Below are 98,959 nucleotides of genomic sequence, written 5' to 3'. Positions count from 1 at the left end.
AATAACATCAATAATAATATATGTTAATAAAGCTTCTTTAATAGTAGGCAAAGAGATTTTTATCATTTTTTGATAATCTTCATAGTTTAAACTATTACCTATAAAACTATAATAAGATCTCAAAAAAGGAAATAATAAATTCCCGAATATATCAAAAGTAAAAGCATTTAAGTTGAAAAAAGTATATATAAAAAAAGCTACTAGATAAATCCTCAATCTATATTTAAATATAAAGTAAAATATTAATATCTCTATAAGAGTACTAATATAAAAAGAACCATTCAATAATGTTTCATCCAAGGTTGTCATTTTCTCGATATACATCCAAAAATCATTAATAGTTAAATTGTTTTCTTTTAAGTATTTTGTATATTCTTTATTCTCTGTAATTATAGTAGTTACTAGCTTCTTCTCTTTCCATAGGTAATTGTATAAACTTTGTTTGTTAGCTACATTTTCAAATTTTGTATCTTTTAAAGCATTATATATTACTGAATATATATTTGTTTTTTCATCAATTTCTTCATTAAAAAATTTATCAACATTATACTTATTGTCTGTAGCAAAACGAATATAAATACCTGGATCAATTGAATTAATTAGATTATACGATTGAGACCATATTAACAAGAATAAAGGAAACCAAAAGATTAAAATTAAAATAGACAAAAGAAGCTTTTTTATATCCAAAAGATCACTCATTTCGAATGAATTAAATATATTATTCAAAAAAGAATTTGTAATTGAGAAAAAAGAGATTATATCGATTATATCATTTTTTACAAAGGATACTTTATTTAATATTCGTTTATCTCAGTACCCCACCCCGCGCTAAAATAATGTTCTCCAACCTTTGATATTCATCCGACGCTACATCTACCTCACTATTTGCTAACCGTACTTTTTTCAAATTCGGAAGTTCCACTAACAAATGAGGATCAGCAAAAGATGTTTTGCATAAATCTAACACTTCTAAACCAGTTAACGTCGCTAAGAAGTCCCACGACTTGGGTTTGAGCATGGTTACATCTAGATTTTGCAAAGTGCTCATGTCTGTTAAAGGGCTGAGGTCTTTCACTTTGGTGCCCCAGATCCATAACTGTTGCAGTTGTGGGCATTGCGTACGTATATTTGCGATTGAGTGTAGCTTCGATTTTTCTAAATATAATATTTTGAGCGCAGGGCAAAGTGTAATTGGTTCTAGTTGCTCTACCCATGATCCTCGTAACCGTAGTTCTTCTATCGCTGGATGTTGATCTAGAGCGGTTAAGTCGCTTACAGGAGCGAAGTTAATATCCAATACTTTAAGTCGATGAAGCTGTGATACATAAGAAAGATCTGTTAATTTTTTGGGAGCATTGATTTTGATTTCTTCCACATTTGGAAAAATAGCAAAAGAATGAAGGGTATCTATCTCACAGCGATTCCCGTGTAGCGATACCTTTTTCACACCGGTTGCAGGAGGAATAGACGGTAACGTAGCTAGACCATCTACAGTGATGCTGATCTCTTCCAGACAAGCAGGGAGGGAAGCTGAACTATTGTAATTGTGTTTGGATAAGCTAACCGATTGTAGAGAAGTCAGCGCAGATAGCAAATCTTCTGGCAACGCTTGTTGTACATTATATAATCCTAATGATTGCAAGTTGGAGAGCCGGGCAATGACTTCGATATTACGCTTAATTTTGGTTTTGCTGACAAAAGCCAATCGTTCCAGATGACTCGCCTGATCTAAGCCGACCAGATCCGGGATCGTCAATGTACTGTTGGTTGTACCGAATTCGAGACTTTTCAGATGGGGGAATTCTTGTAGAGGTGCAAACGTCGTTATGCCTTTGAGATCTAATAATTTCAGTGTGTCTAATTCATAGACAGAACCTGAATGTTGGAACCATGTATAGTGGCGGTGATTTGCAATATATAGATTAGCTTGTTCTACAATATGATATTTAGATTGCTCGTAATCCATATTAGAACCTCCTTAAACGATGAAATACATACAGTACTTATGGTGAAGCATTCAAAAATTGTCTACAGTTGCCTTCTATTTTAATCAATAATTCAGGTTGAGCCTTTATAATGAGATTTCAGAAGCAACAGAGAGAGAATAAGAACGCTATAGACAGTATAAATGAACCGAAAAATAGTAGATCGATATTGCGGATATCTCTATTTTTCAGTGGGAATGAGACTTGCTTGCGATGGGTGAATACGAATGGAACGGGAACAGTTTACATTCAATTTTTAAAATATCGCTGGCATGTTTAGTGTGCCTACTACTATGTTACCGCAAAGGAGTTTTTCGATGTTAAAAGGTATCCAAAAAACGTTGTATGTGATTCTGATTTTCTTTGTCAGTTTGTTTATCGCATCTTCGTTTTTTATTCGAGCAGAGTACAATTATGTGGTATATGGAGACACACCGATGCTACAGCAACAGCATGTAGGTACATTTATACTGCTTATCATCGCACTACTGGTATTCAGTGTAATGTTATATCGTCTGTGCTTGAAGCTGAATGTATATCGCCCTAAGATTGTGATTCCACTGGTTCTTTTAGGTTCATTAGCTATTCAAGTGGCCATTATTTTTCTATTTCCCCGCTTGCCAACAGATGACTCGCAGACCGTGGTGTCTCTGGCAATGAATATGCTGTATAAAGGCGATTATTCTACATTTGGTACGACAGGGTATCTGCATATGTTTCCTTTTAATTACTCGACCGTGTTGTATATTGAAGCATTATTAGCGATGTTTCCAGATAATTATGTCACGATTAAGTTAGCTAATATTGGTTTTGCTCTTATTACGACCTTGATGATCTATCTAATCTACAAACAGCTGAATCCTAACTCCAAAGACAATGATTACGGTGTACTCGTATTTGCAGCAACGTATATTCCGTCTTTATTTATGAGCAACTTTATCTACAATGATGTGATTGCAACGACATTGCTTACGTCAGCGTTGTATTTTGGAATTCGATTTATGAAAGAAAAGTCGATCAAGTACATTATACTCGCCGCTATTTTAGTGACAATCGGGAACTATTTTAGAAGTATAGGCATTATTTTCTTACTTGCGATTGTGATCTCATTGTTTTTCCATTTCAAGCAATTAGGCTGGAAAAAAGTAGTACTATCTGTATGCTTATTTGCCGTCTTGTTCAATATTCCAAGTTGGACTCAAAATACACTGTTACAGACCACAGACAAAGTGCAGACTTCTACGACCACCAATGCAGCACCGATCTATATGTGGCTGAATATGGGGATTAATCTGAAAACTATTGGATTCTGGGATAACCGTGAAAGTTATAATATTTACCAGCGAGATGCGGATTACAACAAAGCAGTGAGTACTGAACTATTTAAAGAATCGATTGCTCAGAAATTATCGACAGCTAGCTTTGGCGATCTGGTACACATGTATTATAAAAAGATCATCTGGACATGGACAGAAGGTACGTATCAGATCGAAAGATACGGTATTGGCAATGATGGCTCTTCTGGTGGTCAGCGTGCTAGCTTTATTATGGGTGGGTACAGTTATCCGACCTTTGCTACTGATCTATTTGCAGGCAATTCACCTTATCGTAGTGGGATACTCTGGGTCTTATATACGATGAATTTCTTAATGTACGGCTTTATTTTGATTCGTCTGATCGGCAGTCTACGGGCGAAGCGGTTCGATGAAGTGTCGTTGGTACTGGTGATTTTAGGATTTGTTGGGTTTTATATTTTATGGGAGATCAAGTCTAGATATATCTATCCTATCTATCCACTACTCATTATTTTGTCGTATATGGGATTCAAAGATACGTACGAATGGCTGATCCAACAGGACTTTTTACGATTACGATCTTCTGCTAGAAAGGAGTCTTAATATGCGTAAAAAAAGATATCCTGTCTCGCTACTCCTGTTATTACTGTGCGGGCTGATGTTGTTAACGTCGTGTAGTGCAATTACAGCTCAACAGATACCCCTTAACAGTACAAGTACAATGGGTGGTGGGGGCAATCGTAATGCCATGCGCGGAATGATGGATGCTGATCTGATCGGCAAAGTAGTTTCTGTGAAGGGGAGTACAATCACAATTGATGTGATGGAGCAAGCACAGCGCCGTTCCTCGGCGGCGGATAACCATAGTGCAGTGCTTTCTAGTCCATCTCAGACGACTACACCTAACTCTAATCGGACTTCTAATACGCCTACACCGAATACAGATCGCACTTTCCCAACTGGTCGGTCAAATGGTAGTACGTCTACTATGAGTAAGACCGGTGTAGAGAAAACGATAACGATCGGCGAAGAGATAACGATTTCTCAAATCACAGCCATGATGCCACAGACCAACAAGAATAGCACAACAACCACACTTAAAGTATCTGATCTTAAAGCAGGGCAGATTCTGATGATCTGGTACAAAGATAATACCAATACGGTGGAGAAAATCAGTGTGATGGATTCATAATAGATGATTGGTAACAACAGAGGGGAGCCATAAGCTCCTCTTTTTTTGTGTCTAAAATAATAAATACTTTTATTCTAAATCGAATACTATTACTTCACTTTCATAGATGTATCATATCTGTAGAAATGATAAGATAAATGTAAAATACGGGTAGTACATATTGCCAGAAAAGAGGAACCTTGTTGCCTACTATCCTTCACAACATACAGTGGAATGAGCAAGACGATCTTTTACATACGTTATTACATCCTAAATCCGATATAATTCAGCATTCGCTAGATCAAGGATTTGAAGCAGAAGTCATCAAGTTGTCATGTGCTCAAGGTGATTTGGTCTTGAAAATATGGAATCAACAGGCAAAGCCAGATGTAGAAGCACAATATCAGTTATTGCAGTTTCTTTTGGCTAAAGGGATTGCTGTATCTAAGCCGATAGGGTGGGGTATGCTTCATAATCAAGATCAAGTATTACTCACAACGTTTGACGGGACAGCACTTACCAACATGAACAAAAAGAAAATTGTTCAGACTGCTACCTTATTGTCTGCTATTCATCATGTTAAGATCACAGAAAGTGAATATGCTTTACTTCCGAAATACGGTTTTATAGATTACTTTTTTCCTGACGTAGCAATGTACACCGATATTAGCGACATACTGTATCAGGTTATGCCTATGATTACGCTAGAGCAGAATCGTGTGATTCATGGCGATTTTCATCTGGGAAATATTCTGACTACTGAAAACCGTTATACCGTAATCGATTGGACGAATGGACAATTAGGGGATGCGAGATATGATGCGGTCTGGTCGATGACATTGCAGAAAATTTATATTTCAGAGCGATATGCTGAAGTATTCCGTGATGCTTATCTAGCAGAGCACCCGATATCTGAAGAAGAATTACACATATTTGAAGCACTTGCCTGTCTCCGGTGGATATTGCTTGCTCGTCAGGGCGGGATTACGGTACAGCCACAAGCACAGCAGAATATAAAGCAAGTCATAGCTAACAATCCACTTTTGGCAGAAAGGAATTGTGAAGTGTAAAATATTCAGCCACATATGTCGTAATACATAAATATAAGATATTTTGCTTTGAAAAAATTATTTTTTTATTACTTTAGATCGCATTATAGTACTAAGATCTTATGGAGAGCTATTATAAAATGTTAGGGGAATGAAGTATGGCTTATGAATGGGAACGTTGTCCAAGATGCGATTCGGCAAAAGTTACTACAGGATCAGGATGGGGAATTGCTTGCATATTATTTTATTTTGGTGCAATGATTTGTTTTGTGATAGCTTACATAGCAGATAATAATTTAATGGTACAGCCTATAGCTTACACAATAGATAATCAGTTAATGAAACATCCTATTGCACTAGGAATAATTATTTTAATCGGGCTATTAACATTGTTTACATGTATCAAAATAATAAAGAGTGGCATGACTTCTAGGTGTGAAACTTGTAGTTACGCATGGGAACCTACAAAAATAGAAGACTAAAAATCAATTATTTAAAACCCAAACGAAATACACATAATATGATACAGTAGATATCTTCAAAGTATTTATTTTATCCAACACAAAGGGAGTACACATGAACAATTACAAATTAATCATCCAATACGATGGTGGGCGTTATAAAGGGTGGCAACGGCTTGGAGATAGCGACAATACAGTGCAAGGTAAGATTGAAAAAGCCATCTCTGTACTGGTCGATCAACCGATTGAAATTATAGGTTCTAGCCGTACCGATGCTGGGGTACATGCACTACATCAAGTCGCACATTTTAAAATTAAAGAAGATTTGCCAGAGTCCAAAATTTTTAACTTTTTGAATCATTATTTACCAGCAGATATCAGCATTACAGAAGTATCTAAAGTCGACGATCGGTTTCATGCACGTTATCATGCGACCAACAAAACGTATATTTATAAAATATGGAATGAAGCGTATAGCCATCCTTTTATGCGGAAGTACAGTATGCATGTTCCCAAAAAGCTAGATATCGCGAAAATGAAAGAGGCTTGTGCTCATTTTCTGGGAGAACATGATTTTGCAGTCTATTCTAATGCCAAGTCGAAGAAAAAAGATACATTACGTACCATCTACACATTAGATGTCGAGGTAGTGGATGGATTTGTACAATTCCGTGTGTCTGGAAATGGATTTCTTTATAATATGGTACGCAAAATGGTTGGTACATTGATCGAAGTGGGATTAGGGGAGAAGCAAGCAGCAGATATTCCTACGATTTTGCTATCCAAAGAAAAGCTACAAACAGGTGGTATGGCAGATGCAGAAGGTCTTTATTTAGAACAGATTCAATTTAAATCTGAATAAGGATAGCGTTCTACCGAAAGTTCTTTGTTTATCAAAGGATGTAGAAATCAGATCATATAACAATAAGGAAGCAGACTTGAAAAGGTCTGCTTTTTTTTGTAGTTTAATACGTAGTTTGCAGTGATAATAATAGTTGTATTTCTTGAAATATTCCCTTACAATTTGTTGAAGTAATTCTGTAATGCGTTAATGTATGTCACAGCGAACACATTAATAAGCATATTATAATCGTTGTACATAATGGGTTAGATCTTAGAAAATCATGTGTAGTATTGAAAAATGTAAAGATGAACACAGTTGAAAGGGAGCGTTCTTTTTGGAAACCAAGCAATTGACTAGAGGTCTCAAAACACGTCATATTGAATTGATTGCCCTTGGAGGAACCATCGGGGTCGGTCTATTTATGGGATCAGCAAGTACGATTCAATGGGCAGGGCCTTCGGTTTTACTCGCCTATTTGGCAGCAGGTGTGATTATGTTATTTGTGATGCGAATGATGGGCGAAATGTTAATCGTTGAACCGGTAACAGGGTCGTTTGCTACATTTGCTCACAAATATATTAGCCCATTGGCTGGATTTTTAACGGCATGGAGTTACTGGTTTTTATGGGTAACAGTCGGGATGGCTGAAGTTACAGCTATCGGAATCTATGTAGGGTACTGGTTCCCTGAGATTCCGCAGTGGATTCCAGCATTAGCCGGTGTCGGCATTATTGCGGCTGCCAATCTAGCGGCTGTTAAGTTTTATGGAGAATTTGAATTCTGGTTCGCGATGATTAAAGTGGTTGCGATTAGTGCGATGCTTGTGATCGGCACAGGCATGATCTTTTTTGGACTGGGTAATGGCGGTGTACCGATTGGGTTATCTAATCTGTATGTACATGGCGGATTTTTTGCTGGCGGGTTAAAAGGATTCTTATTCGCCTTATGTATTGTAACAGCGGCATATCAGGGAATCGAGATGATCGGGATTACCGCAGGGGAAGCAGAAAATCCTAAAGTAACATTGAAAAAATCAATTAAAAATATTATCTGGCGGATACTGATTTTCTATGTAGGTGCAATCTTCGTTATTGTCACAATCTATCCTTGGAATGAAGTAGGTACAACAGGAAGCCCATTTGTTTTGACATTTGCCAAAGTAGGTATTGTAGCGGCAGCAGGTATTATTAACTTTGTAGTGCTTACCGCAGCGATGTCTGGTTGTAATAGCGGTATCTATAGTGCAGGTCGTATGCTGTATACACTAGCGCAAAATAAACAAGCGCCACCATTTTTTGCTAAAATTTCGAAAAGCGGTGTACCACGTAACAGTATTATGACAACAATCGCTTTACTGTTGGTAGGCGTTCTGTTCAATTACTTATTTCCAGATTCCAAATTATTTTTGTACATTTATAGTGCCAGTATTTTACCCGGCATGGTTCCGTGGTTAGCCATGGCATTCAGCCAGTTCAAGTTCCGCAAAAAATGGAAAAATGATATCCACGAGCATCCATTTAAATCGTTATTTTTCCCAGTCAGTAATTACATCGTGATTATCTTCTTAACATTGGTGCTGATCGGCATGTGGTTTAACCCGGATACGCATAATTCATTAATCGTCGGCATTGTATTTATTGGTATTGTGATCGCTAGTTATTATGTGTTTCGAATTGGGAAGAAATCGGATCAGCGGATAGATTAATCCAATATTACTTTTTATATAATAACGCCTATAAAGATACCATAATGCGAAGCATATTCTTTTTTCTAGCATGTTTAGAAAAAAAGGATATGCTTTTTGTTTGAAGATAAGCTATCACGGTTACATAGAAAAAGAGCTCATTAATTTCCAGAACGACCAATATAAACATCATCTCAGAGGAGGAAATTCAATCATGGCTGACCAATATCAAAAGCAAGATCCAACGACTCAACATCCTAAGGCAAATGAAGACTGGCAACAAAAACAACCAGAACCCGGTTTGCAAAAAGATATGACTCCAATTCCAGATTCTGGAGAAACGAGTTACCGTGGTACAGGTCGCTTAACAGGACGCAAAGCTTTGGTTACAGGAGCAGATAGTGGTATCGGACGCGCAGCAGCAATCGCTTTTGCTCGTGAAGGTGCAGACGTTGTAATTTCTTATCTACCTGAAGAAGAAGCAGATGCTCAAGAAGTCGTGAAATTGATCGAAGAGTCAGGTCAAAAAGCATATGCAATGCCTGGCGATCTTAAAGATGAGCAATACTGTGAACAATTGATCGAAGACACGGTAGCTAAATTAGGCGGAATCGATATTCTAGCTAATGTAGCAGGTAAACAGCAGTTTGTAGAATCGATTGCTGATCTAACCACAGAACAATTTGATGCTACATTCAAAACAAACGTATATTCTCTATTCTGGTTATGCAAAGCAGCGATCAAGCATATGCAACCAGGTAGTTCAATTATTAATACATCATCGATCCAAGCGTACTCTCCTTCACCAGGATTGTTGGATTATGCAACAACTAAAGGTTCAATCAATGTATTCAGTAAAGCACTGGCACAACAAGTTGGTGAAAAAGGTATCCGTGTCAACGTAGTAGCACCAGGTCCAGTATGGACACCGCTACAAGTGGCAGGCGGACAACCAACAGAAGCATTGAAAGAATTCGGTTCTAACACACCACTTGGACGTGCAGGACAGCCTGTAGAAATGGCTCCAGCGTATGTATTCTTAGCTAGCCAAGAATCTAGTTATGTAAGTGGCGAGACGATCAATGCTAACGGTGGTATGGTTAGTCCATAACTCGTTGACTATACTCATAACTAAAACCATATTATAGATACGAAGAGGGGCATACAGCCTCTCTTTTTTTGTTTTGGCATCATAGAATGATATGATAAGAAGTAAAATCCTATATTTTATAGTAGAAAAGAGAATGTCTATGAAAATACAATTCGATGAGCGCACAATTGAATTTAATGTGCAATATAGCAAGCGCACGAAGATAGCGATTCAGCTTGAAACGATTGGGCTTATTACAGTCAAAGCTCCTAATGGAACCCCGGAAGAAGATATTTTGCGGGTGATGGAGCGAAATAAGCAATGGCTGTTGGATAATACAAGTAAGCTAGATCAAGCTAAAGCAAATGCGGTTCCTCAAGCCAAAGAATATGAAGAACAAGGGCAGTTTTTGTATTTAGGGAAAAAGTATTTTTTGCATGAGCTTATTGAAGTTGGCGATGCCAGTGAAGAAGAATTACGCCAGAAGCTGAAAAAGTTTTATTTTACCAGTTGTAAAAAAATTGTTCTCGAACGTATTGAAGGTTACCAAAAGCAACTACGGGTAAAGCCAAAAAGTATCGATATCGAAGAATCGACCACCAAATGGGGAAGTTGTCATTCGAGCAAAAAAATCACGTTTAATTACCGCCTAGCTATGGCTCCGATAGAAGTGATCGATTATGTAATTGTGCACGAACTTTGTCATTTACTTCATATGAACCATGATCGTTCTTTCTGGAGAAAATTAGGTAGCATTATGCCAGATTACAAAGACAAAGAAGAGTATTTAGCAAGACATGGACAGCATATGACACTTTAGTTTGTAAGTTGAAAAGGGCAAAATTAAACAGTACATTTAAATCAAAGGAGCCGGAACATGATATTACATTCAGAACATTTAACGATTAAACCGCTTGTGAAAGAAGATATAGCTTCATTGCTTGCTTTAGAGGTGAACAATAGAGAATTTTTCAAAGCTTTTGCTGGCACACGTAATGAATTCTTCTATACATACGAAGGTCAAGCTGAACGAGTTCACCGCTTTTTAGAGTCAAGTGAACAAGATACAAGCTATTGTTTTCTTATTTTTCTCAAAGACACAGACACTGTGATCGGCGAAGTGATTTTGTCTGAAGTGGTACGAGGTAATCTACAAAGTGGTTGGATCGGGTACTTTCTTGATCAAACGTACAATGGTAAAGGGTATATGAGTGAAGCGGTAAAAGTGATCGTACAACATGCCTTTAGTGAGTTGGGACTACATCGTATCGAAGCAGGTGTAATGCCTCACAATATTGGATCGATCAAAGTATTGTTAAAAGCAGGATTTACTAAAGAAGGCATTGCTCGCAAAAATGTAAAAATTGATGGTGTCTGGCAAGATCATTTGACGCTCGCTATTATTGAAGAAGATTTACAAAAATGACTTTAAAGAAATGCTAGATATTTCACGAAATTACCTTAATATTAATTTCAATTAAAAAACTCTTATGGATAAAATTAGTATATAATAAAAGATATTACTAATATGATATCTGGGAGATGTTGAATTTGGAAAAGCTGATGGAAACTTACATTGGTCAGGTTTCTAATCAATTTCAAGAGTGTGTGTACCAAGTATTGAAACAATTACATCAAGTAGTAGGCGTGGATGTTGATATGTTGAAAGAACACAACTCAGAAGAATTGTTAGCAGATATGTTTCGTAGAGGATATTATATCGAGACAGTTACCGATCATTGGAAAGATGAACATCAGACGGTGTATTACCATTTGAAATGTGAACATGAAATTATATTATCAGGTCGGATCATCTGGAGACTAGAAGGATATTATACGCATTTCTTGGCAGATTTGGGTAAGAAAGTGGATAGTACCTGGAAAAGTATAGATGAGTTAGAACTACAAAGGTTATAAATATAACAAAGGCAAGCTTGCGGATATATTCACCGTAGCTTGCCTTTGTTGTTTTATTATTTTAAGACGTTTTACCAACTACGCTTGATCCACTCTTCGTGATTTTGTAATTAACAACATCACCATTCCAGAAGTAGAATTTGAGTAGAACTTCGCCATCGTTGGTTTCTTTGAAAAAGTCTGGTGTTAATTTGATTACGTTGGCACTATAATCCGGGCTGAAAGCTGTTGCGAATTCTTTATAAGATGTCCAGTTTTGCGGCCCTGCATTTCCACCACTTGTATACGTAGCTTCCATTGTCGCTAACTGATTACCATTGAAAGTCGTAGGGATAGCAAATGAACTGGTTGTGCCTGTTGTAGCACTCACTTTCGGTGTATCATACGAGATCACATTAAAGTTCCAGTTGGCACCTTTGTTAAATTTAGCTGTTAGTGTAGCATTGACTCCTAATTTACCTGAAGCCAGCAACTTAGTCACTAGACTGGATTTGATAACAAGGGTATCTCCACTGATCGTATAATCGGTACCTTTAACCAGTGTAGTACTACCATTAGAAAGGGAACTGAATGTATTACCATTGAGATTCAATTTCACCGTTTTGTCTTGGATTGCTGCTCCTTTTTTGAAGTACAGCAAGTCTGTCTCAGCAGTAGAAGAACGTCCTGTCCAACCTGCTTTCATCACATTGTATAGTTCAGGATCTGACCATTTGTAGGCTGTACGGCTAAAGTGCTGTCCGTTATCCCATAGCATCGTGGTCATGTTTTTTTGACGTACATAGTTAGAAAAGAATTCAAAGAATTTCAGTTTTTCGCCTTGTTCGATAACGCCTGTATTTTTGTCGAAGCCGAGCAATCCGAATTCGCCAATAACGACTGGAATGCCTTTAGCGACAAATGAGTTGTATACACGATCAAAGGTATCTGTGATATCTTTTTGCGTATCTGCTTCAAATTTCGTATAACCAGCAATATTTACACTGAACGGCCAGAAGCCATAATAGTGAACCGTAGCAATAATGTTAGGATCTTTTAATTTAGCAATCGTCTGGGATAGTGCATCCAGATCTGCTTGTGTTGAAGAAGTAGCTAGAGTAGGAAGAACAATTGCACGTGTTGCATTATTTCCACCGGATGCTCTTACGATTTTGTGAAAAGAGGTATTTAGTTCATCTAGCAATTTGTAGGCAGTTGCTGGATCGGTTGTTCCACCTTCTGTAAAACGAGGCTCATTAATACTTTCGAACATCAGCTTGCTAGAAGAAGCTTTGAAGCGATCTGCAATCTGTGTCCATACCGCATTGTAACGGGCAAGTACCGCATCATGATCTCGACCCATATAACTTGTCCATAACCAAGAATCATGATGGATATTGATCATGACATACAGATTCGCATCCAATGCCCAATTGATCACTTCTTGTACACGACTCATATAAGCAGCATCGATTGTATAGTTAGGCGCACTGCCTGTATGTTGATCCCAGGTTACAGGAATACGAATACTTTTATATCCTTGATTCGCAATCTGTTGAATCAATTCTTTGGTGACACGAGGGTTACCCCATGAAGTCTCATCTGCCCCTGTAGCATCCAGTGAATTCCCTAAATTCCAACCCGGTTGCATCGCACTGACATACGATTGAATACTTGTTGTCGCAGCGGCAGATAAAGATTGTTCTTCATCAGAAGCGGCTGAAGCCATTGAAGAAGAAAATAAAGAAAGGATCATAGCCGCAATCACAGTTAAAGAAAGATACGATTTGGATTTACGTTTCATTAATAAAGTCTCCTTTGTGAAAGTTATGGACAATCTGTAAACGTAATGATCTGTACATCTTGAAAACAAATAAACGTTTTCTTTGACAAACAGTCGTTGCAGGAACAGGTTATATAGGTAGAAGAAATGTTGTAAGCGATACCACCTCCCGCTAAATTAGTAATGAAAGCGTTTTCTAAATTGTAATATAGCATTGATTGTAGAAACAAAATACCATAAAAATTGGTAATAAATTCATACAAAAATTAGTGATTTTACCTATTTTAGAGCGAAAAATAAGATGCTACAATAGCAAAACTAACTTGCGAATAATGTAAATATAAGGATAAGGAAAGAAAATATGAAGATATGGAGCAGAACACTATTGACATGTGACACTGTGTCACATTATAATTGTTTATGTAATTTTTTACACTTGAAATAATATGATATGAACCAAAATGCTCAATTTGGAGTGAATCCATGCCTACTCAGACTTTTTTTAATTTGCCAAAGGAAAAACGGAAAGTGTTAATCGATGCAGCGTTCAAAGAATTTTCTAGAGCTTCGCTAGCAGATGCTTCTATTGCGAACATTATCAAAGAAGCTTGTATTCCTAGAGGAAGTTTTTATCAATATTTTGAGGATAAAGCAGATATTTTCTTTTATATTTTGGAAGAGTATAACAAGCACAATCGAGAGAAAGTGTTGTTGCTACTCAAAGAAAATGACGGTGATATTTTTATTGCTTTTAATGAATTTTTCAAAATGATGCTAGAACGATTTCAGCATCATGAATATCGCTATTTTGCTCAAAATATCTTTCTGAATATGAGTTATAAAGTAGAACATCGATTAGCACTGAATGTGAATGAGCCGGCGGCCAAAGAACGTACCAATGAATTTATCCGCTCGATCAATCGAAGTCGTCTCAACGTAGCTGATGAAAAGGAAGTTCTTCATTTGACTAAAATTATTGTAGCGATCACGATTCAGAATTTTATCCGCTTTTTTGCAAAAGAAGTACCGTTGGATGAAATTATTGGCTACTACGAGTTGGAATTAGATTTATTGAAGCGAGGCTTGAGTATCGACAAATAAGGAATAGAGATGGCTTTTCAAATTAGAAATCATCTTATTCCTTGTCTTTGTGTGCTTGGAGAAGAAGGACATAATGACTGTAAAATTGACGTTCATAACAAGTATGTTTAAGAGTGCTTGTTGTAACAATAAAAAAAGTTGAACTACAGGGGTGGAGTAAGTGAGAAGGAAGATTGTATTGTCAATTCTCATCGTGTTACTAGTTATTAGCGGTGGCACGTTAGGTTATTATTACTGGTATCAAGGAACTCATTTCGTCAAAACAGAAGATGCTCGTATTTCAGCAACACAATACAAAGTAATGCCACAGATTACAGCTGAACTCAATCATATTGATGTTGAAGAAGGCGACGTACTGAAACAAAACGAACCGATTGCAGAGCAAGATGTATCTGGTCTAGATTCTAGCATGATTAGCAAATCGGTATTACGTGCTCCTATTGATGGCACAGTGCTCAAAATTTATTCCAAAGAACATGAGATTGGTACACCTAGTTCTCCTGTAGCGATTATGGCAGATATGAATGATCTATATGTATCAAGCAATATTGAAGAAACAGATATTAACCGTATTAAACCAGGTCAAGTGGTTGATGTCTCGTTAGATGCAGATGGAGACTACACGATTCAAGGTAAAATTCGCAAAATTGGTGAAGCGTCTAACTCGGTCTTTGCTAATATTGCGGCAACCAATACAAGTGGTAACTTTAACAAAGTCACACAACGTATTCCTGTAGAGATTGCTCTGAATGTACCGAAAGACATGAAATTGATTCCTGGAACAAATGTGGTTGTGAAAATTCATACATCGTAAGGAGAGGTTTATGTGGCTGACACGGTCGTTGCCGCCGCTCCTCCCGCAGATTCGCCCAGAGAACGCTGGCTTGCTTTTATCGCAATTATATTAGGAGCTTTTGTCGCTATTTTGAATAACAGTCTGATCAATGTAGCGATTCCTCAGTTGACCACAGATTTAGGATCAACAACGTCACGGATTCAATGGGTGATTACCGGCTATACTCTCGCATCAGGAATAATTGTTCCGATCACGGGATTTATGGAGCAGCGCATTGGTTATAAGAAATTTTTGATCGCTGCACTTAGTGTGTTTACATTAGGAACAGCATTTTGTATTTTTGCATGGAGTGATTCGTCGTTAATCGCTGCACGTATTTTGGCAGGATTAGGTGGCGGTGTAATTATGCCGCTAAGTATGACGATCGTATATAAAATTATGCCACGTGAACAGATCGGTATGGCACTTGGGATCTGGGGCGTAGCTGCAATGGCTGCACCTGCTATCGGTCCTACACTGAGTGGATACTTGATTGAATGGTTTAACTGGCGTTTCCTATTTATCGTCTGTATTCCTGTAGCACTATTCGCTATTTTGATGGTAATCGTATTGATTAAAGAACCGCCTAAAGGCGCTAGAGTTAAGTTCGATTTAGCTGGATTTTTACTAGCAGCTACTTGTGCAGGAACATTGCTTTACGCACTATCTAGCGGTTCAAGCGATGGTTGGAGTTCTTTCAAAATTGTAGGATTATTTTTCGTCGCTTTCTGGTCATTGGTCTTTTTGATTTTTGTCGAAAGTGGCAAAGACAATCCGGTTATCGATATTTCTTTATTTAAAAATTATAAATTTACGATTAGTGTGATTACTTCAAGTTTTGTCATGATGGGGCTGTATGGAGGAACATTCTTATCTCCATTATTTTTGCAAAATATTCAGTCCGTCTCGCCTGTGCATACAGGGATTATCTTATTACCGCAAGCGATCGCTATGGCTGTGATGATGCCGATTGCTGGTAAATTATTTGATAAAATTGGGATTGTACCGATTGCATTATTTGGCTTAACACTAACAAGCTTAATGACATATCATCTACACACACTGACTCCGGATACTTCACATCTATGGCTACAAGTGGTATTGATGTTCCGTGGTATGGGAATCGGGATCTGTATGATGCCTTTATCAACAGTAGGGATGAATGCTGTTGCACCGGAAAAAGTAGGTAAAGCATCGACGGCATCTAATCTAGTCCGTACGATAGCAGGTTCGATGGCAATTGCGATTTTGACGTTCTTAATGCAAAGTCGTACTGCTCTACATTCGCAACAAATCTCAGAATCGATCACACTTGATGGTGCACAATCGCTTCAATCGACATTGGGAAGTTCATGGGCGACCATTACCTCAGGGTTGATTACCCTTGATGCCTATTCTAGAGGGATAGCTGATACCTTCTTAGTATCATCGATTCCGCTATTTTGCTCGATTCCATTTATATTCTTATTTATTAGTCGACGTAAAGGTGTCAAAGCGATCAAAGAATAATCGTATCGATAGATGCTTTCAGATCAGAAAGCTTTTCATCCAATATAGATAGAAAGAAAGGGAACACGAATGAAAAGAACAAAATGGGAATTACCATTAGCAGCATTACTGGTTGGAACCGTTGTGTTATCTGGCTGTTCTTCCAATAGTGCAGCGGCAACAACACAAGCGATGAACGTCACCGTCAAAGTCAGTCAGGCACAAAAAGGGTTGATCGGTAAAGGTGAAATTTATACAGGTACCGTGACACCTTCTGAGACCGTTAATATTATTCCGAAAATGGGTGGCAAAGTGGTATCACTACCTGTCGATATCGGAACAGAAGTTAAAAAAGGGCAAGTACTTCTCAAACTCGAAGACAATGATCTTCGCAACAATCTAGCAAAAGCACAAGCAGATGTAGCTGCGGCAGGAGCAGCAGTGAAAACGGCTCAAGATTCTCAACAATCAGGTATGGTCTCTGCCAACTCTGGTGTAGTTAGCTCCAAAAATGGGATCATTTCATCGAAAAGTGCAATCGATCAAGCAACAGGTTCGATCAACCAAGCCAATGGAGCAATCAATCAAGCAACCACAGCGGTAGAGCAAGCCAAAACAGCTGTATCGAGTGCAGCGAACAATATTAAGCAAACGACAGAAACATTATCTGCGGCGCAAAAGACATTAACACGTACCCAATCTTTATTTCAGAATGGATTAGCTACTCAAGCTCAATTGGAACAAGCACAGACTGCTCAAGCAACAGCGCAAACGGCAAATGATAATGCTAAAAATGCACAGGTTAATGCGCAAGAACAATTAAATGCAGCGCAAAAAGCATTAGTTATTGCGAAGAAAAATTTGAGTACGGCTCAAAGTGCGTATCAAAATGCAACCAGCAGTTATGAGAATGCTAACAGTGGTTATAGCAATGCACAGAAACAACTAGAAGTGTCACAAAGCACTTCAGGTATTGAAGCCAGTCAGCAAAAGCAAAAACAAGCTGAATTGAATGTAAATATTGCTCAAGATGCTCTAGATGATGCAGTCGTGACTTCACCGATCAACGGTATTATCGGTACTAAAAATGCAGAAGTGGGCGAAATGGCATCTACATCTTCACCGGCACTTGTTATTGCCAATCTAAGTACAGTGAATACATTGATCTATGTTCCAGCAGATCAAATCAATAACGTTAAAATTGGTGATCCTGTACAAGTACGAGTGACTTCATCCAATATTCTCAAAACAGGTAAAGTGAAAAATATCAGTCCATTGGATGACAGTGGTAAAGGATATCCTGTTAAAGTCGCTGTATCCAATGCAGATAATAAGCTTAAATCTGGTATGTTAGCAGATATTAGCTTTGTCGATGCAAGTGCCAAAGAAGGAATTATTGTTCCTTCCAAAGCGATCCAAACGATTGATGGCAAATCGTATGTCTATGTGGTACAAAAAAATGTAGCCATTCGTAAGCAAGTGACTTTAGGTAAAGCAACAGGGTCACAAGTATTTATCAATAGTGGTCTAAATGATGGAGATACCGTCATCACAAATAATCTTGCTTTATTAGAAGATAAAAACCCGATCACTGTTTCGCAATAATGAGTTTTGAATAAAAAAGGTTAATTCATTAGAGTGATGAAATGAATCATTGCCAGTAGTCTAATAGCGCTTTGAACAGGTATAATTCTGTTTGAAGCGCTATTTCTTTATTATCAGATAATAGATCAGTATAGAATGATATACACTTGAACAGTATAAAGGAGGTACGAACAATGATAGACATTCAAGTATACAATCCCAAGTGGGCAGAACAGTTTGAACAGATTAAACACATTTTAACGAAGCAGTTACAAGAATTAATGCTACATATTGAACATGTCGGTAGTACTTCGATTGTAGAGCAAATAGCCAAGCCTATTTTAGATATCGTCGTCGTAATCCCGAGTAGACAGCAATTGCCAGAGGTTATTACAGCATTGAGTCTATTGGGATATCACTATCGAGGAGATTTAGGGGTAGAAGGCAGAGAAGCTTTTGGACGAATAGATGATTATGTTCCCTGGCAACCCGATCAACAAGTCTGGATGAATCAACATTTATATGTATGTGCTCAAGATAATCTGGAATTACATAGACACCTTACTTTTCGCAATTATCTTCGTCAGCATCTTGATGAAGTTATCGCTTATGGGCAACTGAAGCAACAGATTATTAAGCAAACAGAAGACCGTGAACAATACACAATACTCAAGACTGATTTTGTAGAAGGAATTTTAGCCAAAGCGAATCGATCATCATTTTGAATAGAAGGAGGAGTAGCCAATGTGGAATAGGAAAAAGAAAAACCAACCTCTTCATACACCTCTATCAGAACAGCAATTATGGGAACGCTACTTTTTTGAACGTCATTCATTGGATACATTGTTGAAATGGTCTAAACGATTGAAGTATTTTCGATATTGTCGAGCTTATGGAGGACATGTGGGAGATGGCGATTGTCTTTTGATTGCGATTCGGATTCAGTCAGAAGAAGAATTACATGAAGTGTTTGAACAGTTAGATCTACCGATGATAGGGATATCACCGGATTCATCTAGTTCTACTACAGCAAAGTGGACATATCCACAAATAGAACATCCCAAACATGTAATCATTGCAGGCGTAAAAGCTTTTATTTGGATGTATCCTGATCGTATGAAGCTCAGTATTACGAATCTAGAACACCCTGTAGAAGTAACAGAAACCAGTGTAGTTGCCGCAGAACGATTAGAACCTTATTTAACACCATTGGTACATCTGATGATCGATCCTCCGCAAGATGATCGTTATTGTTTTATAGCAGAAGATTGGCGATAACGAAAGCAAAAAAGAGTATCTACAGCGATCTGCTGAATAGATACTCTTTTGGTATGATTAGATATGGTGGTGATTAAATAGGGTGTTTATACATCAAGCTTCTTCGTATTACGCGATAGAATAAAGCATAAGAATAATACAATCGCTGCCGCCATATAAGGGAAGCCAATATTGATATCAAATAATAATCCAGCGACAATCGGCCCTGCAATATTACCCAGACTGCTATACGCGGAGTTCAGACCAGCGACATAACCTTGCTGATTATGAGCAATTTTGGATAATTGTGTACTGATCGCAGGTCTTAGAATATCGATCGATAAGAATACAATAAAAGTAACGACTAATATCATCCAGTACTGATTGACAAATAACGTTAACAGTACGAATAGTGATGCGAACACAAGACACCATGAAATGACTTTCTTCTCACCAAATGTATTGACGATCCATCCAAACGCACTAACCTGTACAACAGCCCCGGCAATCGAACCGAAGGTAATAATAAAGGCGATATCTTTTGGTGTAAATCCAAACTTATGATCGACAAACAATCCGAATACCGTCTCATAATTGGCTAATCCGAAAGACATAACGAACACAATCACCAGACTAAGGAAATACGATTCACGATAGGAATGAATCAATTGTAAAAACATATTTGGTTGCTTGGTAAGAGAAGCTTCAGCGATTGTTGCTTTGCGCTTCTCTGCTGTTAATGATTCAGGCAATACCAATAAGGTGATTACAGCTGCAATCGCTGCGGCTATACCTGCCGCATAGAACGGCACCCGAATACCAAATTCAGCAATATATCCCCCGATACCCGGACCAATAATAAATCCAGTCGTAATCGCCGCATTAATATAACCCATCCCTTTACCACGTTCTTCATCGGATGTGATATCAGCAGTATACGCCATAACCGCAGGCATAATAAAGGCTGCACCAATACCGCCTAACATCCGAGCAGCGAACAATAATGTAGGATCATTTGCAATCCCGAATAACCATTCCGATACAGCGAAAATAATCATCCCGGATACGATCATTTTTTTACGTCCCCATGTATCAGATAATCGTCCAGCAATTGGGGAACAGATTAATTGACTGAATGAAAAAGCAGCCACCAGTAATCCGACCATACTACCATTAATATGAAGTTCATTCATATATGTAGGCATGATTGGAATCACTAAGCCTACGCCTGTAAAAATAAGAAAAATGTTGATCATCAGAAGCAGTATAGCACCTCTGTTACGAAGTAATAACGACATGAGTAAATCCTCCATCTATTCATTTAATCATTTTATAATACTGAACGTTCGGTCTGTAATATGTTAATAATAGAATAAGTTATGATACTGATCATCATAGATGAAGCTACATCAACATACTCTATTTTGGCTTGTTCTTGATTTACTTGTACATCGCTATGAAGTCATAGGGCTGGCTATACCATATAGCATCACAGTAACAGCTAATTCATATACGTTCAAAGCTTCCTCAATACTCGCTTGACGAGACATCTGACCTAATCCAATAATCAGACTTTCCATAATAATAGCTAACTTAGCGGCATCGTTCGCCTTGAATTCCCCACTATCGATCCCTTGTTGAATTAATTGCTGGTTAAAGCTTAGATGAGAAGCCATCATGGTAGATACACGTTCTTCAACATCATTATCTTTTTCATCGCTATTAAAAAATTCATCTGCTGCTTTGGTAAGTGGATGACTGAGATCATCACGTACCAGATGTTCAGCAAGCCCATATATTTTTTGGACAGTGGTAGGATACAGATGTTCTTTCTCTTGCCATTTTTCTTCCCAATCCCGATTCCACTCATCTAGTAAATAAAGAAACAGACCTTCTTTACTTTTGAAATGGTAATAGATATTCCCTTTACTACTACCTGTAGCAGCTACGATATCTTCAATCGAAGTGGCTTTGAATCCTTTTTGTACAAATAAGGCACGAGCCGCATCTAACATTCTTTTTTTAGTTTGTTCGGTTTGCAATTGCTTTTTATTCACGAGTTTTCACTCCGATTCATTAAGTGTGCTGGATAACATTATATAGAAGAAATAATACTGAACGTTTGTTCAGTATGTTAACAGAGAATTTTGAATTTGGCAAGTGGATCTTATTATATCTATTCCTTATCCATACAATTCCAATATAGGAAAAATCAATTCCCAAAATAAAAAATATGTAGTAATATGAAAGAATATGTCTATATACCTACGTCTAAAGTTATAAGATCAAATAATGCTTACATTTTATTGGGGGAATTCATGTTGGGGAATATGAAAAAGAGAAGTCACCAGTGGATCACATTATTGCTGAGTGTCGCTATTGTTTTGCCTACTTGGGGATTTACAGCAACACCAACTGCTCAAGCAAGTGATATTCAGAATCACTGGGCTAAGGATGTCATGACACAATGGCAAAGTAAAGGGTACATTAGTGGATTTCAAGATGGAAGTTTAAAACCAGATCAAAGTGTAACCAGATCACAGCTAGCGGCTATGATTAACAAAGCATTTGGATTTACTCAAACAAGTTCGATTGCGTACAAAGATGTACAATCTTCAGACTGGTTCTACCATGATGTAGCGATCGCCAAATCACAAGGATATATGGAAGGATACAAAAATAATACTTTCCATCCAGATCAAAAAGTTACACGTCAAGAATTAGCTGTTATTTTGACTTCTTTGAAAAAATTAAAGTCATCTAACTCTGCTGCTCAAATGAAAGATACACTCTATAGTCCTTCATGGAGTAAAGGTTCGATTGGCGCAGTGATCGACAGTGGACTGATGAAAGGTGATGAAAAGGGATTCCGTCCTAAAGATACAACGACTCGTGCAGAAGCTGTTACTGTCTTGGAGCGTTCTTTAGAATCGTCGGATACGAATAACTCATCCAAATCATCTTCTCCAACAACGATATACAATACAGCAGGTGTCTATGGGCCTGCATCCGGTCAACAACAAATAGCAGGTGATATGCAGTTAAATAGTGCTGGCAGTACGCTTCGCAATATGGTGATCGAAGGCGATCTTCTTTTAGGTGCAGGAATCGGCGAAGGGGATGCCATCTTAGATCATGTGACTGTTAAAGGAACAACGACTATTAATGGTGGTGGCATAAATAGTATCCATCTTCAAGATGCTACACTGCAAACAGCTGTTATCAATAAAAAAGATGGTAATGTACGTGTAGTGACTACAGGTGCAACAACTGTACAGCAGATGATTCTTCAATCTGGAGGTCTACTTGAAGAAAAAGGATTAACAACAGGAGCAGGATTTACAAATGTCGTCTTGTCCAATCAGATTCCATCGGGATCAACGGTTTCCTTAAAGGGACGTATAGATAGTATGGACATTTCGTCATCCTCTGTGCTAACTCAATTGCTTACTGGTTCTGTCGATAATCTGGCAGTGGCTTCAGGCACAACAGATAATAAGATTAGCACCACATCTTCATCATCGATCCAATCGTTGACGTTGAATAGTGCGGCTAAAGTCAGTGGTAATGGTACGATTGAAAAAGCATACATTAATGTAACTGGATCAACGATTACACCACGAGTGAATCAGACGACAACCAGTGCAGGGGTAACCGCACTGATTGAAGGCGGTGTCGTTGGTGGCGAGCAAGCGGTGACCAATATTCGCAAAGAAGATAAGAAACATCAAGACTCTTCGACACCTGTCGTTGTACAACAACCTGTGCAAAGTTTGGATGTCAGAAATGGTCAAGCGATCTTACATTTGAACCAACCGACCAATGAATTATTGCTAAGTGATATGGAAGTGACAGCTACATTAAATGGTAAGCCGTATACACTAACGAACATTATTTATGATAGTGTCACAGGTGTAATCCAATTTGATCCGCTTAACTTAAAAGCCAAATATAATAAAATATTAGAGATTACAGTTACACCATCGTCTTCCTCAAGTCGTCTTTTAACGATTAGTAAAGGTGATCTACGTATCAATGGATTTACAGGTTTTATAGGAGAAGAACAGGGTGAATCCGTAGAAGGAATGACGATTCATTTTCGGCGGGGGTTGAATGTAACAGAAGGACCAATCGCAGCGACTGTTACAACCAATGAACATGGAGATTATAATGTTACGCTCCCACCAGGAGTATACACAGGTGAACTGATAAAAGAGGGTTTTATTCCTTCTTATCTAATAGCGACGTCTTTGGCAGAAGAATATAATTATGATCAAAGTGCTATTGTTTCAAGGATGCCAACAGAAGGTAAAATTAGTATTGTATTAACATGGGATGAATTACCTTACGATGAAGATGCTCATTTGTTAGGACCTACACCCGATGGCTATGGATTCCATACTTCTACCGACAATAGACAATACAATTACCAGAATCAGAATTATGTATCTTTAGATACAGATAATATGAGTTCTTACGGACCAGAAGTGATCACTATTAAGAAACGGGTAGATGGCATATACACATTTTATGTACAAAATTATAGTGCGACTGCTAATAATGGAGCAGCATCAACATTGCGAAAATCATCAGCTACTGTAAAAGTATATAATGGAGCATACAGACTTCCAATGAAAACTTATCATATTCCTGTAGGCGATGGAGAAGAACCTTACTGGCATGTATTTGATATGAATGTAGATAATGATCAAGTTAGCTTCTTCGATCAAAATGTATTAGTTAATATACCACCCACCTCTATTTATCATCAATTACCTAATCAGGCAGAGATAGATATGCTTGATTTGGAACGAGAAATGGATTTGATTTCTTCCAATCAAGTCTTGGCTTATGATACACAGATGGATAAAGATATATCATTGCGATCATCAAATTCTTTGAATGATAATATTGCTATGTATATATCTGATATTGAATTGTTACCAACTCAAGTTAATGGACACCCGATAAGCGTTACTGATGATACGTATTTAGTAACTTCTGATTTTGAAGATACAATAATGTTATCTCAATATAATGGAAGTGCTTATACAGCAAATTATAATGTAACATTACATTTAACTCTTAGAGATGCTGATATAGAAACGACTATTGTAGTTCAATTACCTACTATAGATACATGGATCGAGCAAGCCTCGGTAGAAGCTCAATCCAAGATCAATACGGCTACTGCTGGACAAGATATCACTGCATTACAAACAGCTTTAGATGATAAAAATGCATTAACAAGTCATTCGACAACAGACGAAAAAATTGCTGTTTTAGAAAAACTAAATCAGGCTTTGATCTCTTTTTGAAAAGTATATAAATAGGCTGTAAACCAAAAGAACAAGTCTAGGCGTAATGCCTTTGACTTGTTCTTTTTTGGTTAAGGATGATTAAGAGACTGAGCTTTTCAAAAGGTTGTGTCTGTTCAAAGGAACACGGTGATCTTGAGATTCGCTTGTACAAGATGTTGCAGGAGGGCGTAAGGAAGGTGTACGTTCTAACACGATATCAATAAAATGAGATATCTGTTGCAACGATTGAATATGTTCCTGAATAGTATGTTGATGCTGTTGTAGCATATGATAAAGTTCAGGATAATCGGTTAGATCACTATCTAAAGATAACTGGACATACGGTCGCATTTCTTCCAAAGACAAACCTGTTTTTTTCAGACATAAGATTAATTTCATTTTTTCAATATTAGTATGATCGTATACACGGTGACCGTTAGATTTGCGATTCGGTTGTGGAAGTAATTGAATCTTCTCATAATAACGAATCGTATCTTCGGACAGTCCACTTTGATAGGCAGCTTCTTTGATTGAAAATGCTTCGGTTCGATTCATGCTGGATCACTCCTTTAAGATCATATGATTAGTGTACAACTTGGAGTTGACTCCAAGTCAATCTATTTATGTGAAGTTGACTTCGATTCGACTCCAAGTTGTAGAGTGAACTCAACCCTTTGTCATAAAGGGTGAAAATGGTTCATTTTAATAGGAGGAAAACAGATGGATACTAAATCTTTAGCACGGGTTGCTTGTATTACTGGAGCCAATCATGGAATTGGTCTTGCTTTGACTCATCGATTATTAGAGGAACAATGGCAGGTGATTGCGATTATTCGATCTTCCTTTGCTACGGATGATATACAGATTCAACAAGCTATCCAAGATCAGCGCTTACGTATTTATGTGGCTGATGTATCTGATTTTGAACAGTTACGAACAGCACTCACACAGATTCAAGCCCGAGAAATCCATATTGATATATTATATAATAATGCAGGTGGAAGTTATCCTGAATTAAGCTTTTCCCCGCAAGGACGTGAGCTTCACTTTGATACACAGACTGTAGCTCCCTATATTATTTTGAAAGAACTGGAGAAGCTACTTCAGCAGGGAAATCTACGTACGGTGATTAATACATCCAGCGCTGTATTTGCTACACGGTTAACATTTGATCCTGATCAGTTAGAACATCCGACAACATTTAAGCCTCTAATTGGTGCCTATGCAACAGCTAAGTTAGCTTTATCGCTGTGGACTTCTGAACGTGCTTCTGAATTTGAACATCTCAAAGGAATGAAGTTGTTAAGTGTTGATCCGGGTGGCAATAATACGCTACGTTCGGGTAAAAAATCAGGGATTCCGTTTTTTATCCAAATCCTGACGCGATTATTTTTTCCAGCTCCGACGCATGGAGCCTCTTTATTATATGACGCGGCTTTAGGAGAAAATCGTTCGTTATTGGTAGCAGGTGATTATATTGTTAAAGGCAAGACTACTCGGTTAAAGTTTAAACAGAGTGCATCTATAATCAGCGAGCGTGTGCATAGAATCTATGAGCAAGAGTATAAAAGATAAATAATCCCATCCTTTGGATATCCTATTAAAAGTAGTGAGTACTCAACAGAGTTGCTATATGTGCGAAGACATGTTTCTTTTCTAAAGAAAGGATGATCTCATATACGTAATCAACAGCAGATGATGGATTTAATTATGCAATTTGCGGAGCAGGATGAACGGGTGCGGGTAGTGGCGATGAATGGGTCGCGTGTGAATAGCAAAGTACTGGTCGATATTTTTCAAGATTACGATATCGTGTATCTGGTAACCGATGTGCAATCTTTTATAGAAGACTGTGATTGGACAGATTATTTCGGTGAAAAGATTATAATGCAAATGCCAGATGCTATGGGAGATTCGCTTGAAGATAATGATGGACGATTTGCTTATTTGATGTTACTGGCGGATGGGAACCGAATTGATCTCAGATTATTTCCTCTGTCTCTTCAAGCGACTTATATTCATGAAGATAAGCTTATTGACGTACTGCTAGACAAAGATCAGCGTATGCCGGAACTTTTGCCACCGACAGATGAGGATTATCATATTACATCGCCAACCGCACAACAGTATGCTAATTGTTGTAATGAATTTTGGTGGGTATCGACGTATGCCGCTAAAGGGTTATGGAGACAGGAAATGATATACGTATTGGATCATCTCCATCTTTATATTCGTCCCATGGTATTGCAAATGTTAACATGGCAAGTAGGGATCGATACAGCATTCAAAGTGAGCATCGGGAAAAACCATAAGTATCTACAATCTTTTCTTGAACCATCTGTATGGACACAGTTATTAGCGACTTATCCTACTGCGGATGAAGAGAAGATCTGGCAAGCATTAGATGTAATGATGGATTTATTTCGGCAAACGGCTTGTGATGTCGCCAAGCAAATGAACTTTGAATATGATACTGTTCAAGATCAGAAAGTTCGTACGTATATGCATCATATTCGTTATCTAAGTCCTGAAGCTCAAGATTTTGATTTATAAAATAGAAAGAATTATACTCGAATCTTATTATTCTGATGTATAGCAAAAAAGCCTTACTCCTAATAGAAGGAATAAGGCTTTTGGATTATCTAATATTTGTCTTATGAACGTACACCGATATGCAGAGAATCACGTAATTCCAATAACTCCGCATAACTATGAATAATGATATCTGCTTTGCTCAAATCTTGATTGCCTGAACCTGGATTCTGATGACCGATACAGCGCATACCTGCATCTTTCGCTGCTTGGACACCATTGCGAGAATCTTCGATTACTACACAATGTTGCGGATCGACCTGTAATAGCTCTGCCGCATGTAAGAAAATATCGGGTGCAGGCTTACCATGAGCTACTTCTTCACCACTGACCATCACGGTGAAGAAAGGACGTAATCCCGTACGTTCCAAAATCAATTCGATTAAAGAACGTGGAGAAGAGGAAGCGACTGCCAGCTTGATTCCCGAGTTAGACAACCATTGAATCCATTGTTCTACATGATCAAAAGCTTGTAGCTCTTCATGACCTTGCATCACCTTCATTACATTTTCTTTATGAAATGCTAGCACTTCAGCAAGTACATGATTCAGCTGATGCTTATCCAGTACCTGTTGGAACATCGATTCTAGCGTCACCCCTACATACGTATGATGTTCTGTTTCTTCAACCGTAGCCCCTAGATGCTGAAAAGAACTTTTTTCAATTTCAAAATAAATAGGTTCACTGTCGATCAACACACCATCCATATCAAAAATGAACGCTTGAATCGGCGGGTCTTGCCACAATGGGGATGAAGGATGATTAAGATGTTCTGATGCCATATTGAATTGACCTCCATTCTTCAGATCCAATTAAGTAGATTGTAAAACGACTTTAATAGCATTTGAAGATGGTGTCAATGTACCACTGCTGATATTACAACCTAGCGTCTGGAACGCTTCTTCATAATCTTGCAGTGCAAAAGTGTGCGTAATCAGCTTACTTGCTGGAATCAGATTGCGTTCGATCATATAATGAGCAGTCGCAAATGTACCTAAAGAATCGATCGAACCGATAATTTTGAGACTACGGTCAACAACTTCTTTAGGGTTGAAAGAGCTAACTCCATCACGCAGACCTACAAGCATCAGATATCCACCATGTGCTAGATTAGAAAGGACAGTTGTCCCTACAGCTCCTGTTGTATCCACAATCAGATCCACTTGATGATCGGATGGAGAAATATGCGTTAATGCACTTTCAAAAGAGTTATGAGTATCCCAACGTTCCGGCGCTATCGCACCTGCAATATGCAAGCGATCCTGTGAGATATCGACAATACTACCGGACACCCCTTTGGAAGCCAAAGCATAACTGTATAACATCCCGATCGGACCCGCTCCCAAAATAATCGTGCGGAAGTTAGGAAGTAATTGAATCTGATTAATACCTGTCAGCATACAACTTAAAGGTTCAGTTAGCGTAGCTTCTGCATAACTAACATGATCTGCTAATTTGTAAAGGAACCGATCTTCGGTTACATAGTAATCGGTAAATGTACCATCACTACTGACTCCTGTCTCCGTGGTGCTTTTATGTAAACAATGGTTCTGCCTTCCTGTACGACACATATTACACTGACCGCAATAGTAAGTAGGGTCAATCACAACGCGATCCCCAACTTGTAGCGTCGTCACCCGATCACCGACTTGTACGACTTCTCCAGCCGATTCATGTCCCAAAATGATGGACGATTTGGCATGGTATTTGCCACTTACGATACCAAGGTCAGTTCCGCATACGCCTGTTGCATGAATGCGTACCAGCACTTGATTTTCCTGCGTAATTTGTGGTTGTGGTCTTTCTTCCAGAGCAACGTCCCAAGCTGATTTGTAGACAAGTGATAACATAATATTCCTCCTCATATTAAAGCTAAGCGTATTCTTTTAAATTCAGATAACAACGTATATACATAATTTTAACGTAATTAAGTAAAAGCGCTTTAATCCAAAGACGACAAAACGAGGTCAAGACGACGGATAATCTCTACAATCTCTTCATCTGTTACAGTAAGAGAAGGACGAACTTTAACAACATTACCGAATCCATAACGAGAACCACGTAGAATTAATTGTTGATCAGCAAAAGCAAAATTGATAATCGCATTCATTTTGTTGGTATCTGGAGCATTATATTCATCTACGATTTCTAGACCCCACATTAGACCTACGCCACGAGCTTCACCAATACAGTTATATTTCTCTTCCAAATTTAAAAGCAAATCGCCCAGTAATTTTCCTTTGCGTTGTACATCTTCCATGAATCCAGGTTCAGACACAACTTCCAATGTTGATTTAGCTGCTGTAACAGAGATCAGATTACTACCTGAAGTAAAGGAATGCTCATGTTTTTCAAGGACATTTAGACGAGACTGCATCAAGACCGCAGCAACAGGGACACCGATACCACCAAGTCCTTTAGCCAGCGTAATGATATCAGGTTTAATATCGAATAATGTACTTGCAAACATATAACCAGTACGACCAATACCTGTCTGTACTTCATCTGCGATCAAGATGATATTTTGCTCATCGCACAACTGACGAATACCTTTGAAATACTCAGGTGGAGGCATAATATTACCACCGTTACCTAGAATCGGTTCGATAATCATACAAGCTGTAGAACCAGAACCGCCATACTCAATCTGATCGGCTAGCGCTTCTACACATTTCATTCCACAATTGGACGGCTTGGCATCGAACGGGCAACGATAGCAATAAGGTGCAGGGACATGCAGAGAATTGGGAACAGAGGAATTCGGAAATCCTTTACGACGGAAAGCATTACCCGAAATACCTGTGGCAAATTGTGTCTGTCCATGATGAGAGTAGAAAAGGCTGACAATATCGGTATCACCAGTATATTTTTGAGCAATTTTAGTTGCGCATTCGTTTGCAGTGGAACCCGTGATGTCACGCATCCAGCCTGTATCAATCCCATTTGGTGCATATTCTAACAAATGAGATAACACTTCATCGACATAAGGTTCTGTAAACGTAGACGACATATGTGTCAGATTGCCAACTTGCTCTTGCACTTTTTGCACTACATACGGGTGATTGTATCCAAGAGAAAGATTAAATGTACCGGATACACCATCTATATATTCTGTACCTGTATCGTCAATTAATTTAATACCTCTACCATAACGAAACCGATTCTCAGTTAAAGTTTGCATGATTTGCCTCCTGATTTTAAGTTCAAATAGACTTGATCTGCTAAAATGCTCTGTCATTGATACCACTCAACTACAATCGTTTCTTGGATCGCTGTTCCTCACCTCCCTTACAGAGTATGGATCTAGGATTGCACTCTTGATGTTAATTTGGCTTGTGAAGTACTCCATTGAGAAGTAAAAGCAATACTAATTAACAGCACCAATGAGAATCCAGCAAATACCCATAACGTAGGTCCGACAGACCAATTCGCCATACTCCAACCGATCACATACTGCAAGACCGATCCACCGATTCCACCAGCAGCAATCAGAATACTGGTTGTACGTTCGGTCATTCCTGGAATAAGAGAATTAGCGAATACTAAAGCGATAGAGAATAGTCCTGACATAAATAAGCCGATAGCAAAAATCAAAATATACATCGCTACAGGATGAGAAACCAAAGCAAGTCCAATAATCATCAGCATCATGCCAAGCGAACTACCAATCAAGAAAGGAACATAACGAATCGATTCTGCTATACGACCGACAAATAACCGACCAATCGTCATGGCTGCCCAGAAAAAAGTGACACTGAGCGAAGCAGCTGAATCACTAATCGAAATACTTTCGATCAGAATAGAAGGTAGAAAATTCATCACTCCTAATTCAAGACCCATGTATACAAAAAAGAATAAGATGAAAATACTGAGAAATTGTAATTGTTTACCGCTATATTTTCGTTTCACGACAGCTCCGGTATGATCGGCATCATGTTCTTGAATACGCCGAAGTTGCGCAGAACTATCTGCTGGCATGGTGATCCAGAATAACAGTAAGAGAAGAGTAGCTAATGCAACAGTGTAGAAAGACAACTGCCATACATTTAAGAAAATATACAGACTTGCTAAAGCAGGAATTAATAATGAACCTACTCCAAAATAAACATCTAGCTTGGTCATCGCGACTGCTTTTTGCGCTTCAGCGAATTCGATCGTAAAGGCTCCAATCGAAGATTCGATAATACCTGAACCAAAGCCTACAAAAATCGTCATCGTGACCATCCAACCCCATACTGGCAAAGTACCCATCATTGCATAAGCAATCGTAATTGCCCCTAATGCAATCAGTAACATATGTTTGCGTCCGACCCATGCAGATAAAGAAGGAGAAACAACTACCCCCACAAGAAAGCCCATGAATTGTAAAAATAACAATGTGCCTCCATCGCTGTAATCTTTACCGTAGTGAGGCAAAATAACGGGCAGCAGAGCGCCTAACAAAACACTGGTAATTCCGATTAGAAAGTAAAAGCCACAACTTAATCCAAAAATCCTTTTCAACATCATCACCCTTCCATAAATAATCAAATACACTTGAAATTTCCATCTATGATCAACATAATGAATGAAGGCAGATCTTGTACAGAAACTGCCATCTATGTATTCATCGAATAAGGAGTGATAGGGAATGAGTCAACTATTAGAAAACTTTCAAGGTAAGGCTATGGATGAACGACTGCAATGGCACTGTCCACCTGAGGAATGGGAAGTCTCTTCAGAGAAACAAGTCCTTACTTTCAAACCATTAGCGAAAACTGATTTCTGGCAAAAAACACATTATGGATTTCGAGTAGACAACGGACATTTTCTATTTGCCGAGATGACAGGTGACATGATTATGACAACGAAAGTGCGTACATATCCAGTTCACCAATATGATCAAGCTGGATTGATGATTCGTTTTTCAGAACATTGCTGGCTTAAGACTTCTGTAGAATTTGAAACAGATGGTCATGCCAAGTTAGGTGCCGTTGTTACCAACAATGGATATTCAGATTGGTCTACCCAAAACTTTGTTGCAGGCGAGACCGAACTTTTATTTCGTATTCGCCGTGAAGCGGGTGATTACACAATTGAATATGCCGAACAAGAACAAGATGATGCTTCAGAACTGAAATGGAATCAAATACGGATCGCTCATTTGTTTGATGATCAAAATGATCAAACGCCTTTTCAATGTGGTGTATATGCATGTAGCCCACAAGGAGATGGCTGTCATGTGGAGTTCGAATATTTGCATATTGAACCGCTTCAAAAAGAGAACAAATAGCAGAAAAAATGACTGAGATAAAAATGTAAAAATTATGTATTTAATTACAATAAATAACTATAGAGTCTCAAATTTGAATAGTCAAGTCAATAATATGTAAAGTTCTTCATTTCAAATTAAATAAGGAAAGCGAAGAATGACATAGCATTTTAAAGAATAAAATGAGTAAAATTAAAATCATTTTTATTCTATTTTGTAAATGCTACTTTAGAAACAGAAGGTAGATTCAAAATTGAAATTACGTAAAAAATGGAATAACAAAACAAAAAAGACCTGATTTTATGAGGTCTTTTTGTTTGTTCTATCCTTTTTATGGCTCTTTATAACTTTAGCTGGACGATTTATCCCTGCAAAAGAACTATATTTATTTTTGAAGATGTAAGGATTAGTTAGCTCTAAAGTTAATTTGTCATGATCAATATGCACAAAGACTTATAATAAAATGAATAAAGAAACAGGAATATGTTATTGAGCTTCCTAATACTTGTATAAGTAGTATAGAAGTAATGGGCAGATCGTATAATGAATTCTATATTTCCCGGGTAATGGTACACAAAATAGCTTCGTGTGTAAGAAGCAATCGACTAAAGATTATTTAGAGAATCAGCAGAAAATGCGGTTCTTTGAATAATCTTTTTTTGTTATGTATATATGTGAATATGTAAAAGTTTGGTTTTTAGACATATTGTATGGATATCCTGTGAAAAGAGCTAGCTTGGTTTACAAGCACCTATGTAACGTAATACAATAGAGTATATAGGCAGGTACTAATTTTTCGAAAATGTTCAAAAAGCCCTATGTGATAACTTAATCTTTCTCGGGGGTTCCATGAGTGACTACTGTGGAATCATTGTGAAGTAGGTTACGAATCGATCCCAAGAGAGGAAGCACCCAAATATGTCCACTGCGCGTGTGACGAAAGATCAAGACAATTGGCGTAAAAGTTTAGCTCCCTATGAGAAATCAAACACGAAATACAGTGTATGGCAACTGATTAATACACTTGTTCCATTTTTCGGTCTATGGTATCTTGCATACCTTAGTTTATCAGTATCCTACTGGTTGACTATCCCTATTATGGTACTTGCTGGCGGATTCTTAGTTCGCACCTTTATTATTTTTCATGATTGCTGTCATCGTTCCTTTTTCAAAAACCGTAAAGCAAATACTATTGTAGGTAACATTACAGGTATTATGACTTTATGTTCTTATGATCAATGGCGTTATAGCCACTCTATGCATCACGCAACTAATGGTAATTTAGATAAACGCGGAACAGGCGATATCTGGACATTAACTGTGAACGAATATTTAGCATTATCTCCATTACGTCGTTGGGTGTACCGTATGTATCGTAATCCGATGATTATGTTTACGATCGGTCCTATTTATACATTTTTATTGATCTACCGTTTTAACCGTAAAGGTGCTCCGAAAAAAGAGCGTATGAATACGTATATGGTTAACGTAGCGCTTGTTGTAATTATCGGTTTGCTGTGCTGGGGAATCGGTTGGCAAGCATTTCTAATGATTCAAGGTCCAATCTTCTTTATGTCTGGCGTAGGCGGTATCTGGTTGTTCTATGTACAGCATCAGTTTGAAGAAAGTTACTTTGAAGAAGAAGAAAACTGGAATTATGTTAAAGCGGCTATGCATGGTAGCTCTTTCTACAAACTTCCTAGAGTATTGCACTGGATTACTGGTAACATCGGTTTCCACCATATTCATCATTTAAGCTCACGTGTACCCAATTACTTCTTGGAGTCCGCGCATAATACAAGTCCTGTATTGCAAGATGTACAGACAATTACATTATTGACTAGCTTGCAGTCGTTACGTTTCCGTATTTGGAATGAAGATACGAAGAAATTTATCGGCTTCAAAGATATTGATACTTCACTTAAAGTGAAGAACAAAAAACAACATCAAAAAGCAGGTTAACGATCGGATAGATGTATCACCAGGTTTATTAGAGAGGTGGTCTATTCTTCCGAATATATGACAACAAAAAACCTTGAGATCTTGATTGCTGATGACAATGATATTAACCGGTATGTGTTAATGGAAATGTTGAGGAAATTAGGGCATAAAGTCAAAGGTGCAAGGCATGGTAAAGAAGCTGTACAACTGGCTGCGCAACATTCATACGATATGATATTTATGGATTTGCGTATGCCAGAATTGGGTGGGATTGAAGCTGTTCAACAGATTCGATCTGCCATTTCAGAAAATGAGAAACAGCCTTATATTATTGCTTGTTCTACTGATCTTCTGAATGTAGATTTACTTTCAGAATCTAAAATGAACGCCTATATCAGTAAACCTTTACGCAAACGAGTGATTGAAGAAGCACTCAGCGATTGGGAAGATTTACGATAAACGATAATATGTCAAAAAAGAACTGCTCCGCAAAGGGCAGTTCTTTTTTTGTGTTTTTTGACGGGAGATACAGACCCGCTACCCGATAGAAGTATGAGCTGGGGATAGCTTGAGGTTGAGTACTCGCATCTGTTCCATATGCAAAATAGTATAGGCGATATCTTCTTCCATTGCGGCAATCGCTTTAATCTTTTCAGGCAATGTACTAAAGATATGTTCTTTGTTAGATTTGGGTTCATATAATTTGAGATACATCATACGGACAATCGACCAACTTTTGATAGATTGTTCAAAAGCGGCTCGTATACGTTGTATATTTACATTTTCAGTATCCGCATAATGTTCTAACCATCTCAAAAACTGCATACGGGCTTGAATAATATACAATAATTCAAGATGTAACTTATTAGCAGCACCCAGATCGAATTGGTTCATTTCTGTCACCGCTAACTGATAACATTCTTCGAATCGATCAGCAAATGTACGCATCGAATCAAAAATAGAATAGCTTTGAGGTTGGAGCCCAAGATTGGTTTTGGCAATATTCAGTAATAATGAATCTATATCCATCTCTTCAGTATGAGCAGTACGAGTAGTAGGCGAGAATGTCATCACTTCATTAAGAAAGCCCTGACTAAAATCAGCTACACTTTGCTTATAATTATGAGTCATATAGGAGACATCTGTGCAAGAGAATACATCCGTCTGTGCATCATAATCAACAATAATAAAAAAGTGTGTGTTATGCAGAGTATGATAATTATCAGGAAACCATGGGCAAGAGAATGCATCACATTTAACCAATACAGGTCGACCTGCTTCAAGTTCTTGATGAATTTTGCGGAGCGCATCCGGTAAAGCGATATTACGATGAAGCATAGAATCTACATTGGCATATTTTAAAATCTCTTCATACGTATAGGTTTCTTGACCTAGCGAATGATAAGGAAGATCATGTTGATCGAATCGTGAAAACGTCCATGACTGCTGAAAAGCGTGTAAGTAATCGTTACCAAAATAAGAGATAGCGGTTGCAATATTCCCATTGAAACAAGACCAGTCGAATCCAGATAAAGGTTTCAAATCAAGCAAATTGGAAAAGGAAGACATATATAATTTCGCTCCTTATCTTCATATGTGTATAGTAAGAACATCTTATGTATGTTGTTATCATACTACTGCCAGATATAAGAAACAAATTAAGTGATAAGAATTGACATTCAAAATCAGTATATGGTATATAAAAGGTAGCGATTAGCACTCGTATTGTCAGAGTGCTAAAAAAAGCAGAATCGAAGGGAGACTTACTTTTCATGACTACCAAGCAATTTAAAGCGGAATCCAAACGATTATTAGAAATGATGATTAACTCTATCTATACGCAAAAGGAGATCTTTTTGCGCGAATTAATCTCTAATGCAAGCGATGCGATTGATAAAATTTACTATAAAGCATTAACCGATGATTCTTTGACATTCCACAAAGAAGATTATTATATCAAAGTATCTGCGGATAAAGCGTCTAGAACGTTAACAATTGCTGATACAGGGATTGGTATGACCGAAGAAGACCTTGAGAACAATCTAGGAATTATCGCCAAAAGTGGATCGCTTGCTTTCAAAAAGGAAAATGAAGCAAAAGACGGTCACAATATTATTGGTCAATTCGGTGTAGGCTTCTATGCGGCGTTTATGGTGGCAGATGAAGTAACTGTAACGAGTAAAGCGTTAGGTAGTGATCAAGCGTTCCTGTGGCATTCTGAAGGAACAGAAGGCTATTCAATCACACCAACAGAGAAAGACACTGTAGGAACCGTGATTACGCTCAAAATCAAAGAAAATACAGAAGATGATCAATACGATGAATATTTGGAAGAATATCGTCTAAAAGCGATCATTAAGAAATATTCTGACTTTATCCGCTACCCGATCAAAATGGATATCAGCGGCAGTCGTCCTGTAGAAACAGAAAGCACGGACGAAAATGCTGAACCAGAATATGTAGAATACACAGAAGAACAGACTGTGAACAGTATGATTCCGATCTGGCGCAAAAACAAAAGCGAGCTAACCGACGCAGATTACGAGAACTTTTATAATGAAAAACGTTATGGTTTTGACAAACCACTGAAGCATGTTCATATCAGCGCAGATGGAGCTGTTGTCTATAACGCGATTCTATTTATTCCAGAAAATACACCGTTTGATTATTACACCAAAGAGTATGAAAAAGGCTTAGAACTATACTCTAATGGCGTATTGATTATGGATAAATGTAGCGATCTATTGCCTGATTACTTTAGTTTTGTGAAAGGGATGGTCGATTCGGAAGACTTGTCTCTTAACATTTCACGTGAAATGCTACAACATGATCGTCAATTGAAATTAATCGCTAAAAATATCAAAAACAAAATCAAAGGTCAATTGCAATCGATGCTCAAAGAAGAGCGTGAGAACTATGAGAAGTTCTACCAATCGTTCGGCAGACAATTGAAATTCGGCGTCTATAACGAATATGGTATGCACAAAGAAGACTTGCAAGACATTCTTTTGTTCGCGTCTTCCCATGAGAAGAAATTAGTAACACTGGACGAGTATGTATCCAGAATGCCAGAAGATCAGAAGTTCATCTACTATGCAGCAGGTGAATCGATCGAACGTATTGAGAAATTACCGCAAACTGAAATGGTATCTGATAAAGGGTATGAAATTCTATACTTTACAGATGATATTGATGAATTTGCTATTAAAATGATCAACACATACAAAGATAAAGCATTCAAATCTGTATCTAGTGGCGATCTTGGAATCGAACCGGATGAGAAAGATCAAACTACAGAAGCAGAAGAAAACGAAAATAAAGATCTATTCGAAGCGATGAAAGCGACTTTGGCAGGTAAAGTATCCAATGTCAAAGCATCCAAACGTCTAAGATCGCACCCTGTCTGCTTATCTACAGAAGGCGAACTATCGATTGAAATGGAAAAAATTCTTCAAGCGATGCCAGATGGTGGCGGAGTGAAAGCTGATAAAGTATTGGAAATCAACGTAAACCATGATGTATTCCAATCGCTGAAAAATGCGCTTGAAAACGATAAAGACAAGTTGAACCTGTATACGAACTTACTATACAATCAAGCATTGTTGATCGAAGGTCTACCGGTACAAGATCCAGTAGAATTCACCAACGATATTTGTAAAGTGATGGTTTAAATTCAATAGTTAATCTATAAAAAATAAAAGCACAAAAAAACTCCTTATGATTAAGGAGTTTTTTTGTGTTTTTATTCGTCAATAAACGACAAAATAATATTTTTTACAACAAATGGTGGATTTGCTATACATATTTAAATTAGTACTACCGACATATAAATATAGTTAAATTTGAAGCTAATGTATTGCTAAAGTCTTAATTGATCAAAATTTAAGCTGCTAAGTCATTAGTTTGAATAACGATATACTTCAAAATTCTAATTAGATAAACATCATAGATAGAGGTTGGTGATATGAAGTAATACACAATCAGGCATTACTAATAAAAACTAAAAAACTTTCAGAGGGGTTTATTGAATATGAAGAATCTAAGTGTTCGTACCAAAATTGTAATTTTAATTATTATTAATCTACTATTATTGCTTGCTTTAGGCTTTAACGGTACGACTTCAACAAAACAAATGTCTAACATTGCAACAGATATGTACGAGAAAAATATGAAACCTGTGATGGCTATGGATCAGATTATTATTAATTATAGTAACAATGCCAAACGCCTATTAATACTTACGCGTACAACAGATATGACGGAAAGAGAAACATTGATAAAAGAAGTGGCTACAACAGCTTCGGATACAGGTAAACAATACGAATTGCTTAAACAAACGACTCTTAGTCCTGAAAATCAGCAAAATTTAGCTAATCTTACAGAAACAAATATAGCATTTTCAGACGCTCGGCAGAATATTTTAGATGCGGTAGGTGCAGGCGATCTTACGACTGCTCAGTCAAATTACACTGATTTAGAAAATACACGTATTACTTTGAATAAATATTTAGATACTTTGCGTACCAGTATGGTAAATGAAGCCAATCAAAGTAAAGTTACGGCTGATAATACGTATAGTCGGTCTACTATAGTTATGGTTACTTTTATTATTATTGGATTGCTCGTGTCTTTGTTAGTCGGCTTATGGATTGCATTACTTATTTCACGTCCATTACGTAAAGTTCAACAATTGATGAATCAAGCGGCTCAAGGGGATCTTACAACAGCAGCAGATTACCAGGCAAAAGATGAAATTGGTCAGGTTGCTACCGCTTTTAATACGCTTATAGCAAGTATGCGTAAAATTATTAAAAGTGTAGATGAAAGTGCAATGACGCTGTCTGCATCTTCGGAAGAGTTAACCGCTAGTGCAGAGCAAACAGCACAGGCTTCTTCTCATATTGCTACGTCTTCTGGCGAATTAGCAACTGGCTTTACCTCCCAGACCCAAACAGTTATTCAAGTGACAGATTCGGTAAATGGAATGGCACGTCAGATGGATCAAATCTCTCATACGAGCCAACAAGTGGGCGAAATGACCGAAAACATGCAACAAACTGCTGAAAAAGGAATTGATGAAGTACGAGATATTACAAATCGTATTGAACAATTATCAAGCGATATTCATTCTACATTAAATGTGCTTACGAATCTAAATGCGAAATCAGAGCAGATTGGATTTGCTTCTTCCGCTATTCAGCAGATTGCTCAACAAACCAATCTATTAGCACTTAACGCTTCTATTGAAGCCGCGCGTGCAGGTGATGCTGGACGAGGATTTGCCGTAGTTGCTGATGAAATCCGTAAACTGGCTGAAAGTTCAGCGAGCTCTTCCACTACAATTACTAGCTTGATCAAAGATGTACAACAAGAAAGTCAAAGTGCTGTCGATAAAGCAAAAGGTTCTGTACACAGTGTTCAAGCTAGTATTGATGGAGGACAACGGGTCACAGTTGCATTTGAAGCGATTCAGCAATCTATTAATACAACTGTCCAACAAACCAATTCAACAAATACATTAATCAATAATGCCACTCAAGAAACTCAAAAAGTTGCCGAAGCGATGGAACATTTAAGTGCACTATCACAGCAAGGTTCTGCGGGTATTGATGAAATGAATGCGGCTAGTGAAGAACAGTTATCTACAATGGAAGATGTAGCTTCATCTGCTCGTCATCTATCACAGTTAGCAGAAGAATTACAACAATTGATCGCTTTCTGCAAAGTATAATTTTCGACTAGATCAGGTATACTATCTTTATATCGCACAACGATAATTAGCAAATATAACAACCAATAGAGCCACGACCTTCTCACATTGTTTCGAGAAAAGGTTGTGGCTTTATGTTAAGATCATGAAGAAGTGGAAGCAACTAGAATATAATAAAGCTATATTTCAGATGGAGGGGATTACGATGCAATTAAAAGAAGTATTTACCCGTATCGAAAAGAAAGCAGAACTACATTCATACATAGAGCAGATTCCAGCCAAATATAAAAAGATCCAAAAAGCGTATCTGGCGGCATTGGTGAAATTAAGTTATCTCTTATATATCACTCAAAGCGATCAGAAGCCACAGATCAAAGAGTTACTGGATGAACTGTCCCAGATTCCGTTTGCAGAAAATTATGATTATTGGACATGGGTAGAGCATGCTTTGATTTTGCAAGCACGAATCGCTCGTGAAGAAGGACAGTCAGATGTCTACGGTCAAGCTATCAAACGGATAGACGATGCACTCCAGACAGGCGAAGAAGATGTAGTGAAAGTGAAGCACAATGTACAAGACCGATTTGTAAAAGGTGAGACATTAACCACCCAAACGATAGATGCAGCGATCGGGCAGAAGAAACCCTCTATGGAATGTGAACAGCGTATTTTGTATATCCTGAAGCTTTTCAAAATTAAAGAATTAGGTGCTCAACTTCCTTATACAGATGAGAAAATAGATGCAGAGAGTCAACAGTATATAGAGCGAGTTAACGAAATTATCAAGCAAATCGGTATTCAAAAGGTGGAACCTTTCAAATGAAAAAAGGGAGAAAAATCAATTATCAGTAATAAATGTATTTAAAAATCGAATATATTTGTAAATAATGAATTGAGGAATAAATATGATGAAATGGTTTAAGTGGTTGTGGGGAGCAGTAGCACTATTTCATGTAGCATCTGTTGTATTTATGTTTATTCAAGTGAGTCATTATTTTGCACACGGATTTCCTTTGACGGGTATTTTATTAGCATTGATAATCGCAAGTCCTGGGATACTTTTACTCGGAACGACAGTAGGTGGATTGTTTTTGAAAAAAGAAGGAGCCAAAGGAACATTAGGTTATGTCATAGCTAGTCTAGTGATGGTGGCTATGTTGTTTTTATCCAAAGCCTATTTCGCTACGTTTAGTTAAAATGATAGTATAAAAAAACCTTCTCACTCTGCACATGCAAAGAAGAAGGATTTTTTCTATTTATATTCTTAATTTGTCTAAAATCTATCTACATCGAAGCATACTTCACAATCATCGCTTCTCGTGTCTGTTCATCATAAGCAATCCATAATTCATCGCCTACTTCTACACCATACACAGGTTCAATCGATTGTTCTAACACATACTCTGAACCACCACGTTGTGCCGTGATGCGTGCGATTGGGCGCTCTCCTGTAGTTCCATTAAAGGTTACAGCGATGACTTGAGCACTTCCTTGCTTGCCTTGCATCAAGCGTAGATCACGCTGAAATTCATTTTGCTTTACAGTCACTGGAAGTTGATTACCGACAGACAGAGCTAACTGTGCAGGCACATATTGACTGCTGACCTTCTGAATACGTTGGTTGTCTTGAGTCACTAATACTTCCAACAGCATCAATTGCCGTTGTTGAATATGAACGGGAAAAGACTGAATACCAATAATTTCACCTTGTAATGTAAGCTCGTCTGTTTTGTTCAAATCAGTCAGTACACCATAGCTGAGTAGACGAGTCATACCTCCAATTTGGATCAGATTTGCTTGGTCGCCTAGACGATAGTGGAATCCATTTGGTTGTACTACCGGAACAGAATAAGTCTGACCATCCAATTCAAAATGTAGCAATAATGCTTGACCTCGATTGACTGGATCATAAGTATCAATTTTTTGAAGTACAGCGTTATAAAGGATTTGAGATGGTGGTTGTGCAGGAATATCTTCGGTTGTTAGAAAAATAGCTGTCTGTTTACGACGATCGTAGCTGATCATCGCGGAATCGCCAATCGATGGCATCTGTAGGTAAGGAACTACTTTTTTGATATCTAATTTACGTAATACACCTTCATCTTCGAATTGAACAGTAAATCGAACTTGCGGTTGATCGTTGATATAGGTTCCTGTTTCCGTACGAGCAATAATCGTTGCTTGCGTTACGATTCCTGTCTGAAGTTGCTTGGCTTTGCGTCTACGTAATACGAAATGGATAATGAGCGGAATGATTAATAAAATCAAAGGAATAAGCAACCATATCAATAGATTAAATATAATCGGACCACCTTCCAAAAGATATGCTAGAAACCCATGCCACGACTTTTGCTTAGCAGGATCATTTCCTTGCCATTGCTCTACTTCAGCTGTTGTCATCTGTGTAACGGTATTACTTTGTGGATCGAACCAACCTGCCGAAGCATCGGTATCTGAATAATAAAGTGGTGTGGTCGTATTTTCTTTATAGAAGGTGAAATTGACATTGGTTAATTGATCATAGGTTTTGTTAGTGAGAAGTGGAGCGATATCTGTAAATTGTTTTGTTTTTTCATTATAAATATAACCTATTAATTTGCCGTCCGCTTCATTTTTGTTTGTTGAACCTGTTATAAGCACTTCCTGATCATTCAGCAAAACGATCTGAGCTTGATAGACAGGTTGAGGCGTAGGCAGTAATGCGCCTATTTGATCTGTTGCTTGATTGTAAAAACGAACTTGTTTTGGATCATCGCTTTCTACTTGTAATAAACGTGTTGGATTCGCTTGGAAATGTTGCACAAACTGTTGTTGAGCTTGTTTTTCGGCTTCAAAGCTCGTTTGATCAGCTTTAGCAAGATAGATAGCAGGGCGATACTGATCATCCAAAATACCACTGATATAAGCAGAAGTGCCATCTTTAAGCGTAGCTACCAGCATCGGAATGGCGACATCACTTTCAAAGCTATTAGAACTAGCATCTATAGAAGTAGGTCTAGCAGGCAACAAAGAAGGATCGCTCAAATCGACGGAATGTAGTTGTCCATTTTGTATTTCGGACATGGAAGCTGTTTGATTTTTATTCGTCCAATCATCATTGATCACGATCAGTCGGTTACGCCATGTATATGTACTGTTTTTCAAATAATCGTTCACTTTCAATGAATTACGATTCAGTTGTTTACTATTTCCATCGGCATCAATCAAATGAACAGACAGAACATCATTACTGTCTTTTGTTGCAACAACCAATTGCTTATTCTGATAAGCGACAGCAGTATCTTTGAATATATTGGAAACGAACGGGATTTCTTTCTCCAATTGATGATTGCTTACATTATAGATCATCCCTCGTAGCCCTTTTTCACCATCCGCAATACTTACTATTTTTCGACCTTGATCCAAATAAAAGATATCATGTACAGCAGACGGATTGTTTTTCAATTCTTCGATTCCGCCGGCATAATCATTCCATGCAATCATACTGATCACAATGATGGGAATTAAATAAATAAATAATCCTACTTTGCGCATGCCTATATATCTCCTATTCCATAACCTTTAATATTCGCCTCAACATATCAATATTAAATTTAACATAAGTGATGTTTGTTTTTCCAGTTGGTGGTGATATAGGGCAGGGTTTGATACAATAGAACAAAGAAGCATAGGGATGTCTGTACGTACAGGCAGATTTATGTATTACATCTAACGGAGTGATATTTTGGCTAACGCAAAAAGCAAAGGTGGAACAGGTCGCGGAACGGGCAAAAAAGGTTGGAATCGCTGGCAAGCTAGCGCTAAAAAAACCAAAAGTGCACCTAAACCTTATGCAACAAGAGCAGACAAAGATAAAAAAGGCAATTCCAAGTCTACACCGACCACTAAAAGTACAGATTAACTGTTATTTTCAGCGAAATGTCTTTCAATCGAGATAGAAGCTGAATTATAATAAAGAGTAACGGGATTTGAAAATAGAAGGGGATTGAATGTTTTGACAGAAGAATCACATTTCGAAAGTACGTCATTTGAATTACCAGAAAATTATGAAGAATTAAAAAAAGCGGCTCACCGCAAATCCGATTGGCAGGAGCGTCTAAACGCTGTCAATGAATTAGGACAATACAACCACCAGCCGATTATTGATCTGCTTACGCATATGATGAACAATGATCCAGTATATGCTGTGCAAGATGCAGCGTATAAGCAATTGCGAGGTCTAGGACAAGATGTACAACAACCATCTAAAGCGAAGCCTGAATTGTTCAAAGGATTAACTAAAACATTGATTCGTATCAAAAAAAGCTTGCCTAAAGATCATAGCTTTGAAGATTTCAAAGTGAAATTGCAAAAAATGCGTGCTGATATCTACAACACGTATGAAGGCGAAAAAGGCGAAGAGTTCGACAACTGGTTAAAAGCAAAATGGGAATCTTACGATACCAAGTAAGATGATCTGTTTAGTACCAACATCTACTCCCTAATCCAACTATCAGGAGGAATTACCCTATGGCTATCGAAATGAGTATCCAGAACACACCTAACCCGAACGCGGTCAAAATCAATGCCAATCAACATATCTTTGAAGGTCCAGCTAGCACTTCGCTTAAAGCAGGTGACAGCACAGATCATCCACTAGCAAGCGCATTGATCAGTATCGACGGTGTTGATAATATTTTTGGGATGCGTGATTTTGTAACGATAAGTAAATTACCTGATGCGAGCTGGGATGATATTATTCCACAAGTTGAAGCTGCTTTTGAGAATGCTGAGTAATTGTAGCACAATCATTAGACTTTCATTCGTACGCTAAAAGAAGAGCAGATTGCTCTTCTTTTTTTATATCATTATGAGTGCATCTATATCAAATAAAGGAACAAAAGTGAATATTAATCGCATTCCTGCTACAATATGCACAGGTTTATATTTTGTGAAATCGAACCACTATACGATCTGCGAAGGAGTATCACACTATGGGTATTTTTGATAAATTTCGTAAAAATAAAGAAGAAACAACATCATCTTCAGAATATAATAATATCGTTCCAATGCCGACCGCATTGCCAGATCAAGCGGATTCGTGGCAGACACCGATGTTGCTTGGATTTGCCTTACTCAGCAGTGAGACTTGTGATTGGGAATCCTTTATAAGTTATTTACATAAAGATGCAGAAATCGTGATTGAAAATCAGCCGAATGAAGAAAATATCGTTTTTGAAGTGGAAGGGATGCAAGTGGTGGTTGCTCATATGCCAGCACCGATTCCTAACCGTGAAGTAGAAGAATGCTGTCAGTATAATCTGCTATGGCCAGAAGCAGAGCAAGTGGTAGCGACTCATCGTTCTCATGTGATCGTAAGTGTATCCGGTGCACCGAATCCGATTGCAGGGCATTTACTCTTTACACAAATCGTAAGCAGTCTGATGCAGATGAAAGATGCTCTAGCGTTCTATATGCAACCGATGGTCGTGTCTGCGGAGAGCTATGTCGAAAGTGCTCAAATGTTGAAAGACGAAGAATTACCTGTACAATTATGGGTCTTTATCGGATTATATCAAGATGAGCAAGGTCGCTCTGCATATACAAGAGGTCTGCAAAATTTCGGAAAATACGAAATCGAAATCATTCATTCCGAGCATCCACTAAGTGATGTCTTTGAATTTACGATGATGATTGTCGATTACATTATTAGTTACGATGTGACTTTAGAGCATGGGGAAACGATTGGCTTCTCAGAAGAACAACGTCTGTCGTTAACGTTATCGCAGGGCGTAGCTGTTGAGAATGAGAGCATTAAGATTGGTTATTAAGTTGTAAGTATCTGTTTGATAGAAGTAGTGTGTGAATCCTATATAATTTTTACCTGAGAACGGCTATCTTACAAGGTAGCCGTTTTTGTGCTTGATTTGGATATGTATACGCTCATCATAGTTGTCTTAATTATAGAGTGTATTAATATCCGAGAGAACATTATAATATCCGTGATAAATTACGATAAGCACGCGGAGGAATGCCTTCGCTTTTACGAAAAATACGGCTGAAATAATGAATATCGTGATAACCGACTTGTCGTCCTATTTCTTCGATAGACCCGTTGGTTTCTCGCAATAATCGCCTTGCTTCACGATGACGTAACATCTGTACATACTCTCCAGGAGGCATACCTGCCATTTTTTTGAATACTTTGATCATATGATCCTCATTCATATTAAGTTCATGGGCAAGTCTAGCATTACTCCAATGATCCGCAGGATAAAGTTCAATCTGATTCATGATATCTAAGATTCGATCTCCTTGTACAGGTGGTTTCATATGATTATACGATTTCTGAGATCGAAGAAGTAGACCGAGAATATGTAGTAATAAGGCTTTGCAGACCAGTAGATAACCCGGTGGACGCATCGTAAATTCTTGAACCAGTTGTTCGATCAATTGCACACATGAAGGAGAAGGCAGATATAAACGCTGACTGGAAAGAGGCTCGAATCCTTCAGCTATCGCTTCAGTCGCAAATTTGGTATCGATAATCTTCTGTTCGTTCACGATTAAATCTTCATCTCGTATAATCTGAAGCTCATGAAAAAAGTCAAAATGAATACCAATAAAATGGGCATTCGGCGTAGACCTGACTTCGTTACGATGAGCAACACCTGCTGGAATCAATAACAAATGCCCTGCCGGAATCACAATACTATCATCTTCAAAATGAGTAACTGCTTCCCCTTTACGTACATATAACAGTTCAAAATCATAAATGATGCGCTGATCTAATATTCCTGTAGGTAACTTCTGATGCTGAGCATAATGAATATTCGGTGACCATTGTTCTATTGGAGAAAGGCACTGTTTACGATAAAACATCGGATGCGAAAAACCGGAATTGTCCACAAAAATCTCTCCTTCTTCTAAATCTATTTGCTCTTATTGTTGATAGAATAACGTTAATTACTTGATATATCAATAAATCTATAGCCTTTCTACTTCGTAATTAACAACTATATATCGGAGGCGGTATTGTGAAAAAAGGAATCAATATCTGGTCGTTCTCGGATCAATTAAGTATTGCAGAATGCGCACACATCGCAAAAGATGCAGGCTTTGCAGGGATCGAATTATCACTTAATTCTGAAGGAGAATTAGGGCTAGATGTTACCGATTCACAATTGTCAGCGATTCGTGAAACAGTGACAAGTGAAGGCTTAGAAATTAGTGGATTAGCGACAGGGCTATATTGGGAATATGCGATGACTAGCGATGACCCAGCGACTCGGCAGCAAGCTATCGATATTTGTCGTAAGCAATTGGAAGTAGCCGCTGCACTAGAAGTAGATACGATTCTAGTGATTCCGGGAGGTGTGGGAGTAGACTTTATCCCTGATTATGCTGTTGTTGCTTATAATATCGCCTACGAGCGAGCACTTGAAGCAATCAGTACATTGTCCAAAGAAGCGCAAGATATCGGTGTACAGATCGGTATTGAAAATGTATGGAATAAGTTTTTGCTTTCACCGCTTGAAATGAAAACATTTCTAGATGAGATTCATTCTGATTATGTTGGCTCTTATTTCGATGTCGGCAATGTAGTCTATTCAGGTTATCCTGAACACTGGATAGCGATTCTAGGGCAATATATCAAAAAGGTACATTTCAAAGACTATCGACGTGAAGTAGGTGGACTTGCAGGGTTTGTTGATTTGTTAGCCGGTGATGTTAATTATCCTGCTGTTGTTGCCGCTCTGCGTAAAATAGGCTATACCAACTACGTGACTGCTGAAATGATCCCTGCCTACAAATACCATTCGAATCAAATCATTTACAATACGTCTTATTCAATGGATGCAATTTTAGCATAAAGGAGGAATCAATTATGGTGAAAGTAGGATTGGTTGGTTTTGGAATGATGGGACATATGCATTTTGAAAATTATGTTCGGCTCGCAGCAGAAGGTGTAGATGTACAGCTTGTAGCCATTTGCGATATACGTATTGAAGAATTAAAGTATGAGAACGTGACAGGTAATATAGCAACAGATACAGATCACGCAGAAATGGATCTATCGGCTTACCATTTATATGATGATCTGGAGAAAATGCTGGCTGATGAGTCATTGGATGTGATTGATCTGACTTTACCAACAGACCTGCATGCTCCGATTGCTTGCGATCTTCTTGCCCGTGGATACCATGTATTCTGTGAAAAGCCGATGGCGATTCATACGTCTGCTGGTCAACAAATGGTAGATGCGGCTCATGCTCATCAGAAGCAGTTGATGATCGGGCAATGTCTGCGCTTCTGGCCTGCTTATGAATATTTACAAAAAGTGGTGACCGAGCAATCGTTGGGGCAAGTGATCAGTGCTACATTTTTCCGTGGCGGAGCAACACCTAAAGGATGGTTTGTCGAGAAAGAGCGTAGTGGTGGAGCGATGCTAGATATGCATATTCATGATGTCGATATGATTCAGTGGGTTTTTGGCTTGCCTGAGCATGTCTCTTCAATAGCACGAAATGTTGTTCCGGGTAGTGGGTATGATGTGGTATCGACCAATTATATCTATGCAGATGGCAAAGTGGTTAACGCTCAAGTCGATTGGACACTACAAGGGGATTATGGATTTGAGATGAGCTATCGGGTCAATTTTGAACAAGGTAATCTTGTCTTTATCAACGATATGGTGCAAGTCAATCCGAATAATAGTACAGGTTATACTGCTGAATTATCATCAGATCGAGGATATTATCGTCAACTTCGTTATTTTATAGAATGTCTCATAGAGGGGCAACCGATGTCACAAGCAACACCTGAAAGTACACTTCGTTCATTACAATTGGTTGAGGCAGAGATGTTGTCAGCAGATCGTGCAGGAGACAAAGTGAGTGTGACTCAGATTCTAGCCTAATTCTAGATTATTTTCATATTCAAAATTATAGAATCATTAAAACTATATTCAGATAGCGTTTGAGATAGCGCTATATAGAATATAGTTTTTTGTTTGGACTGTAAAAGGATATACCAAATTTTGAATATCATTAATTGAATTATAAGGTATAATCATAAAGCGAAAATGAATATAAAGGGGTCGCTTATGAATACAGAACAATCACAACCATTTGTGCTCCGCCAAAGTTTATTATGGATTATGGCGATTGCGTCAGGGTTAGCAGTGGCTAACTTATACTATAATCAGCCACTGCTTGCAGATATGGCGACTTCATTCGGTATTAGTCGGGATCGAGCAGGATATATCTCTACGTTTACACAGATTGGATATGCGTTAGGGATGTTGCTATTTGTACCTTTAGGTGATATTCGAGAGCGACGTAAGCTTATTTCAACCTTGTTGATTTTGGTTACGATCTCGCTGTTAGCGGCGGCAGTTTCTACTCATATTGTGTGGATGTATATTGCTAGCTTTGCGATAGGGCTGACTACTGTTGTTCCGCAGATTTTAGTTCCTTTCTCAGCTCAACTGGCTACACCGGAACAGCGGGGTAAAGTAATCGGAACCGTGATGAGTGGATTATTATTCGGCATCTTGCTAGCTCGAACAATCTCAGGATTAATCGGTGGCACATGGGGATGGCGCTGGATGTATGGTATAGCAGCAATCTTAATGTTCATCCTGTTTCTCGTTTTACGACGCAAATTACCTCATGTAGAGCCATTGATGAAATCGACATATCGCGAACTGGTCGTATCCATGGGTGGATTGATTCGCCAGTATGCTGTGCTACGTGAAGGTGCACTGATTGGTGCGCTGAATTTTGCTTCATTTAGTGTATTCTGGACATCGCTTAGCTTTTACCTTGAAGGAGAGCCTTATCATTATAGTAGTCAGATTGCAGGCTTATTCGGACTGGTGGGCGTGGTCGGTGCATTAGGTGCTCCTGTAGTGGGACGTATCGCAGATCGTATACAACCCAAATGGATTATAGGGTGTATGATAACGATCACGCTGATTTCCTTTGCCTTTTTCGGCTGGTGGGGTGGTAGCTTAATCGGTCTTATGATCGGAATCGTCCTACTGGATCTAGGCGTGCAAGGAGCACAAGTTTCTAACCAAGCCCGGATCTATGCTTTAAATGATAGTGCACGTAGCCGTCTGAATACGGTGTTGATGGTGAGTACATTTCTCGGTGGAGCAATCGGCTCGTCCGTAAGTAGTTATATGTGGAAAATCGGCGGTTGGAGTGCTGTGAGTCTATCCGGCGGAGTCTTTATGCTGTTGTCACTGCTCATCTGGAGTATTGCGAGATGGAGAAAACAATAAGGGTATCTAACAAAGAAGCAGATCATTCCGAATAGGGACGATGCTGCTTCTTTATTTTTATAGATACATCATTATTTATGTACGATCTTCAGTCAGATACGTTTTGACCGATGGATGCTTATAATGAGCAAATTGATCCAGTATGCCTTCAGGAGTGGTATCGACGATTACCATTTCTCGATACTTTTGTTGCATAAATCGTTGATTCGCCATCTGATCGAAAAGGGCAACTAATGGATCATAATAATGCTCTATATTCATCAGTCCACAAGGTTTCTCATGCAATCCTAATTGCGCCCATGTAAAAATCTCGAAGTATTCTTCCATCGTACCAGGACCACCGGGTAACACGATAAATCCATCCGACATTTCTGCCATTTTGGCTTTGCGTTCATGCATAGAATCGACAACGATCAATTCAGTCAGATGTTTATGGGCGATTTCACGAGTCTGGAGAAAATGAGGTAATATTCCGATCACGTTACCTCCTTTTTCTAAAACAGCATCAGCTACTGCACCCATCAATCCTACACTAGCCCCACCATAGATCAGTGTAATGCCACGATTAGCTAGCTCATGTCCTAAAGCGATAGCATGTTCTCGATAAGCGGATAATGCTCCATCATTTGATCCGCAAAATATAGCTATACTTTTCACTGTAACATCTCCTTTTATTTGATCTGAAAATAAGTACGGGTATCAATATAACATATAACAACGTGAGAATGAATGGATGTATTATAATCATTTAAATAAAAAAGCTTTCTCCTAAACATAAGGAAAAAGCTTTTTGAATAATAGATATTAAGCTTATTTGAACTCGATAGATTCATGCATAGTATTCCATGCGGCTTGACCTACAATACCTAATCGCCAGATCGAGATGCCTTTGAGATCATAACGTTTGGCTAGACCGATTTTGGAATTGACCGAATCAGCATTTTCGCTACCTAAAGAAATACCTAGAATCAGCTTATTTTTATTGATCTGTTTTAATGCTAATGTGATGGCTTCATCGACTTTGACAAGGGGTTCAGGGCTTTTTTCATTATCATAAGCATATGCCATAATAATAATATCATCTGCTAACGTACCTAAAGTGCGATAATCATATCCTTGATAAGAGCTGTTAAGTGGGTGAAGCACAACGGTTAATTTAAGATTTTTTTGATGAGCTTGAGTAGCTATGTTTTTGATAAATGCATTATAGTCTTTCTGCGCTTGAAGCTTATCTCCGGTTAATCCTAAGCCTTCGAAATCGAGTACAATTCCTTTAAATCCTTTTTGCGTAGCGGTATCGACAATACCTTTGATCGTTTGTTGCTGTAGTGTAAGATCTTCCAGATTCTTGGTCAATTCGCCATGTCCGTCAACAGCATAGACCATCAGATAAGGTGAAGTGCCTTGTGTTGCGGTATTCTGAATAATCGACTCTGGTGTATCAGCACCTGCGGATTGAGGCCAGCGATATTCTTTGCCTGTATCAGCAATCGTGAATTTCCCATTCAGATCAATACGACTCCAACCAAATGCCATCGTATCAAAATCAGGAATCATCGCACGCTCATCATATGAAGATAATGCGTAGAATCCCATCGTATACAGATCTTCTTGAGGAGACGTAATCGAGACAGTCTTCGTAGCTTGGTTCCATTGCACACCTGCTCCGAATTGCTGACTGAAGAAGCTGAGTGGAATCATTGTATTGTTACTAATCGTCTGTGGTGCTAACGCTAAAGAAACAGTTTTGCCATCGACTGTAGCTTGTGTACTGCCCATCGTTAAAACGACTTTTTTAGTAGTAGTAGCTTCTTTTTTGGTAGCTGTAATCGTTTTGGAAGCTTGATTCCAATGTACGTTAATCCCTAGCGCTTCTGATATCGCACGGAATGGAACCATCGTTGTCCCTTTAATAGCGACAGGCTGAACAGGAAAAGGCAAAGCATACCCATCCAACATAATGCTCACCCCACCACTTGTAGCAGCTTGAGCTACCGAAGAGGTAAACGGCAATACAGGCATAACAAGACTACCCATCAACAAAGTATGACACAACCCCAATTTAACTATCCTATTCAACTTCATTCCTCCTCAGCGTTTGGCCCTATAAACGCGACCGAATAAAATGAAAAAATGATTTTTGCAAAGCAAAATATCTTACCTCAGCGTTTGGCCCTATAAACGCGACCGAATCAAATAAAAGAATGATTTTTGCCAAGCAAAACACCATAATCTTAATCATTTTACCAAATAAAGTAATTCCGTACTATATCGTTTGAGCATCATTTCTATAGGGTTTGGACTTGATCCTATTTTTATACTATAATTTCTAACATCTGTATAAATAATGAATTATGCCACAACGCTAAGACCTATTAAGCTAAAAGTAGAAGTATAGGGAGGCACCTTATGATTGCGATCGATTTGAGTGGTAAAACAGCATTAGTCACAGGAGCAACAGGTCAGTTAGGTCGTGTTATGGCACGTACATTGGCTCAAAGTGGTGCTAATCTGATTCTTCATTATTTTCGTAATCAAGAACAAGCTTCGTTGTTACAACAAGAATTGCAGCAGCTAGGACGTTCTGTTTTTATTGTCCAAGCAGATATAGGGAACATGGATGATGTAGTTCAAATGAAGCATACATTATCGACAAATTTCGTTATGCCTGATATTGTTGTAGGTAATGCTGTTTCGCAGTATGAATGGACATCTATTTTAGAACAAAATATGCAGGATTATATAGATCAATTCCAGACAACGGTGTTACAAGCCGTCCATCTAGCTAAAGTATTCGTTCCTCATATGATAGAGCAACGATACGGTAGAATGATCGGGATTAATACGGAATGTGCGATGCAAAATGGACCGACGCAATCAGCATATGTAGCTGGAAAACGTGGTATGGACGGGATTTATCGCATTCTTGCCAAAGAAATAGGCGAGCATCAGATTACAGTCAATCAAGTCGCTCCTGGTTGGACATTAAGCGAGCGTGATCTTGGCATAGACCCTTCTGAAAGGCAAGATAGTGCGTACATTCGTCAGGTACCTTTGCAACGCAGAGGAACCGATCAAGAGATCGCCAATGTTGTAGTTTTTCTTGCTTCTGATCTAGCCAGTTATATTACAGGTGCTTATATTCCTGTCACTGGCGGTAATGTAATGCCTACAATTTAAACTATTCTTTATAAGACCATAGACAGTGATGAGCAAAAGTTGTGGATCATACTATTCATATTATGCGTACAAAAGAACTAATTATTCTAATAAATATATTTTTGATAGAGAAGTTGGTTATAATTGTAAAATAAGTTGTTTGTAAATAAAGGTAGTACCTATATTTATTAATGAAACTGAATAGATATAGGATCAGGTAGGAGCGTGTCTAGTGAATGATCAGCAACTGGTTAGTTTAGCAACTAGCTATACGACCAAGTTATTAAGAAGCCGCTTCGGAAAAGGTCCAGAATCTATATCAGTCTATGTAACAGGCAAATGCGTTATTTTTCATCTCAACAATTTTATTAGCCCTGTCGAAAAATTTTTGTTAAATCAAGAAGAAGAACAAGCTTTCCGTTACACTCGTGAATTGATCATGAAATCAATGTTGCCTGAATTAAAGAATTTTTTGAATGAGGATTTAAATCTAACGGTAGATGAGTTATATTATGATTGGGGTATTCATAACGCTTCGGGAATTATTGTTGGCTTGGATACGGCTCATTTTGAAGAACCTATAGATTATAATGGCAAACAAGAAGCACATGATCAGATACTTGATGTCACTTCCATCGTTCAAAAAAGAAGCTCTTATATTGATTCATGGTGGGTCAACTCCAAAATTTTAGTTATCTTTCGAAAGGGTATAACCATACTTCTAGAGAAAGAACTGTTTAAATTGGGATATGAACAGCAATTGAGAGTCGCTAAACGAAAGTTAGAAAAAGGATTGCTTAAAAAAAATACGAACTTAGGTCAATTGTTTGACAAAAAATTGGCGGATATTTATATTGATTGGGATTTTGATCTAGATCATAGTACGTTTGTGTATACGTTTAAATAATATAACGATAAAGAATATATGATCGGTAATGATTCAGACATGATTATGCGCTGAAATTAGGCCGAAGAACAGGTGAAACTACCTTTTCTTCGGTCTATTTTTATTTAAAGGAGGCATATCGATGAATATGAACCAAGTACAAAATGAGGTTCTTTATATTGAGGATGATGAAATTAATCTAGCCTTGATGCGTCATATCTTTTTGAAAAAGTTACCTTCGCTCAAATTAATTGAAGCCACGACGGCTAGACAAGGTATCGAGATTGCTAAAGAGCGTAAATTATCGTTAATTTTATTAGATATAGGATTACCCGATCAAGATAGATTTACAGCTTTGAAAGAAATTAAGTCATGGATGGTTCAAGAACCTACTCCGATCTGGGCAGTTAGCGCAAGTGTTTTTGAATCGGATATCAAAAATGGGCTGAATGCAGGATTTGAAAAGTATATTACGAAGCCATATGATGTACAAAAAATAGTGAAATTAATTAAAAATACGGTAACGGTTGGAACTATAAATACGAATTAGTAAACTAAGAATGATGTTTGCCAAGCCAAATCTTTTACTTTAAACAGATGTACAAGTATCTGTATAGCCGTTGTACAGATACTAAATGATGTAACATACCCAAATCTAGGAATGGAACTGGGATATTATATTGGGAGTGTAATCATTGAATCGGAAAAAATTAATTAATCAAACCACAAGTTATACTACAAAATTATTAAGAAATCGTTTCGGTAAGGGGCCTGAAGCGGTATCTGTGTATTTATGTGAACAATGTATCATTTTACATCTCAAAAACTTTTTAAGTCCAGTTGAAAAGTTTTTGCTAAGTCAGGAAGAAGAACAAGCTTTTCGTTATACGCGTGAATTGATTATGAAATCGATGTTGCCTGAACTTAGAAATTTTATGACCGAAGAGTTAGAATTAAAAGTCGTTGATCTGTACTATGACTGGGGGATATATAACGCTTCGGGAGTGATTGTAGGATTGCTGGATTATGATTTCAATGCTACTCAAGAAGACTATGAAGGTAAAGAAGAATTACATCGTGAGATTATAAGAGCCACGACTGAATTGCAAAAACCTCCGACATGGATGGACTCCTGGTGGATCAACTCCAAAACATTGTTTATTCTTCGTAAAGGAACCACTATTCTTTTGGAAAAAGAACTGATTGGTCTGGGTTATGAAAATATGTTACGGATGACTAAAGGGAAAATCGAGAAAATGTTATTAGAGCAGGAAATTCAGATCGAACCTATTTTCAACAAAAAAATAGCTGATCTTTATGTGGATTGGAGTTTTGAGAACGATCATAGTATGATTATGTATACGTTTGAAGAATAACGAAATGGGCTAGTGGTTAACATCGTAAAATGCTATAATACTTTAGCAAGGGAATCTTAATTCCTTTTTGAATATCATTATATTGAATATGCACATTTGAGTTTATTGTATTGTGATCTTTACACTCCATGTGAATGATAGAGCAAAATGGAGTATATTCGTATGGAGGCAAAGGTATGCAATACAATGAATTGGTAAGCCAAGCAACCAGTTTTGTTAGTAAAATGCTAAGAAAACGCTTTGGTAAAGGACCAGAATCAGTACATATTGTTCTGTCCGATCGCTGCATTTTGATTCATTTACGGAACTTTTTGAGTCCGGTAGAGGAATTTTTATTGAGCCAAGAGGAAGAACAAGCTTTTCGTTATACACGAGAACTGATTATGAAATCTATGTTACCTGAGCTTAAAGTGTTTTTAAATGACCATTTAGATCTGAAAGTGACAGATATGTATTATGATTGGGGTTTGCACAATTCTTCCGGCGTGATCGCTGGCTTGTTCGGTTCTAGCTGGATGGAGACAGAAGATTATCAAGGGAAAAATGAAATCCATGATCAAGTGATGAAAGTAACTGCTGAAGTTCAGAAAACACCTGCTTTTATCGACTCCTGGTGGGTTCATCCTAGATTGTTAATTATCTTTCGAAAGGGTATAACCATATTACTTGAAAAAGAATTAATTGATCTCGGTTATGAAAATATATTGAAGTCAACCAAACGTAAACTAGAAAAGCGGTTGTTAGAACAACACGTCGATCTGGAATGTATTTTACAAAAGAAATTAGTCGACCTGTATGCGGATTGGAACTTTGAACGTGATCAGAGTATGGTTGTATATGTTTTTGAAGAATAAAGAATACTGAACGATATAAATATACGGTAATGATACAGACATTATATATGCGCTGGAATTAAGCCGAAAAAGAGGTGAAACAACCTCTTTTTCGGCTTTTTCTTTTTTAGAAAGGAAGGATTACATGCAACCTACCAAAATCCAGATTCTATATATTGAAGATGATGGAGTTAATATGTTACTGATGCGTCATTTGATTAAAAAGAAATTGCCATCTGTTGAGTTGTTAGAAGCATCTACGATTCAAGAAGGTATTGGATTGGCGATACAAACACAACCTTTTTTAATATTATCTGATATTCATTTTCTAGGCATGAACGGATATGAAGGTCTGACTCAATTGAAAGCAGATTCTCGAACATCGACGATACCCGTATGGGCGATCAGTGCTTTTGTACTGGAAGAAGATATTCGCAAAGGGAAAGCTGCTGGATTTGAACAATATATTACCAAGCCGATTCATATCGGACGATTCGCCAAATTATTAGAAGCCTATATTGAGCAAAAAACTTCTTAACATAGACAGCTACAATCGTTCTTCTTGTGATACAATACATAAGTCTGTTTGAAGATTATTGTAACAGGAAGGACATCCACATCTATGAAACAAACCCCGTTTATTGCTGTAGAAGGCGCTATTGGTGCTGGTAAAACAACACTTGCAACGATGTTAGCTCAGGAAATGAATATCTCGATTATCAAAGAAATTGTAGAAGAAAACCCTTTTCTCGGTAAGTTTTATGAGAATATCGACGAATGGAGCTTTCAGCTAGAGATGTTTTTTCTCTGTAATCGTTATAAGCAATTGGAAGATACCGGACTACAATATATAGCCAATCATAAGCCTGTTATTTCCGATTATCATATCTATAAGAATTTGATTTTTTCAGAACGTACACTGAAAGGTGTCCAACGGGATAAATACCGTCAAATCTACCATTTGTTAACCGATGATCTACCTAAGCCTGATATTATTTTGTATATCCGTGCTGATCTAGAAACGTTATTATATCGCATCAAAAAGCGGGAACGTACTTTTGAACAATCGATGGATACAGCGTATTTGGAACAATTGATTCTTGATTATGAAGAAGCGATGGCTTCGATTGCGATTAATGAACCATCGACTCAGATCATTACGATTGATGGTAATTTGATTGATTTTGTGGAAAATAAGGAGCATTTCGCACAGATTGCTTCTGATCTAAAGGAGCTTATACATGAACGAATACAACATACCTGATAATGCACTTATTACTGTCGCTGGTACTGTAGGTGTAGGTAAATCAACATTAACATCTGTGTTAGCAGAACGCTTGAATTTCAAAACATCTTTAGAAAAAGTGGATCACAATCCATATTTGGAAAAGTTTTATCATGATTTCGAACGGTGGAGCTTTCATCTTCAGATCTACTTTTTAGCAGAGCGATTTAAAGAGCAGAAAGCTATTTTTGAAGCAGGTGGCGGTTATGTTCAAGATCGTTCGATCTATGAAGATACCGGTATTTTTGCCAAAATGCATGCCGATAAAGGAACCATGTCTGTTACGGATTATGAGACGTACACAAGCTTATTCGAAGCGATGGTCATGACGCCTTATTTCCCGCATCCAGATGTATTGGTCTACTTGGAAGGCAGTCTGCCATCGATCTTGAGCCGAATTGAGCTACGTGGTCGCCAGATGGAGATTGAGACAGAGCGTTCCTACTGGGAGCAGATGCATGGGCGGTATTCGACGTGGATTAACGAATTTACAGGATGTCCGGTGTTACGTCTGAATATTGATCAATACGATGTTCATGATCCAGCTTCGGTTGATTTTATTTTGCATGAAGTAGGTAAAGCAATTCAGTTGTCTCGTAGTAAGAATTTGAGTCAAGTGGAACAAGCGTAGTAGACATAGAGGTAACTCACCTAGCAAAGACGAAAGACTCTCATAACGAGAGTCTTTTTTTGATGCCAAATATGCGATTTGAACCCATATAGTATTAATTCTGCTGTCTGGTAGATGCAATACTTGATAACGATGTAAGGGCTGGTGTTAAGAAAGTCTCAGATTCTTTGCCTTCTGGAGACTGTACACGGAAAATATAAGCATCTTTGCTCTGTTCATCTTCCCAGACAATATAATCATACAATCCTTTTTCATCAGAAACTTGTAAAAGTAAACTTGCCTTTACCATTGGCCCTTCAGCTAACTGGTCGCCTTTATATTCTTTTGCTTCGCCATACGTTGCCAATTCTTTTATACCTTTCGTGCGCAACTCGTCTAGGTTGAAATCAGAAGATAATTTTTCAATGTCGGCATAGTATTTAGGATTATTCGTTAATTGAAGACGATGGGTTGTAGTATCTAATGTGTATCCATCAAACACATATAATGAATAATCATTGCTCTTTTTAAGCGTAGCTGTCCGTTTATCGCCCATTCCCATATCGAAAGACTTCGTAGATTCACGTTGTTCGATTGAAGCTGTTGCTTCGTCTTTTGAAGATTCTGTGCTGTCTGCTACCGTATCTTTATCCACCTGTTGATTCTCTGTAGTCGTAGATACCACTGGCTTGGCTTGCGAGTCTGTAGCTGGAACCGTGGTTTGCTTTTGACAGGCTGTCATAGTGAGGGTAAGCAATAATACAGAAGCTATGGTTAAACTTTGATTTTTTACATTCATGATGACTACCTCCTCTGATCTAGATATATTTGTCAGGTAAAGCAGGATCATTACGACTAAATAATATCTTAAGTACTGGCGGTGCAATCAAAGTTGTCAGAATAATGATAATAATCATCGTTGTGAAAAATTCAGGCAGAAGCAAGCCTGAGCTAAGACCAGTAGAGGCAATAATCAAAGCCACTTCTCCACGCGATACCATTCCAGCACCTATAGCAAAAGAAGACCGTTTATCAAACCCTGTTAAACCTGCTCCAATCGCTCCACCAAAAAGCTTGGTTACTACAGCTACAATAGTCAGAATAATAAGCAATCCAATCTGCTGACTAACTCCTTCAAAAGAAACATTAAGACCAATACTTACAAAAAATACAGGAACAAATATAGAATAGGCGATCGGCTCGATTTTTATTTCAACCTGATGTCTAAAAGGAGTCTGCGAAATAGCCATTCCTGCGGCAAATGCACCAATAATACCTGCAATCCCCATTGTTTCTCCAAAGTAAGCAAAAGCAAAGCAAAAGACTAGAGCTACAGTTAATACAGGTTCCATTACACGGAACTTAGACATCCATAATAGCACTTTTGGAATGACTAACCAGCCTACGATAAAGATGACAGCAAAGAAAATTATCTTTTTGATTAAAATGAACTGAATAGAAACATCTCCACCAGCACCACCCGAGAAAAAGCTAGTCAATATGGCTAGTAAAATAACAACCAATACATCGTCTACAACTGCTGCTCCTAAAATAGTTGTAGCTTCTTTTGAATCTAGTTTATTCATTTCTTTGAGTACTTGCACTGTAATACTAACGGATGTAGCACTTAATAGAACCCCCAAGAACAGAGAGTGGGCTACAGAAAATCCGAACCATTCGCCTACACCAAATCCACCCATCAGAGGAAGAATAATTCCGCTTACAGCAACAGCTAATGCCGATTTCCAATTCTTTTTTAATTGTTCTAAATCTGTTTCTAACCCAGCCATAAACATTAATAACAGAACACCAATTTCAGCAAAATACTCTATAAATGAACCTTGATGTATCCATCCTAATACAGCAGGACCCAGCACAATCCCTATTAATAATTCGCCTAACACAGAAGGCTGTCCTAAACGAACGGACACATGCCCAGCTATCTTAGTCCCTAATAAAATAAGCACAAGATACAATATAAATTCCATATCAAACTCCTATTTGTAGATTTGTCTGATTCGAATCGACACATGAATAGTAACATATAGTAAGTTGATTGAAAACAACGATTTTAAGGTGCTTAAATCGTTTTTTAAACACTACAAAACACTATTTACATCATCGTATGAGTAAAAAAATAATATTAGTTTTGTGGATGCTTTGGAGGTCTTAAAATTGATGAGGTGATAGAGTAAAATAGTGGATAATCATTTCTTATTATTTTGAAAATAGACAATAATATACTTCTTTGTCCATACTTTTGCAAAAATAGCAATCTTACATATTAAAAATTTTACATGTAAAATATAGGATATAGCTTATTTTTAACTATTCTTTTAGATGCAGTTGAAAATGCTGTTCAATCATCGAGTTGTTTTATTACACAGAAGGAGCTGCATTATGTCGAACACTATAGAAAATGTAATTATTATCGGAGCAGGAATCGGAGGATTGTCTGCTGCAATCTCTCTACGCAAAATTGGACTACATGTAACTCTATGTGAAGGTAGTGCTCATGATGCACCTGCGGGTACAGGCATTACACAACCTCAGAATACGTTTAAAGTGTTAAAAGATTTGGGTGTCTACGAAGAGTGTCTGGAGCATGGAGTACAACTGGATAGTATGCAGATCCTGAACAAAGAAGGACGGATACTGTTAGAAGTGAACCAGAAGTTCCTTAATGAAGATTTACCGGGGCGTAATTCAATCTGGCGCTCCAGTCTAAATGATATTTTGCTCACCAAAGCTTTATCACTGGGTGTGACGATGCAGTGGAATAAAAAGCTGAAAACATATGAAGAAGACGAACAGGGTATAACGGTTTATTTTGAAGATGATACGATCTTAAAAGCCGATCTACTGGTAGGCTTTGATGGTATTCATTCCCGGGTACGTAATATTATGCTTCAGCGTGAAGTTCAATCGTCTTATCTAGGTATGGGTTCATGGCGTGTACCGATTGAGTTTCCTGCGGGTACATTAACTACCACAAGTTATATGTTACTTAATGAAGACAATAAAGTAGGTATATTCCCACTGACTGCTACCGATGGATATATGTTTATTCTGAAGCCTGTTCAAGAAGATTATCGTGATCCCAAAGAACAGCGTTATGATACTGTTCGCAATATGTTAGAACCGTTTCAATGGAAAAAAGATTTCCTGAACAACTGTTTCCAACCGGATAGCCCTATCTTATTTAATATGATTCGTCAGGTTGTGCTAAAAGAAAAATGGTATAGCCAACGTGTTGTGATCGGCGGAGATGCGGCTCATGCCAGTGCTCCCAATCTGGCGCAAGGTGCAGCGATGGCTATCGAAGATGCGATTGTGTTAGCTGAGGAAATAGATCAACATCACTCGTTATCTGAAGCGTTATCGGCTTATTATGACCGAAGATATCCAAGAGCACGAGAAGTGCAACGGTTGTCTGAAGAGTTGCTGATTAATGAAATGTCTGGTAAATCGTCGCAACAAGAGATTATTCAGCAGTGTGATGCTTTACTAGAAAGAGCCTATTAAGTACAGATATTATGCTATTTAAATAACCATGATCTATAAAGCACCTATAAGGTGCTTTTTTTCTTTGTCTTTATTTCGGTTAGATAGATGTATACAAAATTAGGAAGGTTTGACGATTCATCAGGCATTTTATCGTTTCTGGAAGAGTCTATATTTGAAATTGAAAAAGGATGTATAAAGTTAAGAGCGTTATTGGTCGAAGAAGTAGATAAGAGCATATCTCTAATGAACGGATGCTACATCTATGATGACAGCTAGAGAAAAAGGAGCCTACCGATGAAAAAGTATCGCAAATATGAAGAGGGCTTTACCTTGATCGAAGTGATGGCGTCAATCGTTATTCTGGCGATTGTTTCATTAGTATTGATGTCTTACTTTAGCGATTCTTTATCTTATGCCAAAACGAATGCGAATAAAACAGTAATGGTGAATCTGGCGCGTAACGCATTAGTTTATACCGAAAAGCAAGATTTTGATACATGGAAAACGTATTTTCAATCCAATTCTACTGTCGATAGCCGAAAGTGTGAGTCGATCAGTAATTGCAGTCTATACGCTACGCTGGTGGAACAACCTCAAGTGTTAGCTGCGGTACTGAATCCGATTGTTAATGGAGTGCAATATCGAGTCGCTATTCAGTATCAGAAGAACTTACTTCCAACAGCGACTTCTAGCAGTACAACAGGTACAGCCAAAGCCCAAGAATCAACATATCTGCTTCCTATCCAGATCAGTGTACATGGACCTGAGGAAAAAGCAGGTCAGGTCGGAACGATTGTGGAGGGATATATCACAGATGAGAAAATTCGTTAATCGATTACGTCGTCAGGACGGATTTACATTAGTCGAAATGATTCCTACACTGCTGTTGGTAGCTATGGTCATGACGATGGTCTATGGAGTGGCTCATTTTGGAATGCGTAGTTACAACCAGATCAAAGTTGAAAATTCTTTGCGTGATGAAGGCGATATTTTGATGTCTTCGATTATTACAGAGCTATACACTTTTTCACCAGACCGAGTTCGTCAGTTAACTGTAAATGGCAAAAATATAGGCATCCGTCTGGAACGTGATCCTGCTATAACGAGTGGAACAGGTACGATAGAAGCTTTGAATATTTATATGCAAGCAGGGTCACTCTATATCGGTGATTTGCAGAGTATTAGTAGCTCTTCTACAGTAACATCAATTGTACTTCCCAAAGATCAGGTTAGAGCGGTGCAGTCTCAGTTAGGAGATAGTTCGTTTATCCAGATTCAGTCCGATGGTCGAACAGTCTATAATAGCGGCATTATTCAGATCAAATTAGCTTTGGCTCAGACAGTACAAGGTCAGAGTAAAAGTCTAGTGCTTGAAAGTAATTTTGGATTTTGATAATCCATACTCATGGGATAAGGCTAGAGGTTGAAAAAGGAGGTTATCCATGTCTGTATTTCGAAAGTGGACGCACAAGATTCGGCTTTGGCTAGGTCATACCTATACTAACGGTAGATCTGTTCCATATAAGCAAGAACAAGGATCGGCATTGGTAATGGTGATGTTTGTCGTTCTGATCTTGACTGTATTGGGTCTGGCAGTATTAAGTGCAACCGTAGGTGGAGCCAAGCGCACCGAAACACGGGAAAATGATGTACAAAGTCTACATCTAGCGCAGAAGTCATTGGATGAAACGGTAGCTTATATTACGGCTCAATTGGATCAGAAGCAAAATATTGATCCGATTAGTCTAAATACAGATATTCTGAGTATTACGCAACAGATTCAGAATCAGATCAATGCAGGTGTGAAGACGAGTACTGATCTGCAAGTCTCAGGAGCAGGGCAATCACAGTCTAAGCTGATGTCTATTGTTTATAAAGGACCAGAGAAAGGCGCAACTGCCCAGTTAACCCGGTATGCACTTACTTTAACGGCGCAAGCCAATGTAAATGGTGTAGTTCGCACACTGGTACAAGAAGTAAATATTGATACGTTTCCCGAATTTCTAAGTTATGCACTGGGTTCAGAACATAATCTGATTCTAAATGGAGCACCCAATATTATAGGGAATATCTACGCAGGTGATGGTCTGATGACCAGTCATACGGCTCGCTATACGTACAAAGCAGCCAGTCATACCAAAGCAACTCAATACCCACATCTTAATGGAGATGCTTATGTACAATCGTTAGAAGCGATTCAAGAGGAGAAAGTCAGTAACCAGTATACGCCGATTAATATGGACCCTACACTGGCTAATGATAGTCTAGGACGAGTGTTAGGCATTTCATTAGAACAAGTTAATATCAAAAACAAAAAGAAATTCGTACAGGTCAATCTGGATCAGACCTTTATCGACAAAATTGCTGAAGCGGTCTCGGTCAATCGAAATGATATCCAGACGATGTACATCAATACAGGACAGAACCCAGCTCAACTGATGACCGATGTTGCTAAACGGTATGGCATCAAGCAATTAACATTACCCACCAAGCCAGCTACTCCCGTTCGTCCTGCAATAGGCGCTCCATCTACCGAGTGGGATCAATACAATGCCGCGGTTGCCGCTATGCAGTCGTATGAAGAACAGATGGCTAAACTTAAAGTCACACTTGCTACTCTAGACCAATCTGTTTTATTTAACGGTGATCTTGAACTGGATGGCGTTACTTTTAATCAATTGAATTATGCACAAAAAGCAGGAAAATGGTTTTTGCTCAATGGGAATTTGACGATTGATAATTACCAGAAAAATTCGATTCAGATTCGTGCCAATATGCTTACCGCAGGTAATGTGAATATTCAGGGAGAAGCTGATTTGGACGCAACTATTTATGTCATGAAGAAACCAAGCAATCCAGCCGATTATACAACTGTTCTTCAAGACGCTACAATCAAAGGGTTAAATGGCAAAGAGGTTGTCTTAATGTCCAAAGGTGGTATTTTACTCAATCGTATCGAAGCATTCAGTAGTACACCGACAACGATTAAAGGATTCTTTTACACCGAAGCTGCGGCAGATTTGTATGGGGTCGGATCGGTATTCTGGTTGGATGGAGGCTTTTTTGCTAAAGGCGATCTGACTGTTAATGCAGTGGTCGGGGATGCTGTCGGAGGCGCAAGCGATATCGAAGTCAATCCTTCTTCCAATGTAGGAAGTCGCTTCCGGGTAACCTATAATGAAGGAGTATATGCAGATCAACAGGCAGGCCTACCACGGATTCAACAAGTCAATGTACGTGTAGGTAAGTTAGAACTTAAATAAGAAATAGAGTGGCTGTATAGCGAATCTCAAGCGTACAGTTGCACAATAAAAAGGCACTTATGATCTTTATTCAGATCGTAAGTGCCTTTTTGGTATTGTTTATTGTTATTGAATGATCAACTGTGGAAATGAATTAATAGCGATCACCGTTTGTATTTTTGGCGAGTACTTTAATCGTAACTGTTGCCCGAATCGAATTTTGATCGGTGTAGATCACAGTGGCTTCAGCCGTTCCTTTCCGTATTCCTTTCACAATACCATCTTTGGTTAACGAGATATTGCCTGTGTTGGTCGTGCTCCATTGAAGCGCATTTTGTAGAGCAGCGGTTAAGTCGACATTCGCAGGAGTGAAGAACAATACCGAGTTCAGATTCATCGAATCGCCTTCCCAAATCTGGATCTCACTTGGTAATCGTAACCCAGTGAGTACAGGTACAACCTGCACATCCAATTGAGCTTGCTTACCGCCTCCGCTAACGACTACGGTCACTGTTCCTTTTTGGATACCGGTGACGACTGCTGTATTGCCTGTGCCTATAATCGTAGCATAACTACTTTGAGCAGGATCAGCGAAAGACCATTTGAAATCAGGTATATCCGCATCTGCTGGTGTTAAGATCGCTTGTAATTTAATGCTTTCGCTAATATTGACTTTGTTGGCTCCGATAATCGATAGTCCTTGCACAGGTTGAACCACCTGTACTTGTTTTTTTACTTCAATCCCACCTGCATTTACGACTACAGTGACTATTCCTTTTTGCTTTCCTGTAATTGTAGCGGTATCTCCTGTACCGGAAGTGATTCCAGCTATTGTAGAGCTGGTTGGACTTTCAAATGACCAGCTATACTTCGGTACATCTGCATTCGCAGGAGAAATGATCGCTTGCAGATTAATCGTTGAACCTACAGCGACTATATCTGGACCTTGAATAGTAATCTTCTCTACTGGTCTAGTGATCACAATTGGATGTTCGTCTGTATAGGTACGACTTGGCGCCCCATTGGTCGTCACTGTAGCTACCAGTGTTACTGTTCCTGAATCATAGCCACGAACAACGACTTTCCATGGATCGAGAGTGGTTGGAGTCAGTGTCGCTTTGTCTTTGTCTGCTGGATTTTTAAATGTCCATGTGACCGTTGCTTTAGGGTTAGCGGGTACTAGAATCGCTTGTAATGTAGTACTGTCGCCTACTTTAAGTTGATCTGCTCCCACAATAGATACCCCTGGATTCGTCACCACAACGGTGGCTGTTGTAGAAATATTGCTACCATCTGTTGATGTAATCGTAATACGAGCTGTACCCGGTGCAACAGCAGTGATTGTTCCATTTTCACCTGTAGGTGTTACGGTTAGAACAGCCGGATTGTCTGATTTCCATTGCAGTACTTTGTTATTCGCATCTGCTGGTAAAACAATCGGAATTAATGTTTTCTGATCGCCCACCCATAAGGTATCGTTAGGCAATTGCAGACTGGTAATTCGCACTACAGATGAGAAGATAATATCTGGGAATACAATATTGACCCGTTCGGTAGGTACAGGCGTAGCAACTTGAATATCGCCTTCAAATGGATAAAGTGAAGCGCTATGTCCTGTCCCTGTTAATGATCCTCCGATCAATGTTCCTCGAATATCTCCGCCAAAGGTAACCGCTGCTCGTGGAGCAAGTACTGTGCCCGGAATATTGATACTGCCTAGATTAAGCGCAGTGGCTCCGCTAAAGTTGAACAATACTTTCTTAGGATCAACACCACTACTTACGGTTAATCCACCGCTCATATTTACAACTGTTCCATCAATATTAACCAGTACCGTTGAGCCTGCGGGTACATTGATATTAAATGAATTGGTTTTGCTGACGTCTGCACCTGACACATTAAATACATTAGTGGTAGGGTCTGTACCTGTTAATGTGATCGTACCCGACGTTTCCACTTTGGTTGTTCCTGTAGCAGGAACCGTTGCTAATCGGTCTGTCTTTTTGAGTAACTGTGCACCTGCGGCATCGAAGTCGATCGGAGTGCCTTTTACCGTTTTGATATAGAAAGGACTAAATGCAATTCCTCCATAAACAGCATTCCCGTAATTTACCGTCCCACCTGCAAGACTCAAATTCAGATTTTTACCTGCTACCAATACGCCTGTTCCTGTTGCGGCAGAAGTAAGCTTGGTTCCGATATTGAATCCACCGGCTAGCGTCACTGTTCCAGCTCCTGCAACACGACCTTCTGTTGAAAATCCAGAAGCATTCATATTGATATCGCCTAGCATAAAGATATTGTAATCTCCCGGTGTGCCAAGATCGCTTATAGTTTCAAAAGCATTATGAATATCTGCATAATCTAGCTTGGCATTAACCAGATTATACGTACCCTTACTGACGGGCGTTACGGCTACCGAGAAGGTAAGTGCATTTGGATTATCCGGTGTATACGATTGAACATTATTTTTGGTCGTTAGAGTGTACGGAATATCAGTTAACGTCTTTTTCAATGTATAGCCTGTAACTAATGTACCTTCTTTGGTCATGCCTTCAGGTAAATTACCAACAATTTCTAAGTTGGGTGGCAACTTCTCGGTATATTGAATATTAGAAATAAGAAGCTTATTAAACCCTTGTTCTTGTGAATTGACGGTCTGAATAGCAATCGGTTGCGGAGTCACTGAATACAACATTGTAAGTGGTGCATTACGCTGAATTTCTCCATTTTGTACACCGGATACAATTTTACGATCGGTTAACAAATTGGCACGCGTTTGTTGAATGTTTAATGTTGTGATCTGCTTAGATACAGCCCCTTGTTTATCACGGACTGTAATTTCAATTTGAAGAGTACCGCCTTGTGGTAAAGGATTGGTAAATGTTTCGGTTACATTTTGACCGGATAAGACTGTTTTTTCTGAAATTTCAAGGTCAGGCAGATACACGCCGTTTGATTTGAATTTGACGCTAGTATATACGTTACGATCTTTAAGATCCAAGTCATTCGGCATATAGCTTAGAACAAGGTCTTTCAGATAAGAAGGCTTAGTGCTCTGATCGGTTGGGGCATTGATTGTGATATACGGAGCATGATTCGATCCGATAAATGCTCGATACAACGTATTTACAAATAATTTCTGCTCCCATTGAGGGAATTTATTATTGGTATGACCTGTACCTGAATACGTTACATTTCCTTTGGAATACGTATAGTAATGATTCCAGCTATCAGCGGCATCACGACTACTACCAATAATGTTGTACCAGGAGACGACATCGGGATCTTCCAAATTCAGCGTATAGTACTGGTCATGCGTAAGATTGATTTGACCTACATAACCGCCTGTATTTGTAGGCGCTTGACTGAGATCAAATGGATATTGTGTTAATAAGCCATCATTGACTACAGCTGTACTTGAAGAAGCAGAGACTGCATTCAGACCAATATTCGTTTTGGGTGCAATCTGACCCGAAGTCGGCTGGAAGTAGCTTAGCCATCGGCTAGAGTTAGTATTACTTTTGTCATAAATCGTATCATGGGTAAACATAACCCCTTGACCGGACGCAATAAATTTCTGAACCGCTGTCGCAGAAGCATCGGTTAACGGAGCGAACTGATTGTATTCATCCCGAAAACCAAACACAAGCATATCGTACGTTCCATTTAACGTGCCATAGACAGCAGGCGTATTAAATTCACTGAACGATTTGACAGTAATATTCAAATTATAATTATCACTATTGAGATAACTTTGTGTCATATTAGCAGTGTTTAACAGACTGCTAGCATTTCCATCAGAAGGTAATACTTGAAGGACACGCACGACGGTTTTTTCATCTTGATATCGAATAATCCCTGTGGTGTAGTTTTTGAGCTGTCCGCTACTTTGACGATCTACAATTTCTAATTTCCAATACAGTAGACCTGAATATGCTTTGGGAAGCTTATATTGTAACGTTCCATTGGATTGAGTGAGCGAAGTCGTCGCTACCAGTTGATCTCTATCCATCGTAATCACTTTATCGATTCCCAGATACAGATTCGCTTCTACCCCTCCACTACTAAAATCTGTAATACGATCTACATTAAAAGCAAAATTGATCGTATCCCCTTGTTTGTAAGCATTGGTCTTGTTCACAGAATAATCAATAGGTGCTGAAGTCACTGTAAACTGAGGACGCTGCATCAGTAAGGCACTAATCGTAGAACTTGAATTTTTCATTTGTGTTACGAGTGCAGTTAATCCACTATCATCGACAAAAAATACATTATTCACTTTGGATGCGGTCTGATTGTATTTAGCAAATGTATCATACAAAATACGCTGATCTGCCTGAGCTTTGGACGTATTAGCCGTCTGACTCAGAATCGAATTGTGCAAAATAACCGGTAATCCTTTATTGATATAACTATTCACAATATCATCCGCTTTGAGATGTGTAATATCGTTCATGACGGGAGTGGTATTGTGATTATTTCCTTGAACGCCTGTAGTGCTATACGTTCCTTTGCCAATGTAGATGGCATCATATTTGCCGTCTAATTCTTCACGTTGGGCTACAAATTCTTTCATTCGAATCGAACGTACAGTGAAATTAGACACATTTGCAAGCTGGCTTTTTAGTGACGACGTTCCATCATCACTAATTTCTAAAATACGTACTGGATATGCGGAAGCAGCACCCACCATCATATGGGTAATCGGTATGATTATTAGGCATAAAAGTACGATAACAAGAGGGATCCAGCGCTTTCTGATATTCATGTATCAGTTCTCCTTAATATTTCTAGTTCGTTATATAACAAATATTGTAAAGCTATCCGATAAAAATGGAGTAGATGATATATATATCGGTTGCAAAGGGTATTTCAAAAAGTCATTTCACTCAATTTATTAGTTGTCATTCTATCTATTGAATAAGTAAGCATATATGGATCCATAAGTACGTCATCATAATGGCTATGGAGTTGAAATGAATGAAAATGTTGAAAAAGAAATTAGGCGATCTTCTATTTGAAAGTGGTCTAATTTCGCAAGAACAATTGCAACAAGCTTTGACCGAACAAAATAAATCCAAACGCAAGCTTGGTGATGTATTAATAGCTCAAGGATTCATCACGGAGCAGCAGTTGATTGAAGTGTTAGAACTTCAATTAGGTATTCCTCATGTGAGTCTTTTTAAATATCAGATTGATCCAGCGATTACGCAGATCATTCCTGAAAGTATGGCGAAGCGATATCAAGTACTTCCTTTTATGAAAGATGGCAGTAAATTAACGGTAGCGATGGTTGATCCACTGGATTACTTTGCGATCGAAGATTTGCGGATGACCACTGGCTTCCGTATTGAGCCAGCGATCTCTAGTCGGGATGAATTACAGCGCGCGATTGCTCATTACTATGGACTGCGCGATTCGATGAGTCTAATGATGGGCGAATTGCCTACGCAAGATGAGATCGAAGAAACCGAGATTACCGATGAAGCTTCACCTATTGTTCGACTGGTCAATCAGATGATACAGCAAGCGGTTCATTTGAAAGCTTCTGATATTCATGTCGATCCCGGTGAAAATGATGTGGTGATTCGTTATCGTATTGACGGTGTGCTACGGACAGAGCGTCATATACCCAAGCAAATGCAAGGATTTATCACGGCTCGTCTTAAAATTATGGCGAAATTAAATATTGCTGAACGTCGTTTACCACAAGATGGACGAATAAAGCTACAGTTTGATCTCAAAATGGTCGATATTAGGGTATCTTCATTACCAACCATGCATGGCGAGAAAATCGTGCTTCGACTTTTGGATTTAAGTACAGGAGTGAAGCCGGTAGAACAACTTGGATTTGATCGTAAAAATGCAGTCTGGTTTCGTGAAATGATTGAACAGCCTTACGGCATTTTGTTAATCACAGGCCCTACAGGTAGCGGTAAAACAACAACATTATATTCAGCACTTAATCTATTGAATACCGAAAGTTCCAATGTGATTACGATTGAAGATCCGGTGGAATATCAATTAGAAGGTGTCAATCAAGTTCAGGTGAATCCTTCGATAGGGTTAACATTTGCTGCCGGATTGCGTTCGATTTTGAGACAAGATCCTAATATCGTGATGGTCGGTGAAATACGTGATGATGAGACCGCAGAAATTGCTGTCCGTGCTTCATTAACAGGTCATCTCGTTTTATCGACGATTCATACCAACGATGCGGTCAGTACTGTTATGCGTTTGCGAGATATGGGCATCGAGCCTTACCTGATTGCTTCTTCATTGATCGGGATTGTCGCTCAGCGCTTAGTGCGTCGCATTTGCTCGGATTGTAAAGAATCTTATACACCGACTGACCAAGAGCAGATTGTACTTCAGACTCATGGCTTAGATGTACAAGTACTCCATCGGGGGAAAGGTTGCGGTAACTGTAATAAAACCGGTTATCGTGGACGTGTAGCGATTCAGGAAGTGCTTAAGATCGATCAAAATTTACGCCGAATTATTACCGAAGGTGCAGCGATCGAAGCGATTAGAGAAGCTGCCCAAGCGCAGGATATGGTCACACTGATGGTAGATGGATTGCATAAAGTCACAGAAGGTGTAACCACTATTCAAGAAGTGATGCGTGAAACCGTTGCTTATTAATAACAGCTATCTACCACTCTAGGAATGATGAACATGATCTGAATGTTAAAGGGGGAAAGACAGGAATGGCTCATATCGGTCTGGGTATCAAGGAATTACTTGGTAACATGCGAGATGCAGAAGCTTCTGATTTGCATGTATCGACCGGATCAGCACCTATTATGCGGATTCACGGGATGCTCCATACAGGTAAAGGGGAACTTCTTACAGCTAGTGATACAGAAGAAATGGCGCAAATGCTATTAAGGGAAGATCAATGGGCTACTTTTCAGCAAGCAGGCGAATTGGATTTTGCGTATATGCTTGAAAATGGATCGCGTTATCGGATCAATGTTTTTCGCCAAAAAGGTCATATCAGTATCGCAGCAAGATCGATTTCTGATCGTATTCCTACATTAGAGTCTTTGGGATTACCGCCGATGCTCAAAGGATTAACTGAAAAGCCTCAAGGGTTGGTGCTTGTCACAGGACCTACAGGTAGCGGTAAATCTTCTACACTGGCGGCAATGATTGGATATATCAATACCCATCAACGCAAGCATATTGTGACGTTAGAAGATCCAATTGAATATATACATGAACATGGATATTCATTGGTGAATCAAAGGGAAGTTGGACATGATACAGCAAGCTTTGCCAATGGAATTCGGGCAGCATTACGGCAAGACCCTGATGTATTACTGGTAGGGGAAATGCGAGATTTGGATACGATCTCTGCCGCTGTAACCGCAGCGGAAACAGGACACCTCGTATTCGCAACCTTGCATACCAGTGATGCACCACAGACAGTAGATCGGATTATTGATGTGTTTCCTGCTCATCAACAAGGACAGATACGCATCCAATTAGCTTCGGTACTCACAGCCATCATTTCACAGCGGTTATTACCATTAGCTGATGGGCAAGGTCGAGTATGTGCGACTGAGATTCTGATGCAGACGCCAGCGATCGCCAATCTGATTCGTACTGAAAAAACACATCAAATCAAAAGTCTGATGCAGACGGGACGAATGTTAGGCATGCATACACTGGATATGAATATCCGAGATATGTTGCAACGTGGACAGATTTTGCCAGCGGTAGGGAAGCCATATCTTGCTGAGGTGAATGCTTAATGGCTCAATTTGAATATCAGGTACGAACCAATAGTGGCAAACAGCTCAAAGGTACGTTAAATGCAACGGACAAAACAGCCGCTATGGAAGAATTGCGTAAGCGTGGATTAACTGTATTTTCATTGAATGAACGACGGATGACCCTTTTTTCCAAAGAAATCTATATTGGTAGTCCGGTCAAAACGATTCATTTCATTATTTTCTGTAGGCAGTTCTCGACGTTGATTCGTGCAGGAGTTACGATTCTGGATGCCACTCGAATCCTTGCCGACCAGACTGAAAGTAAAGTATTACGCAAAACGTTACAAGATGTATATTCCAGTCTGATGCGCGGAATTGCTTTGTCACAATCGATGCAAGAACATCGGAAAGTCTTTCCACCGCTATTTATCAGCATGTTACGAGCGGGTGAAGAATCGGGTGATCTGGAAGGGACGTTAGATCGTCTCGCTGTTTATTTTGAAAAACGTCATGGTACACGCGAAAAAATCAAATCAGCATTGACGTATCCTGTCACTGTGGGTCTTCTAGCAGTAGCAGTAACCGTATATCTACTGGCAGCCATTATTCCGCAATTTGTAAATATGTTTGCTTCGATGAATGCAAAGTTACCTGCAATTACAGTGATTGTATTGTCACTCAGTAATAGTTTACAAAAGCAGTGGTATATCTGGGTATTGGTACTTCTGCTTCTTATCATTTCCTATATTATTCTTCAACGTTCGGAGCGGGGAGCCTATTGGATTGATTATGCCAAGCTCAAAGTCCCTATTTTCGGAAAGTTAAATCAAAAAGGCTCTATTGCTCAATTTGCTCGTACGTTTTCCTCATTATATGCGAGTTCAGTACCTATTCTACAAGCGCTCACTATTGTAGAAGAAGTAGCTGGCAATAAAGTGATCGAAGGGTATTTGCGTCAGGCAGGAGAGTCATTGCGTAAAGGAAATCCATTATCAGAACCACTTAAAAAAGCATGGGTATTCCCACCGATGGTGACTCAAATGATTGCTATTGGTGAAGAAACAGGTGCACTGGATCAGATGCTGAGTAAAGTAGCTGATTTCTACGAGATGGATGTAGACAATACAGTGGATCGACTCAAATCATTGCTTGAACCGTTATTGATTACTTTTTTATCTGCTATTGTCGGGATTATTGTGGCAGCTATTATGCTACCGATGTTCAGTCTGTATAACAATCTGTAAGTATTCACATCAAGAACAACACTACATTTAATTAACTGGAGGAATTCAAAATGATGAGCAAAGTGATGAAACGTATGGGTAAAGAGGAAAAAGGGTTTACATTGATTGAGTTGCTAGCTGTTATCGTTATTATGGCTATCATCGCTGTTATCGCTATTCCAATGATCGGTAATGTTATTAATAAATCCAAAGCAAATGGTGATTTAGCTACAGCTTCGCAAGTATACAATTCAGCTCGTCTGTATGTAATTGGTGAGAAAAATGGCGATTTCACTACTGTTGCAAACAGAACAGTAACATTGGCTAACATGACAAGTACTGGATATTTGAATGCTGATACTAGCTTACCAAGTTCGAAACAAACATTAACAGCTGCAACTGTAGTATTTACAGAAAAAGGTGAGCTGGTGAGTGTTACTCTTGCACCTGTAGGTCAGGGATCAACAAATGGAGCATACACAGCGGCTCAAGTTCTGAGTGCAACTCCCGCAACTCCGGCAGCTAACTAAACAACAATAGCTAAAAGCTAATCATTCAATCATAAACGAATCAAAAACCTACAAAAGATCGGAACCATGTTTCCGGTCTTTTTGAAATCATGAATAAGAAAGTAGATTACATCACAATGGATATGATGTTATGGATAAATATCTATATTGTTGTACTGGGTATGGTATTGGGTTCCTTTTTCCATGTGGTTGCATGGCGTGTACCTGAAGGGCAGTCGATTGTTCACCCTCCGTCCAGTTGCTCACATTGTCAGCACCGTTTATCTGCGCTAGATATGATTCCTGTGCTTAGTTATATCGGTACAAAAGGGCGGTGTCGGCATTGTAACACACGAATATCGATTCAATATCCAATCGGAGAAGCGATCACAGGTCTACTATTTCTATGGGTATTTCTTCATTTTGGATGGACTGGCGATACACTAATCGGTTGGTTATTGGTGAGCTTGTCAGTGATTATTACTTTATCGGATCTACAAGTGATGAAAATTCCGAATAAAGTGTTACTCTTTTTTGCTCCTATTTTTCTAATCATGGTCGTATGGTTACCTGGCACGATTAGTATCGTTTCACATCTGAGTGGAGCGATTGCAGGTGGAGGTATTTTGTTGCTGATTGCCTTTATCAGTCGTGGTGGGATGGGCATGGGCGATGTAAAGCTTTTTGCTTTGTACGGATGGGTCATCGGATTTTCAAATATTCTGCTTGCTCTTTTTATAGCGTGTTTACTTGGAACACTAGTAGGAATGGGATTAAGACTACTCGGTAAAGTGCAAAAGCAACAACCGATTCCATTTGGTCCTTTTTTAGCAGCAGGCACTTTAATTGCTTTTATGTATGGAGCACAGATAATAGACGCATATCTTTCGCTTATTGGTTAGGAGGAGGTTAGCCCCTATGTTTCAACGAAATTTACCTCACATCGGCTTATCGCTGGAACAGACAGAGATTCGCTATGTTTCTTTAAAAAAGAAAAAGCAGTGGGAACTGGAAAGTAAAAAGTTTTTACCGATTCCTTCAGGCGTTATTGTTGAGAATCAAATCGTAGATACCGAAAAGATGAATCAGCTACTACGCAAATGGGTGACAGAGGAAGGGTTAAAAGGGCAATCGGTCACACTATCGATTCCACCTTCTCGTATTCTCGTTCGCGCGATGAGTATTCCAAGTACCAATGCCAAGCAAGTCAGTCAATTGGTGGAATTGGAAGTAGAGACAGGGCTACACTTACCTTTTGAAAATCCTGTATACGATTATATTGTAACGTCTATTGATGAAGAACATACACACTTGCTTGTATTTGCTGCACCTAGTCAGTTGATTAAAGATTATATCAGTCTGTTGGGAGAAGCAGGTATCAAAGTCGTTGCTGTAGAGCTATCTGCAACCGCACTAGCAAGAACAGTGATTACTGAACATGGACGATCATTTGCTAATACGATGCTAATTCATTTAACCGATCATTTATTAGATATCTATATGTTCCGTAGTGGACAGCCTGTCTTTATGCGCAGTATAGAATCGACTAGAGGACTCGACGAGAGTTCAGTGCTCGATGATCTGAATACTTCATTAACTCGTCAGCAGGTTGAAGATATTATTCCTGAAATCTCACGGATGTTGAACTTTTATCAATATAGCTTACATGATGGTTCGATTAAGATCGAAGAGATTTTTGTAACAGGATTGCCTGAAGAACGAGAATTGTTAGCTCATGAATTAAGTCAATCTCTACCTGATATCCAAGTCGAAGCTGTCGAACTTGAAACGACTCAACATGCTTTTCAAGCCGATCCTGATTTGAATAGTTATCGTGTCGCTGTCGGTGCGGCTCTTCGCCGGGAAGATGCACGACCGATTAATCTGTTACCACAAGAAAAGCGAGAAAAAAATCAATTTTCTTATTTGACTGTAGGCTTAAGTGCCCTATGGGTACTTGCTATGTGTGGAGCTATTTTCTATATGATCAGTGAGCGTGGAACAGTGACAGAACAAGAGCGTGCGATACAGCAATGGAGCGACCGGAATACATTAGCACAGCTAGAATTGTCCAAATGGAATGGTAGTGGTCCTTCAGCAACGGCTAACCAGACTGTGATTGATGCGGTGATGAATTATCGGTTAGACGTGGTAAGTATACTCGATTCACTGACTCAAAAATTACCGAAAAGCGGAATGATTCGAGATATCTCCTACAATCGGAGTTCGAATCTATTATTGACGACAAGTATGCGTAATTTTAGTGATGCGGCTAATTATCTGGTGCAGTTAAGAAGTATGCCTTTTGTCGAATCAGCTACTGTCAACAAAGCGACTCGGGATAGCTCGGTGGATTCAGCCGTAAAATCGACCAAAGGACAGCCTTCCTTATATCTAGTGATCTACACGATTGATCTTCAAGCACAAAGTGTAACAGGTGATACGTATGCAACGTCTTCTGTCGTTACACCAGCAGAGGGAGGGGGGATACCAAATGGAACAGCTCAATAAATATCGTAATGTGATCTTGCTAGGTATTATTTTATTATTTGTGATTTTATTGGCTTTTTACATGTGGGTACTTCACCCCTTATCTCAAAAATCTCAACAATATGATAATCAATTAACCCAAATGCAACAGGAGTATAATCTGATTCAGACGAAAATTGCTCAGTTGAAAAGCGGTCAGCCGACCGATGCACAGCAAGCGATCCAAGAGGCTATCCCTTCAGCAGTAGCAAGTGAAAAGTTGTTATTGCAGCTGCAACAAGTCAGTCAGAACAGTTATGCTCGTATCACGGATGTCGAATTCGTTAATATTGATAGCAATACTAGCGGTGAGATTGCAGCTGAAAATCTAGGCGTAAATGTAGGACAGATTCGGATGAATGCTGAATTGGAAGGTGGATATACGGAAATTCGGGAATGGATGAATCAATTACAAAAGCTTCCTCGATTGATGACCGTCGATTCTTTTAGTTTCCAACAACCCTATACACCCGGCAAATCAGGTGCAATTTTGACAGCGAATGTTTCATTTACTGCGTATTATACATCGCCTTAAATGTTGTATAAGAAATATCTTCTTTCGCTATTTTTAAGACTCTAAGTGTATGACATGCTTAGAGTTTTTTTGTATATATCTTTCTATTAAACTGTATATCATGTTAGTTCGGAATTTGTATTTTTTAATTTATTTACCTAAAATAGGTTGTATCTTTAAAGGGAGGAGAACAAAATCATTTGAATAGGAATAGATCGGCTATAAAGATAGTAAAGTGGTTTTTTGCTACGGTTATGATTATTAGCTCTATTACCGTTTTCGTAGTCCCGGGAAAACCATTTTTATTAGGATTGGTCTTACTGTTTCTATCACTATATATGTTTTCTCTGTATATTGACTTACGTATAAATCCAAGTCTCAAACTATCCTATTCTTCTAGGAGTAGTCTTATTATTGTAGGAATTATCAATTTCGTTATAGGTTTAATCATTCTATTTACTCATTAGACTCTAAACGTAGTATCTAATTTAATTATGACTCCAAATAGACTATAGTAATACATAACTATTTTGATCATTCATCCTATGGAGGTACTTATGATTCCTTTTGATCCGTTATCTCATCCTTATGCTTCAGAACGACAACCGGTCTATGCTCACAATGGCATGGTCGCTACTTCGCAACCGTTAGCTGCGCAAGCAGGATTGGATATGTTGAAAAAAGGGGGTAATGCGATTGATGCTGCCATTGCGACAGCTGCTTGTTTGACTGTTGTTGAACCAACGTCTAATGGCATCGGAGGCGATGCTTTTGCTATCATCTGGACGCAAGGCAAGCTCCACGGACTGAATGCCAATGGACCTGCACCCCAAAGTATCTCTATTGAAGCGGTTCAGCAAGCAGGGCATGATAAGATTCCGACCCACGGTTGGATTCCAGTGACTGTACCGGGAGCACCGTCGGCATGGCAAGCACTCTCACAGAAGTTTGGCAAATTGCCTTTGACTGAAGTGCTTCAACCGGCAATCGATTATGCAGAACAAGGATTTCCGATATCGCCAACGTTAGGATATTACTGGAATCTAGCGTATGAACGGTTCACTAAAATATTAACGGCAGATCAGTACCAGCACTGGTTTGCAACGTTTGCTCCGCAAGGAAGAGCGCCACGTATCGGTGAAATGTGGCGTTCCCCAGATCATGCCAAGACATTACGTAGTATTGCCGAGACAGGCGCAGAATCCTTTTATCGTGGCGAAATAGCAGACCAAATCGATACATTCTCACGTCAGCACGGCGGATTTTTGCGTAAAGAAGATCTTGAGGCATACTATCCTGAATGGGTCGATCCGATTGGAGTCCAGTATAAAGGCTATGATGTGTGGGAAATTCCGCCGTCTGGTCAAGGATTGATTGCATTGATCGCTCTTAATGTACTCAAAGGATATGAATTTGCAGGTCGGGATACGGTAGATACGCACCATAAGCAGATGGAAGCGATGAAGTTAGCATTTAGCGATGGACTCAAATATATTACACAACATGATAAAATGACGATGAAATTAGAGGATTTATTATCCGATCATTACGCTGATGAACGACGTGCATTGATCGGTGAACAGGCGTTACAACCAGAAGCAGGAAAACCTACAACCAGTGGAACGGTATATCTAGCAACCGCAGATCAAGAAGGCAATATGGTGTCCTATATCCAAAGTAACTATATGGGTTTTGGCTCAGGGATCGTGATTCCGGGGACAGGAATTGGACTGCAAAATCGAGGACATTCTTTTTCTCTAGATCCAACACATGATAATCGCTTAGAACCCGGGAAAAAGACGTATCATACGATTATTCCGGGATTTTTGACCAAAAACGGTCAGCCTATCGGTCCTTTTGGCGTGATGGGTGGATTTATGCAACCTCAAGGTCATGTACAAGTCATCATGAATATGATCGATTTCCATCTGCATCCACAAGCGGCACTGGATGCACCACGCTGGCAATGGGTCGAAGGCAAAACAATAGAAATTGAACCGAATTTCCCTGAACATCTGGCTCAAAGTCTGATCCGCAAAGGGCATCATATCGTACGTGCTAACAGTGTCGGTGGATTTGGTCGGGGACAGATTATTTTACGAGATCCCGAGACAGGTGTATTGATCGGTGGCACAGAGTGGAGAACAGATGGTACGATAGCAGCTTGGTAAATGGAAGGGATATAGAATGGTATACGAGTTAAATTATAGGTTTCAGATAGTTTTGATCTATAAATAAATCCAATAGATCGTCTACAGGAATCTAGATTAGATATGAACGACATAATTGTAATTAAAAAGGCGTCTATTACCAACGATAGGTTGAGATTAGACGCTTTTTTTGGATTTAAGATGATTTACAAGCTTGAGGTTCAGGCTCGATATCCAATACTTCTGATTCTTCCCGTTTGCTAAACCAAGCTTCCACTTTGCGGATAAAAATAAATCCAACAATAACAAATGCGGCGACAATAAACAATTTCCACGGCTGTTGGAAATAACTTGCCCAATCGGCTCCGATAAACGAGACGATAAAAATCATTATTCCTCGTCCTAGCCCTGCGGCAATCGCAAAAGAACGGAATTTGATTCCGCTTAGTCCAGCCGCTACATGAAGCAACGTAAACAGACCAACCGGCAATAGACTAAACATAAAAATATACATAAACCCATTTTTTTTCATCCAACGTATACTTTTTTGCACACCTTTGTTATGAGAAAAACGATCGATATATTTGTAATGTGAAAGTTTACGCACTAACCAGAATACAAGGATAGCGCCACTCATCACACCGATCCATGAGTACAATATACCTGACCATAACCCAAAAGCCGCTACATTCAGTCCGATCACAACCATTGTAGGCAAAGGCGGGATAAAAGATAGGAGAAAAGCAAGCAATATACTAAGCCACGGACCGATAGCACGGTATTGACCCATCAGATGATCAATATCACCTTCTTGGAGATAAGACATAAATTGTGCAATATCCATAGCCACGTTCCTTTCGTTCAATCATTCTATATCTTTCATTACCCAATCATGCCTTTAAATTCTCGATTCTACGTATCTTTTATGTTATTTTTTACAATAGAAAACAACTATGGTTGTTCAGTAAGTGAATCGCGGCGACTAAACCAAGCCTCAATACTACGGCTACATACAAAGCAAATAATCACAAACAATAACACTAACAACAGATTCCACGGATTTTCACGATAACGAGACAAGTCTGCACCAATAAAGGAAACCGCAAATACCATAATCCCTCTACCGAAAATAATCGCAATCAGAAACGAACGAAATCGAATCCCGCTCAGTCCAGCCGCTACATTTAACAACGTAAACGGACCTACAGGAAAAAGACTCAACAAAAAAATATAATTAAATCCATTATTCCGAATCCAACGCCGTGTACTGACTACTTTGGGATTACGTACCAAGCGGGATAAATATCGATGTTCAGACAACTTACGTACCAACCAAAAAGCAGTCAGCGAACCTGCCGTAATCCCAATCCATGAATACAAAAATCCAACCCACAATCCATACACTGCCGCATTTACCCCCAAAATCACAATCGTAGGCAAAGGAGGAATAAAGGATTTGAGAAAAGGCAATAACATACTAGCAAGCGGACCCAGTGAACGATATTCACCCATCCAACTTTTTAAATTCTCTTCCGTCAAATAAGATAACCACTGCGAAATATCCATAAAAATATAAATCCTTTCCAGCGCTTGGCAATATAAGCGCGACCCAGTTCAATAAAAAGTGATTTTTGCTTGAGCAAAATATCTTACGATCAGCGCTTGGCAATATAAGCGCGACATCTTCTAATCCAATCCAAAAGTGATTTTTGCAAAGCAAAATACCTTACATTCCAGCGCTTGGCAATATAAGCACAACATCTTCTCTATGTAGTATAACGGATGCATCCACAAAAAAGGCAAAATACACGCAGTTGTCGAATTATTTAACATTCAAGTTATTTTCAGCCAATCGATGTCAATAGAATAAAGGAGTACACCCAAGGATTATGCATATGTTTCTTCGACTTTCTCGCAAAATGGTCAGAATGCGCAAATCGGTATTAGCGACAACAACGGTATTATTTGTACTATTGTCAGCTACGATAGCGTATATGATCGAACCGGATACGTTTACCCACTGGTTTAACGCGTTGTACTGGGTACTGACGACCATGGCAACTGTAGGGTATGGCGATTATTTTATGAAAAGTATAGCTGGTAAAATCTTTACAGTATTTTTGTATATTTTCGGCATTGGTCTACTGAGCTTAATTATTAGTAAAATTGTAGATTCGATGGGAGAATATAATCGGAGAAGAGGAGCAGGTAAATTGAAATACGTAGGACAAGATCACATTATTATTATCAATTGGAGCAAAAAAGCACATTATGCAATAGATGAACTATTTGCCAGTCATCCAGAAATTGATGTTGTTATTATTGATCAACTGGAAAAGCATCCATACGATCATCCACAAGTTCATTATGTAAATGGTGATCCTACCAAAGACGAAACATTACTACAAGCAGAAATCAGTACAGCACGCTCTGCTATTATTTTTGCAGATTCACGTATTGATGATGCTTCGTTAGTCGATGGCAAATCACTACTGGTCGCTTCCAGTGTGGAACGGTTAGCTTCTCACGTACATACCACCGTCGAAATCATGTTAGAAAACCATATTAAAAATTTCCATCATGTGCATGTGAATGAATTTGTATTGTCTCATGATGCTATTTCACGCTTGGCTGTACGCTCGGCATTAAATGAAGGCAATAACGATGTGTTGGCTCAATTGCTCAATCGTCAATATGGAGAAGATATCTATCATGTACCTACGGAACCAGGCTGGCGTACGTATGGAGAAGCTTTTCAAGCATTATTAGTAGAAGGTGCAACATTAATCAGTGATCGTAACGATATGACTATTAATCGCAAACTGTCTGAGCCTATGCCAGCAGAAGCCAAGTTGTTTGTGATTTGTGATCCAGAAACTCATATTCGTCTGATAAATAAAGACTAATCGGTTGCTGTTGGATCTCAATGGCGTTCTGTGTCAGCATGCTCTAAATTGGGCTATAATAATAATGTAGTTACAGACACGATAATCTATTTTGTATCGCAAAGGAGTTCGAATCAGATGTCTAATACAAATACATTCAAACCGGTACGAGTGAAGCACCTTACAATAGGCGAAGGAAAGCCTAAAATTTGTGTATCTTTAACAGGGCATAGAACCGAGCAGATCATAGAAGAAGCGCATACACTCAAATTAGCAGATATTGATATGGTCGAATGGCGTGTTGATTTTTTTGAACAGGTAGAGCAATTGGATCAGGTGACATATACGTTGGAACGTATCCGTGATATTCTTCCATCGACTCCGCTTATTTTCACATTCCGTAGTGCCAAAGAAGGCGGACAATGCGAGCTGAGTAGCAACTACTATGTCGAATTAAATCAAGCAATCGCTGCGACAGGCGAAGTCGATCTTATAGATGTCGAACTTTTTAATGAAGAAACAGCTATTCAGCAATTGATAACAATAGCCCACGAACATAATACGTTTGTGATTATTTCCAATCATGATTTTCAACAAACACCACCCAAAGAAGAACTGATCTCCCGCTTATCGCGTGCTCAACAATTAGGTGCAGATATCACCAAAATCGCTGTTATGCCTCAAAGCAGTAGCGATGTGATTACTTTACTTGATGCGACCAATACGATGAAAGAACAGCATGCCGATCGACCAATGATCACCATGTCGATGGCAGGCAAAGGCATGATTAGCCGTTTAACAGGCGAACTATTCGGATCAGCGATCACATTCGGTGCCATTCAAAAATCGTCTGCTCCCGGACAAGTTCCTGTGTCTGACTTGCGTAGTATTTTGAGTTTATTACATGCTAATTTGTAAGTGAATCTTGTAAAGTCCCTCTGAATGGTTAGAGGGACTTTTTTGATATAACGTAAACGGATATTGTAGAAAGGTCATTCGCTATGTCCATCTAATTTTATAAGTACATTGGGGATGTAGAACTAATGCATACTATATTTTTCTTCAAAAATAAGTATTCTTAAATTCGGAAATGTTTATTCTCATGTTATTTATCTGTACAATAAACCTATAATAACTTCAGAAAGCAGGTGACTTTATGTATCTGGTGAATGAACATATACAGCATGTAGATCACGAGACACTGGTTCAGTTTCAACATACTCATCATATACAACTGCCAGAAGCTTATTGTGAATTTCTAGAGCAATATGGAGTGGGTACTTATTGTGGAGTACTGAATGTACAACTTCCAGACCATCAACAGTTAACAGAATTTGTAGAATATGAGTTATGGGAATATGATAAAGATAGTCCTATCCATAATCAACAGTTGGCTGAATGTGTAGTAATTGCTACAACGATAGATGGCGACTTTCTTGCTCTTCATCCTCAAGTCAAGGATCTATTATGGATACCTAGACATTCTGAACGGATTGAGGTACGCCTTTTAGATCATAAAGCTTCTTGGATTGAAATGATGGATCAATGGTTGAAGATATCTTACGGCGATTCTTTTCAAATTATGCAGGAGAATCGGTATTATGAATCATGGAATCAGGATCAACGGTATCGTTCATTAACATTTCATCCACCGACTGAAGGCAACGATTTACTGTCAATCAGTTCAAGTGCAGAGCAGTTAACACAGATCGCTCATCAGATTGATTTGCAACTGCCCGCTGATTTGAAGATTGAGACGCTTTACAGTTGTCTATTATTCTGGCGTTCGATTCAAGGCTATGTTCGCTTTAATTATGCTTATAGTTATGAAGTAGTCTTATGTTACGAAGATCATGATAAAGAGGCAAGTGAACAACTACTAGACGTACTGTTACAGCATCATATTTATGAAGATAGTCCTGAATAATTATTCCTCTTTAAAAATAAGAACAAATGTTCTATAATAAAGTATACAATTCTGCTAACAGGATATACTAGATACAATATAGAGACGTATACATCTTATGTTTTGACTATTAAAGGAGGATTTATATGGCAATTCAACTGACAGAAGGATATGTAGACGGACTTGCACCTAATGCAGCAGCAATCAAAAATGCTAAAGGATTAATTCAAAAAAATAAATTAGTACAACTTCATCAAACAGAAGATGGCACCTTATTATTTGGTGAGTGTGCAGGTAGTGGGAAAAGCAATTATGCATGTTCGGTAGATTTTATACAACCAGACAAAGAACCCACGTCGAGATGCAGTTGCCCGAGTCGTCAGTTCCCTTGCAAACATGCATTGGCATTAATGTATGCGTATGTAGCAGGACAGACATTTACAACAGCTACCATTCCAGAAGATATCGCAGACAAACGAAACAAAATTGAAAAGCGTGAAGAAAAAGCGGCTGCTATAGAAGCTGATCCTACGCTCAAAGCAGTACCAAAAAAGAAAACAGTCAACAAAAATGCGCTGAAAAAGAAAGTCCAAGCTCAGTTAGAGGGACTTGATATTTTGGAAAAGCTCACGTTGTCTTTAATCCGTAATGGTCTAAGCACAGTCGATGCAACAGTGATCAAGCGTATTCAAGAACATGTCAAACAAATGGGCAATTATTACCTCACCGGAGCGCAAGTGGAATTGCGTCGTCTGGCAGGATTGTTATCTCCCAAAAATAATCCTGAAGCGAACTATACATACGCAGTAGAACAGTTAACGCTAATTCATGCGTTGATTCGTAAAGGAAGGGCGCATTTACAGGCCAAGCTTGAAGATCCAGAACTGGCTTTGGATGCTGAATCGACGATTGAAGAATGGTTAGGGTATGCGTGGCAGTTAAGTGAATTAGAGCAACACCAGCGCATGACAGAAGGCGCAGAGTTAATTCAGTTGGCATTTACCAGTTATGACGATCCGGGAAGAATGGAATTTATAGATTTGGGATACTGGTTAGAGCTAGGTACTCACCATATTCGCCGTACATTACAATATCGTCCATACAAAGCAGCCAAGCATATCCGTGAAGAGGATACGTTTACCGAAATTGCTTGTCCGAAGCCACTATATGTATATCCGGGTGATCTTAATCCGCGTGTACGTTGGGAAAGTCTAGCGACGCGGGCTGTGACGGAACAAGATGTGCAATCTATTCATGCCCAAGCCTATACTTCTTTTGCAGAAGGGCTCAAATTGATCAAAAATCAATTAAAGAATCCATTAGCTGATCCTTATCCAGCACTTTTACTTCAAGTCAGTCAATTTTATCAGAGCGAAGAGGGTCAATTGGTGATGAAGGATAGCGAAGGTCAATCGATTGGACTAACAGATATCTCACTGCCTATTGGAACAAGTACAGGCTTACTTCCTTATTTGCCACAGGAAACGCTGCAAGATGTAACAGTACTGTTGGTATTTGAACATCAGATGGATACAGGGCAATTAATTGCTCAACCGCTTTCGATTATTAATGGAAATGGAATTATGCGTTTGTTGTATTGAACGGAGATAACGCAGAATATAATGAATCATCCGAATAATAGGAGGTTACACGTATGAGTACAGCGTTATTACAAGAATTGTATCAAGAAACAAGACGGCTCTATATTGCAGGTAGTGAATTAGCAGTCGAAGATATACGGCTACGCAAATTATTACCTCGATTTCAGCAGTTAGGGGAAAAAGCACCGATTTTCAAGCGTCTTGGAGATAGTATTCAGAATGTATTGGATGAGACCCATGATAGCAGTAGCTCAGAACGTCTACAGAATCTCACGTTACTATTATCTTCTGTCCTGCATACACAGGGAAATGCGACGGTAGCAGGTGATCTTAAGCCTTTAGGAATGGAGCAACAGGAACATTCTATTGTACCTATCACCTCGTATTCTTATCGCAAATTAGCGCCTGTCGTGCAAGCTTTATCAACTACAGGTGGTGGACGTCTTGAAGTGATTGAACAAGCATTCAAAGAAGGCATTTTCCAAGATTCCCGGTTAATGCCACTGGCTATTGAAGGATTATATGATCCTTATTCTGAAATTGCAGAGTTGATGACGCGTAAGATTGTACCGGCATATGGACTGGCGATTCTTCCTTATTTAAGAGATATTTTTGACCCTCAAGGAGATAAGAAAGAAGTACGTAAGCTAACAGCGATTCATACGATTGCGGAAGAACATCAATTGGATCTACTTGATGTATACAGTGAACTCGCTCGATCGGCTTCAGAGGATATACGTGCGACAGCGATTCGTTTTCTAGTAGGTCATGAAGAATATGTGCCTGAATTGATTCAGTGGACCAAAGATAAAAAGAAAAATGTACGTGCATCTGCTTATTATGCACTGGCGGGTAGTTCGTCGAATCAAGCCATTGCTTGTCTGTTAGAAGCTTCAAACGGCAAAGACTTGGAATACATTGTCGATGCGGTTCGTTATCAAGAGGTGTCACAAGCCTTAGAAGATCAGTTAGCTGTCGCTTTTGCCAAAGATGTCGAGCAAGCCATCCAATCAGAACAACAAGAATCTATAGATCACAAAGCACTTGAAAAATTAGCTGAACGATTATTATTATTTAGCAAAATGTGGACACATAGCCCGAATGAAACGGTGCATCAAAGTTATCAGGATATGCTAAAACATTATACTTATTTGTACAACCTAAGTGCGACGAATCAGATTACAGATTGGCGTAATCTATTATGGGATGCTGCTAGTTATATCGAATATAGAGGAAGTCTAGAAGACTTGGAATTGCTATATGAAGTGTCTGAAAAAGATGCTAATTTTGTACCCTCAGCTTTCCGTTTATCGATCCAGATTTTGTCTCCAGAACAAGTCTACGATCAGTATGTAGGTGGAGTCGTGTCTCAAATGAAAGCCAAAATCAATAAAGATGCCAAAGCACGTCTTGGTAAAGTAATCGCTACGATGCGACCAATGCTAATCGAAAATGGGTATGAAAGTTTCTCATTAGGTCATGAAGAACAGCATGCGTATACGCAAAAGATTTTACCATTAGCAGAAATCGAACAAAAATGGGATAAGCGCTGGTTGGAATTTGCAATGAAACAAGATGATGTAGAACTGGTAGCCGGTCTGGCTCGTCCGGGTGTTAAAGGGGTAGACGAATTTTTACGACAAAAATTGAAGGATAATCCAGAATTCCGCAATCGCACAGCTACTCTGATTTTACGTGCTCTTGAAGAACGTCTAGGCATATCCAAAGAAGATAAACGTGAACTGATGTGGCAAGCGATTGATGATCGTCGTAATTCAAATTCATATATGTTTGAACCTTATATTATTCATTCTTTTTTAGAATTCCCTGTTGAAGATATAGAACGCTTAGAAGCCTTATTACCGGAAAATCGGGAAGCTACTATTCCCAAATTCAGAGGATATGCAGCAGAACAATTAGAGTTCGTAATCCACACACTGAAAGGGATGAAATAATGAGTACACCTGAATCTTTACAAGATACGATGAGACAATCGGCAGAATTATTGTATGCGCACGAGTTAGAAGCTTTACGTCAACATGATAGTGGCAAAATTCCTGCGGGCTGGCAAATGTCACCGCAATCGGTATTGACGTTTATTACAGGTGGTCAAGCAGGTAAAGTTCCAATTACACCTAAATATATTGGTAATCGTCGCTTGGTAGAAATGGCAATTGCAACGCTGGTTACTGATCGTGCCCTTTTATTAATTGGTGAACCCGGAACAGCAAAGTCTTGGTTATCTGAAAATTTGGCGGCAGCTATCTATGGACACTCTAATCTGGTTGTACAGGGAACAGCAGGAACGAGTGAAGAACATGTTCGCTATTCATGGAATTACGCGATGTTACTGGCTAATGGCCCTACACCAGAAGCTTTGGTACAAAGTCCAATTATGCGTGCGATGGAACTTGGCGGTATCGCTCGCTTTGAAGAGATATCACGCTGTGCTTCGGAAGTGCAAGATGCGTTAATTTCGATTTTGTCCGAAAAAACGATTGCTGTACCGGAATTAGGTAAAGAAATGAATGCTCGTAAAGGGTTCTCGATTATTGCTACTGCTAATACACGTGACCGTGGAGTTAATGAAATGTCTGCGGCACTCAAGCGACGGTTTAATATTATTGTGTTACCAGCTCCATCGAGTCTGGAGAATGAAATGGATATCGTACGCAAACGAGTAGGTGAAATTGCTTTTGCCTATGATCTGCAAGCTGCTGTACCGGCAGATGAAGCATTGCTCAAAGTAGTGACGATATTCCGTGAACTACGTAGCGGAATGACATTGGATCGCAAAGATAAATTAAAATCTCCGGCAGGTGTGATTTCGACCGCAGAAGCAATCTCTTTATTAACGAATAGTATGGCGTTAGCCGCAAGCTTTGGTAACGGAGAATTAACCGATGAAGATCTTGCCGCAGGCTTACAAGGGGCTATTGTCAAAGACGATGATAAAGATCGTATTGTCTGGAAAGAGTACTTGGATAATGTCATGAAAAAGCGGGGAGAACAGTGGCGTGGTCTGTATCAAGCATGTAAGGAGATGAACGAGTGAGTAGCCAGCTTGAGCTTGGTATCGGTGTGCATATTTTCGGAGTGCGTCACCTTTCCCCTGGTGGCTCAAAGCATCTACTTGATGATCTGAATCGGATCAAGCCCAAAATTATTTTGATCGAAGGTCCTTCTGATGCCAGTTCAGAGATTAGGCATATTACACAGCGCCAGACGAAGCCGCCGATTGCGATTCTAGCTTTTACCGAAGAATTGCCTGTACGTACTGCATTATGGCCGCTAGCGTCATACTCTCCTGAATATCAGGCGATGAAATGGGCAGCCGATCATAAAGCTCAATCTGTATTTATCGATTTACCTTCATCGGTCATGATTGCTTTACAAGATATGCGTAAGCATGAACAACAGCAACGAGCAGAATCATCGCCTACACCTGATCCCGAACAATTCACGCCTCAAGCAGAAGTCTTGCATGAAGCTGTACATGAATCGCTGTATGATCAGATTGCGCAATTGTCCGGGGAAGATGACTATGATATGTATTGGGAACGCAATTATGAACATAATTTAAATGAACATGCGTACCGGCAAGCCATTTTGCAGTTTTCAGAGCAGATGCGTGAATTAACAGAAGCAGAAGAACAACATTCTTCCGCTAGCGAACATGCTTATAATGCGATTCGAGAATCGTATATGCGTCGACAGATTAAGCAAACGATTGAAAGTGGTTATCAACCGGAAGACATTCTCGTAGTCTGTGGAGCTTATCATGCCGCCGCACTTAGTCATGTATCAGATATCATGACAGATCAAGAATTGCAAAGTCTGCCTTCATCTTCAACCAAGCTAACATTGATGCCTTATTCTTACTATAAATTGTCGTCGATGTCTGGCTATGGTGCAGGGAATCATGCTCCTCATTATTATGAAATGATGTGGCAACAAATGAACCGTGAGGCCTTAGATGAATTGCCTCATCTTTATTTATCTTCTGTAGCTCGATTATTGCGTAAAGCAGGTACACATCGTTCTACGGCTGAAGTGATCGAAGCGGTACGGATGGCACAATCTCTATCTGCTCTACATGGAGGAAGCATTCCAGTGTTGCGTGATCTACAGGATGCGGCACAGACTTTACTCGGACATGGTGATCTATTGGTGATCGCTGAATCGTTAGCTCAGATCAACGTAGGAACAACGATTGGACAGCTTGCTGAGGGGGTCAGTCAGACTCCTATTCAAGATGATCTCAATCGCTTATTACAACAATTGAAATTAACCAAATACAAAACCACAATCGCTCAAGACCTGATGCTAGATTTACGTGAAAATCGGCGTGTGCAATCGAAAGAGTCGGCTTTTTTGGATCTTCACCGCTCTTTTTTATTTCATCGCTTACGTCTGTTAAATATCCATTTTGTCCAACAACAACAGACTCAGCAAGATCAAGCCACATGGGCAGAACGTTGGATTATTCAGTGGTCGCCTGAAGTGGAGATTCAAGTGGTAGAATCGACGTTGCTAGGTGAAACGGTAGAAATTGCCGCCGCTTATGTATTACAGCAAAAGTTAGATCATTGTTTGACGATTGCAGAAGCATCTGACCTGATCTTAATCGCTTGTGAAAGTGGCATGGTTACGCAGTTAGAAAATGGTCGCCAGACGCTACAACGACTGGCTGTCGATAATCAAGATGTTATCCAGATTACATTAGCCGCCAGAAGCTTATCCAAAATTATTCAATATGGTGATCTTCGCCGCATAGATACGATGCCTTTGATCCCATTATTAGAGCAGTTATTCACGCGTGCTTCTTTATTTCTGGTGACTAGCTGTCAGTGTAATGATGAAGTAGCCCATGAAATGATGAAGTCGATTAGCGAACTGCATACGATAGGACTGGATCATATCGAGCAACTGGATTACCAATTATGGCTAGAGCAACTTACTGAAGTGATGGAACGAGACGATTTGAATGCCAAATTATCCGGGTTCGCTTGTTCGTTATTGATTGAGCGTAATCAGGTGTCGGCAACACAACTAGCGGCAGAGGTATCGAGACGATTATCGCCAGGTGTACCTGCTGATCTGGGAGCAGGTTGGTTCGAAGGACTATCCAGTCGTAATCGCTATATGTTATTGTCACGTACAAGCTTATGGGAGCAACTTCATCAATATATTGAATCATTAGAAGATGATGATTTTGTACGTGCTCTTGTATTTTTAAGACGTGCATTTAGTACCTTTTCGCCATCTGAGAAAAATATGATTGCTGAACTGCTAGGCGAATTATGGGGTGTGAATACCGAACAAGCTGCTGAAATCCTGACGGAAGAATTGAAGGAGGAAGAAGCCAAAATGATTGATGACCTGAATGATTTTGATTTCGAAGACTTTTGATGATGAATCCTACTGATAATGAACATCAAAGATTGTCCCGTTGGCGGTTGATTCTAGGAGCTGATGCCGAGCAACAATTGGAGCGTCAGACTTCAAGTGCAATTGAAGGAATTACACTTACAGAAGAAGAAAAGATTATGGATCAAGCATTGGCAGCTATTTATGATGATACATCAGGTCAGGGAGGTAATTCCGGAGGCGGTAATACAGGTGGAAAAGGAGCAGGTAAAGGTCCTTCTTCGCCAACATTAACACGCTGGCTGGGAGATGTACGTACTTTTTTTCCAGAAGATGTGGTATCTATTATCCAGAATGATGCGATGGAACGTAAAGGATGGAAACAGCTTTTATTTGAACCTGAAGTATTATCTCAAGTAAAGCCGGATATTACGCTGGTGGGTACATTAATGGCGTTAAAAGGTAAAATTCCTGAAAAAACAAAAGAAACTGCGCGCATACTGATCCAGTCTGTTGTCGATGATCTGGTCAAACGATTAGAACAAGATATACGCCGTGCTGTAACAGGAGCGCTTAATCGTCGTCAACATTCACCATTGCCTTCGTTAAGTGGAATTGACTGGAAGCGCACAATTCAGCGTAATCTCAAACATTATAATCAAGAACGTCGTCAGATCATTCCTGAGAAATTCTATTATTTCGATCGTGCACGTCGTAGTCACGAATGGAAAGTCATTATTGATATTGATCAGAGTGGCTCGATGGCAGATTCGATTATTTGGGCGTCGGTGACTGCTTCTATTTTTGCGAGTATGCCTGCACTGGATACAAGAGTGGTGGCTTTTGATACCAGTGTTGTCGATCTGACAGAACAATGTAACAACGATCCGGTTGATATGTTATTCGGGATACAGCTAGGTGGGGGAACCAATATTGATAAGTCAGTCGCTTATTGTGAACAATTTATCGAGGAACCGAAAAAAACGCTATTTATTCTGATCTCTGATCTTTATGAAGGTGGCAGTCAAGCCCGTCTAATTCGCCGGATGCGTGAATTGAAAGAAGCAGGTGTCAAAACACTATGTTTGCTTGCTTTGTCCGATGAAGGTAAGCCTTTTTATGATAAGCAATTAGCTCAAAAGTTCACTCGTGATGGAACCCCTAGCTTTGCTTGTACACCAGCTCTATTACCGGCATTAGTAGAAGGTGCTTTGAAAGGGCAAGATTTGACTGATCTGGTGAAGCGTTTGGGTATCGCTATCGATTAATCTTGATATATGTATGTATCAGCCTTGGATCGCACAGATGAAGCAAGATCAAGGAGACGTGACCGATGAAGCATATTTTTCTTATTCGTCATTGTCAGGCAGAAGGACAAGCACCTGATGCACGCTTAACTACACTCGGGCAAGAACAGTCACTCCAGTTAGCTGATTGTTTCAATGATATTCCGATCGATTATATTGTATCTAGTCCTTATGAGAGGGCTTATCGCACGATCGAACCGCTTGCTGTTAAAAAATCATTATCGATTCATACCGATATCAATTTGCAAGAACGAGTCTTGTCTCAGGACAATCTACCCGATTGGTTAGAAAAGTTAAAGTTAACATTTGACGATTTGGATCTATGTTATGCCGGTGGAGAATCGAGTCGGCAAGCGATGGATCGAGGGATCGCTGTGCTTGATAAAGCTATACGTACAGATGCGAAGCAGATTGCAGTGGTCTCGCATGGCAATTTAATATCGCTTTTACTCAAATATTATAATGATCAGATTCAATTTGAACACTGGCAAGCTTTGTCTAATCCAGATGTGTATCAATTGGTATTTGATGATGAATATCAGTTGCTTCATATGGAACGTATATGGCAATCCTTTAAAGGTATAAATAGCTTAAGAAGATAAAGTATTCGTGGAGTTGAACCATCCCTTATGCTATGATGAAATTGAGGTGAACACAATGAGTACAGAACAAGAACACAATGAAGTAACAGAAGAATCCAAGCAAGCACAAAAAGTCAGCCAGGCTGAAGCGGCTAAACGTTTGTTAGCAATGAAAAAGCAAGCAAACCAACAAGGTAAAGGCTCTAATAATGGATTTGATGGCGGCGGTAAAAAGATGAAAAGCCAGATGACCAAAAAAGTAAATAACCAACGTAAGAAAATGGGAACCTAAGCACTTTGTGATATCAGTGTGACCACATGCAATAAAAGATAATGGTATACAGAAAATAATCGAATCTTATGAAGTAAACCTATTCAGTGTTGATACTGAGTAGGTTTATTTTTTTATCATGTATCAAAATTGACTATTCTTCGTATTTCATACCGGTCGGTTTTTGCTTTATTTCGCTTCATGTTATGATGGAATAAGAGCATGAACAGAAGCGGAGGACAGCAAGGCATGAAGAATTTATTGGTGACCGGTTATCGTGCACATGAATTGAATATTTTTGGACAAAAGCATGAAGGGATTCCCTTTATTCAGCAGGCACTACGAAGCAAATTAATACCACTGATCGAAGAAGGATTAGAGTGGGTGATTACGCCCGGGCAGTATGGCGTTGATCTCTGGGCTTGTGAAGTGGTGATTGCTCTAAAAGAACAATATCCTCAGTTACGACTATCTATTCTTTCTGCTTTTGCGAATCCTGAAGAAAAGTGGAGTGAAGATAAAAAGACGTATTATGAAGAGATTTGTAAAGGTGTCGATTATTACGGTCTAGTCAGTAAACAGCCCTATCAAGGAATCTGGCAATTTACAGCTCGGGATGATTTGTTATTTCGCAAAACAGACGGTATTTTACTAGTTTATGATGAAGACGGAGGCGAAGGAAGCCCTCGATTTTTTAAAGAAAAAGCGTTGAAAAAGCAACAAGCAGATGGTTATATCTATATCAGTATTAGCTCGGAAGATATTCAAAGTATTGCTGATGAACAGCAACTCGATCAGCAATTAGAAGAATCGTTTGCAGAATCTTCGACTGAAATGATCGATGGAACCCATCCTAATCACGATCCTTTTGAAGAGATTTGATCGATTTGGAAAAAAGTAGGTAAAAAGGAGGAGTGGAGCATGATTGGCATCAGTGCCTGCCTGACAGGAATAGCCTGTAGGTATGATGGTAGAAGCAATTTAGTGCAACCTTTAGATCAACTGATTCAGCAAGGCAAAGCGATCGCTTTTTGCCCGGAAGTGTTAGGAGGTCTGACTACACCACGCGAACCAGCAGAAATTGTAGGCGGAACAGCCGAAGATGTCTGGTCTGGAACAGCCAAAGTGATGACTGTATCGGGTGAAGATGTCACCGAATCATTCAAAGCAGGAGCTTTAGTCGCTTTGGAACAAGCGCAACAAGCAAAGATTACAGTAGCAGTACTAAAAGCCAACAGCCCTTCTTGCGGAAGTCAGATGGTCTATGATGGTACATTTAGCGGAAATAAGATCATTGGCTCTGGCTTAACAGCCGCTCTTTTTCGGCAAAATCATATTCAAGTTGTCGATGAACATACCTGTGATTTTTTACTAGAATAATAGGAGTCACTGCCTTCTTATTTTAATAGAGTAATACTAGAGAGCGATAATTTTATCAATAACGAACAATCATGTTCCTTTTCATATACAAATCCATATAAAAAAAGATCATGCGATACACTCTACGCCAGGTACCGTACGTACTTGGATATCTCAATGTAGATAATGGTGTATTGGCATGATCTTTTTTATAAAAATAGGATAAGTGCAGTCACTCTTTGGGACAAACTAAAATCATCATTAGCATGATATTCAGGTTCAGTATATATCAATAAATAGTATCAATAATCTTATTTCTACAAACTGTATAAGTATCCACATTCTCAAATAGCATCATGTGTAGATGTAGATGTAGATGTAGATGTAGATGTAGATGTAGATGTAGATGTAAAATGCAATATTAAACGGTTTACTGCAAAGCGGCAGGAGCGATAAACCAGTGACGTTGAGGCAATTGACTCACTTGTTCACGGTTGATTTCTAGATTAGTCGCTAGAACATCGTTTGGTGTACTGGAGATCCATTTGGTCAGATCAATCGTCTCATGTTGCCCGTGGTTAAAGCCTACTAAGATACGACACACTTCAGTTCCATTGTTATAAATGTAATGCCCTGCTCCTTCTGGAACATAACCCACATCTCCAGCTTCAAACTGATCTTCAATCAATTCTCCTTGACCCAAAAAAACAGCCATACGTGCTGTACCACTTATATAATATTGCCATTCGTCTGTATTTGGATGCCAGTGCATTTCTCGTAGTGCGCCCGGCTGAATCTCAATAATCGCTCCTGTCATATTGGTAGAAATCGGGAATAGGCGTGCAGAAGCGACCCGTTCTGTACCTCCGCCGGGAACACGCTTGGGATCTTGAGCCATTAGTGGATAGCGATGCATACTGGTAAGCCCTGTAGCGCTACGTGCTGTAGCATCCAAAGTAGAATCATCCGGTACCTGCCCGTAAGCAAAATAAGATTCCTTTTTCGGCAAACGTTGTGCATCTTCAATCGAAATACCTAGATTCTGAGCGACTAATTCGATCGGAGTCTGGGCGATAAAGTCGGTAATACTAAAGGTATGTTTTTCGGTAAACGAACCGTTATTCATAATCTGAATAATATGACATTCATCCGGTCCCATGCCTTGAATCGAATGACCGTAGCCTTTGGGAAAATACCATACATCTCCACTATTAAAGTTATCTATGTACGTTGTTCCATCAGGATGTAGAATCGTTGTTCGACAACTGCCACTAACGACATAACCCCATTCAGAAGCATTGGCATGCCAGTGTAATTCTCTTAATGTTCCCGGAGCCAGTCGTAACGATACACCAGTCATCGCTGTGGATACAGGAAAGTCTGCGACAGACACCTCACGCATTTGGCCACCACTATGTTCATAGGCTGTTTGTTGTTCAAGCCTGTATTTAAATGTTTTGGTCATTATAACCCTCCATTGCTTTTATGATTAATCTTCTAAGCTAATTTGTATTTTGTCATAGCTTCTTTTTTTGCACATGGCACTATAAGCCCATCTATCGTGTCGAATAGACGGGTTCCCTTGCAAAATGGATACATTCTAATGACCAATTTGATAAAAAGGGTTATTTTGTGTCTTTATATTTCGAAAAGCTTGTGATTTAGATCACTACATATAGAAAGTAAGATGGATATACTGAATATAAACCAATAAATTTTAGATATTAAAGATTGTTTTATATATAACATACTCATGGAACAAATCGCATATAGATTCACATCAAAAAAGGGGGATTTTGATATGACAGCAATAAGAGAACGACTGGTTCTAATAGGTAACGGTATGGCGGGGGTCGCAACGTTAGAACAAATTATTAAATTAGGTGGACAATACGATATTACGGTATTTGGCAGTGAGCCACATCCGAACTATAACCGGATTATGTTGTCTTATGTTTTGGAAGGTACGCAGACGATAGACGATATTATTTTGAATAGTCATGAATGGTATGAGCAAAATCAAATCACACTGCATACAGGTACAACCGTGACACGTATCGATGCCGGGCAACAAATAATTCATACGGATAATGGAATGATGGTTCCATACGACAAAGTGATTATCGCCACAGGATCGCAATCGTTTATTTTACCGATACCGGGTCATGACAAACAAGGAGTTGTTGGTTTCCGTGATATCGCCGATTGCCATCAAATGATCGATGCCGCTGCCCATTATCCACAAGCCGCTGTTATTGGTGGAGGATTGTTAGGACTAGAAGCCGCTAAAGGATTGGTGAGTCTAGGAATGGATGTCACAGTCGTCCACTTAATGGATGATCTGATGGAGCGTCAATTGGATTCTGTAGCCGCATCGATGTTACGTAAAGAATTAGAACGTCAAGGTATCAAATTCTTGATGGGTGCACAGACAGTTGAACTACTAGGTGGAGAACGAGTAGAGCAATTGGTATTCAAAGACGGTACGACATTGCCTGCTCAATTCGTCGTTATGGCGGCAGGAATTAAGCCTAATATTGCAGTCGCCAAAGAAAGCAACATCGAGACCGGTCGAGGCATTATTGTGAATGACTATTTGCAGACTTCTGTAGATAACATCTACGCTGTAGGTGAATGTGTACAACATAGAGAAAGTTGTTATGGATTGGTTGCTCCACTGTTTGAACAAGGAATGATTTTGGCGAAACATATATGCGGGATTGATACTCAGCCGTATGAAGGTTCGGTGGTCTCAACCAAACTCAAAATTTCCGGTGTAGATGTATTTTCAGCAGGCGTATTTATTGAAAATGAACACCAATCAGTGATTACAGCGCGTGATGATTGGAAACGCACGTATAAAAAAATCATTTTAGAAGATCAAACGATTGTCGGTGCTGTTCTTTTTGGAGATATTACGGATGCGGCTCCATTGCAAAAGTTGATTCGTGATGGTGCACCGATGACCGATGAATTATATGCCGAATTGATGGGTACAGGCGGATGCGATCATAGCAAAAAGAAATCATCTGTCGATACGATGGCAGATAGTGAGATCGTGTGTGGTTGTAACGGTGTCACCAAGCTTGATATTGTCAGCGCTATTCAAGAAAAAGGATTAACAACGGTCGATGAGATCAAAGCATGTACCGGAGCAAGCCGTTCATGTGGTGGATGTAAGCCTGTTGTTGAACAAATTTTGCAATATGTACTGGGTGACGGAGCCACGATTGGAGCCAGTCAGGGCATGTGTAGCTGTACACCACTTAGTCGTGATGAAGTAGTTGCTGGAATCAAAGAAAAAGGACTTAAAACCATTAAAGAAGTAATGAATGTACTAGAGTGGAAGCAACCTGAAGGTTGTTCGAAATGCCGTCCAGCGATCAATTATTATCTAGGTATGCTTGATCCAGCACAATACCAAGATGAGAAATCATCTAGATTTGTGAATGAACGAATGAATGCTAATATTCAAAAAGACGGTACGTATACTGTTGTTCCACGGATGTATGGTGGTGTAACTACACCGGAAGAATTAAAAC

At 39.0% G+C, this 98,959-nt stretch carries 87 protein-coding genes (1 of these 87 cut by a window edge); 66 read left to right on the top strand and 21 right to left on the bottom strand.

What is annotated here, in order from left to right; all coding sequences use genetic code 11:
* Window positions 1-702: hypothetical protein (locus tag PTI45_RS07170; RefSeq protein WP_139129222.1), on the bottom strand; the 702-nt coding region annotated here is incomplete at its 3' end.
* A 106-nt stretch (window positions 703-808) separates the two neighbouring features.
* A complete protein-coding gene (locus PTI45_RS07165; protein WP_069326850.1) occupies window positions 809-1,969 on the bottom strand; it encodes a leucine-rich repeat domain-containing protein in 1,161 nt (386 codons plus the stop codon).
* Between the two features lie 336 nt (window positions 1,970-2,305).
* Between PTI45_RS07165 and PTI45_RS07160 the strand changes: the two genes are divergently transcribed.
* The 10 genes from PTI45_RS07160 (at window position 2,306) to PTI45_RS07115 (ending at window position 11,499) form a co-directional block, all read left to right on the top strand.
* Window positions 2,306-3,886, top strand: coding sequence for a glycosyltransferase family 39 protein (locus PTI45_RS07160; protein WP_069326849.1), 1,581 nt, complete (start codon window positions 2,306-2,308; stop codon window positions 3,884-3,886).
* Window position 3,887: 1 nt separating this feature from the next.
* Window positions 3,888-4,475 carry a hypothetical protein gene (locus PTI45_RS07155; protein ID WP_069326848.1) on the top strand — a complete coding sequence of 196 codons (588 nt, stop codon included), beginning with the start codon at window positions 3,888-3,890 and terminating at the stop codon, window positions 4,473-4,475.
* A 182-nt stretch (window positions 4,476-4,657) separates the two neighbouring features.
* Window positions 4,658-5,524, top strand: coding sequence for a phosphotransferase (locus tag PTI45_RS07150; RefSeq protein ID WP_069326847.1), 867 nt, complete (start codon window positions 4,658-4,660; stop codon window positions 5,522-5,524).
* 137 nt (window positions 5,525-5,661) lie between these two features.
* On the top strand, window positions 5,662-5,985 hold the full coding sequence (locus PTI45_RS07145) for a hypothetical protein (protein ID WP_069326846.1): 324 nt from the start codon (window positions 5,662-5,664) through the stop codon (window positions 5,983-5,985).
* Between the two features lie 94 nt (window positions 5,986-6,079).
* A complete protein-coding gene (truA, locus tag PTI45_RS07140; protein ID WP_069326845.1) occupies window positions 6,080-6,826 on the top strand; it encodes a tRNA pseudouridine(38-40) synthase TruA in 747 nt (248 codons plus the stop codon).
* A gap of 316 nt (window positions 6,827-7,142) precedes the next feature.
* Window positions 7,143-8,513 carry an amino acid permease gene (locus PTI45_RS07135; RefSeq protein WP_069326844.1) on the top strand — a complete coding sequence of 457 codons (1,371 nt, stop codon included), beginning with the start codon at window positions 7,143-7,145 and terminating at the stop codon, window positions 8,511-8,513.
* A 193-nt stretch (window positions 8,514-8,706) separates the two neighbouring features.
* On the top strand, window positions 8,707-9,603 hold the full coding sequence (locus PTI45_RS07130) for an SDR family oxidoreductase (protein ID WP_069326843.1): 897 nt from the start codon (window positions 8,707-8,709) through the stop codon (window positions 9,601-9,603).
* A 139-nt stretch (window positions 9,604-9,742) separates the two neighbouring features.
* Window positions 9,743-10,402: a M48 family metallopeptidase gene (locus PTI45_RS07125; protein ID WP_069326842.1), complete on the top strand. Its 660-nt coding sequence runs from the start codon at window positions 9,743-9,745 to the stop codon at window positions 10,400-10,402.
* A 57-nt stretch (window positions 10,403-10,459) separates the two neighbouring features.
* Window positions 10,460-11,008, top strand: a complete 549-nt coding sequence (locus PTI45_RS07120; RefSeq protein ID WP_069326841.1) for a GNAT family N-acetyltransferase — start codon at window positions 10,460-10,462, stop codon at window positions 11,006-11,008.
* A 137-nt stretch (window positions 11,009-11,145) separates the two neighbouring features.
* The gene (locus PTI45_RS07115) at window positions 11,146-11,499 is read left to right on the top strand and encodes an MAGE domain-containing protein (protein ID WP_175425137.1); all 354 of its coding nucleotides are present in this window, start codon (window positions 11,146-11,148) and stop codon (window positions 11,497-11,499) included.
* A gap of 61 nt (window positions 11,500-11,560) precedes the next feature.
* Here the strand turns inward: PTI45_RS07115 and PTI45_RS07110 are convergent, their stop codons facing one another.
* Entirely contained in the window at window positions 11,561-13,282 is a 1,722-nt protein-coding gene (locus tag PTI45_RS07110) for a cellulase family glycosylhydrolase (protein WP_069326839.1), read from the bottom strand.
* 486 nt (window positions 13,283-13,768) lie between these two features.
* Between PTI45_RS07110 and PTI45_RS07105 the strand changes: the two genes are divergently transcribed.
* The 6 genes from PTI45_RS07105 (at window position 13,769) to PTI45_RS07080 (ending at window position 19,547) form a co-directional block, all read left to right on the top strand.
* Window positions 13,769-14,362 carry a TetR/AcrR family transcriptional regulator gene (locus tag PTI45_RS07105; protein ID WP_245703447.1) on the top strand — a complete coding sequence of 198 codons (594 nt, stop codon included), beginning with the start codon at window positions 13,769-13,771 and terminating at the stop codon, window positions 14,360-14,362.
* A gap of 160 nt (window positions 14,363-14,522) precedes the next feature.
* On the top strand, window positions 14,523-15,176 hold the full coding sequence (locus PTI45_RS07100; protein WP_069326837.1) for an HlyD family secretion protein: 654 nt from the start codon (window positions 14,523-14,525) through the stop codon (window positions 15,174-15,176).
* Between the two features lie 12 nt (window positions 15,177-15,188).
* Window positions 15,189-16,706 carry a DHA2 family efflux MFS transporter permease subunit gene (locus PTI45_RS07095; protein WP_069326836.1) on the top strand — a complete coding sequence of 506 codons (1,518 nt, stop codon included), beginning with the start codon at window positions 15,189-15,191 and terminating at the stop codon, window positions 16,704-16,706.
* Between the two features lie 69 nt (window positions 16,707-16,775).
* Window positions 16,776-18,290: an efflux RND transporter periplasmic adaptor subunit gene (locus PTI45_RS07090; RefSeq protein ID WP_069326835.1), complete on the top strand. Its 1,515-nt coding sequence runs from the start codon at window positions 16,776-16,778 to the stop codon at window positions 18,288-18,290.
* Between the two features lie 173 nt (window positions 18,291-18,463).
* Window positions 18,464-18,994, top strand: coding sequence for a GrpB family protein (locus tag PTI45_RS07085; RefSeq protein WP_069326834.1), 531 nt, complete (start codon window positions 18,464-18,466; stop codon window positions 18,992-18,994).
* A 19-nt stretch (window positions 18,995-19,013) separates the two neighbouring features.
* Window positions 19,014-19,547, top strand: coding sequence for a hypothetical protein (locus PTI45_RS07080; RefSeq protein WP_069326833.1), 534 nt, complete (start codon window positions 19,014-19,016; stop codon window positions 19,545-19,547).
* A gap of 86 nt (window positions 19,548-19,633) precedes the next feature.
* Here the strand turns inward: PTI45_RS07080 and PTI45_RS07075 are convergent, their stop codons facing one another.
* Both PTI45_RS07075 and PTI45_RS07070 read right to left on the bottom strand, forming a co-directional pair.
* Window positions 19,634-20,824 (bottom strand): MFS transporter, encoded by a 1,191-nt coding sequence (locus PTI45_RS07075; RefSeq protein ID WP_069326832.1) that lies wholly within the window; start codon window positions 20,822-20,824, stop codon window positions 19,634-19,636.
* Between the two features lie 156 nt (window positions 20,825-20,980).
* Window positions 20,981-21,583, bottom strand: a complete 603-nt coding sequence (locus tag PTI45_RS07070; protein ID WP_069326831.1) for a TetR/AcrR family transcriptional regulator — start codon at window positions 21,581-21,583, stop codon at window positions 20,981-20,983.
* A 273-nt stretch (window positions 21,584-21,856) separates the two neighbouring features.
* Here PTI45_RS07070 and PTI45_RS07065 point away from each other — a divergent pair, with 273 nt between their 5' ends.
* Window positions 21,857-24,844: an S-layer homology domain-containing protein gene (locus PTI45_RS07065; protein ID WP_175425136.1), complete on the top strand. Its 2,988-nt coding sequence runs from the start codon at window positions 21,857-21,859 to the stop codon at window positions 24,842-24,844.
* A gap of 81 nt (window positions 24,845-24,925) precedes the next feature.
* Here PTI45_RS07065 and PTI45_RS07060 read toward each other — a convergent pair whose 3' ends face one another.
* Window positions 24,926-25,381 (bottom strand): MerR family transcriptional regulator, encoded by a 456-nt coding sequence (locus PTI45_RS07060; protein WP_069326829.1) that lies wholly within the window; start codon window positions 25,379-25,381, stop codon window positions 24,926-24,928.
* A 165-nt stretch (window positions 25,382-25,546) separates the two neighbouring features.
* Between PTI45_RS07060 and PTI45_RS07055 the strand changes: the two genes are divergently transcribed.
* Window positions 25,547-26,401, top strand: a complete 855-nt coding sequence (locus tag PTI45_RS07055) for an SDR family NAD(P)-dependent oxidoreductase (protein WP_069326828.1) — start codon at window positions 25,547-25,549, stop codon at window positions 26,399-26,401.
* A 102-nt stretch (window positions 26,402-26,503) separates the two neighbouring features.
* Window positions 26,504-27,379 carry an aminoglycoside 6-adenylyltransferase gene (locus tag PTI45_RS07050; RefSeq protein ID WP_083243395.1) on the top strand — a complete coding sequence of 292 codons (876 nt, stop codon included), beginning with the start codon at window positions 26,504-26,506 and terminating at the stop codon, window positions 27,377-27,379.
* 101 nt (window positions 27,380-27,480) lie between these two features.
* Here PTI45_RS07050 and PTI45_RS07045 read toward each other — a convergent pair whose 3' ends face one another.
* The 4 genes from PTI45_RS07045 to PTI45_RS07030 form a co-directional block, all read right to left on the bottom strand.
* A complete protein-coding gene (locus PTI45_RS07045) occupies window positions 27,481-28,200 on the bottom strand; it encodes an HAD family hydrolase (protein WP_069326826.1) in 720 nt (239 codons plus the stop codon).
* 30 nt (window positions 28,201-28,230) lie between these two features.
* Window positions 28,231-29,268, bottom strand: coding sequence for a zinc-dependent alcohol dehydrogenase (locus tag PTI45_RS07040; RefSeq protein WP_069326825.1), 1,038 nt, complete (start codon window positions 29,266-29,268; stop codon window positions 28,231-28,233).
* A gap of 92 nt (window positions 29,269-29,360) precedes the next feature.
* Window positions 29,361-30,599, bottom strand: a complete 1,239-nt coding sequence (locus PTI45_RS07035) for an aspartate aminotransferase family protein (protein ID WP_069326824.1) — start codon at window positions 30,597-30,599, stop codon at window positions 29,361-29,363.
* Between the two features lie 122 nt (window positions 30,600-30,721).
* Window positions 30,722-31,921: an MFS transporter gene (locus PTI45_RS07030; RefSeq protein WP_069326882.1), complete on the bottom strand. Its 1,200-nt coding sequence runs from the start codon at window positions 31,919-31,921 to the stop codon at window positions 30,722-30,724.
* Between the two features lie 127 nt (window positions 31,922-32,048).
* Here PTI45_RS07030 and PTI45_RS07025 point away from each other — a divergent pair, with 127 nt between their 5' ends.
* The 3 genes from PTI45_RS07025 (at window position 32,049) to PTI45_RS07015 (ending at window position 35,069) form a co-directional block, all read left to right on the top strand.
* Window positions 32,049-32,690 carry a DUF1349 domain-containing protein gene (locus PTI45_RS07025; protein ID WP_069326823.1) on the top strand — a complete coding sequence of 214 codons (642 nt, stop codon included), beginning with the start codon at window positions 32,049-32,051 and terminating at the stop codon, window positions 32,688-32,690.
* Between the two features lie 897 nt (window positions 32,691-33,587).
* On the top strand, window positions 33,588-34,631 hold the full coding sequence (gene desA, locus PTI45_RS07020) for a Delta(5) desaturase DesA (RefSeq protein ID WP_069326822.1): 1,044 nt from the start codon (window positions 33,588-33,590) through the stop codon (window positions 34,629-34,631).
* Window positions 34,632-34,688: 57 nt separating this feature from the next.
* Entirely contained in the window at window positions 34,689-35,069 is a 381-nt protein-coding gene (locus tag PTI45_RS07015) for a response regulator (RefSeq protein WP_069326821.1), read from the top strand.
* A gap of 78 nt (window positions 35,070-35,147) precedes the next feature.
* Here the strand turns inward: PTI45_RS07015 and PTI45_RS07010 are convergent, their stop codons facing one another.
* Complete coding sequence (locus PTI45_RS07010) at window positions 35,148-36,179, bottom strand: BtrH N-terminal domain-containing protein (RefSeq protein ID WP_069326820.1); 1,032 nt, start codon at window positions 36,177-36,179, stop codon at window positions 35,148-35,150.
* 203 nt (window positions 36,180-36,382) lie between these two features.
* Between PTI45_RS07010 and htpG the strand changes: the two genes are divergently transcribed.
* The 4 genes from htpG (at window position 36,383) to PTI45_RS06990 (ending at window position 41,516) form a co-directional block, all read left to right on the top strand.
* A complete protein-coding gene (gene htpG / locus PTI45_RS07005) occupies window positions 36,383-38,281 on the top strand; it encodes a molecular chaperone HtpG (protein ID WP_069326819.1) in 1,899 nt (632 codons plus the stop codon).
* Window positions 38,282-38,640: 359 nt separating this feature from the next.
* Window positions 38,641-40,341, top strand: coding sequence for a methyl-accepting chemotaxis protein (locus PTI45_RS07000; protein WP_069326818.1), 1,701 nt, complete (start codon window positions 38,641-38,643; stop codon window positions 40,339-40,341).
* A 184-nt stretch (window positions 40,342-40,525) separates the two neighbouring features.
* Window positions 40,526-41,143 (top strand): DUF6707 family protein, encoded by a 618-nt coding sequence (locus PTI45_RS06995; protein WP_069326817.1) that lies wholly within the window; start codon window positions 40,526-40,528, stop codon window positions 41,141-41,143.
* Between the two features lie 85 nt (window positions 41,144-41,228).
* On the top strand, window positions 41,229-41,516 hold the full coding sequence (locus PTI45_RS06990; protein WP_069326816.1) for a hypothetical protein: 288 nt from the start codon (window positions 41,229-41,231) through the stop codon (window positions 41,514-41,516).
* 88 nt (window positions 41,517-41,604) lie between these two features.
* Here PTI45_RS06990 and PTI45_RS06985 read toward each other — a convergent pair whose 3' ends face one another.
* Complete coding sequence (locus PTI45_RS06985) at window positions 41,605-43,854, bottom strand: hypothetical protein (protein WP_069326815.1); 2,250 nt, start codon at window positions 43,852-43,854, stop codon at window positions 41,605-41,607.
* Between the two features lie 190 nt (window positions 43,855-44,044).
* Between PTI45_RS06985 and PTI45_RS06980 the strand changes: the two genes are divergently transcribed.
* From PTI45_RS06980 to PTI45_RS06965, 4 genes are all read left to right on the top strand, one after another.
* Complete coding sequence (locus PTI45_RS06980) at window positions 44,045-44,221, top strand: DUF3934 family protein (protein ID WP_069326814.1); 177 nt, start codon at window positions 44,045-44,047, stop codon at window positions 44,219-44,221.
* A gap of 93 nt (window positions 44,222-44,314) precedes the next feature.
* Window positions 44,315-44,770 (top strand): HEAT repeat domain-containing protein, encoded by a 456-nt coding sequence (locus PTI45_RS06975; RefSeq protein ID WP_069326813.1) that lies wholly within the window; start codon window positions 44,315-44,317, stop codon window positions 44,768-44,770.
* 59 nt (window positions 44,771-44,829) lie between these two features.
* Entirely contained in the window at window positions 44,830-45,096 is a 267-nt protein-coding gene (locus tag PTI45_RS06970) for a NifU N-terminal domain-containing protein (RefSeq protein WP_069326812.1), read from the top strand.
* A gap of 197 nt (window positions 45,097-45,293) precedes the next feature.
* Entirely contained in the window at window positions 45,294-46,130 is an 837-nt protein-coding gene (locus PTI45_RS06965) for a DUF4261 domain-containing protein (RefSeq protein ID WP_083243394.1), read from the top strand.
* 160 nt (window positions 46,131-46,290) lie between these two features.
* Here the strand turns inward: PTI45_RS06965 and PTI45_RS06960 are convergent, their stop codons facing one another.
* Entirely contained in the window at window positions 46,291-47,208 is a 918-nt protein-coding gene (locus PTI45_RS06960) for an AraC family transcriptional regulator (protein WP_245703445.1), read from the bottom strand.
* A 128-nt stretch (window positions 47,209-47,336) separates the two neighbouring features.
* Between PTI45_RS06960 and PTI45_RS06955 the strand changes: the two genes are divergently transcribed.
* The 3 genes from PTI45_RS06955 (at window position 47,337) to PTI45_RS06945 (ending at window position 50,590) form a co-directional block, all read left to right on the top strand.
* Window positions 47,337-48,173: a sugar phosphate isomerase/epimerase family protein gene (locus PTI45_RS06955; RefSeq protein ID WP_069326811.1), complete on the top strand. Its 837-nt coding sequence runs from the start codon at window positions 47,337-47,339 to the stop codon at window positions 48,171-48,173.
* A 14-nt stretch (window positions 48,174-48,187) separates the two neighbouring features.
* Complete coding sequence (locus PTI45_RS06950) at window positions 48,188-49,219, top strand: Gfo/Idh/MocA family protein (protein ID WP_069326810.1); 1,032 nt, start codon at window positions 48,188-48,190, stop codon at window positions 49,217-49,219.
* A 186-nt stretch (window positions 49,220-49,405) separates the two neighbouring features.
* Window positions 49,406-50,590: an MFS transporter gene (locus PTI45_RS06945; RefSeq protein WP_139129221.1), complete on the top strand. Its 1,185-nt coding sequence runs from the start codon at window positions 49,406-49,408 to the stop codon at window positions 50,588-50,590.
* A gap of 75 nt (window positions 50,591-50,665) precedes the next feature.
* On the opposite strand, the gene PTI45_RS06940 is transcribed toward PTI45_RS06945, so the two are convergent.
* Together PTI45_RS06940 and PTI45_RS06935 are read right to left on the bottom strand one after the other, a co-directional pair.
* The gene (locus PTI45_RS06940; protein WP_069326808.1) at window positions 50,666-51,247 is read right to left on the bottom strand and encodes an LOG family protein; all 582 of its coding nucleotides are present in this window, start codon (window positions 51,245-51,247) and stop codon (window positions 50,666-50,668) included.
* Window positions 51,248-51,400: 153 nt separating this feature from the next.
* Window positions 51,401-52,612 carry a stalk domain-containing protein gene (locus tag PTI45_RS06935; RefSeq protein ID WP_425415571.1) on the bottom strand — a complete coding sequence of 404 codons (1,212 nt, stop codon included), beginning with the start codon at window positions 52,610-52,612 and terminating at the stop codon, window positions 51,401-51,403.
* Window positions 52,613-52,999: 387 nt separating this feature from the next.
* Between PTI45_RS06935 and PTI45_RS06930 the strand changes: the two genes are divergently transcribed.
* The 8 genes from PTI45_RS06930 to PTI45_RS06895 all read left to right on the top strand — a co-directional run bounded on the left by PTI45_RS06930 (window position 53,000) and on the right by PTI45_RS06895 (window position 58,760).
* Complete coding sequence (locus PTI45_RS06930; RefSeq protein WP_175425135.1) at window positions 53,000-53,770, top strand: SDR family NAD(P)-dependent oxidoreductase; 771 nt, start codon at window positions 53,000-53,002, stop codon at window positions 53,768-53,770.
* Window positions 53,771-53,981: 211 nt separating this feature from the next.
* Window positions 53,982-54,656 carry a Na-translocating system protein MpsC family protein gene (locus tag PTI45_RS06925; protein ID WP_069326806.1) on the top strand — a complete coding sequence of 225 codons (675 nt, stop codon included), beginning with the start codon at window positions 53,982-53,984 and terminating at the stop codon, window positions 54,654-54,656.
* A gap of 121 nt (window positions 54,657-54,777) precedes the next feature.
* Window positions 54,778-55,185 (top strand): response regulator, encoded by a 408-nt coding sequence (locus tag PTI45_RS06920; RefSeq protein ID WP_069326805.1) that lies wholly within the window; start codon window positions 54,778-54,780, stop codon window positions 55,183-55,185.
* A 145-nt stretch (window positions 55,186-55,330) separates the two neighbouring features.
* Window positions 55,331-56,011, top strand: coding sequence for a Na-translocating system protein MpsC family protein (locus PTI45_RS06915; RefSeq protein ID WP_069326804.1), 681 nt, complete (start codon window positions 55,331-55,333; stop codon window positions 56,009-56,011).
* 134 nt (window positions 56,012-56,145) lie between these two features.
* On the top strand, window positions 56,146-56,865 hold the full coding sequence (locus tag PTI45_RS06910; protein WP_241669266.1) for a Na-translocating system protein MpsC family protein: 720 nt from the start codon (window positions 56,146-56,148) through the stop codon (window positions 56,863-56,865).
* Window positions 56,866-56,989: 124 nt separating this feature from the next.
* Window positions 56,990-57,382 carry a response regulator gene (locus PTI45_RS06905; RefSeq protein WP_069326802.1) on the top strand — a complete coding sequence of 131 codons (393 nt, stop codon included), beginning with the start codon at window positions 56,990-56,992 and terminating at the stop codon, window positions 57,380-57,382.
* An 84-nt stretch (window positions 57,383-57,466) separates the two neighbouring features.
* Entirely contained in the window at window positions 57,467-58,108 is a 642-nt protein-coding gene (locus tag PTI45_RS06900; RefSeq protein ID WP_069326801.1) for a deoxynucleoside kinase, read from the top strand.
* Window positions 58,086-58,760 (top strand): deoxynucleoside kinase, encoded by a 675-nt coding sequence (locus PTI45_RS06895; protein WP_069326800.1) that lies wholly within the window; start codon window positions 58,086-58,088, stop codon window positions 58,758-58,760. The genes PTI45_RS06900 and PTI45_RS06895 overlap by 23 nt, the downstream gene beginning before the upstream one ends.
* Window positions 58,761-58,854: 94 nt before the next feature.
* On the opposite strand, the gene PTI45_RS06890 is transcribed toward PTI45_RS06895, so the two are convergent.
* Both PTI45_RS06890 and PTI45_RS06885 read right to left on the bottom strand, forming a co-directional pair.
* Complete coding sequence (locus PTI45_RS06890) at window positions 58,855-59,538, bottom strand: hypothetical protein (RefSeq protein WP_069326799.1); 684 nt, start codon at window positions 59,536-59,538, stop codon at window positions 58,855-58,857.
* Between the two features lie 19 nt (window positions 59,539-59,557).
* Complete coding sequence (locus tag PTI45_RS06885) at window positions 59,558-60,727, bottom strand: cation:proton antiporter (protein WP_069326798.1); 1,170 nt, start codon at window positions 60,725-60,727, stop codon at window positions 59,558-59,560.
* Window positions 60,728-61,139: 412 nt separating this feature from the next.
* On the opposite strand from PTI45_RS06885, the gene PTI45_RS06880 reads away from it, so the two are divergent.
* The 4 genes from PTI45_RS06880 (at window position 61,140) to PTI45_RS06865 (ending at window position 65,509) form a co-directional block, all read left to right on the top strand.
* Window positions 61,140-62,264 (top strand): FAD-dependent monooxygenase, encoded by a 1,125-nt coding sequence (locus PTI45_RS06880; protein WP_069326797.1) that lies wholly within the window; start codon window positions 61,140-61,142, stop codon window positions 62,262-62,264.
* Window positions 62,265-62,540: 276 nt separating this feature from the next.
* On the top strand, window positions 62,541-63,077 hold the full coding sequence (locus PTI45_RS06875) for a type IV pilus modification PilV family protein (RefSeq protein ID WP_069326796.1): 537 nt from the start codon (window positions 62,541-62,543) through the stop codon (window positions 63,075-63,077).
* The gene (locus tag PTI45_RS06870) at window positions 63,061-63,639 is read left to right on the top strand and encodes a PulJ/GspJ family protein (RefSeq protein WP_069326795.1); all 579 of its coding nucleotides are present in this window, start codon (window positions 63,061-63,063) and stop codon (window positions 63,637-63,639) included. The genes PTI45_RS06875 and PTI45_RS06870 overlap by 17 nt, the downstream gene beginning before the upstream one ends.
* A gap of 49 nt (window positions 63,640-63,688) precedes the next feature.
* Entirely contained in the window at window positions 63,689-65,509 is a 1,821-nt protein-coding gene (locus tag PTI45_RS06865; protein ID WP_069326794.1) for a hypothetical protein, read from the top strand.
* A gap of 133 nt (window positions 65,510-65,642) precedes the next feature.
* Here PTI45_RS06865 and PTI45_RS06860 read toward each other — a convergent pair whose 3' ends face one another.
* Window positions 65,643-70,259 carry a DUF5057 domain-containing protein gene (locus tag PTI45_RS06860; RefSeq protein WP_069326793.1) on the bottom strand — a complete coding sequence of 1,539 codons (4,617 nt, stop codon included), beginning with the start codon at window positions 70,257-70,259 and terminating at the stop codon, window positions 65,643-65,645.
* A gap of 212 nt (window positions 70,260-70,471) precedes the next feature.
* Between PTI45_RS06860 and PTI45_RS06855 the strand changes: the two genes are divergently transcribed.
* From PTI45_RS06855 to PTI45_RS06815, 8 genes are all read left to right on the top strand, one after another.
* Window positions 70,472-72,136, top strand: a complete 1,665-nt coding sequence (locus tag PTI45_RS06855; protein WP_069326792.1) for a GspE/PulE family protein — start codon at window positions 70,472-70,474, stop codon at window positions 72,134-72,136.
* A gap of 65 nt (window positions 72,137-72,201) precedes the next feature.
* The gene (locus tag PTI45_RS06850) at window positions 72,202-73,251 is read left to right on the top strand and encodes a type IV pilus twitching motility protein PilT (protein WP_069326791.1); all 1,050 of its coding nucleotides are present in this window, start codon (window positions 72,202-72,204) and stop codon (window positions 73,249-73,251) included.
* Window positions 73,251-74,456 carry a type II secretion system F family protein gene (locus PTI45_RS06845; RefSeq protein ID WP_069326790.1) on the top strand — a complete coding sequence of 402 codons (1,206 nt, stop codon included), beginning with the start codon at window positions 73,251-73,253 and terminating at the stop codon, window positions 74,454-74,456. The genes PTI45_RS06850 and PTI45_RS06845 overlap by 1 nt, the downstream gene beginning before the upstream one ends.
* 50 nt (window positions 74,457-74,506) lie before the next feature.
* A complete protein-coding gene (locus tag PTI45_RS06840) occupies window positions 74,507-74,965 on the top strand; it encodes a prepilin-type N-terminal cleavage/methylation domain-containing protein (RefSeq protein WP_069326789.1) in 459 nt (152 codons plus the stop codon).
* 89 nt (window positions 74,966-75,054) lie between these two features.
* Complete coding sequence (locus tag PTI45_RS06835; protein ID WP_245703443.1) at window positions 75,055-75,846, top strand: prepilin peptidase; 792 nt, start codon at window positions 75,055-75,057, stop codon at window positions 75,844-75,846.
* Window positions 75,847-75,862: 16 nt separating this feature from the next.
* A complete protein-coding gene (gene pilM / locus PTI45_RS06830; protein ID WP_069326788.1) occupies window positions 75,863-77,455 on the top strand; it encodes a pilus assembly protein PilM in 1,593 nt (530 codons plus the stop codon).
* Window positions 77,439-78,008, top strand: a complete 570-nt coding sequence (gspM, locus tag PTI45_RS06825) for a type II secretion system protein GspM (protein WP_069326787.1) — start codon at window positions 77,439-77,441, stop codon at window positions 78,006-78,008. Before pilM ends, gspM begins: the two co-directional genes overlap by 17 nt.
* Window positions 78,009-78,544: 536 nt before the next feature.
* On the top strand, window positions 78,545-80,158 hold the full coding sequence (locus PTI45_RS06815; RefSeq protein WP_069326785.1) for a gamma-glutamyltransferase family protein: 1,614 nt from the start codon (window positions 78,545-78,547) through the stop codon (window positions 80,156-80,158).
* A gap of 175 nt (window positions 80,159-80,333) precedes the next feature.
* On the opposite strand, the gene PTI45_RS06810 is transcribed toward PTI45_RS06815, so the two are convergent.
* Together PTI45_RS06810 and PTI45_RS06805 are read right to left on the bottom strand one after the other, a co-directional pair.
* Window positions 80,334-80,981, bottom strand: a complete 648-nt coding sequence (locus PTI45_RS06810; protein WP_069326784.1) for a TVP38/TMEM64 family protein — start codon at window positions 80,979-80,981, stop codon at window positions 80,334-80,336.
* A gap of 107 nt (window positions 80,982-81,088) precedes the next feature.
* Window positions 81,089-81,703: a TVP38/TMEM64 family protein gene (locus PTI45_RS06805; protein ID WP_069326783.1), complete on the bottom strand. Its 615-nt coding sequence runs from the start codon at window positions 81,701-81,703 to the stop codon at window positions 81,089-81,091.
* Window positions 81,704-82,026: 323 nt separating this feature from the next.
* Here PTI45_RS06805 and PTI45_RS06800 point away from each other — a divergent pair, with 323 nt between their 5' ends.
* From PTI45_RS06800 to PTI45_RS06745, 12 genes are all read left to right on the top strand, one after another.
* Window positions 82,027-83,043 carry a potassium channel family protein gene (locus PTI45_RS06800; protein ID WP_069326782.1) on the top strand — a complete coding sequence of 339 codons (1,017 nt, stop codon included), beginning with the start codon at window positions 82,027-82,029 and terminating at the stop codon, window positions 83,041-83,043.
* 117 nt (window positions 83,044-83,160) lie between these two features.
* Complete coding sequence (gene aroD, locus PTI45_RS06795) at window positions 83,161-83,940, top strand: type I 3-dehydroquinate dehydratase (RefSeq protein WP_069326781.1); 780 nt, start codon at window positions 83,161-83,163, stop codon at window positions 83,938-83,940.
* 238 nt (window positions 83,941-84,178) lie between these two features.
* Window positions 84,179-84,949: an SMI1/KNR4 family protein gene (locus PTI45_RS06790; RefSeq protein ID WP_069326780.1), complete on the top strand. Its 771-nt coding sequence runs from the start codon at window positions 84,179-84,181 to the stop codon at window positions 84,947-84,949.
* Window positions 84,950-85,074: 125 nt separating this feature from the next.
* Window positions 85,075-86,529 carry an SWIM zinc finger family protein gene (locus PTI45_RS06785; RefSeq protein WP_069326779.1) on the top strand — a complete coding sequence of 485 codons (1,455 nt, stop codon included), beginning with the start codon at window positions 85,075-85,077 and terminating at the stop codon, window positions 86,527-86,529.
* 53 nt (window positions 86,530-86,582) lie between these two features.
* On the top strand, window positions 86,583-88,484 hold the full coding sequence (locus PTI45_RS06780) for a HEAT repeat domain-containing protein (RefSeq protein ID WP_069326778.1): 1,902 nt from the start codon (window positions 86,583-86,585) through the stop codon (window positions 88,482-88,484).
* Entirely contained in the window at window positions 88,484-89,584 is a 1,101-nt protein-coding gene (locus PTI45_RS06775; protein ID WP_175425134.1) for an AAA family ATPase, read from the top strand. Before PTI45_RS06780 ends, PTI45_RS06775 begins: the two co-directional genes overlap by 1 nt.
* Complete coding sequence (locus tag PTI45_RS06770; protein ID WP_245703442.1) at window positions 89,581-91,941, top strand: DUF5682 family protein; 2,361 nt, start codon at window positions 89,581-89,583, stop codon at window positions 91,939-91,941. The genes PTI45_RS06775 and PTI45_RS06770 overlap by 4 nt, the downstream gene beginning before the upstream one ends.
* Complete coding sequence (locus PTI45_RS06765) at window positions 91,941-93,167, top strand: VWA domain-containing protein (protein ID WP_083243392.1); 1,227 nt, start codon at window positions 91,941-91,943, stop codon at window positions 93,165-93,167. The genes PTI45_RS06770 and PTI45_RS06765 overlap by 1 nt, the downstream gene beginning before the upstream one ends.
* A 65-nt stretch (window positions 93,168-93,232) precedes the next feature.
* Window positions 93,233-93,808, top strand: a complete 576-nt coding sequence (locus PTI45_RS06760; RefSeq protein WP_069326776.1) for a histidine phosphatase family protein — start codon at window positions 93,233-93,235, stop codon at window positions 93,806-93,808.
* Window positions 93,809-93,863: 55 nt separating this feature from the next.
* On the top strand, window positions 93,864-94,079 hold the full coding sequence (locus tag PTI45_RS06755) for a hypothetical protein (RefSeq protein ID WP_069326775.1): 216 nt from the start codon (window positions 93,864-93,866) through the stop codon (window positions 94,077-94,079).
* A 228-nt stretch (window positions 94,080-94,307) separates the two neighbouring features.
* The gene (locus PTI45_RS06750) at window positions 94,308-94,940 is read left to right on the top strand and encodes an SLOG family protein (RefSeq protein ID WP_069326774.1); all 633 of its coding nucleotides are present in this window, start codon (window positions 94,308-94,310) and stop codon (window positions 94,938-94,940) included.
* A 39-nt stretch (window positions 94,941-94,979) separates the two neighbouring features.
* The gene (locus PTI45_RS06745; RefSeq protein ID WP_069326773.1) at window positions 94,980-95,438 is read left to right on the top strand and encodes a 2-thiouracil desulfurase family protein; all 459 of its coding nucleotides are present in this window, start codon (window positions 94,980-94,982) and stop codon (window positions 95,436-95,438) included.
* Between the two features lie 409 nt (window positions 95,439-95,847).
* On the opposite strand, the gene PTI45_RS06740 is transcribed toward PTI45_RS06745, so the two are convergent.
* Window positions 95,848-96,882: a cupin domain-containing protein gene (locus PTI45_RS06740; RefSeq protein WP_069326772.1), complete on the bottom strand. Its 1,035-nt coding sequence runs from the start codon at window positions 96,880-96,882 to the stop codon at window positions 95,848-95,850.
* A gap of 336 nt (window positions 96,883-97,218) precedes the next feature.
* Between PTI45_RS06740 and nirB the strand changes: the two genes are divergently transcribed.
* Window positions 97,219-98,959, top strand: the 5' portion of a protein-coding gene (nirB, locus tag PTI45_RS06735; RefSeq protein WP_069326771.1) for a nitrite reductase large subunit NirB. 680 nt of this gene lie beyond the right edge of the window; only the first 1,741 of its 2,421 coding nucleotides appear in the window; its start codon is at window positions 97,219-97,221; its stop codon lies off the right edge, out of view.

This window comes from Paenibacillus nuruki (genome assembly GCF_001721045.1).
Taxonomy (GTDB): Bacteria; Bacillota; Bacilli; order Paenibacillales; family Paenibacillaceae; genus Saccharibacillus; species Saccharibacillus nuruki.
The sequence above is the reverse complement of the archived record's forward strand: the minus strand, read 5'-3'. Positions and strand labels throughout refer to the sequence as shown.

Coding starts and splice junctions, on each gene's coding strand:
- pilM (WP_069326788.1), top strand. CDS start 75,863: ATGTTTCAACGAAATTTACCTCACATCGGCTTATCGCTGGAACAGACA.
- PTI45_RS06875 (WP_069326796.1), top strand. CDS start 62,541: ATGAAAAAGTATCGCAAATATGAAGAGGGCTTTACCTTGATCGAAGTG.
- PTI45_RS07065 (WP_175425136.1), top strand. CDS start 21,857: ATGAAAAAGAGAAGTCACCAGTGGATCACATTATTGCTGAGTGTCGCT.
- PTI45_RS06950 (WP_069326810.1), top strand. CDS start 48,188: ATGGTGAAAGTAGGATTGGTTGGTTTTGGAATGATGGGACATATGCAT.
- PTI45_RS07045 (WP_069326826.1), bottom strand. CDS start 28,200: ATGGCATCAGAACATCTTAATCATCCTTCATCCCCATTGTGGCAAGAC.
- PTI45_RS07010 (WP_069326820.1), bottom strand. CDS start 36,179: ATGTCTTCCTTTTCCAATTTGCTTGATTTGAAACCTTTATCTGGATTC.
- PTI45_RS06990 (WP_069326816.1), top strand. CDS start 41,229: ATGAAATGGTTTAAGTGGTTGTGGGGAGCAGTAGCACTATTTCATGTA.
- PTI45_RS06745 (WP_069326773.1), top strand. CDS start 94,980: ATGATTGGCATCAGTGCCTGCCTGACAGGAATAGCCTGTAGGTATGAT.
- PTI45_RS07160 (WP_069326849.1), top strand. CDS start 2,306: ATGTTAAAAGGTATCCAAAAAACGTTGTATGTGATTCTGATTTTCTTT.
- PTI45_RS07125 (WP_069326842.1), top strand. CDS start 9,743: ATGAAAATACAATTCGATGAGCGCACAATTGAATTTAATGTGCAATAT.
- PTI45_RS07130 (WP_069326843.1), top strand. CDS start 8,707: ATGGCTGACCAATATCAAAAGCAAGATCCAACGACTCAACATCCTAAG.
- PTI45_RS06765 (WP_083243392.1), top strand. CDS start 91,941: ATGATGAATCCTACTGATAATGAACATCAAAGATTGTCCCGTTGGCGG.
- PTI45_RS07080 (WP_069326833.1), top strand. CDS start 19,014: ATGTGGAATAGGAAAAAGAAAAACCAACCTCTTCATACACCTCTATCA.
- PTI45_RS06840 (WP_069326789.1), top strand. CDS start 74,507: ATGATGAGCAAAGTGATGAAACGTATGGGTAAAGAGGAAAAAGGGTTT.
- PTI45_RS06855 (WP_069326792.1), top strand. CDS start 70,472: ATGAAAATGTTGAAAAAGAAATTAGGCGATCTTCTATTTGAAAGTGGT.
- PTI45_RS06865 (WP_069326794.1), top strand. CDS start 63,689: ATGTCTGTATTTCGAAAGTGGACGCACAAGATTCGGCTTTGGCTAGGT.
- PTI45_RS07040 (WP_069326825.1), bottom strand. CDS start 29,268: ATGTTATCACTTGTCTACAAATCAGCTTGGGACGTTGCTCTGGAAGAA.
- PTI45_RS06835 (WP_245703443.1), top strand. CDS start 75,055: ATGAATAAGAAAGTAGATTACATCACAATGGATATGATGTTATGGATA.
- PTI45_RS06890 (WP_069326799.1), bottom strand. CDS start 59,538: ATGAATGTAAAAAATCAAAGTTTAACCATAGCTTCTGTATTATTGCTT.
- PTI45_RS06785 (WP_069326779.1), top strand. CDS start 85,075: ATGGCAATTCAACTGACAGAAGGATATGTAGACGGACTTGCACCTAAT.
- PTI45_RS07055 (WP_069326828.1), top strand. CDS start 25,547: ATGGATACTAAATCTTTAGCACGGGTTGCTTGTATTACTGGAGCCAAT.
- PTI45_RS06860 (WP_069326793.1), bottom strand. CDS start 70,259: ATGAATATCAGAAAGCGCTGGATCCCTCTTGTTATCGTACTTTTATGC.
- PTI45_RS07015 (WP_069326821.1), top strand. CDS start 34,689: ATGACAACAAAAAACCTTGAGATCTTGATTGCTGATGACAATGATATT.
- PTI45_RS07085 (WP_069326834.1), top strand. CDS start 18,464: ATGATAGACATTCAAGTATACAATCCCAAGTGGGCAGAACAGTTTGAA.
- PTI45_RS06965 (WP_083243394.1), top strand. CDS start 45,294: ATGGGTATTTTTGATAAATTTCGTAAAAATAAAGAAGAAACAACATCA.
- PTI45_RS06970 (WP_069326812.1), top strand. CDS start 44,830: ATGGCTATCGAAATGAGTATCCAGAACACACCTAACCCGAACGCGGTC.
- PTI45_RS06870 (WP_069326795.1), top strand. CDS start 63,061: ATGAGAAAATTCGTTAATCGATTACGTCGTCAGGACGGATTTACATTA.
- PTI45_RS06800 (WP_069326782.1), top strand. CDS start 82,027: ATGCATATGTTTCTTCGACTTTCTCGCAAAATGGTCAGAATGCGCAAA.
- htpG (WP_069326819.1), top strand. CDS start 36,383: ATGACTACCAAGCAATTTAAAGCGGAATCCAAACGATTATTAGAAATG.
- PTI45_RS07060 (WP_069326829.1), bottom strand. CDS start 25,381: ATGAATCGAACCGAAGCATTTTCAATCAAAGAAGCTGCCTATCAAAGT.
- PTI45_RS06935 (WP_425415571.1), bottom strand. CDS start 52,612: ATGCCTGTATTGCCGTTTACCTCTTCGGTAGCTCAAGCTGCTACAAGT.
- PTI45_RS06850 (WP_069326791.1), top strand. CDS start 72,202: ATGGCTCATATCGGTCTGGGTATCAAGGAATTACTTGGTAACATGCGA.
- PTI45_RS06760 (WP_069326776.1), top strand. CDS start 93,233: ATGAAGCATATTTTTCTTATTCGTCATTGTCAGGCAGAAGGACAAGCA.
- PTI45_RS06810 (WP_069326784.1), bottom strand. CDS start 80,981: ATGGATATTGCACAATTTATGTCTTATCTCCAAGAAGGTGATATTGAT.
- PTI45_RS06895 (WP_069326800.1), top strand. CDS start 58,086: ATGAACGAATACAACATACCTGATAATGCACTTATTACTGTCGCTGGT.
- PTI45_RS07120 (WP_069326841.1), top strand. CDS start 10,460: ATGATATTACATTCAGAACATTTAACGATTAAACCGCTTGTGAAAGAA.
- truA (WP_069326845.1), top strand. CDS start 6,080: ATGAACAATTACAAATTAATCATCCAATACGATGGTGGGCGTTATAAA.
- PTI45_RS07145 (WP_069326846.1), top strand. CDS start 5,662: ATGGCTTATGAATGGGAACGTTGTCCAAGATGCGATTCGGCAAAAGTT.
- PTI45_RS07075 (WP_069326832.1), bottom strand. CDS start 20,824: ATGTCGTTATTACTTCGTAACAGAGGTGCTATACTGCTTCTGATGATC.
- PTI45_RS07035 (WP_069326824.1), bottom strand. CDS start 30,599: ATGCAAACTTTAACTGAGAATCGGTTTCGTTATGGTAGAGGTATTAAA.
- PTI45_RS06790 (WP_069326780.1), top strand. CDS start 84,179: ATGTATCTGGTGAATGAACATATACAGCATGTAGATCACGAGACACTG.
- PTI45_RS06900 (WP_069326801.1), top strand. CDS start 57,467: ATGAAACAAACCCCGTTTATTGCTGTAGAAGGCGCTATTGGTGCTGGT.
- PTI45_RS07110 (WP_069326839.1), bottom strand. CDS start 13,282: ATGAAACGTAAATCCAAATCGTATCTTTCTTTAACTGTGATTGCGGCT.
- PTI45_RS07155 (WP_069326848.1), top strand. CDS start 3,888: ATGCGTAAAAAAAGATATCCTGTCTCGCTACTCCTGTTATTACTGTGC.
- PTI45_RS06755 (WP_069326775.1), top strand. CDS start 93,864: ATGAGTACAGAACAAGAACACAATGAAGTAACAGAAGAATCCAAGCAA.
- PTI45_RS07165 (WP_069326850.1), bottom strand. CDS start 1,969: ATGGATTACGAGCAATCTAAATATCATATTGTAGAACAAGCTAATCTA.
- PTI45_RS07000 (WP_069326818.1), top strand. CDS start 38,641: ATGAAGAATCTAAGTGTTCGTACCAAAATTGTAATTTTAATTATTATT.
- PTI45_RS06995 (WP_069326817.1), top strand. CDS start 40,526: ATGCAATTAAAAGAAGTATTTACCCGTATCGAAAAGAAAGCAGAACTA.
- PTI45_RS07115 (WP_175425137.1), top strand. CDS start 11,146: ATGGAAACTTACATTGGTCAGGTTTCTAATCAATTTCAAGAGTGTGTG.
- gspM (WP_069326787.1), top strand. CDS start 77,439: ATGGAACAGCTCAATAAATATCGTAATGTGATCTTGCTAGGTATTATT.
- aroD (WP_069326781.1), top strand. CDS start 83,161: ATGTCTAATACAAATACATTCAAACCGGTACGAGTGAAGCACCTTACA.
- PTI45_RS06885 (WP_069326798.1), bottom strand. CDS start 60,727: ATGGAATTTATATTGTATCTTGTGCTTATTTTATTAGGGACTAAGATA.
- PTI45_RS06740 (WP_069326772.1), bottom strand. CDS start 96,882: ATGACCAAAACATTTAAATACAGGCTTGAACAACAAACAGCCTATGAA.
- PTI45_RS06780 (WP_069326778.1), top strand. CDS start 86,583: ATGAGTACAGCGTTATTACAAGAATTGTATCAAGAAACAAGACGGCTC.
- PTI45_RS06945 (WP_139129221.1), top strand. CDS start 49,406: ATGAATACAGAACAATCACAACCATTTGTGCTCCGCCAAAGTTTATTA.
- PTI45_RS07025 (WP_069326823.1), top strand. CDS start 32,049: ATGAGTCAACTATTAGAAAACTTTCAAGGTAAGGCTATGGATGAACGA.
- PTI45_RS06985 (WP_069326815.1), bottom strand. CDS start 43,854: ATGCGCAAAGTAGGATTATTTATTTATTTAATTCCCATCATTGTGATC.
- PTI45_RS06815 (WP_069326785.1), top strand. CDS start 78,545: ATGATTCCTTTTGATCCGTTATCTCATCCTTATGCTTCAGAACGACAA.
- PTI45_RS06920 (WP_069326805.1), top strand. CDS start 54,778: ATGAATATGAACCAAGTACAAAATGAGGTTCTTTATATTGAGGATGAT.
- PTI45_RS06750 (WP_069326774.1), top strand. CDS start 94,308: ATGAAGAATTTATTGGTGACCGGTTATCGTGCACATGAATTGAATATT.
- PTI45_RS06880 (WP_069326797.1), top strand. CDS start 61,140: ATGTCGAACACTATAGAAAATGTAATTATTATCGGAGCAGGAATCGGA.
- PTI45_RS06905 (WP_069326802.1), top strand. CDS start 56,990: ATGCAACCTACCAAAATCCAGATTCTATATATTGAAGATGATGGAGTT.
- PTI45_RS06845 (WP_069326790.1), top strand. CDS start 73,251: ATGGCTCAATTTGAATATCAGGTACGAACCAATAGTGGCAAACAGCTC.
- PTI45_RS06910 (WP_241669266.1), top strand. CDS start 56,146: ATGATAGAGCAAAATGGAGTATATTCGTATGGAGGCAAAGGTATGCAA.
- desA (WP_069326822.1), top strand. CDS start 33,588: ATGTCCACTGCGCGTGTGACGAAAGATCAAGACAATTGGCGTAAAAGT.
- PTI45_RS06775 (WP_175425134.1), top strand. CDS start 88,484: ATGAGTACACCTGAATCTTTACAAGATACGATGAGACAATCGGCAGAA.
- PTI45_RS06805 (WP_069326783.1), bottom strand. CDS start 81,703: ATGGATATTTCGCAGTGGTTATCTTATTTGACGGAAGAGAATTTAAAA.
- PTI45_RS07090 (WP_069326835.1), top strand. CDS start 16,776: ATGAAAAGAACAAAATGGGAATTACCATTAGCAGCATTACTGGTTGGA.
- PTI45_RS06930 (WP_175425135.1), top strand. CDS start 53,000: ATGATTGCGATCGATTTGAGTGGTAAAACAGCATTAGTCACAGGAGCA.